The sequence below is a fragment of the Mesorhizobium sp. B2-3-4 genome, from assembly GCF_006442315.1.
Lineage (GTDB): Bacteria > Pseudomonadota > Alphaproteobacteria > Rhizobiales > Rhizobiaceae > Mesorhizobium.
In genome coordinates, this window is the sequence record NZ_VFVY01000010.1 from 112,451 (window position 1) to 226,318 (window position 113,868).

Annotated in this window: 102 protein-coding genes, 1 pseudogene and 1 riboswitch (1 of these 104 running past the window's edge); of the genes and pseudogenes, 47 read left to right on the forward strand and 56 right to left on the reverse strand. The window is 63.0% G+C overall.

Going from position 1 to position 113,868, the window contains the following annotated elements:
• Both FJ967_RS16960 and FJ967_RS16965 read left to right on the forward strand, forming a co-directional pair.
• Nucleotides 1-418 carry the end of a kinesin gene (locus FJ967_RS16960; RefSeq protein WP_140732969.1) on the forward strand. The gene continues 6,143 nt to the left of window position 1, outside the view, so only the last 418 of its 6,561 coding nucleotides appear in the window; the start codon falls outside the window, past its left edge; its stop codon occupies nt 416-418.
• Nucleotides 419-467: 49 nt separating this feature from the next.
• Nucleotides 468-1,082, forward strand: a complete 615-nt coding sequence (locus FJ967_RS16965) for a 3'-5' exonuclease (protein ID WP_140732970.1) — start codon at nt 468-470, stop codon at nt 1,080-1,082.
• 1 nt (nt 1,083) lies between these two features.
• On the opposite strand, the gene FJ967_RS16970 is transcribed toward FJ967_RS16965, so the two are convergent.
• Nucleotides 1,084-1,689: a TetR/AcrR family transcriptional regulator gene (locus FJ967_RS16970; RefSeq protein ID WP_140732971.1), complete on the reverse strand. Its 606-nt coding sequence runs from the start codon at nt 1,687-1,689 to the stop codon at nt 1,084-1,086.
• Between the two features lie 90 nt (nt 1,690-1,779).
• On the opposite strand from FJ967_RS16970, the gene FJ967_RS16975 reads away from it, so the two are divergent.
• On the forward strand, nt 1,780-2,304 hold the full coding sequence (locus FJ967_RS16975) for a DinB family protein (protein ID WP_140733066.1): 525 nt from the start codon (nt 1,780-1,782) through the stop codon (nt 2,302-2,304).
• Nucleotides 2,305-2,339: 35 nt separating this feature from the next.
• Here FJ967_RS16975 and FJ967_RS16980 read toward each other — a convergent pair whose 3' ends face one another.
• From FJ967_RS16980 to FJ967_RS16995, 4 genes are read right to left on the reverse strand one after another with little or no spacing between them, the layout of a single operon-like run.
• Nucleotides 2,340-2,993: an ABC-type transport auxiliary lipoprotein family protein gene (locus FJ967_RS16980; RefSeq protein ID WP_140732972.1), complete on the reverse strand. Its 654-nt coding sequence runs from the start codon at nt 2,991-2,993 to the stop codon at nt 2,340-2,342.
• A 38-nt stretch (nt 2,994-3,031) separates the two neighbouring features.
• Nucleotides 3,032-4,405, reverse strand: a complete 1,374-nt coding sequence (locus FJ967_RS16985) for an MlaD family protein (RefSeq protein ID WP_140732973.1) — start codon at nt 4,403-4,405, stop codon at nt 3,032-3,034.
• Between the two features lie 14 nt (nt 4,406-4,419).
• The gene (locus FJ967_RS16990) at nt 4,420-5,229 is read right to left on the reverse strand and encodes an ABC transporter ATP-binding protein (RefSeq protein WP_140732974.1); all 810 of its coding nucleotides are present in this window, start codon (nt 5,227-5,229) and stop codon (nt 4,420-4,422) included.
• 4 nt (nt 5,230-5,233) lie between these two features.
• Nucleotides 5,234-6,421 carry an ABC transporter permease gene (locus tag FJ967_RS16995; RefSeq protein ID WP_140732975.1) on the reverse strand — a complete coding sequence of 396 codons (1,188 nt, stop codon included), beginning with the start codon at nt 6,419-6,421 and terminating at the stop codon, nt 5,234-5,236.
• A gap of 77 nt (nt 6,422-6,498) precedes the next feature.
• On the opposite strand from FJ967_RS16995, the gene dgcA reads away from it, so the two are divergent.
• Complete coding sequence (gene dgcA, locus FJ967_RS17000; protein WP_140732976.1) at nt 6,499-7,482, forward strand: N-acetyl-D-Glu racemase DgcA; 984 nt, start codon at nt 6,499-6,501, stop codon at nt 7,480-7,482.
• On the opposite strand, the gene FJ967_RS17005 is transcribed toward dgcA, so the two are convergent.
• Together FJ967_RS17005 and FJ967_RS17010 are read right to left on the reverse strand one after the other, a co-directional pair.
• Nucleotides 7,453-8,667 carry an MFS transporter gene (locus tag FJ967_RS17005; protein ID WP_140732977.1) on the reverse strand — a complete coding sequence of 405 codons (1,215 nt, stop codon included), beginning with the start codon at nt 8,665-8,667 and terminating at the stop codon, nt 7,453-7,455. The two genes, dgcA and FJ967_RS17005, sit on opposite strands and share 30 nt — an antisense overlap.
• Before the next feature lie 129 nt (nt 8,668-8,796).
• Complete coding sequence (locus FJ967_RS17010; RefSeq protein ID WP_140732978.1) at nt 8,797-9,612, reverse strand: UDP-2,3-diacylglucosamine diphosphatase; 816 nt, start codon at nt 9,610-9,612, stop codon at nt 8,797-8,799.
• A gap of 119 nt (nt 9,613-9,731) precedes the next feature.
• Here FJ967_RS17010 and FJ967_RS17015 point away from each other — a divergent pair, with 119 nt between their 5' ends.
• The 4 genes from FJ967_RS17015 (at nt 9,732) to FJ967_RS17030 (ending at nt 15,224) form a co-directional block, all read left to right on the forward strand.
• The gene (locus FJ967_RS17015) at nt 9,732-10,511 is read left to right on the forward strand and encodes an SDR family oxidoreductase (protein ID WP_140732979.1); all 780 of its coding nucleotides are present in this window, start codon (nt 9,732-9,734) and stop codon (nt 10,509-10,511) included.
• 175 nt (nt 10,512-10,686) lie between these two features.
• Nucleotides 10,687-13,011 (forward strand): NADP-dependent malic enzyme, encoded by a 2,325-nt coding sequence (locus FJ967_RS17020; RefSeq protein ID WP_140732980.1) that lies wholly within the window; start codon nt 10,687-10,689, stop codon nt 13,009-13,011.
• A gap of 179 nt (nt 13,012-13,190) precedes the next feature.
• A complete protein-coding gene (locus FJ967_RS17025) occupies nt 13,191-13,868 on the forward strand; it encodes an outer membrane protein (RefSeq protein WP_140732981.1) in 678 nt (225 codons plus the stop codon).
• Nucleotides 13,869-14,009: 141 nt separating this feature from the next.
• The gene (locus FJ967_RS17030; RefSeq protein WP_140732982.1) at nt 14,010-15,224 is read left to right on the forward strand and encodes a DUF2865 domain-containing protein; all 1,215 of its coding nucleotides are present in this window, start codon (nt 14,010-14,012) and stop codon (nt 15,222-15,224) included.
• Here FJ967_RS17030 and gltX read toward each other — a convergent pair.
• From gltX to FJ967_RS17070, 8 genes are all read right to left on the reverse strand, one after another.
• Nucleotides 15,142-16,515 (reverse strand): glutamate--tRNA ligase, encoded by a 1,374-nt coding sequence (gltX, locus tag FJ967_RS17035; RefSeq protein WP_140732983.1) that lies wholly within the window; start codon nt 16,513-16,515, stop codon nt 15,142-15,144. The genes FJ967_RS17030 and gltX overlap by 83 nt on opposite strands.
• Before the next feature lie 168 nt (nt 16,516-16,683).
• Nucleotides 16,684-17,865, reverse strand: coding sequence for a hypothetical protein (locus FJ967_RS17040; RefSeq protein WP_140732984.1), 1,182 nt, complete (start codon nt 17,863-17,865; stop codon nt 16,684-16,686).
• Between the two features lie 351 nt (nt 17,866-18,216).
• Entirely contained in the window at nt 18,217-20,022 is a 1,806-nt protein-coding gene (locus FJ967_RS17045; RefSeq protein ID WP_140732985.1) for an ABC transporter ATP-binding protein, read from the reverse strand.
• 385 nt (nt 20,023-20,407) lie between these two features.
• On the reverse strand, nt 20,408-20,824 hold the full coding sequence (locus FJ967_RS17050) for a GNAT family N-acetyltransferase (protein WP_140732986.1): 417 nt from the start codon (nt 20,822-20,824) through the stop codon (nt 20,408-20,410).
• 49 nt (nt 20,825-20,873) lie between these two features.
• A complete protein-coding gene (locus FJ967_RS17055) occupies nt 20,874-21,824 on the reverse strand; it encodes an NAD(+)/NADH kinase (protein WP_210243580.1) in 951 nt (316 codons plus the stop codon).
• A 13-nt stretch (nt 21,825-21,837) separates the two neighbouring features.
• Nucleotides 21,838-22,722 (reverse strand): SPFH domain-containing protein, encoded by an 885-nt coding sequence (locus FJ967_RS17060; protein ID WP_140732987.1) that lies wholly within the window; start codon nt 22,720-22,722, stop codon nt 21,838-21,840.
• A 35-nt stretch (nt 22,723-22,757) separates the two neighbouring features.
• Entirely contained in the window at nt 22,758-24,434 is a 1,677-nt protein-coding gene (locus FJ967_RS17065; protein WP_140732988.1) for an NAD+ synthase, read from the reverse strand.
• A 128-nt stretch (nt 24,435-24,562) separates the two neighbouring features.
• Nucleotides 24,563-25,279 (reverse strand): DNA-3-methyladenine glycosylase I, encoded by a 717-nt coding sequence (locus tag FJ967_RS17070; RefSeq protein WP_140732989.1) that lies wholly within the window; start codon nt 25,277-25,279, stop codon nt 24,563-24,565.
• Between the two features lie 89 nt (nt 25,280-25,368).
• Here FJ967_RS17070 and FJ967_RS17075 point away from each other — a divergent pair, with 89 nt between their 5' ends.
• The gene (locus FJ967_RS17075; RefSeq protein WP_140732990.1) at nt 25,369-25,932 is read left to right on the forward strand and encodes a DUF1003 domain-containing protein; all 564 of its coding nucleotides are present in this window, start codon (nt 25,369-25,371) and stop codon (nt 25,930-25,932) included.
• The gene (locus FJ967_RS17080) at nt 25,929-26,516 is read left to right on the forward strand and encodes a DedA family protein (RefSeq protein ID WP_140732991.1); all 588 of its coding nucleotides are present in this window, start codon (nt 25,929-25,931) and stop codon (nt 26,514-26,516) included. The genes FJ967_RS17075 and FJ967_RS17080 overlap by 4 nt, the downstream gene beginning before the upstream one ends.
• Nucleotides 26,517-26,546: 30 nt before the next feature.
• Here the strand turns inward: FJ967_RS17080 and FJ967_RS17085 are convergent, their stop codons facing one another.
• Nucleotides 26,547-26,906 carry a diacylglycerol kinase gene (locus tag FJ967_RS17085; RefSeq protein ID WP_140732992.1) on the reverse strand — a complete coding sequence of 120 codons (360 nt, stop codon included), beginning with the start codon at nt 26,904-26,906 and terminating at the stop codon, nt 26,547-26,549.
• 78 nt (nt 26,907-26,984) lie between these two features.
• Nucleotides 26,985-27,401, reverse strand: a complete 417-nt coding sequence (locus FJ967_RS17090; RefSeq protein ID WP_140732993.1) for a GFA family protein — start codon at nt 27,399-27,401, stop codon at nt 26,985-26,987.
• Between the two features lie 407 nt (nt 27,402-27,808).
• Here FJ967_RS17090 and FJ967_RS17095 point away from each other — a divergent pair, with 407 nt between their 5' ends.
• Nucleotides 27,809-28,879: a diguanylate cyclase gene (locus tag FJ967_RS17095; RefSeq protein ID WP_140732994.1), complete on the forward strand. Its 1,071-nt coding sequence runs from the start codon at nt 27,809-27,811 to the stop codon at nt 28,877-28,879.
• Nucleotides 28,880-28,987: 108 nt separating this feature from the next.
• On the opposite strand, the gene FJ967_RS17100 is transcribed toward FJ967_RS17095, so the two are convergent.
• From FJ967_RS17100 to FJ967_RS17110, 3 genes are all read right to left on the reverse strand, one after another.
• Nucleotides 28,988-30,361 (reverse strand): 3-deoxy-7-phosphoheptulonate synthase class II, encoded by a 1,374-nt coding sequence (locus FJ967_RS17100; RefSeq protein ID WP_140732995.1) that lies wholly within the window; start codon nt 30,359-30,361, stop codon nt 28,988-28,990.
• 137 nt (nt 30,362-30,498) lie between these two features.
• Entirely contained in the window at nt 30,499-33,996 is a 3,498-nt protein-coding gene (mfd, locus tag FJ967_RS17105; protein ID WP_140732996.1) for a transcription-repair coupling factor, read from the reverse strand.
• A 71-nt stretch (nt 33,997-34,067) separates the two neighbouring features.
• Nucleotides 34,068-34,355, reverse strand: coding sequence for a succinate dehydrogenase assembly factor 2 (locus tag FJ967_RS17110; protein ID WP_140733068.1), 288 nt, complete (start codon nt 34,353-34,355; stop codon nt 34,068-34,070).
• A gap of 92 nt (nt 34,356-34,447) precedes the next feature.
• On the opposite strand from FJ967_RS17110, the gene recG reads away from it, so the two are divergent.
• Nucleotides 34,448-36,556 carry an ATP-dependent DNA helicase RecG gene (recG, locus tag FJ967_RS17115; RefSeq protein ID WP_140732997.1) on the forward strand — a complete coding sequence of 703 codons (2,109 nt, stop codon included), beginning with the start codon at nt 34,448-34,450 and terminating at the stop codon, nt 36,554-36,556.
• Here the strand turns inward: recG and FJ967_RS17120 are convergent.
• Nucleotides 36,508-37,260, reverse strand: a complete 753-nt coding sequence (locus tag FJ967_RS17120) for a DUF502 domain-containing protein (RefSeq protein WP_140732998.1) — start codon at nt 37,258-37,260, stop codon at nt 36,508-36,510. The two genes, recG and FJ967_RS17120, sit on opposite strands and share 49 nt — an antisense overlap.
• 244 nt (nt 37,261-37,504) lie before the next feature.
• Nucleotides 37,505-38,011: a hypothetical protein gene (locus FJ967_RS33415; protein WP_181175935.1), complete on the reverse strand. Its 507-nt coding sequence runs from the start codon at nt 38,009-38,011 to the stop codon at nt 37,505-37,507.
• Between FJ967_RS33415 and FJ967_RS33420 the strand changes: the two genes are divergently transcribed.
• From FJ967_RS33420 to FJ967_RS17140, 4 genes are all read left to right on the forward strand, one after another.
• On the forward strand, nt 38,010-38,216 hold the full coding sequence (locus tag FJ967_RS33420; RefSeq protein WP_181175936.1) for a hypothetical protein: 207 nt from the start codon (nt 38,010-38,012) through the stop codon (nt 38,214-38,216). The genes FJ967_RS33415 and FJ967_RS33420 overlap by 2 nt on opposite strands.
• Nucleotides 38,217-38,269: 53 nt before the next feature.
• Nucleotides 38,270-38,662 carry an Ivy family c-type lysozyme inhibitor gene (locus FJ967_RS17130; RefSeq protein ID WP_140732999.1) on the forward strand — a complete coding sequence of 131 codons (393 nt, stop codon included), beginning with the start codon at nt 38,270-38,272 and terminating at the stop codon, nt 38,660-38,662.
• Nucleotides 38,663-38,667: 5 nt separating this feature from the next.
• Complete coding sequence (locus tag FJ967_RS17135; protein WP_140733000.1) at nt 38,668-39,561, forward strand: hypothetical protein; 894 nt, start codon at nt 38,668-38,670, stop codon at nt 39,559-39,561.
• A 160-nt stretch (nt 39,562-39,721) separates the two neighbouring features.
• Nucleotides 39,722-40,144, forward strand: coding sequence for a hypothetical protein (locus tag FJ967_RS17140; protein WP_140733001.1), 423 nt, complete (start codon nt 39,722-39,724; stop codon nt 40,142-40,144).
• 39 nt (nt 40,145-40,183) lie between these two features.
• On the opposite strand, the gene glmS is transcribed toward FJ967_RS17140, so the two are convergent.
• Nucleotides 40,184-42,007 carry a glutamine--fructose-6-phosphate transaminase (isomerizing) gene (gene glmS / locus FJ967_RS17145; protein ID WP_140733002.1) on the reverse strand — a complete coding sequence of 608 codons (1,824 nt, stop codon included), beginning with the start codon at nt 42,005-42,007 and terminating at the stop codon, nt 40,184-40,186.
• 302 nt (nt 42,008-42,309) lie between these two features.
• Here glmS and FJ967_RS17150 point away from each other — a divergent pair, with 302 nt between their 5' ends.
• Complete coding sequence (locus FJ967_RS17150) at nt 42,310-42,705, forward strand: MAPEG family protein (protein ID WP_140733003.1); 396 nt, start codon at nt 42,310-42,312, stop codon at nt 42,703-42,705.
• A 13-nt stretch (nt 42,706-42,718) separates the two neighbouring features.
• On the opposite strand, the gene glmU is transcribed toward FJ967_RS17150, so the two are convergent.
• Nucleotides 42,719-44,086: a bifunctional UDP-N-acetylglucosamine diphosphorylase/glucosamine-1-phosphate N-acetyltransferase GlmU gene (gene glmU, locus FJ967_RS17155; protein ID WP_140733004.1), complete on the reverse strand. Its 1,368-nt coding sequence runs from the start codon at nt 44,084-44,086 to the stop codon at nt 42,719-42,721.
• A gap of 250 nt (nt 44,087-44,336) precedes the next feature.
• Between glmU and FJ967_RS17160 the strand changes: the two genes are divergently transcribed.
• Nucleotides 44,337-45,653 carry an AAA family ATPase gene (locus FJ967_RS17160; protein WP_140733005.1) on the forward strand — a complete coding sequence of 439 codons (1,317 nt, stop codon included), beginning with the start codon at nt 44,337-44,339 and terminating at the stop codon, nt 45,651-45,653.
• Nucleotides 45,654-45,662: 9 nt separating this feature from the next.
• On the opposite strand, the gene FJ967_RS17165 is transcribed toward FJ967_RS17160, so the two are convergent.
• Complete coding sequence (locus tag FJ967_RS17165; protein ID WP_140733006.1) at nt 45,663-46,409, reverse strand: cytochrome c biogenesis CcdA family protein; 747 nt, start codon at nt 46,407-46,409, stop codon at nt 45,663-45,665.
• 167 nt (nt 46,410-46,576) lie between these two features.
• Here FJ967_RS17165 and FJ967_RS17170 point away from each other — a divergent pair, with 167 nt between their 5' ends.
• The 8 genes from FJ967_RS17170 to rpmG all read left to right on the forward strand — a co-directional run bounded on the left by FJ967_RS17170 (nt 46,577) and on the right by rpmG (nt 55,645).
• Nucleotides 46,577-46,954 (forward strand): hypothetical protein, encoded by a 378-nt coding sequence (locus FJ967_RS17170; protein WP_140733007.1) that lies wholly within the window; start codon nt 46,577-46,579, stop codon nt 46,952-46,954.
• Between the two features lie 345 nt (nt 46,955-47,299).
• Nucleotides 47,300-49,921: a type I DNA topoisomerase gene (topA, locus tag FJ967_RS17175; protein ID WP_140733008.1), complete on the forward strand. Its 2,622-nt coding sequence runs from the start codon at nt 47,300-47,302 to the stop codon at nt 49,919-49,921.
• A gap of 6 nt (nt 49,922-49,927) precedes the next feature.
• Entirely contained in the window at nt 49,928-52,234 is a 2,307-nt protein-coding gene (gene rnr / locus FJ967_RS17180; protein WP_140733009.1) for a ribonuclease R, read from the forward strand.
• A complete protein-coding gene (locus FJ967_RS17185) occupies nt 52,234-52,686 on the forward strand; it encodes a DUF983 domain-containing protein (RefSeq protein ID WP_140733010.1) in 453 nt (150 codons plus the stop codon). The genes rnr and FJ967_RS17185 overlap by 1 nt, the downstream gene beginning before the upstream one ends.
• A 73-nt stretch (nt 52,687-52,759) precedes the next feature.
• A complete protein-coding gene (locus FJ967_RS17190) occupies nt 52,760-53,500 on the forward strand; it encodes an NUDIX hydrolase (protein WP_140733011.1) in 741 nt (246 codons plus the stop codon).
• Between the two features lie 102 nt (nt 53,501-53,602).
• A complete protein-coding gene (locus FJ967_RS17195) occupies nt 53,603-54,781 on the forward strand; it encodes an MFS transporter (protein WP_140733012.1) in 1,179 nt (392 codons plus the stop codon).
• 83 nt (nt 54,782-54,864) lie between these two features.
• The gene (locus FJ967_RS17200; protein WP_140733013.1) at nt 54,865-55,323 is read left to right on the forward strand and encodes a hypothetical protein; all 459 of its coding nucleotides are present in this window, start codon (nt 54,865-54,867) and stop codon (nt 55,321-55,323) included.
• Nucleotides 55,324-55,477: 154 nt separating this feature from the next.
• On the forward strand, nt 55,478-55,645 hold the full coding sequence (gene rpmG / locus FJ967_RS17205) for a 50S ribosomal protein L33 (RefSeq protein ID WP_006201775.1): 168 nt from the start codon (nt 55,478-55,480) through the stop codon (nt 55,643-55,645).
• Nucleotides 55,646-55,758: 113 nt separating this feature from the next.
• Here the strand turns inward: rpmG and ugpC are convergent, their stop codons facing one another.
• The 9 genes from ugpC to FJ967_RS17255 form a co-directional block, all read right to left on the reverse strand.
• A complete protein-coding gene (ugpC, locus tag FJ967_RS17210; RefSeq protein ID WP_140733014.1) occupies nt 55,759-56,826 on the reverse strand; it encodes a sn-glycerol-3-phosphate ABC transporter ATP-binding protein UgpC in 1,068 nt (355 codons plus the stop codon).
• A 4-nt stretch (nt 56,827-56,830) separates the two neighbouring features.
• A complete protein-coding gene (locus tag FJ967_RS17215) occupies nt 56,831-57,679 on the reverse strand; it encodes a carbohydrate ABC transporter permease (RefSeq protein ID WP_140733015.1) in 849 nt (282 codons plus the stop codon).
• On the reverse strand, nt 57,679-58,602 hold the full coding sequence (locus FJ967_RS17220; protein ID WP_140733016.1) for a sugar ABC transporter permease: 924 nt from the start codon (nt 58,600-58,602) through the stop codon (nt 57,679-57,681). Before FJ967_RS17220 ends, FJ967_RS17215 begins: the two co-directional genes overlap by 1 nt.
• Nucleotides 58,603-58,779: 177 nt before the next feature.
• Nucleotides 58,780-60,057 (reverse strand): sugar ABC transporter substrate-binding protein, encoded by a 1,278-nt coding sequence (locus tag FJ967_RS17225; RefSeq protein WP_140733017.1) that lies wholly within the window; start codon nt 60,055-60,057, stop codon nt 58,780-58,782.
• A 29-nt stretch (nt 60,058-60,086) separates the two neighbouring features.
• Nucleotides 60,087-61,274: a PLP-dependent transferase gene (locus FJ967_RS17230; protein ID WP_140733018.1), complete on the reverse strand. Its 1,188-nt coding sequence runs from the start codon at nt 61,272-61,274 to the stop codon at nt 60,087-60,089.
• The gene (locus FJ967_RS17235; protein ID WP_140733019.1) at nt 61,271-62,005 is read right to left on the reverse strand and encodes a FadR/GntR family transcriptional regulator; all 735 of its coding nucleotides are present in this window, start codon (nt 62,003-62,005) and stop codon (nt 61,271-61,273) included. The genes FJ967_RS17230 and FJ967_RS17235 overlap by 4 nt, the downstream gene beginning before the upstream one ends.
• Before the next feature lie 109 nt (nt 62,006-62,114).
• Nucleotides 62,115-63,611, reverse strand: coding sequence for an FAD-dependent monooxygenase (locus FJ967_RS17240; protein WP_140733069.1), 1,497 nt, complete (start codon nt 63,609-63,611; stop codon nt 62,115-62,117).
• A 542-nt stretch (nt 63,612-64,153) separates the two neighbouring features.
• Complete coding sequence (locus FJ967_RS17250; RefSeq protein WP_140733020.1) at nt 64,154-65,527, reverse strand: PleD family two-component system response regulator; 1,374 nt, start codon at nt 65,525-65,527, stop codon at nt 64,154-64,156.
• Nucleotides 65,528-65,560: 33 nt separating this feature from the next.
• The gene (locus tag FJ967_RS17255; RefSeq protein WP_280110242.1) at nt 65,561-65,917 is read right to left on the reverse strand and encodes a response regulator; all 357 of its coding nucleotides are present in this window, start codon (nt 65,915-65,917) and stop codon (nt 65,561-65,563) included.
• A gap of 262 nt (nt 65,918-66,179) precedes the next feature.
• On the opposite strand from FJ967_RS17255, the gene FJ967_RS17260 reads away from it, so the two are divergent.
• Nucleotides 66,180-66,479, forward strand: a complete 300-nt coding sequence (locus FJ967_RS17260) for a DUF3572 domain-containing protein (RefSeq protein ID WP_140733021.1) — start codon at nt 66,180-66,182, stop codon at nt 66,477-66,479.
• Nucleotides 66,476-67,138, forward strand: coding sequence for a hypothetical protein (locus FJ967_RS17265; protein WP_140733022.1), 663 nt, complete (start codon nt 66,476-66,478; stop codon nt 67,136-67,138). The genes FJ967_RS17260 and FJ967_RS17265 overlap by 4 nt, the downstream gene beginning before the upstream one ends.
• Nucleotides 67,139-67,181: 43 nt before the next feature.
• On the opposite strand, the gene FJ967_RS17270 is transcribed toward FJ967_RS17265, so the two are convergent.
• Together FJ967_RS17270 and FJ967_RS17275 are read right to left on the reverse strand one after the other, a co-directional pair.
• Nucleotides 67,182-68,798 (reverse strand): hypothetical protein, encoded by a 1,617-nt coding sequence (locus FJ967_RS17270; protein ID WP_246675295.1) that lies wholly within the window; start codon nt 68,796-68,798, stop codon nt 67,182-67,184.
• A 93-nt stretch (nt 68,799-68,891) separates the two neighbouring features.
• Nucleotides 68,892-69,479 carry a GNAT family N-acetyltransferase gene (locus tag FJ967_RS17275; protein WP_140733024.1) on the reverse strand — a complete coding sequence of 196 codons (588 nt, stop codon included), beginning with the start codon at nt 69,477-69,479 and terminating at the stop codon, nt 68,892-68,894.
• A 65-nt stretch (nt 69,480-69,544) separates the two neighbouring features.
• Between FJ967_RS17275 and FJ967_RS17280 the strand changes: the two genes are divergently transcribed.
• Entirely contained in the window at nt 69,545-70,873 is a 1,329-nt protein-coding gene (locus FJ967_RS17280) for a DNA polymerase IV (RefSeq protein ID WP_140733025.1), read from the forward strand.
• Between the two features lie 2 nt (nt 70,874-70,875).
• On the opposite strand, the gene FJ967_RS17285 is transcribed toward FJ967_RS17280, so the two are convergent.
• Nucleotides 70,876-71,382 (reverse strand): hypothetical protein, encoded by a 507-nt coding sequence (locus tag FJ967_RS17285; protein WP_140733026.1) that lies wholly within the window; start codon nt 71,380-71,382, stop codon nt 70,876-70,878.
• A gap of 246 nt (nt 71,383-71,628) precedes the next feature.
• Here FJ967_RS17285 and FJ967_RS17290 point away from each other — a divergent pair, with 246 nt between their 5' ends.
• On the forward strand, nt 71,629-72,510 hold the full coding sequence (locus FJ967_RS17290) for a DMT family transporter (protein WP_140733027.1): 882 nt from the start codon (nt 71,629-71,631) through the stop codon (nt 72,508-72,510).
• 6 nt (nt 72,511-72,516) lie between these two features.
• On the opposite strand, the gene FJ967_RS17295 is transcribed toward FJ967_RS17290, so the two are convergent.
• The 3 genes from FJ967_RS17295 to FJ967_RS17305 all read right to left on the reverse strand — a co-directional run bounded on the left by FJ967_RS17295 (nt 72,517) and on the right by FJ967_RS17305 (nt 79,032).
• Nucleotides 72,517-73,320 (reverse strand): potassium channel family protein, encoded by an 804-nt coding sequence (locus tag FJ967_RS17295; RefSeq protein ID WP_140733028.1) that lies wholly within the window; start codon nt 73,318-73,320, stop codon nt 72,517-72,519.
• 64 nt (nt 73,321-73,384) lie between these two features.
• Nucleotides 73,385-76,912 carry a DNA polymerase III subunit alpha gene (gene dnaE / locus FJ967_RS17300; protein WP_140733029.1) on the reverse strand — a complete coding sequence of 1,176 codons (3,528 nt, stop codon included), beginning with the start codon at nt 76,910-76,912 and terminating at the stop codon, nt 73,385-73,387.
• Between the two features lie 107 nt (nt 76,913-77,019).
• Entirely contained in the window at nt 77,020-79,032 is a 2,013-nt protein-coding gene (locus FJ967_RS17305) for an acetyl/propionyl/methylcrotonyl-CoA carboxylase subunit alpha (RefSeq protein WP_140733030.1), read from the reverse strand.
• 245 nt (nt 79,033-79,277) lie between these two features.
• Here FJ967_RS17305 and FJ967_RS17310 point away from each other — a divergent pair, with 245 nt between their 5' ends.
• From FJ967_RS17310 to FJ967_RS17340, 7 genes are all read left to right on the forward strand, one after another.
• Nucleotides 79,278-80,405, forward strand: coding sequence for an S-(hydroxymethyl)glutathione dehydrogenase/class III alcohol dehydrogenase (locus FJ967_RS17310; RefSeq protein WP_140733031.1), 1,128 nt, complete (start codon nt 79,278-79,280; stop codon nt 80,403-80,405).
• A 65-nt stretch (nt 80,406-80,470) separates the two neighbouring features.
• A complete protein-coding gene (gene gfa, locus FJ967_RS17315; protein ID WP_140733032.1) occupies nt 80,471-81,040 on the forward strand; it encodes an S-(hydroxymethyl)glutathione synthase in 570 nt (189 codons plus the stop codon).
• A gap of 63 nt (nt 81,041-81,103) precedes the next feature.
• Nucleotides 81,104-81,571: a YaiI/YqxD family protein gene (locus FJ967_RS17320; protein WP_140733033.1), complete on the forward strand. Its 468-nt coding sequence runs from the start codon at nt 81,104-81,106 to the stop codon at nt 81,569-81,571.
• A gap of 28 nt (nt 81,572-81,599) precedes the next feature.
• Complete coding sequence (locus FJ967_RS17325) at nt 81,600-82,277, forward strand: DUF1345 domain-containing protein (protein ID WP_140733034.1); 678 nt, start codon at nt 81,600-81,602, stop codon at nt 82,275-82,277.
• Nucleotides 82,278-82,374: 97 nt separating this feature from the next.
• The gene (locus FJ967_RS17330) at nt 82,375-83,256 is read left to right on the forward strand and encodes a cytochrome b/b6 domain-containing protein (RefSeq protein ID WP_140733035.1); all 882 of its coding nucleotides are present in this window, start codon (nt 82,375-82,377) and stop codon (nt 83,254-83,256) included.
• Between the two features lies 1 nt (nt 83,257).
• Nucleotides 83,258-84,067 (forward strand): molybdopterin-binding protein, encoded by an 810-nt coding sequence (locus tag FJ967_RS17335; RefSeq protein WP_140733036.1) that lies wholly within the window; start codon nt 83,258-83,260, stop codon nt 84,065-84,067.
• Complete coding sequence (locus FJ967_RS17340) at nt 84,067-84,504, forward strand: GNAT family N-acetyltransferase (protein WP_246675292.1); 438 nt, start codon at nt 84,067-84,069, stop codon at nt 84,502-84,504. Before FJ967_RS17335 ends, FJ967_RS17340 begins: the two co-directional genes overlap by 1 nt.
• Here the strand turns inward: FJ967_RS17340 and FJ967_RS17345 are convergent.
• Nucleotides 84,501-85,502 (reverse strand): hypothetical protein, encoded by a 1,002-nt coding sequence (locus tag FJ967_RS17345; protein WP_140733037.1) that lies wholly within the window; start codon nt 85,500-85,502, stop codon nt 84,501-84,503. The genes FJ967_RS17340 and FJ967_RS17345 overlap by 4 nt on opposite strands.
• A gap of 267 nt (nt 85,503-85,769) precedes the next feature.
• A riboswitch (glycine riboswitch) is annotated at nt 85,770-85,856 on the forward strand.
• 149 nt (nt 85,857-86,005) lie between these two features.
• On the opposite strand from FJ967_RS17345, the gene gcvT reads away from it, so the two are divergent.
• Genes gcvT through gcvP form a run of 3 tightly spaced genes read left to right on the forward strand, consistent with a single transcriptional unit; the run spans nt 86,006 to nt 90,309 of the window.
• On the forward strand, nt 86,006-87,106 hold the full coding sequence (gcvT, locus tag FJ967_RS17350; RefSeq protein ID WP_140733038.1) for a glycine cleavage system aminomethyltransferase GcvT: 1,101 nt from the start codon (nt 86,006-86,008) through the stop codon (nt 87,104-87,106).
• Between the two features lie 5 nt (nt 87,107-87,111).
• On the forward strand, nt 87,112-87,480 hold the full coding sequence (gcvH, locus tag FJ967_RS17355) for a glycine cleavage system protein GcvH (RefSeq protein WP_140733039.1): 369 nt from the start codon (nt 87,112-87,114) through the stop codon (nt 87,478-87,480).
• 18 nt (nt 87,481-87,498) lie between these two features.
• Nucleotides 87,499-90,309 (forward strand): aminomethyl-transferring glycine dehydrogenase, encoded by a 2,811-nt coding sequence (gcvP, locus tag FJ967_RS17360; protein ID WP_140733040.1) that lies wholly within the window; start codon nt 87,499-87,501, stop codon nt 90,307-90,309.
• On the opposite strand, the gene FJ967_RS17365 is transcribed toward gcvP, so the two are convergent.
• The 10 genes from FJ967_RS17365 to cpaB form a co-directional block, all read right to left on the reverse strand.
• The gene (locus FJ967_RS17365) at nt 90,310-91,485 is read right to left on the reverse strand and encodes a GGDEF domain-containing protein (RefSeq protein ID WP_140733041.1); all 1,176 of its coding nucleotides are present in this window, start codon (nt 91,483-91,485) and stop codon (nt 90,310-90,312) included. It lies immediately after the preceding gene.
• 169 nt (nt 91,486-91,654) lie between these two features.
• Nucleotides 91,655-92,128 (reverse strand): hypothetical protein, encoded by a 474-nt coding sequence (locus tag FJ967_RS17370; protein WP_140733042.1) that lies wholly within the window; start codon nt 92,126-92,128, stop codon nt 91,655-91,657.
• A 152-nt stretch (nt 92,129-92,280) separates the two neighbouring features.
• Nucleotides 92,281-93,105 (reverse strand): hypothetical protein, encoded by an 825-nt coding sequence (locus FJ967_RS17375; RefSeq protein WP_246675296.1) that lies wholly within the window; start codon nt 93,103-93,105, stop codon nt 92,281-92,283.
• Between the two features lie 76 nt (nt 93,106-93,181).
• Entirely contained in the window at nt 93,182-94,147 is a 966-nt protein-coding gene (locus FJ967_RS17380; protein ID WP_140733044.1) for a type II secretion system F family protein, read from the reverse strand.
• Between the two features lies 1 nt (nt 94,148).
• Nucleotides 94,149-95,114: a type II secretion system F family protein gene (locus FJ967_RS17385; RefSeq protein ID WP_140733045.1), complete on the reverse strand. Its 966-nt coding sequence runs from the start codon at nt 95,112-95,114 to the stop codon at nt 94,149-94,151.
• Between the two features lie 5 nt (nt 95,115-95,119).
• A complete protein-coding gene (locus tag FJ967_RS17390; protein WP_140733046.1) occupies nt 95,120-96,541 on the reverse strand; it encodes a CpaF family protein in 1,422 nt (473 codons plus the stop codon).
• Entirely contained in the window at nt 96,538-97,752 is a 1,215-nt protein-coding gene (locus tag FJ967_RS17395) for a response regulator/pilus assembly protein (RefSeq protein ID WP_140733047.1), read from the reverse strand. Before FJ967_RS17395 ends, FJ967_RS17390 begins: the two co-directional genes overlap by 4 nt.
• A 49-nt stretch (nt 97,753-97,801) precedes the next feature.
• Nucleotides 97,802-98,071 (reverse strand): hypothetical protein, encoded by a 270-nt coding sequence (locus FJ967_RS17400; protein ID WP_140733048.1) that lies wholly within the window; start codon nt 98,069-98,071, stop codon nt 97,802-97,804.
• A gap of 4 nt (nt 98,072-98,075) precedes the next feature.
• Entirely contained in the window at nt 98,076-99,521 is a 1,446-nt protein-coding gene (locus FJ967_RS17405) for a type II and III secretion system protein family protein (RefSeq protein ID WP_140733049.1), read from the reverse strand.
• A gap of 29 nt (nt 99,522-99,550) precedes the next feature.
• Complete coding sequence (cpaB, locus tag FJ967_RS17410; protein WP_246675293.1) at nt 99,551-100,477, reverse strand: Flp pilus assembly protein CpaB; 927 nt, start codon at nt 100,475-100,477, stop codon at nt 99,551-99,553.
• Nucleotides 100,478-100,706: 229 nt separating this feature from the next.
• Here cpaB and parE point away from each other — a divergent pair, with 229 nt between their 5' ends.
• Both parE and FJ967_RS17420 read left to right on the forward strand, forming a co-directional pair.
• Complete coding sequence (parE, locus tag FJ967_RS17415; RefSeq protein WP_140733072.1) at nt 100,707-102,770, forward strand: DNA topoisomerase IV subunit B; 2,064 nt, start codon at nt 100,707-100,709, stop codon at nt 102,768-102,770.
• A 43-nt stretch (nt 102,771-102,813) separates the two neighbouring features.
• A complete protein-coding gene (locus tag FJ967_RS17420) occupies nt 102,814-104,880 on the forward strand; it encodes an FUSC family protein (RefSeq protein ID WP_140733050.1) in 2,067 nt (688 codons plus the stop codon).
• Here FJ967_RS17420 and FJ967_RS17425 read toward each other — a convergent pair.
• Nucleotides 104,877-106,001 carry a DUF2336 domain-containing protein gene (locus tag FJ967_RS17425; protein ID WP_140733051.1) on the reverse strand — a complete coding sequence of 375 codons (1,125 nt, stop codon included), beginning with the start codon at nt 105,999-106,001 and terminating at the stop codon, nt 104,877-104,879. The genes FJ967_RS17420 and FJ967_RS17425 overlap by 4 nt on opposite strands.
• Nucleotides 106,002-106,151: 150 nt before the next feature.
• Here FJ967_RS17425 and FJ967_RS17430 point away from each other — a divergent pair, with 150 nt between their 5' ends.
• Both FJ967_RS17430 and FJ967_RS17435 read left to right on the forward strand, forming a co-directional pair.
• Nucleotides 106,152-106,604 carry a MaoC family dehydratase gene (locus FJ967_RS17430; RefSeq protein WP_140733052.1) on the forward strand — a complete coding sequence of 151 codons (453 nt, stop codon included), beginning with the start codon at nt 106,152-106,154 and terminating at the stop codon, nt 106,602-106,604.
• The gene (locus FJ967_RS17435; RefSeq protein ID WP_140733053.1) at nt 106,604-107,485 is read left to right on the forward strand and encodes a CoA ester lyase; all 882 of its coding nucleotides are present in this window, start codon (nt 106,604-106,606) and stop codon (nt 107,483-107,485) included. The genes FJ967_RS17430 and FJ967_RS17435 overlap by 1 nt, the downstream gene beginning before the upstream one ends.
• On the opposite strand, the gene FJ967_RS17440 is transcribed toward FJ967_RS17435, so the two are convergent.
• Nucleotides 107,482-109,383: a hypothetical protein gene (locus tag FJ967_RS17440; protein ID WP_140733054.1), complete on the reverse strand. Its 1,902-nt coding sequence runs from the start codon at nt 109,381-109,383 to the stop codon at nt 107,482-107,484. The genes FJ967_RS17435 and FJ967_RS17440 overlap by 4 nt on opposite strands.
• A 167-nt stretch (nt 109,384-109,550) precedes the next feature.
• Nucleotides 109,551-110,225, reverse strand: a complete 675-nt coding sequence (locus FJ967_RS17445) for an isoprenylcysteine carboxylmethyltransferase family protein (RefSeq protein ID WP_140733055.1) — start codon at nt 110,223-110,225, stop codon at nt 109,551-109,553.
• Between the two features lie 143 nt (nt 110,226-110,368).
• Here FJ967_RS17445 and FJ967_RS17450 point away from each other — a divergent pair, with 143 nt between their 5' ends.
• Nucleotides 110,369-111,085 (forward strand): TetR/AcrR family transcriptional regulator, encoded by a 717-nt coding sequence (locus FJ967_RS17450; RefSeq protein WP_140733056.1) that lies wholly within the window; start codon nt 110,369-110,371, stop codon nt 111,083-111,085.
• A gap of 17 nt (nt 111,086-111,102) precedes the next feature.
• On the opposite strand, the gene FJ967_RS17455 is transcribed toward FJ967_RS17450, so the two are convergent.
• Together FJ967_RS17455 and FJ967_RS17460 are read right to left on the reverse strand one after the other, a co-directional pair.
• Nucleotides 111,103-111,711, reverse strand: coding sequence for a flavin reductase family protein (locus FJ967_RS17455; RefSeq protein WP_140733057.1), 609 nt, complete (start codon nt 111,709-111,711; stop codon nt 111,103-111,105).
• Entirely contained in the window at nt 111,712-112,296 is a 585-nt protein-coding gene (locus FJ967_RS17460) for a nitroreductase (protein ID WP_140733058.1), read from the reverse strand. It abuts the gene before it with no gap.
• Nucleotides 112,297-112,451: 155 nt separating this feature from the next.
• Between FJ967_RS17460 and FJ967_RS17465 the strand changes: the two genes are divergently transcribed.
• Nucleotides 112,452-113,414 (forward strand): hypothetical protein, encoded by a 963-nt coding sequence (locus FJ967_RS17465; RefSeq protein WP_140733059.1) that lies wholly within the window; start codon nt 112,452-112,454, stop codon nt 113,412-113,414.
• Between the two features lie 88 nt (nt 113,415-113,502).
• Nucleotides 113,503-113,868: pseudogene (locus tag FJ967_RS17470) on the forward strand (transposase); the annotation flags it as partial.

Sequence of the window (113,868 nt, forward strand, 5' to 3'; positions counted from 1 at the left end):
CGACCTCAGGCCGGCGGCCCCTTCGGCGCCTGCCGAAGCGCCGCGTGCGGCCCCTGCCCAGCGTTCGCCGCTGCACGTCGTGGAATCGCTGAACTCTCTGTCCGTCGACATCGCGCGGGCCATCGACCACGACGCCTCGATCGAGTTGTGGAACCGCTACAGGCGCGGCGAGCGCGACGTGTTTACGCGCCGCCTCTACACGCTGAAGGGCCAGCAGACCTTCGACGAGATCCGCCGCAAGTACCAGGCCGAGGCCGAATTCCGCGCCGCCGTCGACCGCTACTGCGACGACTTCGAGAAGCTGCTCAAGGATGTCTCGCGCAACGACCGCGACAACATCATGGCGCAGACCTATCTCACCTCGGACACCGGCAAGGTCTACACCATGCTGGCCCATGCCAGCGGCCGTCTCCACTGAGCGGCCGACGAGCTGAAAAACAAGGAAGGCGGGATTTATCTCCCGCCTTATGAAGACGGCAATCATCTTCGACTGCGAATTCCTCTGCCTCGAGGGCTCACAACGCAGATTCTGGTGCGCGGCGCACGATCCCGATCCAATCATCGCGCAGATAGGTGCGGTCAGGCTCGGCCTCGAAGGCGATTTTCCCGTGCTGGACACGCATAAAGCCTATGTCAGACCGGTCGACCGGTTTGGCCGGAAATACGCGCTTGATCCATTCTTCACGGGGCTGACCGGCATCACCGAGGAGATCGTCGAGGCCCAGGGCGTCGGGCTGGAAGAGGCGCTCGCCGACGTCGATCGGTTTTCCGCAGGAGCGCGATTCTGGTCCTGGGGCAAGGACGAGTTGAACATGGTCGCCATCAGTTGCTATGTCGCCGGCATCGAGCCTTCCATCCCAGCCACGCGCTTCGACAACGCCGTCAAGCTGCTGATCGCGGCCGGCATGCCGATCGAGGACCTGGCAAGGACGCCGAGCAACAAGCTCGCGGACTATTATGGCGTCGAACACCCGCCCCTGCGGGGCCATGATGCGCTCGATGACGCGCTGTCCCTAACCTATACGCTGCAGCATCCGATGCGGGCTGGAAAGCTGCTGCCCGATATCTTCGAGCGCGTATAGCCTAGGCGGCGGCTTTGGGATTGCCGTCGGCAAGGTAGAGGCTGACCAGCCGGATCAGCTCGCTTTGTACAAGGGGGTCCGCCAACATGCCACGGCGCGCGGCATTGTGAATCACACCGTCTATCGCATCTGAAATGATGAGAGCGGCGGTGCGGTCGGCCTCGCCACGCCGGCCATTTCGGCAGGCGGCTACGGCCTCTTCATAGTAGCCGAGATACTCAATCTCGAATTCGCTGTTGGGATTGCCGTAGTCGCCCGAGCCTGGCGCCTCATCGAGCAGCACCCTGTGCAATCCGGGATGGATGCCATGAGCCGCGACCATCGCGCGAACAAGGTTAGCCACGAATTGAACTGGCGACAGCCCGTCAGCCCTGGATTCCCGCATCACAGCGAGACAGTCATCGAGGTGCCGCCGGCGGATGGCGTCGACCAGCGAGAGCTTGTCTGGAAAATACTGGTAGAGCGAACCAATGCTGACACCGGCCAGGTCCGCGACCCTGTTGGTCGTGAATCCGGCCCATCCTTCATCGCTCAAAATGCGAGTACCAGCCTCCAGGATCGTTTCGACCGTCGCGCGGGAACGGGCCTGTCGTGGCTCCTTGCGCATCTCCGGCCGCTGTTTGGCAACGCGAGTAGACATAGGATCCTCCGTAATGTGAGTAGATTACTCGCATTACGTCACCTTAGAAAGGCAGCCATCGGCATGTTGCTCCAGAAACTCTATGCCTATCACGCTTGGGCCAACAATGACCTGTTCCACAAATTGGCGACCCTGGACCAGGACAGGCACAAGGCCGAGCTGCACACCGCCTTGCGGCTGGTCAACCACTATCATGTCGTAGCCCGAATCTTCGCCGCGCACCTGACCGGCGCGCCGCATGGCTATACGTCCGACAACACGGACGGGACGCCAACGCTGAGCGAGCTGCGCGCCGCCGTGGCATCCTCCGATCAATGGTATCTTGATTATGTTCGCGGCGTCTCACCCGGAGATCTGACGCAAGCCGTCGCCTTCACGTTCACCGACGGCGACAAGGGCTACATGACCAGGGAGGAAATGCTGACCCATGTAGCCTTGCACGGGGGCTATCACCGGGGCGAAATTGGCCGGATCCTCTGGCAACTTTCCATTACCCCGCCCTGGGACACCTTTGCCGTTCATCTTCACCAGACCGAGCCGACACGCCGTCAGCGGGGCACCCAGCAGTCCGTGCCGGCATAGGTAGCTGTTTCGCGATACTTTGGAGCCTGACTGGTTCAGATCTGCGATTCGGTCCAGCGAACGATTTGCCTGGCCGCGTCGCCGAAGGCCGCGTCGAGCGCGCCGACATAGGCCGGGTTGCCGCTGCCCGATACCGGTGCGGATGCGGTGAAGCTCTTGGAAGCCCTCACTTCGCCGTTGCGATCGTTGAGCAGGCGCACGAACAGGTCGACCTCGGCATGTTCACCGCCATTGACGCGCACCTCGAAGGACCGGACCTCGACGATCACCTGATAGTCGATCGCCAGCCCCTCGCCCGGCTTGCCGACTCCGGCAAAGCTGCCTGAACGCTGGAAGGTCTCAGCCAGCCGAGCCTGCACGATCAGCGGCAGGCGGTCGGCCCACTGGGCGCCCTTCAGATACTGGATCGAGCGGTCGGAGGGTTTGATGACGATGTTCTGGCTGTCCAATGCCTTGAGCGCCGAAGGCTGGGCGATCAGGATTTGCTTGCGGCTATGGCCGTGCGCGTCGACCGATGGCGCCGTCAGTTCGAACGTATCGAGGGGAGCGGGCTTGCCGCCCAACGCCGCACAACCGGCAACGGCCAGGACAAACAGCAGCGCCGCAGCCGATTTCAACCCGCTTGTTCCAAGCCTACTCAACGTCACGCGTGATCCCCGTTGTCCCCGGATACTAAGATCAACCCGCATTCACGAGCCCTTGTTCTTGCGGCGGGCCGGCGCCGAAGTCAACGCCGCGCCCTGCCGTCGAATTGCCGAACCTCGCCGTCGCCACCCGAAAGGATGCGCTGCGGATTGCGGCTGAGATCCGTCACCGCCTCTTCGATGCGGTTGATCGAGCGGCGGCTGTCCTGGACGAGCGCCTCGACATTCTGCAAACCCTGGCCCGAGAAGCGCGCCAGATTGTCGGTGATGACCCCCAGGCGCGCATTCAGCGTATCGGCGACCTGCTTGAAGGATTTGAGCGTATCCCTGGCGTCGGCCATCACGCCATCGGCCTGTCCCGAGCCGAGCAGCTTGTCGACCTTGGCGAGGATGCCGTCGACCCGCACCGAGGCGTCGTTGAGCCGCTGCGCCAATTGCTTGGCATCCTTGATTGTCTGGTCGATGTCGTCGGCCCGGTTGGCGATCTTGCCGGTCACCTCGGCTATGTCGGCGGCGGCCTTGTCGGCGCTGTCGCTGGCCTTCTTGATATTGGCCAGCGCTTCGCGCACCTGCGCCGGGTCGATGCCGTCGAGCACACCGTCGACCTTGGCCAGCGTACCTTGCGTCTGCTTGGCGAAATCGTTGACCGAGCCCACCGCCGTATCGACGTTCTTGATCACGCCATCCAGTTGCTGCGAGGTTTGCTTGAGATTCCCCGTCACCGCATCGACATTGGCAACGATGCTCTTGATCTTGTCCTTGTCGACGGCATTGAGCAGGCCTTCCGCCGCCTTCAACGTGCCGTCGAGCTTGCCGGAAACGCCCTTGAGTTCGTCCGACAGCGCGCTGACGGCGGACAGGAATTTGTCGATGCCGTCGGAATTCTTCGCCAGCGCATCGGAGAACGTCTGCACGTTCTGCACCGTCTGCGTCAGCGGGCCGCGGACGTCCTTGGTGAAGCCTTCCAGCTCCGTCAGCACCTTGTCGGCGCGGGTGAAGATGTTCTGCGCAGTCTGCAGCAGATTGGTCACGGCCGAAGGGTTGGCGACGATCTCCGCGACCTTGCCTTCCTTCTCGGCCTGGTCGAGCAGCTTCACTTCCTTGGGATCGGCGCCCTTGAGCTCGATATTGGCCTGCCCGGTCAGGCCGGCAAGGCCGATGTCGGCCTGTGTCGACTTGGTGATCGGCGTCATCCGGTCGATCTCGGTGTCGGCGATGGCGACAGTCGGATTGTCGACGTCGATATAGACGCGTTTGACGTCGCCGACCTTGACGCCGTTGAACAGCACGAAACTGCCGCGGCCGAGACCCGAGGCCGAGCCGGGAATGCGCACGCGCAACAGCGTCGTCTCGCCCCTGTCGCCGATTGCGGCCGTCCAATAGACGAAACCGAACGCCGCCAGGATCGCAACCAGCGTGAAAATGCCGACAATGACGTAGTTGGCTCTGGTTTCCATTGCTTCACTTATGGCTATGCGCGCGCCGCAAGATCAAGCTGCCGGGCGCGTTTTCCGCGGAAATAGGACTTTACCCACGGTTCCTCGCTCTTCAGCATGTCGTCGATGGTGCCTTCGACCAGCACCTTTTTCTTCCCGAGCACCGCCACGTGGTCGCAGGCGGTAAACAGCGTATCGAGATCGTGGGTCACCATGTAGACCGTCAGATCCATGGTGTCGCGCAGCTTGACGACGAGCTCGTCGAACTCGGCCGCGCTGATTGGATCGAGGCCCGACGTCGGCTCGTCGAGAAAGACGATGTCGGGATCGAGCGCCAGCGCCCTGGCAAGCGCCGCACGCTTGATCATACCGCCGGAGAGCTCCGAGGGGAATTTCTGCGCCGCATCCCGCGGCAGTCCGACCAGCTCGATCTTGAGCAGCGCCAGCTCGTCCATCAGTTTCCTCGGTAGGTCGAGATATTCGCGCATCGGCACCTGCACGTTCTCCATGACGGTCAGCGCCGAAAACAGCGCACCGTGCTGGAACAACACGCCAAGACGCATGTCGATGCGCAGCCGCTCGATATCGCTTGCCTTGTCGACATCGACGTCGAAAAGCTTGATCGTTCCCGACTGCTTGGGCATCAATCCGAGAATGGTTCGCAGCAGGACCGACTTGCCAGCACCCGAAGCACCGACAAAACCAAGGATTTCGCCGCGTTTGATGTCGAGCGACAGCTTGTCGAGGATCAGCTTGTCGCCAATGGCAACGGTGACGTCGTGCACCGACAGCACGATCTCGCTCTCATCCTCATGCTCCAGCTTGATCCCATTGCCTTTCGTCATCCGGTCAAAACTCGATCGCTGCGTAAAACATGGCGAAAAGCCCATCGAGGATGATGACGACAAAGATCGACTTCACGACCGAGGCGGTGACGTGCTGGCCGAGCGATTCGGCGCTGCCGCCGACTTTCATGCCTTCGACCGAGGCGATGGTGCCGATGATCATGGCCATGAACGGCGCCTTGATCAGCCCGGCGAAAATGGTGCTGAGATCGATGGCGACGCGCAGCCGGTCGATGAACGCGGCCGGCGGAATGTCGGAGTATAGCCAGGCGGCGACGATACCGCCGCCGAGCGCGGCAAAATTGGCGATGATCGTCAGGCACGGCAAGGCGATCACCAGCGCCACAAGGCGCGGAAACACCAGGACGCCGATCGGATTGAGGCCGATGACCTTCAGCGCGTCGACCTCTTCGCGCATCTTCATCGAGCCGATCTCGGCGGTGATCGCGCTGCCGGAGCGGCCGGCGATCATGATTGCCGTCATCAGCACGCCGAGTTCGCGCAGGATCAGCACGCCGACGAGATCGACGACGAAGATATCGGCGCCGAAATAACTGAGCTGGTAAGCGCCCTGCTGGGCGACGATGGCGCCGACGATCGCCGACATCAGCACCACGACGGGGATGGCGCCCACCCCCATGCGATCGATCTGGTTGAAGATCGCCGCGGGATTGACCGCATGACCGCGGCCGAGCTTCATTTGCGCGCCGCGAATGGTGGCGCCCAATATGTTCATCGAGGCGAGGAAATCGTCGCGCATCTCGTAGACGCGCCGGCCGACCGCCTCCAGCATGCGGATGACGATGTTGGGAGGCCGTTGCGGACCGGATTCGGGCTCACGCCTGACGGCCTCGCTGACCGCCTCGAGCAGGATGGAAGCGATCTCGCTCTGGCCCTGCAGCGCGACCTCGACATTCTTCTTCTCGAACACGCTGACCAGCCGGTCGATCAGCCAGGCGCCGGCGGTGTCGATCTTCTCGATTTTCGAAAGATCGAGCGTCAAGCTCTTGAACCCGCTTCGTTTCTCGATCTTGCGCATATCGGCGTCAATCGACGCCACGGTCCGCGTCGTCCAGACGCCGGAGAACGCGCAGACGAGCACGCCGCCCTCCTCCGCGACCGCCACGCGCGGGTCGTGGTCAGCCCCCGAGGCGGTCGTGCCGCTTGCGTCGCGTTTGCCGATGGTCAACATGGCGTCCTGTTTAGCCTGATGGGTCCGACCTTGTCGATTTGCCGACAACCCTTCTCGCACAGCCGGAGCAGAAAAATATGGCGCGTGTCATTTCGGTCGAGGCCGAGCGTTTTCCGATCGCCGGCATCTTCACCATTTCGCGCGGCTCCAAGACCGAAGCCGAAGTGATCACGTGCACGATCAGCGAAAACGGCCATGTCGGGCGCGGCGAATGCGTTCCCTACAAGCGCTATGGCGAGACCATGGATGGCGTGCGCGGGGCGATCGAGGCGATGCGCGATAGGATCGCCGGCGGCATCGGCCGCATCGCCTTGCTGGATGCAATGCCCGCCGGGGCGGCACGCAACGCCATAGACTGCGCCCTGTGGGACCTTGAGGCCAAGATCAACGGCAATCCGGTGGCGGACCTGATCTCGCCGGCCTCGCTACATCGGCTCGAAACCGCCTACACGCTGTCACTCGCCGAGCCCGAGGCAATGGCGAAGCAGGCCCGCGCCAATGCCGACCGGCCGCTGCTGAAGGTCAAGATCGGCGGCGAAAACGATATCGCCTGCATCCGGGCGGTAAGGCAGGCTGCGCCCGAGAGCCGATTGATCCTCGATGCCAATGAGGGCTGGACCGATGACAACATTGTCGCGAATCTCGCCTTTGCCGCCGAACAGGACATCGCGCTGATCGAGCAGCCGCTGCCGGCGGGCCGGGACGGTATCCTTCGCCACATTGCCCACCCGGTGCCGCTCTGTGCCGACGAAAGCGTGCACGAGGCAAAAAACCTCGAAGCGCTTGTCGGCCTTTACGACGCCGTCAACATCAAGCTTGACAAATCGGGCGGGCTGACGGCGGCGCTCACCTTGCGCGACCGCGCCCGGGAGTTGGGTTTCGGCGTCATGGTCGGTTGCATGGTCGGCACGTCGCTCGCCATGGCGCCGGCGGTGCTTCTGGCGCAAGGGGCCGATTTCGTCGATCTCGACGGTCCGCTGCTGCTTGCCCGCGATCGTGTACCGGGCCTCGTTTACCAGGGTTCGCTCGTCTCACCCCCGGACCGCGCGCTTTGGGGCTGATCGCGCCGCCAACCCGATCAGCACCAGCCCGACGATCGCAATGGGGATCATTACCCAGAAACCATCGACGCCGAGCCGGTCGTAGAGCGGGCCGGAGGCAAGGGTGACGGCGGCCATGAAAAACCCGTTGAAGAAATAAGCGATGCCTTGCGCCGCACCGGTGCGCTCTTCGGAAACGGTTTCACCGATCATTTTCTGCAGGCCGATCAGCACCATCGCGACGGACACCGAGTGCAGCGACTGCACGGCGAAAAAGCCGCCGACGCCAAGCCCGAGCGGCCAGACCAGCGGAAAGGCGATCCAACGCACGATCGAGCCGATGCCGGCGATCACCATCACCCGGACAACCGACACGGATGCGAAAATGCGATTGAAAAACAGAAACATGCAGACTTCGGACACGACGCCCCAGGCCCACAGCAGGCCAACGACGGAATCGCTGATGCCGATCGATTTCCAGTAGATGGAAACGAAACCGTAGAGGAAGGCGTGGCTGGCGGTAATGATGCCGACGCCAAAGGTGAAATAGAGAAAATAGGCGTTGAACAGGCTCGGCGCCGCGTGCTGGATTTCGGCGGCTGACAGTGGCGAGGCCTTGCGTGGCCGGCCCATGCGCGGTGCGAACAAGGCAGCGACAAGGGCTGCGGCAAGTGCGATGAATATGATCACCGGCACGGCCTTGGCTCCTGCCGCCGTCAGGATGAAGCCGCCCACCACATTGGCGCAGAGATAGGAGATCGAGCCCCATTTGCGCATCGCGGTGTAGTTCGAGCCGAAGCGGCGCACGCCGGACAATGCAAGCGAATCGGCCATTGGCGAGTGCGGTGTCCAGACGATCGTCAAAAGCAGCGACACGGCCAGCACGGTCACGTAGGTCGCCGGCAGGAAATAGCCGGCCGAAATAACCATCGTCGCCGCGACCAGCGCGATGTAGACGTCGGCGCGGTCCTTCGCCCGGTCGGCAAGCGCCGTCAGCATCGGCGTCGTCAGCACGCGCAGGAACATCGGCGCGGCAAGGATGACGGCGATCTGTTCGGCGCCGAAGCCTTTCGCCTGCAGCCAGAGCGGAAAATAGGGCAGATGCGTCCCTTGCGAGACAAACAATGTCGCGAAGATCAGGCTCATGCGCAGTTCGAAATGGCGCGGCTTGACGAGTTGTTCTGGCGAAAGCGGCGGCAGCGACATGAATCGATCCAATCACGCCGCGCTCGACTGGCCAGCGACGTGGACCGATCCCTTAACATGACGGAAAACCAAGCGAAACCGGCTGGACCACTCGATTTAACCCGAGAAAGCAAGATGGTCGGCCTTGCCTCAGGCGGCTTGCACGACCCTGTCCTCGATGAGCATGGGAATGAAGGGCTCGTCATGCACTTCGGGCAGGACATGCGCCCAGGTCAGGATTTCCATGCGCCCGTCGAAATGCTCGACCACCGCGGTACAGCTCTCTACCCAGTCGCCGGTGTTGATGTACTGCACGTCGCCATAGCTTTCGATGGCCGCGTGGTGGATGTGCCCGCAGATGACGCCGTCGACATGCGAGCGTCGCGCCTCTTCGCTGAGCACCGTCTGGAACGAGCCGATGAAGTTTACCGCCTTCTTGACCTTGACCTTGGCCCAGGACGAAAACGACCAGTAAGGCAGGCCAAGCAGCTGGCGCAGCCGCGTGATCACCCGATTGACCTGCATGGCGGCGTCATAGGCATGGTCGCCGAGATAGGCGAGCCAGCGCTGGTTGTGGACGACGGTATCGAACTGGTCGCCGTGGATGACCAGCAGCCGTCGGCCATCGGCGGTCTCGTGGATGGCGCGGTCGGCGACGACGATGCCGCCGAAGTGCACGCCCTGGAACTGGCGGGCGAATTCGTCGTGATTGCCGGCGATATAGGTGATCGAAGCGCCCTTGCGCGCCTTGCGCAATAATTTCTGCACGACGTCATTGTGGCTTTGCGGCCAGTGCCAGCTGCGCCTCAGGCGCCAGCCGTCGACGATATCGCCGACCAGGTAGATGATGTCGGCGTCGTGGTAGCGCAGGAAATCGATCAGGAAATCGGCCTTCGCCGCCTTCGAGCCGAGATGGACGTCGGAAATGAACATGCTGCGGAAAGTGCGGGGCTCTTGGCCTGACATCGCGGATTCACCCTTGCTTTCGAGCAGCCTATGCCCCGATTCATGCAACAACCGTATGACGGTTGCGATTGGTCCAGCGCTGGCGCTAGCCTGCCGGCCAAATCACAGGAGAAATCGTCATGGATCTCGGCATCAGGGGAAAGAAGGCCATCGTCTGCGCCTCGAGCAAGGGACTCGGGCGCGGCTGCGCCATGGCGCTGGCGGAGGCCGGCTGCGACATCGTCGTCAATGGGCGCAATGCCGAACTCGTCGCGAGAACCGCGGCGGAAATTCGCCAACGCCATGGCGTGACGGTAAAAGAGCTGGTTGGCGACGTTTCCAAACCCGAGGTGCAGAAAGCCCTGCTCGCCGCCTTCCCCGAGCCGGACATCCTGGTCAACAACAATGGCGGCCCGCCGCTACGCGATTTCCGCGAACTCGATCGCGGCAAGATACTCGAAGGCGTGACCCAGAACATGGTGACGCCGATCGAACTGGTGCAGGCGGTCATCGACGGCATGGCGGCGCGCGGCTTCGGCCGCATCGTCAACATCACCTCGCTGTCGGTCTATGTTCCCATCCCCGGCCTCGATCTGTCGTCGGGCGCGCGCGCCGGCCTGACATCGTTCCTTGCCGGTGTGGCGCGCACGGTCATCGAGCGCAACGTGACCATCAACAGCCTGCTGCCGGGCAAGCTCGACACCGACCGGTTGCGCGGTCCTCACGAGGCCGGCACATCGGAGGATCCCAAGGCCGCGGCAGCGCGCAAGACCCGCATCAGTGCCGACGTGCCGGCAAAGCGGCTTGGCACGCCGGAGGAATTCGGCCAGATCTGCGCCTTCCTGTGCTCCGTCCACGCCGGCTATCTTACCGGCCAGAACATCCCCGTGGATGGAGGTCTCTACGTCAGCGCCTTTTAACCACGACGCCCGCGAAGCAGCGCAACCCGGCTTTGCATGAAACAGCCGTAACCATCTGATAAATATGGAATTTTTACGCGCCGGCATTTAAAGCTGCCGACGCGTCAATTAGCGTCGCGAAAAACCTTGGCCTCATGCTAAAAGGACTCCGAAGCAGGTTACGAGGAGCGGCCGCATGGAAGGCGAGAACAAGAAAACGGCGCGTTCGGATCTCGATGAAGCCGCCCTCTACTTCCACAAGCACCCGACGCCGGGAAAGCTCGAGATCCAGGCAACCAAGCCGCTCGGCAACCAGCGCGATCTGGCGCTCGCCTATTCGCCCGGCGTGGCCGCTCCTTGCCTGGAGATCCGCGACGATCCGGCGACCGCGGCCGATTACACCGCGCGCGCCAATCTGGTCGGCGTCGTGTCGAACGGCTCGGCCGTACTCGGCCTCGGCAATATCGGCCCACTCGCCTCCAAGCCGGTGATGGAAGGCAAGGCGGTCCTGTTCAAGAAGTTCGCCGGCATCGACGTCTTCGACATCGAGATCGACGCCCCCGAAATCGAGCGCATGGTCGAAACGGTTGCCGCGCTGGAACCGACCTTTGGCGGCATCAATCTCGAGGACATCAAGGCGCCGGAGTGTTTCGAGGTCGAGGAACGCCTCAAGGCCCGCATGGGCATACCCGTGTTCCACGACGACCAGCACGGCACCGCCATCATCGTCGCGGCCGCCGTGCTCAACGGGCTGGAATTCGCCGGCAAGACCATTTCGGACATCAAGGTCGTCACGTCGGGCGCGGGTGCCGCCGCCCTCGCCTGTCTCAATCTGCTCGTTTCACTCGGGGTGCGCGTCGAGAACATCTGGGTCACCGACCGTTTCGGCGTCGCCTACAAGGGCCGTGTCGACGAGATGGACCGCTGGAAGGACCCTTACGTCAAGGACACCGAGGCGCGCACGCTGGCTGACGTCATATCCGGTGCCGATGTATTCCTCGGCCTCTCGGCCGCCGGCGTGCTGAAACCTGAACTGCTGCAGCATATGGCGCCGAAACCGCTGATCCTGGCGCTGGCCAATCCCAATCCGGAAATAATGCCCGAGGTGGCGCGCGCGGCGCGTCCCGACGCCATGATCTGCACGGGCCGGTCCGATTTCCCCAATCAAGTCAACAACGTGCTTTGTTTCCCCTATATCTTCAGGGGTGCGCTTGACTGCGGCGCAAGTGCCATCAATGAAGAGATGAAGATGGCGGCGGTGCGGGCGATCGCCGCCCTTGCCCGCGAAGAACCCTCCGACGTCGCCGCTCGCGCCTATTCCGGCGAGACACCGGTCTTCGGCCCCGAATTCCTGATCCCCTCGCCCTTCGATCCCAGGCTCATCCTGCGCATTGCGCCGGCGGTGGCCAAGGCGGCCTGCGACACCGGCGTGGCGACGCGGCCGATCGCCGACTTCGCCGCCTATATCGACAAGCTCAACCGCTTCGTCTTCCGCTCCGGCCTGGTGATGAAGCCGGTGTTCTCGTCCGCCAAGGCGTCGAGCGCCAAGCGCGTCATCTACGCCGACGGCGAGGACGAGCGCGTGTTGCGCGCCGCGCAAGTGGTGCTCGAGGAAGGCATCGCCGAGCCGATCCTGATCGGCCGTCCGCATGTCATCGAAGTCAGGCTGAAGCGCTACGGCCTGCGCATCAGGCCCGGCGTCGATTTCGGCCTGATCAACCCCGAGGACGATCCGCGCTACCGCCACTATGTCGATCTCCTGATCGAACTCGCCGGCCGCCGCGGCGTGACGACGGAGGCGGCGCGCACCATGGTGCGCACCGACAACACGGTGATCGCGGCCCTGGCGCTCAAGCGCGGCGACGCCGACGCCATGGTCTGCGGCCTCGAAGGTCGTTTCGAGCGGCATCTGCGCAATGTGACGCTGATAATCGGGCCACGCACCGGCATCAAGGACCGGGACCTGTCGACGCTTTCCATGCTGATCTCGCAGCGCGGTATCATCTTTCTCACCGACACCCACGTCTCCGTCGACCCGACCGCCGACGAGATCGCCGAGATGACCGTGCTGGCGGCCGAGGAAATCCAGCGCTTCGGCATCGAGCCCAAGGCGGCACTGCTGTCGCATTCGGATTTCGGCTCGCGCGATTCACCGAGCGCGCTGAAGATGCGTCAGGCCGCCGCGATCCTGGCGCGCATCGCGCCGGAACTGCAATGCGACGGCGAAATGCACGCCGATTCCGCGCTGTCGGAGCATCTGCGCCAGCGCGTCTATCCGCATTCGCGGCTCAAGGGCGAAGCCAATCTCCTGGTGTTCCCGAACCTCGATTCAGCCAACATCACGCTGACGGCGCTGCGCGCGATGATGGATGCTCTGCATGTCGGTCCGATCCTTCTCGGCACCGACAAGCCGGCACACATATTGACGCCTTCGGTTACCTCGCGCGGCGTCGTCAACATGACCGCGCTGGCGGTGGTCGAAGCCGCGCACAAGGCCCAGGCGGTCGTCAATCTAGACTGATTGCCGGGCCGGTTGGGTCTCGCGGCCCAATTGATCCGCCCGCAGCGGCGACGCGTGGCCGGATCGAGTGTTGCGAGCCAACAACTGTTAACCGCGAAATTCGGCATTGACGGAATGCGGATTTCTCGGAATGGGCCGATTTGATATGGTCTGGCAGTCTGTTAGGCCGTGAGAATATCATGAGAGCCTTGTTGCTCGCTTCGGCAATGCTGACTGTGATTGGCGGAGAGGCGTTAGCCGCCGACGCCGTCGGGTCGGAGCCGGCCGTGCATGACTGGTCCGGCATCTATGTCGGCGGTCATTTCGGCTACGGCTTTGGCAACACCGATGCCACCTACAATCTGCCAAACACGCCGACGATCCGGGGCACGCAGGATTACGACACCGACGGGTTCCTGGGCGGTGTTCAGATCGGCTACAATTACCAGGTCAACGCCGCGGTTCTGGGGATCGAAGCAGATATTTCCGGTGCCGACATCAAGGGACATTCCGACGAGGTCAATGCCGGTGGCGGCGACGTCTACGACACCAAGGTGGATTGGTTCGGAACGATCCGTGCCAGGGCGGGCTACGCGTTCGACCGCACCCTTATCTACGGGACCGGCGGCCTCGCCTTCGGAGGCGTCGAGAATCAATATCTCGACGGACCCGCCAACAGCTATTCCGAAAAGAACACCAAATTTGGCTGGACCATTGGCGCGGGGCTGGAACAGGCGATCACCGATCATTGGTCGGCCAATGCCGAATATCGGTATGTCGATCTGCGGGACCAGACGATCACCTACGGGCCCAACTCCGCCACCACCTTCGACAACTCATTCAGCACCGTCAGGATCGGGATGAACTACAAGTTTTGATGGCCGCCCGATTCAGTTCTGGGGAGATGACGAGACGCGATGGTTGCCGTTTCTCGGCCGGGAACAAGGCGACTTGCGAAATAGACGATTAACCGCGAACGGGGTAGCGTTGGCGACCACAGGCAAGCGGGATCGAGGCGGATGGCAAGCGGAGGTTTGAAGCAGGCGCATGCTGCCGTGCTGCTTGGCCTTTTGTTGTCCGGCGCGGCGGTTGGCGAGCCGCAGGCCGCTTCGCGCGTCTGCCGACAACTGGAAGCCGACCTTGCCGCGGCCTCACGCGGCGGCGGCGGCCCGGCGCTGGTCCGCAAATACGATGCCGCGATCGAAAGACAGCGCGAACAGATTTCAAAGGCTCGCGGTCAGGCGGACAGCGCCGGGTGTGGGTTCTCGCTGTTTTCGCGCAACATCAACCAGTGTGCCGGCCTGAACGCCACTATCGACCGGATGAACGCCAATCTCGACAGCCTGCAGGCCAAGCGTGCCCAACTCGCCGGCGGCGGCTCACGCCGCGACCGCAGCCGTATCCTGGCCGCGCTCGATGCCAATGACTGTCGCGACGATGCGATAGCACCTCGCCGCGTACCTCCCAGGCAAGCCGATCGTGAAGAAGCCAGTCGCGAGGACGGCGGCAGCGCGGACCTCTTCAGACAGCTTTTTGGCGACGACGACAGGCATGTCGATACGCTGGACCAGCCGGACGATCCCGGCGAGGAGCGCAATGTCCGCCGCGTTCTGAACCAGCCCGGCATTCCGGACTTTCCGAGCACCGGCGGTGAGTTCCACACCAGTTGCGTGCGCACCTGCGACGGCTATTTCTTCCCCATGTCGAACGCCGCCTCGGCAGGCGACTTCGAGCGTGACCAGAAGAATTGCGAATCGGCCTGCCCCGGCACCGAAATGCAGGTCTTTTATTCGCGCGGCATGGACGACGATTCGGCATCGATGACGTCGTCGGTCACCGGCAGGCCCTACGGCGAATTGCCGACCGCCTATCTCTACAAACAGCCCAACATGTCGCGGCCGCCGGCTTGTGGCTGCAATGCCGCGCAGAATTTCCAGATCATCGGCGGCAACCCGCCGAGCCAGCAACAGTCCCAGCCCGAGCCCGATGCGGCGCCGTTTGTCCCGGTACCGGTCTCCAAGCCTGATCCGGCTGCCGACCCGGAGACCCTGGCCAACATGGAAGGCGGGCTCGACCGCGAAGCAATCAAGCGCCTTTCGGCCAAGCCGGTGACATCGCCCATTTCGGCCGTGCCTCCTGAACAGCGCAAGGTCAGGGTCGTCGGGCCAACGTTCCTTCCCGACCCATCAGCGGCAATAAATCTGCAAGCTCCGGCCCCGAAGGCAGTCCAGTAAGGGCAAGCCTGAGCGGCATGAACAGCGCCTTGCCCTTGCGGCCGCTCGCTTCCCTGACCTTGCCGGTCCAGTCCTTCCAGACCGTTCCGTTCCACGGCTCCTCGGGCAGGAGATCGAGTGCCTGATGCAGAAAATCGCGGTCGTCGTCTGAAAATTCCGGTTTCTCCTGCGGCCCTTCGCGCAGGACGCGCCACCAGGCAACCGCGTCGGCCAGCCGGTCGAGATTGCCGCGCACCGCCAGCCAGAACGGCTCGGCCTGATCGCCCGAAATTCCCAGCACCATCAAGCGGTCCCGCGCCTCGTCGAAGGGCATGCGGTGCAGCAGCACCCGGTTGAGCACGAACAACTCTGCTGGATCGAATTTGGAGGACGATTTCGAGGTCGCCGCCGGGTCGAAATGGCCGGCGAGTTCGGTCAGGTCATGCGTGGCCGCGACATTTTCCGATGTACCGACCAGCACGGCCAGCGAAGCAACGGCCATCGGCTCGATGCCGTCCTCGCGCAGGCTCTCGATGGAGAGCGCGCCGGTGCGCTTCGACAGCCCCTCGCCCGAAACGGTGGTCAGAAGGTTGTGGTGGCCGAAGATCGGCGGCTCGGCGCCAAGCGCCTTGAACAGCGCGATCTGCACACCGGTGTTGGTGACGTGGTCGTCGCCGCGGATGACGTGGCTGACACCCATGTCGATGTCGTCGACGACGGAAGGCAGCGTGTAGAGATAGGTGCCGTCCTCGCGCACCAGGACCGGATCGGACAGCGAAGCCAGATCCACTGTCTCCTCGCCACGCACCAGATCGTTCCAGTGGATCTCGGTGCGCTCCGGTTGTTGTGGATCGCCGGAGAAATTGGGCAAGAGGAAGCGCCAGTGCGGCCGGCGACCGTCGGCCTGATATTCGGCCACCTGCTCGGTCGTCAACGCCAATGCCTCGCGGCCATAGACCGGCGGCAAGCCGCGCGTACGGCGCACTTTTCGCCTTAGATCGAGTTCTTCCGGCGTTTCATAGCAGGCATAGAGAACGCCCGCCGCCTTCAGCCGCTCGACCGCCGCGTCGTAGATTTCGAAGCGTCGCGACTGATATTCGGTGACATCGGGGAAAATGCCCAGCCAGTGCAGGTCGTAAAGGATGGCGTCGGCGAATTCCTGCTTCGAGCGAGCGACGTCGGTATCGTCGAAGCGCTGGATGAAGCGGCCCTTGTTGTTGAGAGCAAACAGCCAGTTGAACAGGGCGGTGCGCGCATTGCCGATATGGATGCGGCCGGTTGGTGAGGGAGCAAAACGAACAGTAACTGTCATGAGCGGGGCGTACCGGATGCCTTTGCGGTTGACAAGATGCGCCCCCGCGCCTTGCCGCAGACATAGAACATGGCGGCTGGAATGAAAAGACCGGGGCAGGTCTGAGCGGCGCAAGGGCCGCGGCCGGCCGCCAGCAGTGAGAGCCGAACAAGAGACCGTTGCGGGCGATCAGCGGCCGAAGTCGTCGGAACTAAGACGGGTCCAGCGGTCGCCCATCAGCCCGCCGATAAAGATGTCGCCTGAGCGAACCGCCTCCGTGACCTCGGGGATGCGCGAGCGCACCATCGTCCCCCCGGCGTATCGGAAGAAGACATTCTTGTAGCTGAAGAGTTGCGGCATGAATCTGCTCTGCGTCTGCCCGATGACGCCTGCGCAGCCCATCGTCCACGCATCCGCCATCAGGGCGTCCAGCGTCACGCCCCAATGCGATCCGGAAGACTGGATCTGCAGCAGGTTCGCAATACCGCCGACTTGACCGTAGAAGGCGTAGCAACCGAGCATTTTTCCGGCTTCATCGTAAGTCCCCCTGAAATGAAGGGGACCATCGGCACGCTTCTCGACCGCCAGCGCGATCAACCGCGACAGTTCGCCGTCCTGCCAACGCGGCCGAAGCGAGTAGTCCGACACCAGGGTCGGCAGCTGCTCTGCGAATTGCCCGGCGTCCATCGACGCGCGATGGACCCGGTGTGGCGAGGAATGCTGGACGGGTGGCTCGAACCTCTTTCTCGTAAAGGGGTCGAATGCCTTGGCGCAAGGATCGAATACGAAACGAGACAGGCCCGGCCATTTGCCGCGCAACGCGGCGGAAACCACTGCGGCCGGGCGGAAGATGCGGGTCCATCCCAGACAATGCGCCGGCAGGAGCTGATACTTCATCGGGCGCGCGAAGGCCAGGGATACCCGGTTGGCCGAATCGGTCAGGTGCAGGTCGAATCCATGTTGGTGCACAGCGCGCAGCAATTGCGGTCCGGCCGAACCGTGATCCGTACCGGTGTCGGCCATCAGCGGACCGATGATCGCTGCACTCAATGTCGCGCCGTCAAGCTCGTAGCGGGCATTCAGGACGCCGAGGAAGCCACCCAGATCGCCTTGCCGATTGATCTGGACCAGAGCGTTGCTCGTACCGGGCTGGCCGCCAGGATCCAGATAGATTTTCCTCATGTACTCGGCCGTCTCCACGATCGCGCGATCGAGCAGGTGGCGTCGCCGGCGGCGAAACCTCGTCAGAAAGAGTGCTGCGACGCGCTCGAGATCTTCCGCCGCGAGCGGTCGAACCGAGCCGTGCCGAGAATCCAATACAGCCGGTGCGAACACCTTCTCCACACCGGTAATCCTGGAAACAAGTTGCATCCTGAAGCCTATGGAGGTCCGCTGCTGCAAACGCGAAATCCTGGGCTGACAGGATCCCAGGAAATGCATGGATCGCTCTTTGGTTGTTTTCAACAAACATATAGCAACCAATAGTTGAAACAATGTATCTCGGCCGGCATCATGAACAAAGCGTGTCGAACCTTCGGATAGGGCAAAGAATTGGGATACCGCCGGCGTCGCGGGTTTGCTCGGGCGGCTCGGGCGCGGCTGGTCCTGCCGATACGGTCGCGACAGATCGGCTCTGCCATGTGATAGCGGCCCTTATCAACCCGCTCGACCGACAGCGCTTGATGGAGGCGGCCTCCGGTCGAACCCGGAGGCCATCCGAGGTCAGATGACGAGACCCTTGGTCAGTTCGAGTGCCTGGCGTTCGAACAGGCGGCGGTAGATGCCGCCATTCAGCCGGATCAACTCGTCATGCGAACCCTCCTCGACGATATTGCCGCGATCGAACACCAGCAGCCTGTCGAGTGCCCTCACCGTCGAAAGCCTGTGCGCGATGACCAGTGTGGTGCGGCCGACCATCAGCCGTTCCATCGCCTGCTGGATCAGCACCTCGGATTCCGAATCGAGGCTCGACGTCGCCTCGTCCAGGATCAGGATGCGCGCATCGGCGAGGAAAGCGCGCGCGATCGCCACGCGCTGCCGCTCGCCGCCCGACAATTTTACGCCACGCTCACCGACCAGCGTGCCATAACCCTTCGGCAGATTGGCGATGAACTCGTGCGCGCTCGCCAGTCTGGCGGCATGCTCGATCTCCTCCTGCGTCGCGCCTGGCCTGCTATAGGCGATGTTTTCGGCCAGCGACCGATGGAACAGGATCGGTTCCTGCTGGACGATGGCGATCTGGCCGCGCAGCGACGCCTGGGCGACCTGCGAGATATCCTGGCCGTCGATCACGATCTTTCCGGCATTCACGTCATAGAGCCGCTGGATCAGCTTGACGAAAGTCGTCTTGCCCGAACCCGAGTGACCGACGAGCCCGACACGTTCACCGGGCGCGATGTCGACCGAAAAGTCGCGGTAGAGCGGCGACCTGTGGTTGCCATAGTGAAAAGTCACCCTGTCGAAGGCGATGTGGCCGCGCGTAATGGCAATCCGGCCAGCACCAGGCCGATCCTCGATGCCGAGCGGTTCGGACTGGAAATCGACCAGTTCCTCCATGTCGTTGATCGAGCGCTGCAAATTGCGGATATGCGTACCGATATCGCGCAAATAGCCTTGCAGCACGAAGAACGAGGTGAGCACGAAGGCGACATCCCCGGCGCTCGCCTGTCCCCACGACCACAGCAGCAGCGCCAGGCCGATCACCGCGGCCCGCATGACCAGCAACAGCGCCCCTTGCGTGGTGCCGTTGATGGTGCCACGCACCCAGGTGCGCCGCGTGCGCGCACGCCATTTGGCAACCACCTTGGCGAGGCGGCGCTCCTCGCGCTCCTCGGCGCCAAAACCCTTGACCACGGCGTTGCAGCTCACCGCGTCGGCCAGCGAGCCGCCGAGGCGCGTGTCCCAGGTGTTGGCGAGCCTTGCCGCCGGCGCGACATAGCCAAGCGACAGCATCGCCGTCACCATGATGAACAGCACGGAGCCAGCCGCGACCACCGCGCCCATCAGCGGCCAGAACCAGCCGAGCAGCAGCGTTGAGCCGACCAGCATGACCAGCGACGGCAGCAGCGCGATCAGGATTGTGTCGTTGAGCAGGTCTAGTGCCCACATGCCGCGAGTCACCTTGCGCACGGTCGAGCCGGCAAACGAGTTGGCATGCCAGTCGGTGGAAAAGCGCTGCACACGGTGGAAGGCGTCCGCCGCGATGTCGGCCATCATCTTCAGCGTCAGCTCGACGATGCCCATGAAGGCAAGGTTGCGCAGAACGACGCCGGTGAACGCCAGCGCCATCAGAATCAGAAATGCCGTCATCGCGGCATTCCAGGCGATCGCGTCCGCCCCGGCGCTGCTGGCGACGGCATCGACCAGCCGGCCGGAGTAGAGCGGCGTGAGCACGTCGGCCAGCGTCGAAAGCAGGAAACCAGCCATGATCAGCGAAAGCCGCCAGGGCTGGCGCCGCCAATGGATGAGCGTGAAACCAAGAACACTGCGGAAGGCGCTCGCGCGCACATCGATCTTGAAACGAGCCATGATGTCATTCGGGCGCAAACGAGCCCGATCCCAGTAAGGTCGAAAATTGAAAAACCGCGCCGGGCTCGATTTGCCCGTGAATGCGGAGGTTCGGCTATGGTTGGTTGCCCGCCCAAAGGGCGGCGACCGGCAGCGGTAATTGCCTTTTCTGCGTCCGGAGTGGTTCCGATATTTCGGAACACCGGCGCAGACCTAGGCCTCGCGGCCTCGCATAACGATGTCAAATCCTGGCATTCGGTCCTCCCTAAAGGGAATCGCGGAGACGTCGTTATAGGGATGCTTCGCCCGCTCGCCAAGGCAAGCCTTGGCCAAAAGCAGTTCTGGCCCAGCCGATGAGGCGATTTTGCAACAGTCGCGACTTAGACCTATTGTCGTCGCGCCTTGCTCACCCGGCGGACGCAACGCGATCGAGGCGCATGTATCGACCATCCGTCGACGCCTTGAAGCCCAGCTTTTCATAGACCCCATGCGCGTCGCTGGTCGACAGGCTCCAGTGCGAGACGGTGCTGAGTTCAGGATGCTCGATGAGTGCCCGCACCAGCCGCACCCCGACGCCCTGCCCGCGATGCTGCGGCCAGACGATGATGTCGGCAAGATAGGCGAAAACCGTGCGATCGGTGATTGCCCTGCCGAAACCGATCTGTTTGCCGGCGATGTAAGCGGCGGCGCAGAACGAGTTGGCGAAGGCTCGGCGATGAAACGCATCGCTGCGTCCGGCACCCCAATAGCTCGCCATCAACAGGTCGGAGGTCGCACGGAAATCGATCCGTGACAGGTCGAAACTTATTTCACAGTCGGGCAATGCTTCACCATCCAAATGACATTGACTTCAGCTTGTCGCGGCGCGGCTCTCACGGCACCACCAGATAGGCCTTCTGATCGGCAATCGCGATCGTGACATCGGTGCCGGAATTGAACTCAACGAAATCGGCCTCCATCCCGTCGCTGAAGATGACGCCACCCCTGCTCTGCCGCGAAGACACGACCAGCGGCCGGCCTCGGGTAATGACCCCATGCACCAACGACACGCCCGTCGTGTTGCTTGGAAACGGCTCGCGCACCGAGAAGAACAGTTGCTCACCTTCACGGTCGTAGCCCTGCGGCGGCACTGTCGGCACCGAATTGTCGCCATAGGCCGCAGCCAGTCCGGCTGCACCTGCCATCACCGAGCGCAGCCAGCCGGTGGAACCGGCGCCGGTCGAGACGATGATGCCGCTCGACGACTGGCGTTCGCTCTTGTCGCCATAGGTCAGCTCATAGCGTGCCGAGACATGGGTTGAGGCGCCGACGAACAGGTCGTTGAAGGCGATCAGCCGGCGGCCGTCATTGGAACGCGCCTCGGCCATCACCACCGCCTGTCGCCTGGCCTTGCCGGAGATCGCCAAATCGAGCACTTTTTCGGTATCGTCGGCATTCCACGGCAGCAGCACGCCGTCGAAAAGCGCCGGATTCGGATTGATGCCGATCAGCGGCTGGTACGGCAGATATTTGGCCGTGTTGGAAACCAGACCGTCCTGGCCGAGCGCGATGACAACGTCGGAGCCGAACTCGAACTGCGGCACCAGTTCCCGGTCGAGCCGCAACTGCTTGAGACCCTGCGGAAGCGAACCCATGACGCGGTCAAGCGCCTGATGATAGACATCATGCGCCGCCTTGACCGGGTCGAAATTCATGCCCGCTTGCCTGAGATAGAAACGCGCCTGACCCTGCGTGTTGAAGCGCGTCGTCAGTTCCTCGAGCTCGGTCTTGCGGGTGACGACGATCACCCGGTCGATCGGCTTGCCGCTCTGGTCGCCGGCCACTCCGGCCTACCCCTCAGGATCCGGCTTTCGGCGTGGAAAGCTGGCTCAGCGCGCTGGTCAGCATGTCAGGCGTGATAGACAGATTGCCGACCGAGCCGCCCTTTTCCGCCCAGGCCTTGAAAGCCATTGCCGTCAGCACATGCGCCGGCGCCGACGAATAGACGGTGAGCTCAAGTTGCTGCGCCTTGGCTTCCGCCTCGGCCAGCGTCAGCTTGTTGCGGGCTTCGGTGTCGACGAGCAGCTTGTTGCGTTCGGCAAGCTCGATCTCGGTCGCCAATTCGCTCTGCTTGATCTCGCGCTCCTTCTCGACCCCCCAGGCCCGGCGCCCGTAGATCGCGGCATCGGCCTGTCGCTGCAGCGCCTCGCGATATTCGGTCTGCAGCGCCTTGCGGATCTCGGGCGTCGGCTGCACCGAGGTGATGTGAACCTCCTCGATCAACAGTCCCGCCGTCGCGGCAATCGGATCGTTGCGCAGGAGCTCGGCGAGATTGCCGCCGAGCTTCGTCACCTCGGCCAGCGCCTGTTCCAGCGTCATGCTCGACACAACGGCCCGCGCGCGGCTCTGTATGGCCAGCACCAGGCGTTCCGCGATCTTCTCGCGGCCGTCGCCGACGACGTCGGTTCGGCTGAGCTTGGCGCTGAAGTCGAAACCTTCCGCCGCCTTGACGGGATCGACGATGCGGTAGCTGACGGATCCCTGGATCGCCAGGTCCTGAAAATCAGCCGTTGTTTCGGTGAAGATGAACGGGTTGTCGAGCGACGTTACCGGCACCGTCGCGATGGTGGTGCCGAGCGTGCCATACCAAAAGGAGATGCCGCGCCCCTGCTCCAGGACCTTGCCGTTCTTGAAGCGCAAGATGTGGAATTCAGGCGTTCCCTTGAAATAGCTGATAAACATGCAAGCCCCCAAGGTTTTCTGACTGGATCAGGCGTTTAACCGCGATCCCTGAAGCGGTTGGTTATGGGATAGCGGCGGTCGCGACCAAAATTCTTCCTGGTGATCTTCACGCCCGGCGCTGCCTGGCGGCGCTTGTACTCGGCAATGTAGAGCAGGTGCTCGATGCGTGTCACCGTCGCACGGTCATGGCCGCGCGCGACGATGTCGTCGACGCCCATCTCGTTCTCCACCAGACATTCCAGGATGTCGTCCAGAACCGGATAGGGCGGCAGCGAATCCTGGTCGGTCTGGTTCTCGCGCAGTTCCGCCGACGGCGCCTTGTCGATGATGTTCTTCGGAATGACCTCGCCCGAAGGTCCGAGCGCACCCGGCGGCACATGGCCGTTGCGCCAGCGCGACAGCGCGTAGACCTGCATCTTGTAGAGGTCTTTTATGGGATTGAAGCCGCCATTCATGTCGCCGTAAAGCGTCGCGTAGCCAACCGACATCTCGCTCTTGTTGCCGGTCGTGACCACCATCGACCCGAACTTGTTGGAGATTGCCATCAGGATGGTGCCACGCGCGCGGCTCTGGAGGTTTTCCTCGGTGATGCCTTCCTTGGTGCCCTCGAAGAGCTGCGTCAGCGCATGCAGGAACCCTTCGACGGGCTCAAAGATCGGTACGATGTCGTAGCGGCAGCCGAGCGCGCGGGCGCAGTCTTCGGCGTCCTTGAGCGAATCCTTCGAGGTGTAGCGGTATGGCATCATCACGGCGCGCAGCCGTTCCTCGCCCAATGCGTCCACCGCAAGTGCGGCGCAGATCGCCGAATCGATGCCGCCGGAGAGGCCGAGCACCACGTTCTTGAAGCCGTTCTTGTTGACGTAGTCGCGCAGGCCCAGCATGCAGGCGCGATAGTCGGCTTCCTCGCGTTCGGGGATTTTCGACATCGGCCCTTCCGAGCAGACCCAGCCGTCATCGGTGCGCTTCCAGGTGGTGACGTCGACCGCGTCCTCGAACTGGCTCATCTGGAAGGCCAGCCTCTTGTCCGCGCCAATGGCGAAGGAGGCGCCGTCGAAGATCAACTCGTCCTGGCCGCCAAGCTGGTTGGCATAGATCATCGGCAGGCCGGTTTCGATCACCTGGCGGATGACGACCTGGTGGCGAACATCGATCTTGGCGCGATAATAGGGCGAGCCGTTCGGCACCAGCAGGATTTCCGCGCCGCTTTCGGCCAGTGTCTCGCAGATGCCGACCTCGCCCCAGATGTCCTCGCAGATCGGTATGCCGATGCGCACGCCCCGGAAATTGACCGGCCCCTGGATTTCGGGCCCGGCCTGGAAGACGCGCTTCTCATCGAACTCGCCATAGTTCGGCAGGTCGAGCTTGTAGCGTTCGGCGATGATCTTGCCGCCATCGGCGAAGACGATGGAATTGTGCGTGCCGCTCTTGCGCTTCAAAGGCGTGCCGATGATGACGCCGGGGCCGCCGTCGGCCGTATCGGCGGCAAAATCCTGCGCCGCCTTTTCGCAGGCCCTCAGGAAGGCCGGCTTCAGCACCAGGTCCTCCGGCGGATAACCGGCGAGGAAAAGCTCGGTATAGAGCACGAGATCGGCGCCCTGGCGCGCGGCATCCGCCCTTGCCTCGCGCGCCTTGGCGAGGTTGCCGGCGACGTCACCCACTGTCGGGTTGAGCTGGGCGATGGCGATGCGCAATATGTCGAGCTTCTTGGTCATGCTGCTGACTTAGCGCGGCAAAATCCGCCCCGCAATGGCGTTCGCTTGGACCAAATCGGACCGGCCGACATCAATCGTGTGCGGAACGCGGGGGAGACGCAGCGCGGTCGTGCCGGGAAGGCCGGCGCTCAATCGTCGCCCATGTAATCCCGCAGGGATTGCGGAGAATGGTTCTCGCCGATCGACATCGCCAGGATGCGCGAAATATGGCGGCGCGGCAGGCCGGTATCCTTCACCCATCGATTGATCTGCGCCTGTATCTTGTCGAGGTCACGCTTCGAGGTCGGGCTTTCGGCAATGTCCAGACCCGCATCGCGAAGCGCGGCCGCCATGTCGGCCGAAATGACGAAAGCGTCCCAGCCCAGCCAGCGCAGGAAATACTGCCCGGTATTGCCGCCGAGCCGGCTGCCATGCTTGCCGAGATAGGCCATGAGCCCGGCCTGGTCGTCGGCGGGCCAGTCGGCGAGGAACTGACCGAAACCGTGATGCTCCTTCGAAACGCGCTCGACGAAGGCGGCGTTGTCGCGCACGGACTTGATCTTTTGCGGATTGCGCACGATGCGTTGATCAGAAGCCAGGTCGTGCCAGAAATCGTCAGGTTGGAACAACAGCCGCTTGGGTTCGAAGCGCAGGAACGCCTCCTCGAATCCTGGCCATTTCTGCTCGATGACCCGCCAGACGAAACCTGCGGCGAAGACGCGCTCGGCCATCGTCGAGAGGATACGGTCGTCGGCGATGTCGGCCACCGCCGCATTGTCGGGAATCGGCCCCAGCAGCGAAGCCAACTCCACCTCGCCGCCTTTGCGATTTGCCGCGCGAGCGCGAATTTTCTTGAAGTCGGCCATCGGTCCCCCTCTGTTCGCCGCAATCTAGCACTTCCCGTCCGGGCCGGCGGCCTCTACCTCTATGCCAGCAAAGTCCCTTGGAGACGGCCATGAACAAGACGATCGACGATCTGGCGAACCGCTGGCTGAAGCGAAAGCCGGATGGTCTCAGTGCCCTGGAGAACCGGGTGCTACAGAGCACCATCGAGCGCACCACGATCACCCGCGACACCAACAAAGCCGTTGCCTTCCACCAGACTTTCGGAGACAGGCTTGCCGATACCATCGCCCGCATCGGCGGCTCCTGGTCTTTCATCGTCGGCTTTGTCGCTTTCCTGTTCCTCTGGACATCGGGCAATGTCTGGTTGCTGTCGCGCGATGCGTTCGACCCCTACCCCTTCATCTTCCTCAACCTCGTCCTGTCGATGGTCGCCGCCCTGCAGGCGCCGGTCATCATGATGGCGCAGAACCGCCAGACCGAACGCGACCGCATCGATGCCGCACATGACTATGAGGTCAATCTGAAGGCCGAGATCGAAATCATGGCGCTGCATGAGAAACTGGACGAGTTGCGCCACAGCCAGATCATCGGCATGCGCGACGAGATCGTGAAGCTTGCCGAGACGGTCAAGCGTATCGATGAAAGACTGTCGCAGCAGCAGTCGGCGTCATGACCGAGGCGATCCACCATTTCATCGAACAATACGGGCTGCTTGCGGTGTTTCTTGGCTGCGTGGCCGAAGGCGAAAGCGCCGCCATCCTCGGCGGCTTCTTCGCCCACCAGAATGTTTTCGTACTGTGGCACGCCATTCTCGCGGCAGCGCTCGGCGCCTTTGTCGGCGACACCTTCTTCTTCATCCTCGGCAGAAGCTTCGCCGATCATCGTTATGTCGTGCGGTTGCGCCGGCGGCCCGGTTTCCGCCGCGCCTACCGCCTGCTCAACACCCACCCCAACATTTTCGTGCTGTCGAACCGCTACGTCTACGGTATGCGCCTGGTCGGCGGTATCGCCGCCGGCCTTTCGACCATACCGGTGCCTCGCTTCGTCATCCTCAACGCCATTTCATCCGCGGCGTGGGCCATATTGTTCAGCACGATCGGCTATGTTTTCGGAATGAGCGCGCAACATTTCATCGGCCAGGCATTGCTGCGCCACGAGCGCCTGCTGGTCGGGCTCGGCATCGGCCTGGCCGTCGCCGTGCTTGCGTGGTTCGCCGCCCGCCATATCGCCAAGCGGGAACGTGGACGCGAGCAGTGAGGCCGCCAGCCTGCATCGGCAGCGGCGGGACTAGATCGGAAAGCCGGTGATCCGCTCGATGACGGCGATGCCCCAGACGCCGGCGACAATGACCACCGAAATCAGCACCGCAAGCGAGCCGCAGTCCTTGGCCAGTTGGATGTCGACATTGAACTCGCGGCTGAATGCGTCGCAGGCCGCCTCGATTCCGGTGTTCAGCACTTCGACCATGATCAGCAGCAGCACCGCGCCGATCAGCAAGGCATAGCCGCGCCAGGAGATCGAGACGAACCATCCTGCCGGCAAGGCGAGCACCAGCAGCATGAGCTCCTGCTGAAAGGCCTTTTCGCTCGCGGTCAGCTTGCGAAACGCCCGCACCGAATTGAAAAAAGCGTCGATCAGCCGCTGCATGCCCTGGCCCCTCTCGGAATCACCGGCCCGGGATAAAGCAATGCCCCGATCAATGGAATAAGGCGGAGCGTCCAAATTTCATTCAGCGACCGGGATGGATGGCGTCGACTTTTCAAACTGCGGCAGCCCGTCGTCTATCGAATAATAGTCACCCTTGTCGCCGACGAAGATATGACATTCACCCTTAAGCGCCGTCGGTTGATCGAACGATCCCGCCATGACCGAAATATAGTCTTGATCGCCGGGTTTCCAGAACAGCAACGACCCGCATGCCTTGCAAAAGCCGCGCCTGGCGAAAGTGGATGCTTCATACCAGGTGATGTTTTCCACACCCTCGATCGTGATATCGGCATCGGCGACATTTGTCGCGGCATAGAAATGCCCGCTCTGCTTGCGGCATTGCGAACAATGGCAATAGACAACGCCACGCAGCGCTCCGCGCGTCCGGAAGCGGACCGCTCCGCACAGACATGATCCCTGATGGCTGTCTCGCACTTCGTTTCTCCCTAAGACGCTGCGCCCGGCATGGCCTTCAGCATTCCAGCTTCGCGGCCAATGCGCGCAAGCAATTGCGACATCTGTTGTTACGGAAAATCCGAAGTTCAGTTCCGTCCCAGCAGATCGGTACGCGAGTTTGCATACAACTCCGCCAAATCAGCACTGCCTCGCAGTGTTGATACTCTGGGTGGATGCTCTTACAGCCTCAAGTAGCAAAAACGGACGCGAGTTCTGCGAATTAAGGAAACTTTAGCGCTACTGCATTTATGGTGATGACAAGCGAAGGTCGCGTGTGGGGGCGCGCCTCTTCGCAAAGTGTTCTGGACTACCCAATAGCATTCCCCAGCCGGTGGCACGCGGAATTCGCCAATTCCGTTGCGACTCCGAGGGGGAAGTGAAAGACCATGCAGCCGGCAACAGCCCAGACCGAACGAAGCACCGACATCGCAAGCACCGTCGTCGCCACCATGCGCCAGCTTGGCGTGCTCGGCCTGCCGCGCAACTACGAGATTTTCTACGAGGCCTTGAGCGGCTCCAACCGCGAACTCAGCCTTGCGGTCGTGTCGTTGAGCAGCCGGCCGACGCAAGATGAACTCGACAAGATCGGACGCGCCTTCTTCGCCCACAACCATGGCCCCGGCATCGTCGAGCATGCCAGGGACGTCATCGCCCGAGAGCTGGAGGAAGTTGCTTCGCTCCTGCGCAACGAGCGCAGCCACATCGAAAAATACGGCAGAATCCTCGACGAGACATCAAGCGGCCTGAGCAACCGCAGCCTTCTCTCTCAGGATCTCCTGCAAAAGATCGCCAACGCGATGACGATCGCGACCAATTCGACGCTCGATCACGGCCGGCAGGTCGCCTCGACCCTCAGCGACAAGACGGCCGAACTGGAGAGCGTCAAGTCGAAGCTCGAGGAATACAAACGGCTGGCCGATACCGACCCCCTGACCCAGATCTGGAACCGCCGCGCCTTCGACAAGGAAATCACCCGAATCTACACCAGCAACAAGGGCATCCTGTTCAACGCGCTGATCCTTGCCGACATCGACCGTTTCAAGGACATCAATGACCGCTACGGCCATCCTGTCGGCGACAAGATCATCCAGATCATCGCCGAGATCTTCCAGACCAGCATTCGTGGCGACATGTTCGTCGCCCGCACCGGTGGCGAGGAATTCGCGCTCATCATCGAGGGCGCCAGCGAGGATGGCACCTACGAGATGGCCGAACGCATTCGCGCCTTGATCGAGCAGACGCCGTTCACCAGCAGCCAGACCGGTATGAATTACGGTACGGTGACGGTGTCGATGGGCATTTGCATGGCTTCGGAGGCCGAAAGCCCTGAAGACCTCTACACCAAGGCGGATCGAGCGCTCTACCGCTCCAAGGTCAGCGGACGCAACCGCGTCACCAGGCATTCGGCCATGGCAGGACGCGCCGGCAAAAGTTGGCTGCTCTACAAGAAGGACTGATACGGGCCGAACACCAGCCGGCATCGACGAATGCGCGAACCGTGAACGGAAAAAGGCGCCGGATTTCCCGGGCGCCTTCATCTTTTCGGGTCAAATCGGTGCCCAGGCTCAGCCGTTGACCGCCTGCCTGTGCTGCACCGGATGGCTCTTCTTCAGCAAATCCGAGACCAGGAACGCAAGTTCGATCGCCTGGTCGGCATTGAGGCGCGGATCGCAATGGGTGTGGTAGCGGTCCTGCAACTCCTCGGCGGTGATGGCGCGGGCGCCACCGGTGCATTCGGTGACGTTCTTGCCGGTCATCTCGACATGGATGCCGCCCGGATGCGTGCCTTCGGCGCGGTGCACCTCGAAGAAGGTCTGCACCTCCTTCAGGATGCGGTCGAACGGCCGCGTCTTGTAGCCGGCGGCCTCGATCGTGTTGCCATGCATCGGGTCCGACGACCAGACCACGCTGCGGCCTTCCTTCTGCACCGCGCGCACCAGCTTCGGCAGATGGTCGGCGACCTTGTCCGAACCGAAGCGGGCGATCAGCGTCAGCCGGCCAGGCTCGTTCTCGGGGTTGAGCAGGTCGATCAGCTCAAGCAGACCATCCGGCGTCAGCGATGGGCCGCATTTCAGGCCGAGCGGGTTCTTGATGCCGCGGCAATATTCGACATGCGCATGGTCGGGCTGGCGCGTGCGGTCGCCGATCCAGATCATGTGGCCCGACGTGGCGTACCAGTCGCCCGATGTCGAATCGACGCGAGTCAGCGCCTCCTCGTAGCCGAGCAGCAGCGCTTCGTGGCTGGTGTAGAAATCGGTCTCGCGCAACGCGAAATTGGTCTCGGACGTGATGCCGACCGCGCGCATGAAATCCATCGTCTCGGTGATGCGGTTGGCGAGCGCACCGTACTTCTCGCCTTGCGGGCTGTCGGACACGAAACCGAGCATCCAGCGATGCACGTTCTCCAGGCTGGCATAGCCGCCCTGCGCAAAGGCGCGCAGAAGATTGAGCGTCGCCGCCGACTGGCGGTACGCCATTTCCTGGCGGGCCGGATCGGGAATGCGCGACTTCTGATCGAACTCGATGCCGTTGATGATGTCGCCGCGATAGCTTGGCAGCGTCACCTCGCCCTTGGTCTCGTTGTCGGACGAGCGCGGCTTGGCGAACTGGCCGGCGACGCGGCCGACCTTCACCACCGGCTGCGCGCCGGCGAAGGTCAGCACGACCGACATCTGCAGGAAGACGCGGAAGAAGTCGCGGATGTTGTCCGCGCCATGTTCGGCGAAACTCTCGGCGCAGTCTCCGCCCTGGAGCAGGAAGGCCTCACCGGCAGCGACGCTGGCCAATTGCTTCTTCAGCTTGCGTGCTTCGCCGGCAAAGACCAGCGGCGGATAGGTGGCGAGCTGGGCTTCCGTGTTCTTCAGCGCGGCAAGGTCCGGATAGGCAGGAACCTGCTTGATCGGCTTTGCTCTCCAAGAATTCGGCGACCATTTCGTCATCGCAACACCCAAACGCTCTTTCCAGCAGGGCCTTTGCCCGCCATTTTCCCGCCCCATATGGGGATCGCGGCTCCATACACGAAGCCGATTTCCTATTCTAGACCGGAATTTAAGCGCTGGCGAATGCTGACGCGTGGCTAAGCCGGCTTCTCCACCAGCCGCGCCAACTGCGTCATCACGACCGCGGAGCCGGCCAGACGCTTCTCGGCCGTCGGCCAGTCGCGGATGAAGACCACGCTGTGGTCGGCCCTTATCTTGGCCAGCGAACCCTGCTCACCGATATACCTGACCAGCCCAACGGGGTTGGGGAATTCGCGCTTGCGGAAGTGGATGACGACGCCCTTCGGCCCGGCATCGAGCTTCTCGACATTGGCCTTGCGGCAAAGCGCCTTGATGAAGACGATCTTCAAGAGATGCTTCACCTCGTCCGGCAGCGGGCCGAAACGGTCGATCAACTCAGCACCAAAGGCATCGATCTCCTCGGTGGTTTCGAGATCGCCAAGCCGGCGGTAAAGCGCAAGCCTCAGCTGCAGGTCCGGAACATAGCCCTCCGGGATCATGACAGCTGTGCCGACCGCGATCTGCGGCGACCAGCCGCCATCCTGGACTTCGCCGGCATCCTTGACCTCCGCCACGGCCTCTTCCAGCATCTGCTGATAGAGCTCGAAGCCGACCTCCTTGATGTGGCCGGACTGTTCCTCGCCCAGAAGATTGCCGGCGCCCCTGATGTCGAGGTCATGGCTGGCGAGCTGAAAACCGGCGCCCAGCGTGTCGAGCGATTGCAGCACCTTGAGCCGGCGCTCGGCCGTGTCGGTCAGCTTGCGGTTGGCCGGCAGCGTGAACAGCGCATAGGCGCGCACCTTGGAGCGGCCGACGCGGCCGCGCAGCTGGTAGAGCTGCGACAGTCCGAACATATCGGCACGATGGATGATCAGCGTGTTGGCAGTCGGTATGTCGAGGCCGGATTCGACGATGGTGGTCGATAGAAGCACATCGTACTGGCCGTCGTAGAACGCGTTCATGATGTCGTCGAGTTCGCCGGGCGGCATCTGGCCATGGGCCACCGCCACTTTCAGTTCCGGCACGGATTCCCGCAGGAAATCATGGATTTCGGCGAGATCGCTGATGCGCGGCACGACATAGAAGGAATGGCCACCGCGGTAGCGTTCGCGCAGCAGCGTCTCGCGGATGACCAAGGGATCGAAGGGCGAGATGAAGGTGCGCACCGCCATGCGATCGACCGGCGGCGTGGCGATAAGCGACAGTTCGCGCACCCCGGTCAGGGCCAGTTGCAGCGTGCGCGGGATGGGCGTCGCCGACAGCGTCAGGACGTGCACATCGCTCTTCAGATCCTTCAGCCGTTCCTTGTGCTTGACGCCGAAATGCTGCTCCTCGTCGATAATCAGCAGGCCGAGATTCTTGAACGAGATCGACGACCCGAGCAGCGCATGGGTGCCGACGACGATGTCGACCTGCCCCTCGGCGAGCGCCTTCTTCGTCTCGGCGAGTTCCTTGGCGCCGACCAGCCGCGAGGCCTGGGCGACACGGATGGGTAGCCCCGAGAAACGCTGTGAGAACGTCTTGAAGTGCTGGCGCGACAACAGCGTCGTCGGCACCACCACGGCCACCTGAAACCCCTCCATCGCCGCGATGAAGGCGGCACGCAGCGCCACTTCGGTCTTGCCGAAGCCGACGTCGCCGCAGATCAGCCGGTCCATGGGCTTGCCGGCGCCAAGGTCGTCGCGCACCGAATCGATCGCAGTCTGCTGGTCGTCGGTTTCCTCGTAGGGAAACCGCGCCGCAAACTCGTCATAGAGGCCTTCGGCCGGCACCAGCGCCGGGGCGGCGCGCATCTGCCGCTCGGCGGCGATGCGGATCAATTGCCCCGCCATGTCGAGCAGGCGTCGCTTCAGCTTGGCCTTGCGCGACTGCCAGGCGCCGCCGCCGAGCTTGTCCAGCGTTGCTTCGGCGGTATCGGAGCCGTAGCGGGACAAAAGCTCGATATTTTCCACCGGCAGGAACAGCCGGTCGTCGCCGGCATAGTGGATTTCCAGGCAGTCATGCGGCGCGCCAACCGCCTCGATGGTGCGCAGCCCGATGAAACGGCCGATGCCATGGTCGGCATGAACGACGATATCGCCTGCCGACAGCGCGGAGGCCTCGGCGATGAAGTCGGAAGCGCGCTTCTTGCGCTTCGAACGACGGATCAGCCGGTCGCCCAGAATGTCCTGTTCGGCGACGACGACCAGCCTGTCGGTCTCGAAGCCGGATTCCAGCGGCAACACCGCCAATGCCGCCTGCCCGGGCTCAAGCTGTTCAGCCTCCGCCAGCGTCTCGACCTGCTTGAGATTGCCGAGATGGTGCTCGCCCAGGATCTGGCCAAGCCGGTCGAGCGAGCCTTCGGTCCAGCCGGCGATGACGACGCGACGGCGCGCCGCGCGCTCGTCGGCGATGTGTTTCACGACGACATCGAAAACGTTGATGTTGGGGTCGGCGCGCTCCTCGACGAAGCTGCGGCCGTGACGCGAGCCGGCATGGAAGACTTTCTTGCCCCCCACGTCGGGCGCATCGAACACGGTAAAATCGATGTCCTCGCGCTCGCCAAGCGAAGCCTTGAGGTTCTCCGGCGAGAGATAGAGCAGGTCTGGAGCAACCGGCTTGTAGGGTACCGCGTCCTTGAGCGCGCCGTCGGCCTGCTTGCGGCGCGCCTCGTAGTGATCGAGGATCAGTGTGTGGCGTTCGGCCAGCGCCTCGTGCGCCAGATGGTCGAAAACCACGGGTGCGTCGGGCAGATAGTCGAACACCGTTTCCAGCCGCTCGTAGAAGAACGGCAGCCAATGCTCCATGCCGGCGAAGCGCCGGCCTTCGCTGACCGCCGCGTAGAGCCCGTCGTCACGCTGGGGTGCGCCAAAGGCCTCGATATAGGAGCGGCGGAAGCGGCTGATAGTTTCGGGCGTCAGCGCCACCTCGCTCATCGCCTGCAATGCCATCGACTTGCGCTGACCCGTTGTGCGCTGCGTGGCGGCATCGAAGACGCGGATCCATTCCAGCGTATCGCCGAAGAAATCGAGCCGCAGCGCTTCCGTCCAGCCCGGTGCGAACAGATCGAGAATGCCGCCGCGCACCGCGAATTCGCCGATGCCGCGCACGGTCGGCACGCGCTCGAACCCCGACGTCTCCAGCCGCGCGATCAGCGCGTTCATGTCGATCTGGTTGCCGGGCCTGGCGTGGAAGGTCTGGGCCTCGACAAGCTCGGCTGGCGGAATGCGCTGCAGCAGCGCATTGGCGGTGGTGAGGATGACGGCACGGTGCGGCTTCTTCGCCAGTGCGATCATGGCGGTCAGCGCGTCGAGCCGCTTGGCGGCGGCATCGGACCCCGGCGACACACGGTCGTATGGCAGGCAGTCCCAGGCAGGCAGTTCCAGCACGGGCAGGCCCGGCGCAACGAACGACAGCGCTTCGGTGATGGCAGGCAGGCGCTGGCCGTCGCGGGCCACGAACAGCACCGGCTTGTCCGGAGCGATCTCGAGCGCCGTCTGCACCAGCGCGAAAGCCTCGTAGCCGTCGGCTACACCGTCGACGATGAACTGGCCGGGGCGACCCTTCGGCAAGCCAATGGTGGGAATGAGAGCCATCAAATCACGGTCTTGTTTATCGCAATTCCCCTGGAAAAACCGCTTCGCGCTTTTCCCGGAATTGCCTGTGTTCAGAAAGTCATGGTCCGGCGGGAAGCCAGGATTTTTTGCAGGACGGCACAGTCGATATCCGCCGGCACCGGGCGTACGCCCGTGATCAGCGGCAGGAATTCCGTGTCGTTAATATCGAGAAGCTTCTCATATTGGTCGATTTCCGCAGCGGTCAAGGTAGCGATCTCGGCATCCGCGAAGGTCCCGAGGATGAGGTCCATCTCGCGCATGCCACGGTGCCAGGAACGGAACAAGAGCTTGCGGCGGTGGGCGTCCAGCCCTTCGCTCGATCGTTTCGTTCCGGTCATTGTGCCGCATCCTCGCTTCAAGCGGCGCATATAGCGTGGATAGTGGGCGGTGTCAGCCTTGCGCTGCGGGCGTCGCGACATAAGCTGACATCATGCGTCCTTCCATCCTCGATCCGCTGTTCGTTCCAATCACCTCGCTTGCCGGCGTCGGGCCAAAGGTCGGCGCGCTGATCGAGAAGGTCGTCGCGGCTGATCTTGGCGACCGCGCCGCGCGCGCCGGCGATCTCCTGTTCGTGCTGCCACACACCGTCATCGACCGCCGCAACCGGCCGGGCATCGCGCTCGCCGCCGAAGGTGCCATCGTCACGCTCGAACTGCGGATCGACCGCCATCAGCCCCCGCCGCGCGGCAACAAATCGGTGCCCTACCGGATCTACGCGCATGACGATACCGGCGAAATCGGCCTGACCTTCTTCCATGCCCACGCCGCCTATCTCGAAAAGGCGATGCCTGTCGGCGAGCAAGTCGTGGTGTCAGGCCGCATGGAATGGTTCAACGGCCGCCCTACCATGGTCCACCCCGACCATATCGCACTCGCCAGTGAAGCCGAGAACCTGCCACTGGTTGAGCCGGTCTATCCCCTGACCGCGGGGCTTTCGGCCAAGGTTTTGCGCCGCGCGATCGGCCAGGCGCTCGGCCGCTTGCCGGAACTGCCGGAATGGCAGGACGGTGCCTTCATGCGCCGCCAGAGCTTTGCGTCCTTCGGCGACGCCCTTGCCCGCATCCATCATCCCGCCGACCCGATCGACGTCGCGGTCGAAGGGGCTGCCTGGCGTCGCCTCGCCTATGACGAACTGCTTGCCGGCCAGGTCTCGCTGGCCCTGGTGCGCGCAAAGGTGCGACGCCTGTCGGGCCGCCCTCTCGTCGGTGACGGCCGCATCGTCGAGAAACTGCGCTCCGCCCTTCCCTATTCGCTTACCCCGTCGCAGGAATTCGCGCTCGCCGAAATCAACGCCGATCTCGCCGATCCCGAACGCATGCTGCGGCTGCTGCAAGGCGATGTCGGCTCCGGCAAGACGGTGGTGGCTTTGCTCGCCATGGCACGCGCTGTGGAGGCCGGCGGCCAGGCGGCGCTGATGGCGCCGACCGAAATCCTGGCGCGCCAGCATCTGGCGACGATCACTCCGCTTGCCGCCAAGGTCGGCCTGCGCATCGCCATCCTGACCGGCCGCGAAAAGGGCCGCGAGCGAACGGAAACCCTGGCGGGCCTTGCCAGCGGCGAGATCGACATCGTCGTCGGCACCCACGCGCTGTTTCAGGATACCGTCTCCTTCCACGATCTCGTCCTGGCCGTCATCGACGAGCAGCATCGCTTCGGCGTCCATCAGCGGCTTGCCATCACAGCCAAGGGCGATGCGCCCGACATGCTGGTGATGACCGCGACCCCGATCCCGCGCACGCTGGTGCTGACAGCTTTCGGCGACATGGACGTGTCGAAGCTGACGGAAAAGCCTGCCGGCCGCCAGCCGATCCGCACTGTCACGCTGCCGCTGGAACGGCTGGATGAACTGGTCGGACGCATGCGCGACGCTGTCGCCGACGGCCAGAAAATCTACTGGATCTGCCCGCTCGTCGAGGAATCGGAAGAAATCAAGCTGATGTCGGCCGAGGACCGTTTCGCCTCGCTGAAACCCTCGTTCGGCGATCGCATTGGCCTCGTCCACGGCCGCATGAAAGGCGCCGAGAAGGACGAAGCGATGCGCGCCTTCAAGCAAGGCGAGACACGCATCCTGATCGCCACCACGGTCATCGAGGTCGGCGTCGACGTGCCCGACGCCACCATCATGGTCATCGAGCATGCCGAGCGCTTCGGGCTCGCGCAACTGCACCAGTTGCGCGGCCGGGTCGGACGCGGCGACAAACCCTCGTCTTGCGTGCTTCTCTACAAGGATCCCCTCGGCGAGACCGCGAAACGCCGGCTGTCGGTGATGCGCGAGACCGAGGACGGCTTTCTGATCGCCGAGGAGGATCTGAAATTGCGCGGCGAAGGCGAGTTGCTGGGCACGCGCCAATCTGGCACGCCGGGCTTCCAGGTGGCGCGCATCGAAGCGCATGCGGATCTGCTCGAGGCTGCCCGCGATGACGCCAGGCTGATCCTGTCGCGCGACCCCGAACTGCAATCGGATCGCGGCGAGGCGCTGCGCCTGCTGCTCTACTTGTTCGGCCGCGACGAGGCTGTGCGGCTCCTGCGCGCCGGATGAGGACCTAGCGGCGGATTGGCGATGGTCCCATTGATCGGCTCGCCGTTCAACGTCACCAATTTCGTCTTCACCTCGGGAGCCACCAACCCCGCCGACACGATCAGCTTGGCGCCGTCCTCAATCGTCATATCGAGCGGCACGATGTCCGATTTGGGCACGTACATCAGGAAACCGGTTGTCGGGTTCGGCGTGCACGGCATGAACACGGCGATCAGCGGATCGCCTGGCTGATCGAGCTTCTCGTTGATTTCGGTTTCCTTTTCGCTGGCGACGAACACCAGGGACCACACCCCCTTGCGCGGATATTCGACCAGCCCGACCTGGCGGAACATGTCGCCCTTGTTCGACAGCACGGTCTCGAAAATCTGCTTCAGCGAGCCATAGATGCCACGCACCAGCGGCATGCGGCCAAGCAGGCGCTCGCCGAAATTGACGATGGCCCGGCCAACGATATTGGCGGCCAGAAAGCCGATCAGCGTGATCAGGATAAGCGCCACGATGAGCCCGAACCCGGGCACCGGGAACGGCAGGTAGGTGTCGGGACTGTAGCGTGCCGGAATATAGGGCTTCACCCAGGAATCGACCCAGCCGATGAAGGACCAGGCGATATAGGCGGTGATTGCCAGCGGTGCGCAGACGATGAAGCCGGTCAGGAAATAGTTCCTCAGCCGGGTCATGCCGGAAGTCTTGGGAGCGTCTGACATGGTTCACCGGGGCGCGGGTTGCGGCGCGACATTAGTGAACCGGGAGGCGCTTTGGAACTGCGAAGTTTTTAAAGAGCCGATCAGGCCGCTGCCGCGGCGATCCCAGTTTCGGCAGGCCGGGTCCGATCTCGGCGTCCCGAAAATCCAATTGTCATTCGCAGCGCGACGCCGCGCCGACGGCCCGTCCTTGCCATGCGGAAATCCGCGAGCGCGAGACAGGGCTGGAGGTGCAAAAACGGTCGGATCACTCTCCCATTTGCTGTTGCTGCTGCTCTTCCTGTTGCTGTTGCTGCTCCTCCTGCTGGCGTTGTTCCTCCTCCTGTTGCTGGGCCTGCTCCTCTTGCTGGGCCTCCTGTTCCTGCTCCTGCTGGGCCTGTTCCTGTTGAGCCTGGTCCTGCTCGGCCTGCTGTGCCTGCGCTTCCTGCGATTTTTGCCGTTGCTCGTCATCCTCCTCGTTGCGTCGGCGTTGCTCGTCCTGGATCCTTTGCTGCTCGAGCACCTGCTGCTGTTGCCGCATCTGCTCATCCTCGGCCGCCTGGTCGTCGCTACCGCCATTCGTAGCGACGGCCTGAGGCTGCTCGCCGCCGGCAGCATAGGGGTTGGGAGCCGCGTAGGGGCTGGAAGCGGCGTAGGGATGGGGAGCGACATAGGGGCCGGGTTGATTCCCGGCATTGTTGGTCGAGCAGCCGCAGAGCGACAGCGCCAGGCAAACCACGGCGGTCGATGCGGTCATCTTGAGAAGGCCGATCATGAAATTGTCGTTCCTGCCGATTTTGCGTTCGTATTCGGGCTGCCATGGCGGCCGGGATCGCCAGCCTGCGAGCGCAACCCTTGGCTTTGCCTTCACACCTTGTCGAAGCATTTTTATGTTACTTGACCAGGTGAGCGCATTTAAAAAAAGAAAATCTCCGGGCTCAATTTGGCCAACAGGCCAGGTAGATGATGTCGGACAGTGAATCGGATACCCCCATCGCCGCCTCGATTGACGATCAGGAAATGTGAGAAGCTTATGCGCAGACTTATTATCGCGGCCGCCCTGACTGGAATGGTTACCGGCGCCCATGCCAACGACATATATTTCTATGATCTAATAAAGGGTTCGGCTCACGCGCAGGCCTGGAAGGCCGCGCTGGGCTCCGCCAAAGGCGTGCCGGCCTGGCTGCGTTACGAGAACAGGTTCATCGCCGAACCTGCCAGGACCGTGTCGATCGAGGACAAGACCTATTCCATCAGCGTGCTGGCAAAGCAGCACGCGACCAATGACGGACAAGCCGCTGTGATGTTCAATGCCGATGCCTCGCACGCCTGGGCCGAAATCCAGGAAGAGGGCAAACCCGACCTTTATCTGGGCCGACCGTCGGCTGCCCAGAAAAACGCTCTCGACCAGGCGCTGGCGGAGTAGGATCCATGTTGTTCCAGACCCGAACCCACTTTTCGAAGTACCGCCTCGCCCTGGGCCTCTTGCTGGTCGGTTTCTCCGGCTGGTCCGCCCATGCACAGCAAGCCAATGGCGATGGCTTCTCAGCCAAGTCGGATGTCGCCGGCATCGAGTTCATCACCCTGGACCATCTGCCGAAGGCGCCCGCCTCCGCCAGTTCACAGGAGGAATGCACCACGCTGGTCATCACACCCAAGACGACATCAGGGCAAGCGGTTGCCGCGCTCGGCTGGGGCGTCACGGCGGAATTGCCGCTAGGCCCCTACCAGGCCGTGAGTTTCGCCGGCCAGTTCGACCCCGCCACGAGCGGAACCTGCGAGGTCGACAAGGGCAATGTCGCCATCTTCCAGGATCAGAAATTGATCGCGCTGGCCTATGCCGGCAAGGGCTCGAAACAGACCATCGGGACCATCTCGGCCCTGCAGGACGGGTTGCGCGTATGGGATGGCGGGCTGGTGGGCAGCCCCGTCGCGGATCTCCATGTGCGCGATGGTCATCTGCTACAGATCACCGCGATTGCCGCCGAGGATCTGGTCTGCGCCGGCCAGGGCAAGGTGCCCAACGTCTACGGCAAGCCGATCGACAAGGCGCGCCAGGCGTTGGGCTCGTCGGGCTGGGAGCCGCTGAAGAACCCGAAGGATCTGGCCGCGGACGAGGTGCAGTACGGGCAGGAACTGGCCCTCAGCCGGCGCGGGATCGTCGAAGTCGACAGTTGCTCGGGAACCGGCTTCAATTTCTGCGGATTTTATTACCGCAAGGGTGACATGGAGCTATCCGTCACCACCGTAGGCGAAGGCGATTTCCCGGCGGTCGTGGATTACCATGCAGCATGCGACCAGACACATTGGCACCAACCCGATTGACGGATGTCGTCCCAAACCGGCCTCACAAAGACCTGAAGCGGATCGCATGAATCCTTGCAGGCGCGACGGGTGTTAAGCAGGTTTCCGCGTCCGCCGGACGGATGCCGGCTGCCCGCCCGGGCCGCCTATCCTGTTGGCGGGCACACGATTGGAGGCGGGCATGGGAAGATTGAGGTTCATGACGGCGATGTTGGGCGCCATGGCCTGGTGCGTGCCGGTAGCCGCCCACGCCAGCGGTCATGTGCCGGTCCCGTCATCCAGTCAGGAGTTCACATCGCATGAGGCCTGCAGGGCAATGCTGCAAGAAGCCTATGATGCGGACAGGAAACAGATCGCTCCCATGAAACGCGCCTCCAATGGCGATACGCACGAGGTCGCCCTGGAAACCAAGGGCGTCGAAAGCATTGGACCGCAACGGGCTCGCTACGAGGCCACGGTCTGGTTCGACAATGGTCGTTTCGACAACAAATTGCAGGCGACCGAGACGAGCCATACATTCGAGCGCCACCTGCGCGAGTGCTGGGGAAAAACCCTTCGCGTCAGCGGAGAGAACGGCTTCACCATGAGCACCTGGGATCCCTGACGGCCGGGCAGGCCTTCATCGGCTATCCCACATCGCTGCCTATTCCACCGTCACCGACTTCGCCAAATTGCGCGGCTGGTCGACGTCGGTGCCCATGAACACGGCGGCGAAGTAGGCCAGCATCTGGATCGGCAGCGCGTAGATGATCGGCGAGATGATCTCCGGCACGTCCGGCAGGATGATCGTCTCCATCGTCTTCACGCTCACCTGGGCCGCGCCCTTGGCGTCGGTGATCAGGATGATCTTGCCGCCGCGCGCCGCCACTTCCTGCATGTTGGACACGGTCTTTTCGAAGATACGGTCGTGCGGCGCGATCACGATGACAGGCATGTTCTCGTCGATCAGCGCGATCGGACCGTGCTTCAATTCGCCCGCCGCATAGCCCTCGGCATGGATGTAGGAGATTTCCTTGAGCTTCAGCGCACCTTCCATGGCCAGCGGGAAGTTGGTGTCGCGGCCGAGATAGAGCACATCCGAGTAACGCGAGATTTCGCGCGCGATCCGCTCGATCTGCTCTTCCAGCTTGAGCACTTGGTTGGCATAGCGCGGCGCTTCCGACAAAGCCCGCACCAGCGCCTTTTCCTCATCCTTGGAGATGGTGCCGCGCGCCACGCCGGCGCGCACGGCAAGCGAGGCGAGCACCGAGAGCTGGCAGGTGAACGCCTTGGTCGAGGCGACGCCGATCTCCGGACCGGCGAGCGTCGGCAGCACGACATCGGATTCGCGCGCCATGGTCGATTCGCGCACATTGACCACGGCGCCGATCTTCATGCCCGCCTTGCGGCAATAGCGCAGCGAGGCCAGCGTGTCGGCGGTTTCGCCCGACTGCGAGATGAAGAAGGCGGCATCGCTGGCCGACAACGGCATTTCACGGTAGCGGAATTCAGAGGCGACATCGATGTCGACCGGCAGCCGCGCATAGCGCTCGAACCAGTATTTGCCGATCAGGCCGGCAAGATAGGCCGTGCCGCAGGCGGAAATCGCCAGTCGGTTGATGTCAGCGAAGTTGAACGGCAGGTCGAGCGGCTTGGAGACGCCGGAGACGAAATCGACATAATGCGCCAGCGTGTGCGAGATGACCTCGGGCTGCTCGTGGATTTCCTTCTCCATGAAGTGGCGACGGTTGCCCTTATCGACCATGAAGCTGGTCGACAGCGATTGCTGCCGTTTGCGGTCGACCTTTTTCCCGTCGATATCGAAAATGGCGACGCTGTCGCGGCGCACTACAGCCCAGTCGCCATCCTCGAGATAGGTGATCGAATTGGTGAATGGCGCCAGCGCGATGGCGTCGGAGCCCAGAAACATCTCGCCCTCGCCGTGACCGACCGCCAGCGGCGGACCGTTGCGCGCGCCGACGATGAGGTCCTCGTCGCCCTTGAACATGATGGCCAGCGCAAAGGCGCCTTCCAGCCGCTTCAGCGCCTTGTGCGCCGCCTCGACCGGCTTCAGCCCCTTGGCGAGTTCCCGCGCCACCAGGTGGGCGACGACCTCGGTGTCGGTCTGCGAGGAGAACGAATAACCGTCCCGGATCAGTTCCTCGCGCAGCTCGGCGAAGTTCTCGATGATGCCGTTGTGGACGATGGCGACGCCGTCTGAAAAATGCGGATGCGCATTGGTCTCGTTGGGAACGCCGTGGGTCGCCCAGCGCGTATGGCCGATGCCTATCGTTCCGTCGAGCGGGTCGTCCTTGAGCCGCCGTTCGAGGTTGATCAGCTTGCCTTCGGCGCGGCGGCGGCCGAGCTCGCCCTTCTCGATGGTGGCGACGCCGGCCGAGTCATAACCGCGATATTCGAGCCGCTTCAGCGCATCGACGATGAGCGGCGCAACCTGCGAGTGGCCGACGATTCCAACGATACCGCACATGCAGACAGCCCCCGATTGCCCATGGAAAACCAGCGCTATTTAGGGATGGCCGGCCCGCCGTGAAAGTCACATTGCATTTCGTCCACTGTAATGGACGTTTTCGCACGCATGCACCATGGCAGACCGCTCTTGCAATCCGGTTACTGAAATCGTTCGGTTTTTCAGGTGCCCGGACGGCGGTCAGTCATCTTTGCCCTCGAACTCTATTGTTCGTCACCTGCCGCGCTCCATTTATGCCGATGGCGGATTGTCTGCGGCCAACAGGCAACTATTGTATTCGTCAGGCAGGGAGGGAACTCAGGATGGAGCAATATTATCCGGTGGCTGTCGTCACGCTTCTGTGCGGCCTGACGGTCTTCGGCATGGCACTGACGGTGGCCCGAACCCATTCCAGGACCGGAATCCTCGCCCCGGCCATGACCGGCGACCCTTTGCTCGAGCGCGCCGTCCGCGCGCATTTGAACACGGTCGAGTGGATCCCGGTCTTCCTGCCCTCGATGTGGCTGTTCGCGATCTACTGGAGCCCGAACTGGGCCGCCGGCCTCGGCATCGTCTGGCTGATTGGCCGCATCGCCTATTTCGTCGGCTATCTCAGGGCACCGCTGAAGCGCTACCCCGGCTTCTTCATCCAGTCGCTGGCAGCCTTCGTGCTGCTTCTCGGCGCACTGGGACGCATCGTCTATTTGTGGCTTGCCTAGCGCAGGGCCCAATTCATTCCGCGGCCTTCTTCTTCGCCGCCGCGGCCGACGCGAAGCGCTCGCGCAATTCCTTGCCCTTGCCGGGGATCGTCTTCTGGCGGGCGCGGCCGAAGGCCAGCGCGTCTTCCGGCACGCTTTCGGTGATGACGCTGCCCGAGGCGATGTAGCCGCCCTTGCCGATGGTGACCGGCGCCACCAGCGAGGAGTTCGAGCCGATGAAGGCGCCCTCGCCGATGTCGGTGAAGAACTTCGAATAGCCGTCATAGTTGCAGGTGATGGTGCCGGCGCCGATATTGGCGCCCGCCCCGACCCGCGCGTCGCCGATATAGGTCAGATGGTTGACCTTGGCGCCCTCCTCGACGACGGCCTGCTTGACCTCGCAGAAATTGCCGACTTTGGCCTTGCTCCTCAGATCGGCACCCGGCCGCAGCCGTGCGAACGGCCCGACATCGCAATTGGACGCAATGGTCGCGCCTTCGATGTGGCTGAAGGCATGTATCTTGGCGCCGCCGGCGATCTTAACCCCCAGGCCGAACCAGACATTGGGCTCGACGAGGGTGTCGGCGCCGATTTCGGTATCGTGCGAGAAATACACGGTCTCCGGCGCGATCAGCGTCACGCCCGACAGCATGGCCTCCTGCCGACGGCGTGCCTGCCAGATGGCTTCGGCCTGCGCCAGTTCGGCGCGGTTGTTGATGCCGAGCGCGCTTTCGAAGCTGGCCTCGGTGGCGACGACATCGAGACCCTGGGCGCTGGCGATCTCGACGATGTCGGTCAGATAATACTCGCCCTTGGCATTCTTGTTGCCGACCGCGTCGAGCAGCTTCAGCGCGTGCGCACCGGCCACCGCCATCATGCCCGCATTGCAGAAGCCGATCTTTTTCTCCTCGTCGGAACAGTCCTTTTCCTCACGGATGGCGATGAGCTTGCCGTCCTTTTCGATCAGGCGGCCGTAGCCCGTGGGGTTGGGCGGGCGAAAGCCGATGACCACGACAGCCGCCCCTTCGGCAAGTTTCAGCCGCGCCACGGTCAGCGCGTCCGCGTCGATCAGCGGCGTGTCGCCGAACATCACGAGCACGTCGTCATAACCCTTTAATATCGCTTCTCGCGCGGCCAGCACCGCATGTGCCGTACCGAGCCGCTTCTCCTGCACGAACGTCTCGGCCTTCGGCGCAAACTTCGCCGCCGCCTTGCGCATCTCATCCGCGCCGTGCCCAATCACCAGCGCCAGCCCGTTGGCGCCTGAAGCTTCGGCCGCCTTCACCACATGGGCGACCATCGGCAGCCCCGCGATCTGGTGCAACACCTTCGGCAGCGCGCTCTTCATGCGCGTGCCTTCGCCGGCGGCAAGGATGACGGACAGGCAGGATCTCTGGCTCATGGATGGGCAACCATAGGAAAGGGTTGGGAATCAAAGCATATCTAGCATCGGTGCCATGCTGTACCAATGCGGTTAAATTCCGGTGAGATGGTGGAGCACTCTCTCGTATTTGCCTGTGGATATCCGAAAGCTGCCACTGAAGCGAAAGTACGTTCGTGATGGATAAGTGCTTGGCTCATGATTAAAACCCATTCGTCGATGCGATTGCGGGTAAAGCGCAAATTTCAAAGTACCGAGCGGGGTGTTTCAGGTGCCACGGTTTTTCAGTGATCTCGTCTTTGATCCCGCTCCAGAGCAGATCATAGAGATGCAGCAGGGACAGAAAGTCACCGTACTTACTGGATACAACAACTCCGGAAAATCCGCCTACCTGAAAAAGATGGCTGAACACGACAAAGTTTTATACCTCGGACCAAATCGGTTTTATTCTTTTCATTTTATGTCTCTTTTTAATCATGACGAAAATGAAATGAATAATTTCCGAAACAATATGAATAATGCGAGAAATTCACAATACTCAAATTTTGAAAGCAGTTTTTACGATACAAATCGAGCCTTGACACGCCTTACTAATCAACGTCGCCAAAAACTATTTGAGGTATTCGAAGATATATTTGGCGTTACGATATCGGTAAAACCAGAGTTCGAGGACAATGAGTTCAGCAATCGCTACGTCGACATTGATGGAGACAGCCTCAGCGTAACCTCAAGCGGCACGCGCCTTTTCCTTGGCGTAATCGCAGCCTTGATGGACGAACGCTTTCAAGCCGTGGCCCTAGACGAGCCCGAACTGGGGTTGTCACCCGTGTTGCAAACGAAACTCGCGCCGCTGATCATTGCGCGCGAGCGGGACGACGAGCTATTTCCACACAATCCGCACTTTTTCATAACAACGCACTCACACACCTTTCTAGACAAACAAAATCCCTCGAATAATTTTGTTGTTAGCAGAGAAGGAAACAAGATACAGGCAAATGCTTGCAAAAATAAGCAAGAGCTTATTGATATACACTTTCGTATGCTCGGAAATGATTTAGGAAATCTTTATCTACCAGACGCGATAGTTTTTGTCGAAGGAGAGACTGACAAAATTTACCTACAGAGGGTTTTGCGGGCGTCGTTCCCAAATCGCAATATCGTTGTTGAAAGCTGCGGTGGTGATATAGCCGCTCGCCTGAACTCATGGTCAAGCGCACTAGGTGACCTTCAGATGGGACCGTATCGGAACCGAACTTTCGTCGTTGCCGACTCAGTGATGCAGTCAGGATTGCTGCGGTTGATATCCAGGCTTGGAATACCCGACGAGAACGTGGCTCGGTGGGACGCTAATGGAATTGAGTATGTCTACCCACCCGCACTTCTTGGTCAGATCTTTGGAGCGAGAGTTGCCACCACCAATGAGCTAACCATAACCGGCGATCGTGTCACGGCTCACGCCGTGACCAAGACCAAAATGGAGCTTGCCCAAGCCTTGTCTGCGCAGATTACCTCAAGCACAGAGTTTCCAGAGGAAGTCCTGGCGAAGCTCGTCCGCCCGCTTAGAAACGCTATTCTCCCAGATCAATAGCCCTCGAACTTACCCCAACCGTCCAAGCACCGGGAAATTCTCCAGCAGCCAATACGACACACTCTGCACGCCGCCGGTAAGGAAAAACACGCCGGCCACGACCAGCAAAGCACCGATCGCTTTCTCGACGCGGCCGAGATGGACGCGGAACTTGCCGAGGAAGCGCATGAAGGCACCGGAAAACAGCGCCGCGATCAGGAAGGGAATGCCGAGCCCCAGCGAATAGGCGGCGAGCAGCAAAGCGCCCTCGCCCACCGTTTCGCGGCCGCCGGCCAGTGTCAGGATCGGGCCTAGCACCGGGCCGATGCAGGGCGTCCAGCCAAAGGCGAAGGCCAGGCCCATGACATAGGCTGCGACCGCGCTTGCCGGCTTGCCCTGCGACTGGAAACGCGCCTCGCGCGACAAGAGCGGGATGCGCAGGATGCCGAGAAAGTTCAGGCCCATCAGGATGATCAGCACGCCGGCGCCCATCGCCAGCGGCTCTTGCCAGACGCGCAGCAGCCGTCCGATCGTCGAGGCGCCGGCACCCAGCGCCACGAACACGGTGGAGAAGCCGAGCACGAAGGCGATCGAGGAATAAACAAGAGCGCCGCGGGCGCCCTCCTTGGCGGTCGCCCCCGTATTGCCGCGAAAATCGTCGACCGAGACGCCGGCCATGTAGCAGAGATAGGGCGGAACCAGCGGCAGCACGCAAGGCGACAGGAACGAGATGGCGCCCGCCCCGACCGCGCTGACATAGCCGATGTCCAATGCCATTCCCAAAGCTCCGACTGTTTGGCGACGATATAGCGGCACCCGGGACCGTCCGCCAATCACCATCATGTGGCAAGTCATCGCGGACAGGGAAGAAATCGACTGGTCCTGACGTTGACATGGACGAGACCGCGATTTCCCGCGCGTCTCCAGATATCAGGGAGATTTCCATGAAAATGATAGCCGCAGGACTGGCCACGATCCTGCTCAGCACCACCGCCTCCCTTGCCGCCGAGGCGTGGAAGGAAGCCGAGGTCAACGGCACCAAGATCTACACCGATGCCATGGGCATGACGCTCTACACCTATGACAAGGACGAGAAGGGCAAGACCAATTGCTATGACAAATGCGCGACCAACTGGCCGCCCCTGAAGGCCGAGGCCGGTGCCAAGGCGGATGACGAATGGAGCGTCGTCGACCGCACCGACGGCACCAAGATGTGGGCCTATGACGGCAAGCCGGTCTACACCTTCATCAAGGACAAGAAGGCCGGCGATGTGAATGGCGACGGCGTCGGCGAGGTCTGGCACATCGTCAAGGCTGACTGATTTCCCCACCGGGAGATCCCGCCAAAACGGGGCTTCCACCGGCCGCCGGGCTTTCCTCCAGGCCCGGCGGCCGGGTTGTCGCGGACTTCGACCCGAAGCATTCCGGCCGACTCGACCGGCAACGGATTGATCTTCTCCCGACCGTCCGAGGCTACCGCTCGCCCATTCGAAAATATGTGATTTTCTCCATACACTCTAAGAGTGTATTGCAGCCGGCGCCTCCGCATTTTGGCCGCTTCCCCTTGACCGGATGCAAAAGCGCGGCCATGTGAGCGACGAACAGAACCGAGATTTCGTCGCGCGCAGCGGAATTCTTCTGCCGCATCACAGCTGATATGAGACCTCATGGACGTCGTCGTCGTTGAATCGCCGGCCAAGGCGAAGACAATCAACAAATACCTGGGCAGGAACTACAAGGTTCTGGCCTCGTTCGGCCATGTCAGGGATCTGCCGGCCAAGGATGGCTCGGTGCGCCCGGATGAGGATTTCGCCATGTCCTGGGCGGTGGACACCGCTTCGGGCAAGCGCCTCACCGACATCGCCAATGCGGTCAAGAGTGCCGACGGCCTGATCCTCGCCACCGATCCGGATCGCGAAGGCGAGGCCATTTCCTGGCATGTGCTCGAAGTGTTGAAGCAGAAGCGCGCACTCAAGGACAAGCCGGTCAGCCGCGTCGTCTTCAACGCCATCACCAAATCCTCGGTGCTGGAGGCGATGGCCAATCCGCGCCAGATCGACGTGCCGCTGGTCGATGCCTATCTCGCCCGCCGCGCGCTCGACTATCTCGTCGGCTTCACGCTGTCGCCGGTGCTGTGGCGCAAACTGCCGGGCGCCCGCTCGGCCGGCCGCGTCCAGTCGGTAGCGCTGCGCCTGGTCTGTGACCGCGAATCCGAGATCGAGCGCTTCATCCGCGAAGAATACTGGAACATCGCGGCAATCCTCGGCACGCCGCGCAACGAGACGTTCGAAGCGCGGCTGACCGCGTTCGAGCGCAAGAAGCTGCAAAAACTCGACATTGCCAACAAGGCGCAGGCCGACGACATCAAGGCGATGCTCGAAGGCGCCGCCTTCAAGGCGCTCTCGGTTGAAGCCAAGCCGACCAAGCGCAATCCCGGCCCGCCCTTCACCACCTCGACGCTGCAGCAGGCCGCCTCTTCCGGCCTCGGCTTCTCGGCAACCCGCACCATGCAGGTAGCGCAGCGGCTCTATGAAGGCATGGATATTGGCGGCGAGACCGCCGGCCTGATCACCTATATGCGAACCGACGGCGTGCAGATGGCGCCCGAGGCGATCTCGGCCGCCCGCGATGCCATCGCCAAGGAATTCGGCCCGAAATACCTTCCGGATCAACCACGCCATTACACGACCAAGGCCAAGAACGCCCAGGAAGCGCACGAGGCGATCCGCCCGACCGACTTCATGCGCACGCCCGCATCGGTGCGGCAATATCTCGATGCCGACCAGGCGCGGCTCTACGAACTGATCTGGAAGCGCGCCATCGCCAGCCAGATGCAACCGGCCGAAATCGAACGCACCACCGTCGAGATCGAGGCGGTGAATGGCGCCCGCACCGCCGAACTTCGCGCGGTCGGCTCGGTCGTCCGCTTCGACGGCTTCATCGCCGCCTATACCGACCAGAAGGACGACGACGCCGAAGACGAGGAAAATCGCCGTCTGCCGGAAATCCGCGCCGGCGAACAGCTTTCCCGCCGGGCAATCAATGCCACCCAGCACACGACAGAGCCGCCGCCGCGCTATTCCGAGGCGTCGCTGATCAAGAAGCTGGAAGAGCTCGGCATCGGCCGGCCGTCGACCTATACCGCGATCCTGAAGACCCTCGAAGACCGTGACTACGTCACGATCGACAAGCGCCGGCTGGTGCCGCAAGCCAAGGGCCGCCTGCTGTCGGCATTCCTGGAAAGCTTCTTCGAGCGTTACGTCGAATATGATTTCACCGCATCGCTGGAGGAAAAGCTCGACGAGATTTCCGACGGAAAGCTCGCCTGGAAAGACGTGCTGCGCGATTTCTGGAAGGATTTTTCGGGTGCCGTCGCCGACATCAAGGAACTGCGCGTCACCGACGTGCTCGATGCGCTGAACGAGGAACTGGCGCCGCTGGTCTTCCCGGCGCGCGAAGACGGCTCCAACCCGCGCATCTGCCCGAAATGCGGCACCGGCAACCTGTCGCTCAAGCTCGGCAAGTTCGGCGCCTTCGTCGGCTGTTCGAACTATCCAGAATGCTCCTTCACTCGCCAGCTCGGTGACGCCGCCAACCCCAATAGCGAAAATGGCGGCGGCGAGGACGGCACCAGGCTGCTCGGCAAGGATCCTTACACGGCAGAGGAAATCACGCTGCGCTCGGGCCGCTTCGGCCCCTACATCCAGCGCGGCGACGGCAAGGAAGCCAAGCGCTCCAGCCTGCCGAAAGGCTGGACGCCCGACTCCATCGACCATGAGAAGGCACTGGCATTGCTGTCGCTGCCGCGCGACGTCGGCAAACATCCCGAAAGCGGCAAGATGATCTCGGCCGGTCTTGGCCGTTACGGCCCGTTCGTGCTGCATGATGGCACCTACGCCAATGTCGACAGCATCGAGGATGTGTTCTCGATCGGCCTCAACCGTGCCGTGACCGTGATTGCCGAGAAGCAGTCCAAGGGCAAGGGCGGCCGCAATGGCGGCACGCCGGCGGCTCTCAAGGAGCTTGGCGATCATCCCGACGGCGGCGGCAAGATCGTCGTGCGCGACGGCAAATACGGGCCTTACGTCAATTTCGGCAAGGTCAATGCCACGCTGCCCAAGGGCAAGGATCCGCAATCGGTGACAATCGAGGACGCCCTGGCGCTGATCGCCGAGAAGGAAGCCAAGGGCGGTGGCGGCAGGAAGCCGGCCCGCAAAGCGGCTGCCGCCAAGGCGCCCGCCGCCAAAAAGACGGCCGCCAAGAAGCCGGCCGCGAAGAAGAAGGGATAGCAGGGCGTGGCGCGCAGGATCTCGGGACGAAGCCACGGCGATCCGCGCACCGCCGACACCAGGGCCAAGGTCAAGGACGACTACCGGCCCTCGCGTGACGAAATCCTGCGCTATATCGCCGAAAATCCCGACCGTGCCGGAAAACGCGAGATCGCCAAGGCCTTCGCGCTGCGCGGCGACGACCGTATCTGGCTGAAGGACCTGTTGCGCGACCTGCAGGACGAGGGCGTCCTCAGCAAGGAGCGCAAGCGACTGGCCCGCGTCGGCGCCCTGCCCCATGTCGCCGTTCTCGACATCTTCGGCCGCGACGGTGACGGGGTCTTGCTGGCGCATCCGACGGAACTGGCAGGCCCCGGCGAGCCACCCGTGGTCTCGATCCGCGTTTCGCGCGGTGGCAACGGCCCGGCGCCCGGCATTGGCGACCGCGTACTGGCCAAGACCTTCCCGACCGACGATCCGTCGGGGCCTGCCTATACGGGCCGGGTGATGAAGATATTCGAGAAGCGTAATGATGCCGTCCTCGGCGTCTTTCGCGTGCTTCAGGACGGCAGCTTCCGCATCGAGCCGGTGGAGCGGCGCCAACCCGAGCTGATCGTCGACAAGGAATTCCAGAACGGCGCCAGGAACGGCGATCTTGTCGAGGTCGAGCCTGCTCGAGCCTCCCGCTACGGATTGCCGCGCGCCAAGGTGCTCAACGTGCTGGGTTCGCTGACCAGCGAAAAGGCGGTCTCGATGATCGCCATCCACGCGCACGACATTCCGCACATCTTCCCGGCCGACGTCATCGCCGAATCCGAGGCGGTGAAGCCCGCGACGCTCGATCATCGCGAGGACTGGCGCGACCTGCCGCTGGTGACCATCGATCCGGCCGACGCCAAGGACCATGACGATGCCGTCTTCGCTACGCCCGACCTCGACGAGAAAAACCCCGGCGGCGTGATCGCCACCGTCGCCATCGCCGATGTCGCGGCCTATGTGCGCTACGGCACGGCTCTCGACCGTGAAGCCTTGAAGCGCGGCAATTCGGTCTATTTCCCCGATCGTGTCGTGCCGATGCTGCCCGAGCGCATCTCAAACGATCTCTGTTCGTTGCGCGAGGGTCAGGACCGTCCGGCGCTCGCCGTGCGCATGACCTTCTCGGCCGATGGCCGCAAGATCCGGCATTCCTTCCACCGCGTCATGATGAAGTCGGCGGCCAAGCTCGCCTATCCCCAGGCGCAGGCGGCGATCGACGGCATTCCCGACGACAAGACCGGCCCGATCCTCGATACGGTGCTGAGGCCGCTCTGGGATGCCTACGCCATCCTCAAGCGTGGCCGCGACGGCCGCCAGCCGCTCGAGCTCGACCTGCCGGAGCGCAAAATCCTGCTCAAGGCGGACGGCACGGTCGACCGCGTCATCGTGCCGGAGCGGCTCGACGCGCATAAATTGATCGAGGAATTCATGATCCAGGCCAATGTTGCCGCGGCCGAGACGCTGGAGGCGAAGAAGCAGGCGCTGGTCTACCGCGTCCATGATGCGCCCTCGCTTGCCAAGCAGGAATCGCTGCGCGAATTCCTGCAGACGCTCTCACTGTCGTTGGCGCGCGGCGCGCAGATGCGCCCCAGCCAGTTCAACGGCATTCTGGAGCGCGTGCGCGGTGCCGACAATGAAGCCCTGGTCAACGAAGTGGTGCTGCGCTCGCAGAGCCAAGCCGAATACTCGCCCAAGAACATTGGTCATTTCGGCCTCAACCTCAGACGCTACGCGCATTTTACCTCGCCGATCCGCCGCTACGCCGACCTGATCGTGCATCGCGGGCTTATCGCCGCGCTGGGCCTCGGTCCAGGCGGATTGACGCAAGACGAGGAAGCCCGCCTCGAAGACGTTGCGGTGCTCATCTCCGGCACCGAACGGCGCGCCATGGCTGCCGAACGCGATACGGTCGACCGCCTGATCGCTGCCTACCTCGCCGAGCGCATCGACGACCGCTTCGACGCCCGCATCTCCGGCGTCACCAAATCAGGACTTTTTGTCCAATTGCCGCAGTATGGCGCCGATGGTTTCATCCCAGTGTCAACTCTGGGCGGCGATTACTATATATACGACGAGACGGCCCGCTCGCTCTACGGAGAACGCTCGGGCAAGGGCTATCAGCTGGCGGACCGCGTCGAGGTCCGGCTTGTCGAGGTGGCGCCGATGGCCGGCGCGATGCGCTTCGAGATGTTGACCGACCCAAAGCCCTTGCCAGGCTCCAAAAGGTCGTTTCACAAGGCTAAGGGCCGCGCCCGCGCGTCGCAATCGCGACCTGGGTCGCGCGGCAGGAGACGATGATGCCGAAAGAGTTAGGGATGGAACAACAGGTTTTTGGCGGCGAACATCACACGGGCCGGGTTGCCCGCCCGCTGTGGACGGCGATGAAGCGGGGCTTGCTGGGCCGCTGCCCGAATTGCGGTGAAGGCAAGCTGTTTCGCGGCTTCACCAAGACCGTCGACACCTGCAGCGTCTGCGGCGAGGAGATCCATCACCATCGCGCCGACGATTTGCCGGCCTATCTCGTCATCGTCATTGTCGGCCATATCGTGCTCGGCGCCTTCATGGGCGTCGAGGCGACCTCCACCTTGTCCACCTGGCAGCACATCCTGATCTGGGTGCCCCTGACCATCCTTTTGTCGGTTGCCCTGCTGCAGCCTGTCAAAGGTGCCGTCATCGGACTGCAATGGGCGTTCTATATGCACGGATTCGGCGGCGAAAAGGATGTGATCGAGCCGCATCCCGGGGCCTGAGATATTGGCTGGCGCAACATGCCGATCGTTAAGGCCACTTTCGCATGCAAGAAGTTTCCGCTAGGTCCAGCGCATGGAAGCAATGACCAAGGCGGATGCCGACAAGCTCGACAAGGGTCTTGCCACGCATGGCGGCCGGCCCCTGCGTCCGCGTGACGCCGCGACGCTCATCCTGCTCGACCGCAAGGGCGACGACGTCCTGGTGCTGATGGGACGCCGCCACGCCGCGCACGCCTTCATGCCGGGGAAATTCGTTTTCCCGGGCGGCCGCACCGACCCCGCCGACAGCCGTATCCCGACGGCCACCACACTTGACCCCGGCGAAGAAGCCAGGCTGACGGCCGGCCCCGGCCGCACCAGCCAGACTCGAGCCCGTGCCATTGCCTTGTCGGCGATCCGCGAGACCTATGAGGAGGCCGGCCTGCTGATCGGCCGCAAGGGCGCCTTCACCACCACGAAACGCGACTGGCAGGGTTTCGTCGACCATGGCGTGGCGCCGTCGCTGGAGGCATTGCGCTTTGTCGCGCGCGCCATCACGCCGCCGAACCGGGTGCGCCGCTTCGACACCCGCTTCTTCAGTGCCTGGCGTGACGATGTCGCCATCGAACTGCCCGATGGCGGCCCGACCAACGAATTGGAGGAACTGGTCTGGCTCCCGCTAGCCAGGGCCAGGCAGGCCGACATACCTGACATCACCCGAATGATCCTCGACGAGCTGGAAAAGCGGCTCGCCGACGATCCGCTGCTGCGGCCGGGCGGCCCCGTTCCCTTCTACCGGCTTGTCCGCAACCGCTTCACCCGCGAACTTCTCTAGAGCAATTCCAGGAAAAGTACGACGCGGTTTTCCCGGGACAAGAGCGAAGCACTTGCCCTTGGGAATTGCGCAAGATCAAACAGACAGAGTATTCAGCATCTCATGACGGTCGATACCCAACCACAGGGCGACGAACGCGTACACTGGCTGCCAATGGTGGCGGCGATCTCGTCGATCAGCGTCGTCGGCATCGCCATTGGCCTCGGCATGCCGCTGCTCAGCGTCATCCTGGAAACGCGCGGCCATTCGGCCTCGATGATCGGCCTCAACACGGCCGTCGCCGGCCTGGCGTCGATTGCCGGAGCGCCGCTCGCCACGCCGCTCGCCATGCGCTTTGGTGTCGCCTGGACCATGATCGCCATGATCGCCGCCGGCGCGCTGGCCTTCGTCGGCTTCCATTTCGCGCCCGATTTCTGGATGTGGTTTCCGCTGCGCATCGTGCTGCACATCGCGCTGACCGTCCTGTTCATCCTGTCGGAATTCTGGATCAGCACGTCCGCGCCGCCGCATCGCCGCGGTCTTGTCCTTGGCATCTATGCCACCGTCCTGTCGCTCGGTTTTGCCGCGGGGCCGTGGCTGTTCGCCCATCTCGGCAGTTCCGGCTTCCGGCCGTTCGGCGTCATCATCGCCTTGGTGACGCTGGCCGCGATACCGGTGCTGGCCGCGCGCAACGAGAGCCCAACCATCGTGGCGGAGAGCGAAACCAGCCACTTCCTGCGCTATATCTGGCTGGTGCCGACCGCGACCTTCGCCGTGCTGGTATTCGGCGCGGTCGAGACCGGCGGCTTCGCACTGTTCCCCGTCTATGGCAGTCGCATCGGCTATTCCGAAGCCGATGCGGCGCTGCTCCTGACCATGATCGGCCTCGGCAATGTGCTGTTGCAGATTCCGATCGGCATGATCAGCGATCGCGTCTCCGACCGGCGCTATCTGCTGCTTGGCTGTGCCACGGTCGGCCTCGTCGGCACGATATTCATGCCGTTCTTCGCCGCGAACTGGCATTTGATGGCCGCGCTTCTCTTCGTCTGGGGCGGTGTCGTCGCCGCCATGTACACGATCGGCCTCGCCCATCTCGGCTCGCAGCTATCCGGTCACGAGCTGGCGTCGGCCAATGCCGCCTTCGTGCTGTGCTACGGCGTCGGCATGGTGCTTGGCCCGCAGGCGATCGGTATCGGCATGGACAGTTTTGGACCTTCCGGTTTCGGCTGGTCGCTCGGCCTGTTCTTCGCCGCCTATATCGCCCTGGTCTGTTTCAGGCTGGTGCGCAAGATTCTTCTCTGACGCAGCCCCGCTGCTGACAGAACCGTGTCAGCAGAGCCGGGTTAAAAGAGTGTCCCAAAACTTCGGACGTCGAGGATACTCTCATGATCGATAGCGGCTTTGAAACCACTTCGCTGCGCATGACGCTTCTGCTGCTCGTGAGCTTCCAGGCTCCGGCCGCCGATATCGACCGCATCATGGACGCCGTGGTGGCGATCGCGCCGCTTGCCATGGGCAAGTATGACCGCAATGCGTACCAGTCGGCGCACGGCATCGAGCGCTACAGGCCGCTTGAAGGGGCCGCTGTCGGTGCCGAGACCGAATTGCGCCGCCGCCCGGGAACGGTCGAGGTTTCCTTCGAATTGCCCGACGACCAGGAACTGGCGGCCCGAGTCGTCGAGGCGATTTTCCAGGCCCATTCCTACCAGGAGCCCGTGATCCGCATCCAGCCGATCCTTGCCAGCCGTTCCAAGGGGCTGGACGACCGCGCCAATCCGAATCGCTGGTGGAACACCACCGGGGACTGGAAGAAGCTCGCGGCGGTCGAGGTGCAAACCGCCTGATTTGCGCCCGCAAGGCTTTTCAGACGCGTCACATCCGGTCCTGCGGGCTTGACTTTCCAGGCACGTTCTTTATGTGTCGCGCCAAGTTTCCCGCGTCCGGGTGTTTTCCCCGTGCTCCAGCGGCCAAAACTCCACGAACGAACGGACTGATACCATGGCCAAAGCCGCAAACATCAAGATCAAGCTTCTGTCGACCGCCGACACCGGTTTCTTCTACGTGACCAGCAAGAACAGCCGTACCAAGACCGACAAGCTGTCGTTCCGCAAGTACGATCCGGTTGCCAAGAAGCACGTCGAATTCAAGGAAACCAAGATCAAGTAATCTGGTTTCCTCTCTGGAATGCAAAAAACGCCGCCCATTGGGCGGCGTTTTTGTTTGCACGAGAGATCGAGCATCCCAGCCCGGCTGAATTCCTTCAGCCCGGCTGAATTCCTTCAGCCGATGCGATCGCCGCTTTCCCTATCGAACAAATGCAGCGCCGCAGGGTCGGCCGCCAGCCGCACCACATCGCCGGGCTTCACGCCGGCACGGCCCATGGCAAAAACGCAAAGCTGCTGCCCTGCCAGCTTGACGTAGAACTGCGTCGACAGGCCAAGCGGTTCCACCACTCCGACCTCACCTCGCAGCGCACCGTCGTCAGCGAGCTTGATATGCTCGGGCCGCAGACCGACGGTGATCGCGTCGCCGTCCTTCAACGGCAGACCGTCAGGCAGGCGCAGCTTCTGGCCGTCGGACAGCACCGCATCGACCTTGCCGGCCTTCTCCACCGCCGCCGGCAGGAAATTCATGCCGGGCGAGCCGATGAAGCCGGCGACGAACATGTTGGCCGGCCGGTCGTAGAGGTCGAGCGGCGCGCCGACCTGCTGGATCAGCCCGTCATGCATGACGACGATCCGGTCGGCCATGGTCATCGCCTCGATCTGGTCGTGGGTGACATAGACCGAGGTGGTCTTCAACTGCTGGTGCAGCGCCTTGATCTCGGCGCGCATATGGACGCGCAGCTTGGCGTCGAGGTTCGACAGCGGCTCGTCGAACAGAAACACCTTGGGATCGCGCACGATGGCGCGGCCCATGGCGACGCGCTGGCGTTGGCCACCGGACAATTGCCTGGGCAGGCGCTGCAGGAACGTGTCGAGCCCCAGCCGCTTGGCCGCTCCATCGACACGCGCATCGATCGCGGGCTTCTCGGCTTTCCGCAGCATCAAGCTGAAGCCCATGTTCTTGGACACATCCATATGCGGATAGAGCGCGTAGGACTGGAACACCATGGCGATGTCGCGATCCTTCGGCGCCACGTCGTTGACCAGCCGGTCGCCGATGCGGATCTCACCGTCGGAAGCTTCCTCGAGCCCCGCGATCATGCGCAGAAGCGTGGACTTGCCGCAGCCTGACGGACCGACCAGGACAACGAACTCGCCATCCGCGATTTCCAGGTCGACCGCGTGCAAGACGCGCACGGCGCCATAATCCTTGCGGACCTTTTCGAGCGTGACAGAGGCCATCGATCTATCCTTTGACCGCACCGGCGGTCAGGCCGGTGACGAGATAGCGTTGCAGGAAGGCGAAGAAGATGCAGACCGGGATAAGCGCCAGGATGGAGGCGGCCATCATCTGCCCCCAGTCGACGGCGAACTTGCCGATGAAGGTCAGCAGCCCGACGGCGAAGGTCTTCTGGTCGTCGCTGGAAATCAGCATCAGCGCGAACAACAGCTCGCTCCAGGCGGCGGTGAAGACGAAGCCGAGCGTCGCCCCCATGCCCGGCAGCGTCAGCGGCACGATCACGCGGCGCATCGCCTGCGCGCGGGTACAGCCGTCGATCATCGCCGCCTCCTCCAGATCCTTCGGGATGCCGTCGAAGAAGGACTGCATCAGGAAGGTGGCGAAGGCGGTGTTGAAGGCGGTGTAGATGATGATCAGCCCGGTCAGGCTGTTGATCAGACCGATCTCGCCCATCACGCGGTAGATCGGCGGAATGACCATCACCAACGGGAAGGTCTGGGTCAGAAGCAGCATCAGCGCCAGCGCCGCCTTGCCGCGGAAGGTGAAGCGCGACATGGCGTAGCCGGCAAGCGTTGCGATCACCGTGACCAGCGCCGCCGTCGACACCGAGACGATGACGCTGTTGAGGAAATAGCGCGGGAAGTCGGTCGCTTCGAGCACGGTGGCGAAATTTCGCAGCGTCATCTGCGACGGCCAGAAGGTGATGCCCTCGGAATAGAGAAGCCGCTCCGGCGTGACCGAGATCTTCAGCGTCCAATAGATCGGGAACAGCGCAAAGACCACATAGGCCGCGATCGCCGCATAGAGGCCGACGCCGCCGAAAAACCGTTGCGAGGTTGTGCGTCCGGCGATCATCAGACGTGCCTCACCAGGCTGCGTCGGATACCGATCAGAACAATCGCATAGGCAATGAGCAGCACCAGCAAGAGCACGGCGACCGCCGAGGCATAACCCTTGTCCAGCGACTTGAAGGCGCTGACATAGATGTAGACCGGCACGGTATTGGTCGAGCCGGCGGGCCCGCCCTCGGTCATGACGAAGATCAGGTCGGCAAAAGTCGCGATCCAGATGGTGCGCAGCATGACGGTTATGGCGATGGTCGGCGCCAGGAAAGGCAGCGTCACCTTGGTGAAGCGTTGCCAGGGCGAAGCGCCGTCGATGGCCGCCGCCTCGTGCAGTTCCGAAGGGATCGATTTCAGCGCCGCCAGCAGCGTGATGGCGAAGAACGGAATGCCGAACCAGACATTGGCGACGATCGGGCCCCACATTGCGGTCGAAGGGTCGGAAAGCACGTTGGTCGGCTCGGCCTTCAGCCCCAGGGCGAACAGCCAGTGCGGCAGCGGACCGATGATCGGATTGAACAGCCAGGCCCATGTCAGTCCCGACAGGAAGGACGGCACCGCCCAGGGCAGGAAGACCAGGGCCTGCACCGCCTTGCGACCGGCAAAAGGCTTGTCGAGCAGCAGTGCCAGGCCGAGGCCGAGGAAGAACTGGAAGAACAGGCTGGCGACCGTCCACCACAGCGTGTTGACCAGCGCCTGGCCCAGCACCTGGTCCGACAGCATCGCCTGATACTGGCCGAGCCCGACATATTCCGACTTGAAGGCGGAAAACTTGCGAAAGGAATAGCTGATGCCGATGACCAGCGGCACCAAAAGCACCACGACCAGCAGGATGATCGCCGGGCTGAGATAGAGCCAGGGCTCGAAAGTCGCATAGGAGAACCGCTTCCTTCGCGGCCTGCCTGCGGATCGAATTTCGGACACGGCGTAGGTCATACGGTGCTCACAGTGGAAGGTGGATGCCGGCGTGGCAACAGCACCCTTCTCCCCGTTCAACGGGGAGAAGATGCCGGCAGGCAGATGAGGGGCGCTGAGTCGGCAGAAGCTGGCGCCGCCCCTCATCCGTCACTTCGTGACACCTTCTCCTCGTGAACGGAGAGAAGGGAAGGAAAACTACTTCTTGTTCTTGGCCAGCCAGTCCTGCTGTTCCTTGGTCAGGAAGGCAGCCCACTGGTCGGCGACGTCCTTGGCCGTCTTCTGGCCGAGCAGCACTTCCTGGAAGTTCTTGATCGCCACCTGGTCGACGAAATTGCCGAGGTTTTCGAGATGCGTCGGCGGCGTCACCATTTCATACTTGGAGCTGTCGCTGAGTTCGGTGAACCAGCCCTTGAACTGCTCGGTCTTGAAATGCGGATCCTGGTCGGCGCCGTTGTGGATCGGCACGACGCCGACCTCCTTGGCCCATTCCAGATTATCCTTCGGCGACAGCAGCGTCGCCATCAGCTTCCAGGCGTCGTCCTTGTGCTGCGAATTGGCAAACATCGCCCAACCGGCATAGCCGAGCGTCGGATAGGATTTGCCGCTCGGGCCGGTCGGCAACGGCGCCACGGCGAAATCGTCGGCGCTCATCTTGTCGGCGATGCCGAGCAGAGCGTCGGGATCCTGGTTCAGCATGGCGCAAGTGCCGGAATAGAAGCCGGTGACCGTCTCGTTGAAGCCCCAGCTCACCGCATCCTTCGGCGCCAGGCCGTCCTTGTACATGTCGGCCAGCATCTGCAGGCCCTTGACCGAGCCTTCGTCGTTGATGGTCGAGGTGCCGTCCTCGTTGAAATAGCCGCCCTTACCCTGAGCGATGTTCATGAACATATGCATCCCGTTGAAGGCACCCGGGCCGCCGCGCAGGCAGTAGCCGTATTTGCCCGGAATGGCGGAGATCTTCTTGGAATCGGCGACGAACTCGTCCAGCGTCGCCGGCGGGCCGTCGAGCCCGGCTTCCTTGAACAGTTTCTTGTTCCAGAACAGCGCGTTCACATAGTAGCCGTAAGGGATCATGAACTGGGTGTTGTTGACGGTCGAGCCGAACTGCTTGGCACGGTCGCCGAGCGTCTTGGCATCGTCCCATTTGGCCATATAGGGGCCGAGGTCCTCGAGCTGCGCATTGTTGGCGTAGAGGCCCATCCAGCGCTCCGGCATCTCGACGACGTCGGGCGTGTCGCCGGCCTGCACCATGGTCAGGAATTTCTCGAAGGCCTGCCCCCAAGGCAGCGAAACCAGCTCGACCTTGACGCCGGGATTGGCGGCTTCGAATTCGGCGATCTGCTTCTTCAGGAACTCGGTGCGCGGCGGGCTGGTGATCACTTCGACCATTTTCAGGGTCGAATCGGCGAGCGCACCACCGGCGGAAATCGCCAGCCCCGCAACGGTGGCAAGCATGACGGTCAGTTTTTTCATGTTCAAGACTCCCATTTTGAACCCGCTTGTTATTTTCTGGCTTTTTCGAAGGCCTGGGCGATATCGGCCCACAGGTCCTCGACACTTTCCAATCCGACATTGAAGCGGATGGTTCGGGGGCTGACGCCGAAGCGCGCCATCGAATTCAGTCCCGGCGTCTGCTCCAGCGACGCCTTGGCCGGTACGACCAGACTCTCATGCCCACCCCAGCTGACGCCGATGCGGAAGAACTTCAACGCGTCTACGAAGACCGGGATGTCGATGTCGTCCGTCACCTCGAAGGAGAACAGCCCGGCATAACCCGCCAGCGTCGCCTTGCCCGGATGGTTCGAATAGGCGGGGTGGTTGACCCGCTCGACATTGCCGTGTGCCTTCAGCCGCTCGGCGATGGTGAGCCCGCTCTTCATATGGTGCGGCAGGCGCAGCGGCAGTGTGCGCAGGCCGCGCAGCAACAGCCAGGCCTCGAACGGCGACAGTTTGCCGCCGAGATAGGAATAGGTCTGCTCGTTGATGTGCTTGATATGCACGGCCGAGCCCGCCACCACGCCGGCAACGGTATCGCTATGGCCGCCGAGATATTTCGACGCCGAGTGCAGCACCAGGTCGACGCCATGCGTGAACGGCTTCTGGAACACCGGCGTCGCCCAGGAATTGTCGATGGTGGTGATGATGCCATGCTCTTTCGCCAGCCGGGTCAGGTGCGGCAGGTCCTGCAGCTCGAACATCATCGAGGTCGGGCTCTCCAGGTAAAGCAGCTTGGCGCCTGGCAAGGCCGCCGCCACCGCATCCGGATCGGAGCCGTCAACATAGTCGACCTTGATATTGAGCCGCGGCAAGAGCCGCTCGAACAGCCGGTAGGCATCGCCATAGCAGTTGCGCACCGCCACGATGCGCTCGCCGGCGCCGACAAAGGCAAGCACCGTGGCGCTGATCGCCGCCATGCCGCTGGAGAAGCCGCGCGCCGCCTCGGCGCCCTCTAGTGCCGCGACACGCGCCTCGAATTCCATCACCGTCGGATTGTCACCGCGCGAATAGATCGGCTGCTTTCGTTTGCCGGCAAACGTGTCGGCCATTTCGGCATAGTTGGCGAAGGTGAACAGCGAGGTCTGGTAGATCGGCGGCACCACAGCGCCGCCCGGAAACGGTTCGTCATGCGCCAGAAGCGTCGCCGCCTCGGCGAGATAATCGTGGTCAAAACCTGATGGATGCTCGTTCATGTCTGGCCCAGGAATTTGAGTTTGGCCGCACCGCGCTTCAAGTCGTCCTCGACGGTGGCGATCAGCTTCAGCGCCTCGTCGCGCGCGCCTTGCGGATCGCGCGCGGCAATGCGTTCGTAGATGGTGCGATGGTAGGGAAAGCTGGCGTGGCCAAAGTCGCGCACGCCGAGCGGATGCTCCCAGAAACGGTGGAACAGCTCATGCATGGCCGCGATGATCTGTTCGAACAGCGGATTTCCGGAGACCCGGTAGATCGCCTGATGGAACTCCCAGTCCTCTTCGGAAGACATGCCGTCGCGGGTGCGGAACGCCTGCTCCATGATGTCGAGCTTGCGTTCGATCTCGGTGATGTCGGCGACGCTGGCGCGCTCGGCGCAGAGGGCTGCCGCCTCCGCTTCCAGCGCGCGGCGGATTTCCAGCGTCTGCATCAAGCTGGTGAAATCGTTGCCGCCGGCAAGCGTGAGCGGCAAATGCAGCATGTCGGGTGAGACGGCCGCCTTGAGATAGGTGCCGCTGCCTTGCCGGCGCTCGACCAGGCCCAGCCCTTCCCACCTGGTCAGCGCCTCGCGCACCGTGTTGCGGCTGACCTTGAGCCGCTCGGCCAGAATACGCTCGGTCGGCAGCCGCTCGCCGGGCTGCAAGGCCTCGGCGCGAACGAAGCCAACCAACGCCTTCAGCACGGCGTCATCGCGCGCCGTCGTCTGGATGGGTGGCAGGCTGTTCTGGTCCACATCTCCTCCAAGTGGTCCAATGGTCCAACCAATTCCTGCATAGATAGAACCTCCTGTCAATCGCTTGTCAGGAGGCGCTCGAGTTGTTGAAGCCTGTGAAGCGCTGTGTTCAGACTTTGGCGGCAGCCGGTCCGAACCATCTGGTTAGGGCGTCGGCCAATCCCCGCTGGTCTGCAATTCCAACCCAGGCCACATACCCATCCGGCCGGATCAGCACGGCCTCCGGCGCGACGACCGTTCCAAGTACGGGAAGCTCCCAGGCGCCGGCATAGACGGCATCGACCTGTCTGATGCGGCCGGCCCACGGCGCTATGTCCAGCCTGCCTGGTTCACCCAGGTTGACGAGCACCGGCTGGGCGTCGTGCAGCAAGGTAAAAAGCCGCAACGGACCATTGGCGGTGAGCAGATCGAGGTCGGGCATTCGTCGCCCAAGCAGCGCATGCCCTTCCCCGAAATCGTAGTGCAGACCCAGGCCAGACATCTCCCCGGCGATCCGTTTGCGTGGCTCGTCCATGGCGAGCAGTTCGGCAACCGTGTCGCCGAGAGCCTTGGTGCGCGCATCCATACGACGAAGCGCGACCTGCGCCATCGTGTTGCGCAACACGCGGGCGGCGACCGGATGGCGCTCGGCATGGTAGCTGTCGAGCAGGCTTTCCGGTGAGATCCGCTTGACCACCTGGGCCAGCTTCCATCCCAGATTGACCGCGTCCTGCACGCCGATATTGAGCCCCTGCCCGCCCATCGGCGGATGGATATGCGCGGCGTCGCCGGCCAGCAGGACACGCCTGTTGCGATAAGCAGCGGCCTGGCGCGTCATATCGGTGAAGCGGGAAATCCAGGTTGGATTGTGGACCCCGAAGTCGGTGCCATAGGCAGCGACAAGCGCCTCGCTGAGATCGTTCAGCGTCGGTTCGCCACCGAGGGTCAGTTGTCGCTCGGTCAGCACGACCCCCACCCGGCCGCCGTCCTCCAGCTTACCCATCGCATGAGTTCCATGGGCGTCGCTGCGAAAACCCAATGCCGGTTCCCTAGACATTTCGACTTCGGCGATCATCCAGCTCATCGTCGGATCCCATCCGTCGAACGCGATATCAGCCGCCTTGCGGATCATGCTGCGTCCACCATCGCAGCCGACCAGGTACTGCGCCCTCAACCGTTGGCCGCCGGACAAATCAAGGTCGACGCCGTCATCATCCTGCGCGAAGTCGGTAACGTCCTGTCCGCGATAGATCGGCACGTTCAGCTCGCCGACCCAGTCGGCCAGGATGCGCTCGATGTGGTTCTGCCGCAGGCCGAGCACATAATTGTGCCGGCTGGGAAAATCGCCGATGTCCAGCTTGACCATGTTGAAGCCCACCGATCGCGAAGGCTGTCCCTGGGACACGAAGCGGTCGGCAATGCCACGCTGGTCGAGCACCTCGATGGTCCGGGCATGCAGGCCGCCCGCGCGCGAACCGATGAGTTGCTGGGTCGGCCGCCGCTCGACAATGGCCACGTCGACTTTGGCCAGCGCGAGTTCCCCAGCCAGCATAAGCCCTGTCGGGCCGCTCCCGGCGATCAGCACCGCATGATCTTCTCGTCCATCCGTCGGTATCGATACCGGCATTTGCTGCTCCCGTTTCCGTTGGCCAGGGCGTGGTTGTACGGGAGGAGCCAGGTCTTGCCGCAAGACCCTTGTGCGCCATATGTATGTAGTGGAAGGGGTAGCGTTTTCCCCTGGCCTCCATGACCGTCTGCAAGAGCAGCTGTCAGGCAAAGCACGGAGGGCCATCGGTCAGAGACGCAGAACCGGCCGCCCATCGCGATTTTCAACGCATAAAAAGCCCCTGAACTTCAGGGCTTGGCACGGAGCCTTGATGTCATTTGAGACAAAGGGGGCCGGTCGGCGTTTGGCAGCGGTACGAGGAGGCCACTATGTGCCAGCGCCGGCCGGCCGACCCCACGGACCCAGGAGATGCGGCGGACCTGAGCATGGGGTATTCCCAGGGATCGAGCCGGCTATTTCCCTCGCGCCGGCTTCGTCTTGGCCAGCACATTTGCGCAAGAGCTTATGAAAATCAACAGTTTCTTAACCAAGGCTCGCGAATCGCTTGGATTAAGGTAAATGGGTAACCCTGTTGGGTTGACCCGATAATCCGGCCTGGCCCGTCAGGCCGCCTTGGCGACGACGCGGTTGCGACCGCCGCTCTTGGCTTCGTAGAGCGCCAGATCGGCGCGCTTCATCAGGGCCGCCACCGTGTCCACGCCCTTCAGCACCGACGACACGCCGACGCTGACAGTGACCTCGATGGTTTTGCCGCCGGCGCCGATTTCAAACGGTTTCTGGGCGATTTCGGCACGAATGCGCTCGGCCACCTTCTCGGCCACGGCGCCATCGGTGTCGGGCATGACCACGACGAACTCTTCGCCGCCGAACCGGCAGGCAAGGTCAATGCCACGGACGTTCTTGCGCAGCCGCCGTGCGAATTCGCGCAGCACCTCGTCGCCGCCATCATGACCATGCGCGTCGTTGATCGACTTGAAGCGGTCGAGGTCGGTGATCATCACCGATAGCGGCCGGCGCCGCGCCACGGCGCGATCGAACAACGTCTGCAGATGGCTGTCGAGGTAGCGACGATTGTGCAGCCCGGTCAGGCCATCGGTGACCGCCATCTCGATGGTCTGGGTGACGCTGGCGCGCAGTTGGTCGTTGTAGCGTTTGCGCCGCACCTGGGTGCGCAGCCGCGCAGTCAGTTCCTGCTGGTCGATCGGCCGCATCAGATAGTCGTTGATACCGAGTTCGAGGCCGCGGATGATGCGCTCTTCCTCGCCTTCCTCCGCCAAAAGAATGATCGGCACGAAACGGGTGCGGTCGAGCGAGCGCAATTGCGAGCACAGCCTGAGCGGATCGAAATCGGCGAAGGCCGTCGAGATCATCACGCATTCATAGGGTGTTTCGGCGGCCTGGAAGAACCCGGCATGCGGATCGCCGGTGACGTCGAGGTCCGCCCGGTCGCGCAGCATCTTCTGAATGCGCTCGACCGACGATTTGCGTTCGTCGATCAGAAGCACTTTCGGCGTCGTGTCCTCGGAGGCGAAATTACGGCTCAAAAGTTCCTCGATGCCGATGTTGCGCGTTGTCGAGGCGCGCAACCGCAGTTCGTCGGTCAGCGACTTCAGGCGGACCAGGCTCTTGACGCGCGTCATCAGTTGCAGGTCGTTGACCGGCTTGGTGAGGAAGTCGTCCGCGCCGGCCTCGAGCCCGCGCACGCGATCGGAAACCTGGTCGAGCGCGGTGATCATGACCACTGGAATGTGTGACGTCGCCGGATCGCTCTTCAGCCGCCGGCAGACCTCGAACCCGTCCATTTCGGGCATCATCACGTCGAGAAGCACGACATCGACCTTGCCGTTCTCGCAGGTCTCGATCGCATCGAGCCCGTTGTTGGCGGTCAGCACCTCGAAATATTCGGCCAGCAGGCGAACTTCCAGCAGCCTCACATTGGCAGGGATGTCGTCGACGACGAGGATCCGCGCGGTCATCTCACAAGGCTCCGGCTCGGCTGGAAGGGTGCATCAGGCATCGCCCAGATAGGATTTGATGGTTTCGATGAAGCGCGGCACCGAGATCGGCTTCGAAATATAGGCTTCGCAGCCGCCCTGGCGGATACGTTCCTCATCGCCTTTCATCGCGAAGGCTGTGACGGCAATGACCGGGATGACGTGCAAATCGTCGTCCTCCTTCAGCCATTTGGTCACTTCCAGTCCCGACACTTCGGGCAGTTGGATGTCCATCAGGATGAGGTCCGGCCGGTGCTGGCGCGCCAGGTCGAGCGCCTCCAGACCGTTGCGGGTGCGCACCGTCTCGTAGCCGCTTGCTTCGATGAGGTCCCGAAAGAGCTTCATATTGAGCTCATTGTCCTCGACGATCATGACCTTCTTAGGCATCCACATCCCGTCCCGGCCGTCCTCCGCCCGGAGGTGGCCGTCATGCGCTCCTTGCTTGAACGCACCAAACCCAGCTTCACTATACGGCAATATGATTGACGAAACGGAAACCCGCTGCCTGCAAAGCAGCACGAAGTCCGCCTCGCCTCCCGGCGCGTCCAAAAGGCGCGCCACACGCTAATGGCTTGCCGCAAGCAACTCTTGCCATTACTGCGGGAGAGACTCATTCCACACACCGAAGGTAGTGATGGCAAACGCAGCGTCAATGCGCGAAGAGGCCGAAACCATTGCCGTGAAGGCATTGGGCTTCGTTGCCGCCGATCCCGAGCTTCTACCGCGCTTTCTGGCGATCACGGGAATAGAGGCGCATTCGATCCGCCGGGCGGCCGGCGAGCCGGGTTTCCTGGCCGGCGTCCTGCAGTTCATTCTCGCCCACGAGCCGACCTTGCTGCGCTTTGCCGAGGAAACCGGCACCCCGCCGGCGGCTGTCGGCAAGGCGTTGCGCGCCTTGCCGCTTGGCGACGACAATCACGAGCGTTCCACATGAGCGACGATCCCGAAACCGCACGCCAGATCGAGGAACTGGCGGCTGACGACCGGCCGCTGCTGGTGCTCGATGTCGACGATGTGGTGCTCGAATTCATCCGACCCTTCCCGCATTTCCTCAAGGCGCGCGGCTATGGTCTGACGCTGGCTTCCTTCCGGCTGACCGGCAACATTGCCGAGACTGCCAGCGGCCGCCTCATCGAACAACCCGAAGTCACGGCACTGCTGGGCGATTTCTTCGACGCGCAAGCCGATTGGCAAAGCATCACCGACGGCGCGGCGGAAGCTCTGACGGGACTTGGAGGTCGCGCGGAAATCATATTGCTGACAGCGATGCCGCACAGGCATCGAGCGGTGCGCAGGGCGCATCTCGACGCCCTCGGGCTCGCTTATCCGCTGCTGACCACGGAGATGGCCAAGGGGCCGGCGGTGGCCAGACTGCGCGGCAAGAGCGGCAGGCCGCTGGTCTTCGTCGACGACCAGCCGGCCAATCTGGCGTCGGTGCGGGGCTCGGTAGCCGACGCAACTCTTTTCCATCTGATGGCCGACAATTCGCTGCGCGCGTTCCTGCCGCCGGTCGCGGACGATGTCGTGGTCGTCCAGGATTGGCAGGAAGCCGCGCCGAAGATCGCGAACGCACTGGGTCTCCAGGCGCGTTAATCCAAAGGGAAGCGCTGTGCGCCTCCCGCCCGCGGGCTGAACCTCAAGGGTTCAGCTTCGCCCCTGCCCCGCCATTGTCGCCGCCGCCATTATCGCTGCCGCTGTCGGCGCCGCCGTTGTTGCTGCCTTCGTTGGCGCTGCCGCCATTGTCGACGCCGCCATTATCGACACCATTGTCATTGCCCGCGCCGTCGCCATCGTCGACGCTGTCATCCACCGCCGGATCCGCGGGCTTCAGCATGACGCCATTGACGGTCACCGAGCCGTCGGCCTTGGTGTTGATGACCCATTCCAGCTTGCCGTCCGGCAGCGTCTTGGCAAAACCCTTTGCCATCAGGGCGACAGGCACGTACTGCCCGACCTCCGGCTCCGCCTTCGCCGCTTCCTGCAGATGCGCCATGATCTTGTCGAAGCCGGCCACATCGACGGTGAGATTGGCGTCGGGTTTCTGGCCAAAGCTTGTCATGTCGCCTTCCAGCGCGATCTCCATGTCCTTGTTCTTGATCGTGCTGTGGCCAATGACGACCTTCGGGGTCTTGGCCAGGAAGTCGGCCTTGAGCTGGTCGCCGAACTCGGCCGACAGCGGCGGATCCTGATTGAGGTCAAAGGCAGCGATCGCCTTCTTCGCCATGCTGTCGAGATCGATGTTGGCGCCGCCGAAATTCAGGTCGATATCGGCGGGCAGAAGCGCCACGCTCCAGCTCGGCAAGAGCTGCTGCGGCACGGTCAGCCCCGATGCCTTGATGCCGTAGTTGATCTTGCCGTCCTGGGCGACGCCATCGGACCCGAACGCGGTGCTGAGTTGCGTAGCTCCGAACGTGCCGATCGGGCTGTCGACGGCGAAATCCTTGAAGCCGTAGGTTCCGTCTATACGTTCCCAAATCGGAAGTGCTGCAAGCAGAAGCGCCTTGAGCTGCGCCTGGTTTGCCTTCAGCGTCTTCTCGTCTTCATTGGCCACGGCAAACGCCAGGAGATCGAGCAGCGGCCTGGTCTGCACGCCCTTGCCGCTGGCCTCCACCGACAGTTCCGGTGACTTCACGGTAATCGGAAAATTCAGCCCGCTGTCGGGATCATTGAATTTTATCGCTTCGACGAAGTTCGAAATCTTCTGCGAGGTCGTGAAATCGACGCCGCCATTAGCCGCCTTCGTCGCCGACAGGGTCGCGGTGGCGGCACCGGCGGTCACATCCATCTTTTGCTTGGCGTCCTGCGACGACATCGTCATCCCGGCCATCGAGCTGGTGGCGCTGGTGAAGGCCGCCAGCTTGGGGTCGTAGACGCCGTTGCCCTTGCCGTCCTTGATCGAGAACTGCGTGCTCTGCTTTCCCTCGGGCCCGTTGAACTCAAACGAGGCGCTCTGGGAAAAATCCATCGACACATCCCAGGATCCGTCGCTGCGCGGCTTGACCAGCAGGGCGTAGGGCGCAATGTCGAACTTCAACAATTTCTGGTCGGGAAAGCTGCTGGCCAAAGCCTTGAAATCAAACACGATCTTGTAGGCGTCGCCTTCCGCCGAAACCTTCAGAATGCCCTTGTCGAGCGCCTGTTTGCCGACATAGCGGGACAGATCCTGCGACAATTGCTTCGCGCCCTGGCTGTCGACGGTCTGGCCGAAAGCGGGCGCACTGAGCAGAAGCGCCGTAAAGGCAAGTGGCAACATACGGTTCACGGGAATTCTCCGTTCGCTCGAGAGGCAAAAATCGTTTCGTACCTCTGGTAGGGAAATACCATCACAACTGCAAGACGATGACGGTCAGGCAACAGGCTTCAGCACCAGCCGCATCAGCGGCCGGCCGGCCTTGCGCTCGACCAGTCTCTCGAACCCGGCCTTCTCGAAGACCCCCGACGAGCCGACGAACAGGCCGATCGAACGCGAATCGCGGGACAGGTCGATGGGGCAGGCCTCGACAAGCCGCGCGCCGTTGCCGCGGGCGAAATCGATGCCGCCTTCGACGAGGCGGTGCGTGATCCCCCGGCCACGCGCCTTGGCCCGAATGAAAAAGCACGAGATCGCCCAAACGGCAGGATCGGAAGCGTCGGCGACATCGATCGGCGCCGAGCCCCTGCCCTTGTTGTTCCATTCGGGTACTTCGGCGCGTGGACCGATCTGCATCCAGCCAACCGCCTTGCCGTCCTCCATGGCCAGCAGCCCGGGCGGCGGGCCGGCGTCGATGCGTGCCTTGATGTGGTCCTTGTTGCGTTCACGGCTGCTCTCGCGCCGCGCAGCCGGCGTCAGCCGAAAATGCGTGCACCAGCAGCCGTAACAGGCGCCCTGCTTGCCGAAAAGGTCCTCGAATTCAGGCCAGAGATCTGGCGCCAGAGGCACTATGGTCGTGCTCATGCGTTCTCCCCAGGCGAAGCTTGTCGCTGGCCTTACACTGTCGTACCATTGCGTTTGTTCTCTTTATGTTCGCAGCGATGGCGGCTCCTGTCAACAATCCCGATCACGGTTTTTGCCGTGACTGCCTGACGTTTCAGCGCGGTGAAACGCGCCGCTGCGAACGCTGCGGCAGCCCTCGCCTTGTCCGCCACCCCGAGCTTTACCGGTTGCATCTGGCCCATATCGATTGCGATGCCTTCTACGCGGCCATCGAAAAGCGCGACAACCCGTCGCTCAAGGACAAGCCCTTGATCATCGGCGGCGGCAAGCGCGGGGTCGTCTCCACTGCCTGCTATATAGCGCGCATTCGCGGCGTGCGCTCCGCCATGCCGATGTTCAAGGCCCTCGAAGCCTGCCCCGAGGCGGTCGTGATCGCGCCCAACATGGAAAAATACGTGGCCGTCGGCCGTGAGGTGCGGGCCATGATGCAGGCGTTGACGCCGCTGGTCGAGCCGCTGTCGATCGACGAGGCCTTTCTCGACCTCGCCGGCACCGAGCGCCTGCACGGCCTGCCGCCGGCGGTTGTGCTGGCGCGCTTCGCGCTCGCGGTGGAGAAGGAGATCGGCATCACCGTCTCGGCCGGCCTGTCCTATTGCAAGTTCCTCGCCAAGGTCGCGTCGGACTTCCGCAAGCCGCGCGGGTTTTCCGTCATTGGCGAGGCCGAAGCGATCGGCTTTCTGGCACCACAGCCGGTGACCATGATCTGGGGGGTCGGCAAAGCCTTCAACGCCACGCTCGAACAGGATGGCATCCGCACCATCGGCCAACTCCAGAAGATGGAGCGCGGCGACCTGATGCGCCGCTACGGCGTGATGGGCGAGCGGCTCTACCGGCTTTCTCGCGGTGAGGACGTCCGCCGTGTGGACCCTGACCAGGACGCCAAGAGCGTGTCGGCCGAAACCACTTTCGAAACCGACATCGCGTCGTTGGACGAACTTGTCTCGGTGCTGCGGGGCCTTTCGGAAAAGGTCTCGGCGCGGCTGAAGAAGTCAGGCATTGCGGGACGCACCGTGGTGTTGAAGCTGAAGACCCAGGATTTCAAGCTGCGCACCCGCAACCGCCAGCTCGGCGACCCGACAAGGCTCGCCGACCGCATCTTTTCGACCGGTGTCGACCTTCTTCGCAAGGAAACCGACGGGACGAAATACCGGCTGCTCGGCATCGGCGTCAGCGACCTTTCCGACGACGACAAGGCCGACCCACCCGATCTGGTCGATGTCCAGTCGCGCAAGCGCGCCATGGCCGAAGGGGCGATCGATGCGCTGCGCGACAAGTTCGGCCGCAAGGCTGTCGAAACCGGCTACACCTTCGGCAGGGGTCGTGACGCCCACCCGCCGGAGCCGATCGAGGACTGAATTCAGCTGCGCTGCAGGTCGATCCGGCTCGTCACCACGCTCTTGCCGGTTTTCGGATCGGTATCGATGACCGTCAGCCGCATGCCGTTCGCCCCGCGCTTTTCGACCCTCATCTGCGCGGCCCGGTCGCCATTGACGTCCTTGGCCCAGCGGATGCCGAGGTTGATGGCATTGCCCGAGCGGCTGCCATTCAACTGCGCCGGCCCGGTACGCGATCCAACATAGGTGCCGCTATATTTCGCACCCCTGGCCTTCAGGTCCGCGCTGATGGCACGCGTAACCACGACCAGGCCGCGGCAATTGCCGTCGAGCGACAACGAGGTCGACGTCGCGTTCGACTTGAACGTGCATGACACGTTCACCGTCGGCGCATCGGTGGTTACCTTGACGATGCCCTTGCCGGAGAAATTGCCCTTGAACGAATTCAGGAACTGGGCCTCATCGGCGTGGGCCACCCCTGCCGCAATCGACAAACCGCCGGCCAGCGCAAGTTGCGCGAATGCTCTCATCGAAGCTCTCCCTCTGTGACTGGCGGAAAGACGCCCAGCTTGCCGAACAAAGCCGACCATTCCAACTCAACGCCCTTTGCAGTCTCGGGTTCCTTGTGTGGCATGGCTGTTCTGTCACCCCACCGCCACGACTGCCCCGGAAGAATACCTCGCCCAGAAAAATACCTCGCCCAGAAAAATACCTGGCCCAGAAGAATACAAGGACTAGAGATTGCTCCTGCAATCGCGTCCTGCGACATAGCTGGCATGGCACCAACTCCTTCGATCCCCAAGGCCGCTTTCTGGATGGCGCTGTCGATCACCTCGTTTCTGGCGATGTCTGTCGCCGGCCGCGCCACGACGGCCGAACTCAACGTCTTCCAGGTGCTGGAACTGCGTTCGGTGATCGGGTTCTTCATTCTGTTGCCGCTGGTGATGGCGACAGGCGGGCTTGCCGCGATGCGCACGCAGCGGCCGCTGGCCCATATCGTGCGCAATGTCGTCCACTACAGCGGCCAGGCCGCCTGGCTCTACGCGTTGACACTCATTCCACTGGCGGTGCTGATCTCGATCGAGTTCACCACGCCGATCTGGACGGCGATCCTGGCGGTGACTTTTCTCGGTGAAAGGCTGAGCCGGCCACGGCTCGCGGCGATCGCGCTTGGGCTGATCGGCGTCGTCGTCATCGTGCGCCCGGGCGTCGGCTCGGCGGATGTCGGCCACCTGGTCGTGCTGGGCGCGGCGGTCTGCTTCGGCGTCTCTCTGGTGCTGGTCAAGTCGCTGACACGCACGGACAGCGTCACGCGGATCATCTTCTGGATGCTGATCATCCAGTCCGTGATCGGCCTCGTTCCGGCCCTCTACGAGTGGCGCAATCCTTCTCTTGCGCTGTGGCCGTGGATCATCCTGATCGGTTTCTCAGGCATGTCGTCGCATTTCTGCCTGGCCCGCGCCCTGGCCTATGCCGACGCGACCGTGATCTCGCCGATGGATTTCCTGCGCGTGCCGCTGTCTGCACTGATCGGCTGGCTGCTCTATCAGGAGCAGATCGACGCCTTCACGGCTGGCGGCGCGTTGCTGATCCTGATGGGCAATCTGCTCAACCTGCAGCGCCGGCAGCCAAAGCCGGCCGAAGCCGCGGTGTCCTAGCGCCTCTCAATCGCCGCTATCGGGGATGTTGAGCACGTGGCCGCACGCCTTGCAGTGCACGGCATCCGGCTCGTGCCGCTGCAACCCGCATTGGGGACAGGGAAAGAACACTTTCGCCGGCCGGAATATCGCCTGCGCCAGCCGCACGAACAGCGATATGCCGATGATCATGGTGACGATCGCCGTCAGCTTGCCGGCAATGCCCGGCAGCACGATGTCGCCGAAGCCCGTCGTCGTCACGGTCGCGACGGTGAAATAAAGCGCATCGATGTAGTTTTCCAGCCCGGCGCCGTTGCGAAAGAAGAACGTGTAGACGAAGCCGGTGATGACGAAGAGAAAAGTCAACAGGTTGATGACCGCGTTGCTTGCGTCGCGCCAGGGTCTGAGGCCACGCATCTCGAAATGCCGCCAGATCGAACCGCTGCGCGACAGCGACCACAGCCGCAGAATGCGCAGAAAGCCTAGATTGGCGAGAGCCGTCGGCATCAGCAGCGTCAGAAGAATGAAAGCATCCACCCAGAAGGTCGGTTGCTTCATCAGCCGCAGCATGTCGTTGGAAGCCAGCAGCCTGGCAACCAGGTCGGCGGCGACCAGGGCCGCCACGGCATAATCCAGCCACAGGAACGAGCCCGACTGCTGAATGATTGGCGTGGCGATGAAGAAGGCGATGATGGCGAGGTCGATGATGACAGCCACCAATTGAAACCGGAAGGCAGCCGACGAGCGCCCGTGGTAGAGCCGGCGCAGCGTATCGCGCAGCCGCGCCATCGCGGTGAAATCCTGCAGGGCCTTGTCCCGGGCGCCTTTCATGCGGATCGCGACGGCGTGAACAGCCGCCGCTTTTCCACGGATGGGCAACCGGCAACCACCCCGGTCACACCAGTTCCACTTCAACCACGCCCGGCACGGCGCGCATCGCCGAGGCGATCTGCGGCGATATCCGATAGCCGCCCTGCAGGGCGATCTCCACCTCGCCCTGCGCCTCTTCCTTGATCACGATGATGCTCACCTGGCTCTCGCCACGCTGGGTAAGCTGCGATTGGATCATCGAAGCAGGACCGTCGTTCCTGACGAAGATGCGCAACGCCTTCTGGATGCGGCTTGCCTCATCCTCCAGCGACTGCACGGAATTGATGCGCAGATTGACACCCTCGGGTCGGTCCTCCGCGGCGACTGTGATGACAACCGAACGACCAGCCTCGAGAAGATCGCGGTACTGGGCCAGTCCTTCTGAAAACAGCACGGCCTCGTACTGGCCGGAGGTGTCTGAAAAGGCCACAACGCCCATCTTGTTGCCGGTGCGCGTCTTGCGCTCCTGCTTGCTGGTAACGGTGCCGGCAAGCCGGCCGGCGGAAGCGCCACGCTTGACGGCGGCAGAGAACTCCGCCCAGTTCTGCACCCGCATCTTTTGCAGCGCCGCCTTGTACTCATCGAGCGGATGGGCCGAGAGATAGAAGCCGACGACCTGGAATTCGCGGTGCAGCCGGTCGGCGGAGAGCCACGGATCGGTCGCCGGCAGATTGAGCGCCTGCGATTGGGCGCCCAGCGAAGCGCCGAAAATATCGGCCTGGCCAGAAACGGCATTCTGCTGGGCGAGCGACGCCAGGCCCATCATGCGCTCTACGCCAGCCATCATCTGGGCGCGATCATGGCCGAAGCAGTCGAGCGCGCCGGCCATGATCAGGCTTTCGAAAACCCGCTTGCCAACGATCTTCGGGTCGACCCTCTCGCAGAAATCCGCCAGGCTCTTGAACGGCTTTTCGCCGCGCACCGCCACGATGTGCTCCACCGCCGCGTCGCCGACGCCCTTGAGCGCGGCCATCGAGTAATAAATGCGGTTGTCGCCGACCTCGAAGGGGCGGAAGCTGGTCATCACCGACGGCGCCAGCACCTCGATGCCGAGGCGCAGCGCATCTTGCCGAAAGTCGGCGAGCTTGTCGGTGTTGCCCATGTCGAGCGTCATCGACGCCGCCAGGAATTCGACCGGATAATGCGCCTTGAGATAGGCGGTCTGGTAGGAGACGACGGCGTAGGCGGCCGCGTGCGACTTGTTGAAACCATAGTCGGCGAACTTGGCCAGCAGGTCGAAAATGAAGTCGGCTTGCGGCTTGGCGACGCCGCGCTCGACCGCACCCGAAACAAAGCGTTCGCGCTGCTTGTCCATCTCGGCGCGGATCTTCTTGCCCATGGCGCGGCGCAGCAGGTCGGCCTCGCCGAGCGAATAGCCCGACAGCTCCTGCGCGATCTGCATGACCTGTTCCTGGTAGACGATGACGCCTTGCGTCTCCTTCACCAGATGATCGATCTTGGGGTGGATGGAGGCCATCTCCTCCTCGCCATGCTTTCTGGCGTTGTAGGTCGGGATGTTCTCCATCGGACCCGGGCGGTAGAGCGCCACCAGCGCGATGATGTCCTCGATGCAGTCGGGCCGCATGCCGATCAGCGCCTTGCGCATGCCCGCACTTTCCACCTGGAACACGCCGACCACCTCGCCGCGCGACAGCATGGCATAGGTTTCGGGGTCGTCGAGCGGAATCGTGGCGAGGTCGATGTCGATGCCGCGCCGGCGGATCAGCTTCACGGCTGTTTCCAGCACGGTCAGCGTCTTCAGGCCAAGGAAGTCGAACTTCACCAGCCCGGCCTGCTCGACATATTTCATGTTGAACTGGGTGACCGGCATGTCCGAACGCGGATCGCGGTACATCGGCACCAGTTGCGACAGCGGCCGGTCGCCGATGACGATGCCGGCGGCGTGCGTCGAGGCGTGGCGGTAGAGGCCCTCCAGCTTTTGCGCCATGTCGAGCAGCGTCTGGACGATCGGCTCCTTCTCGGCCTCCTCGGCAAAGCGCGGCTCGTTGGCGATGGCATCCGCCAGCTTGACCGGATTGGCCGGGTTCTGCGGCACCATCTTGGACAGCTTGTCGACCTGACCGTAAGGCATCTGCAGCACACGGCCGACGTCGCGCAGCACGGCACGCGCCTGCAGCGTACCGAAGGTGATGATCTGGCCGACCTGGTCGCGGCCGTATTTCTGCTGGACGTAGCGGATCACCTCTTCGCGGCGATCCTGGCAGAAGTCGATGTCGAAGTCGGGCATCGAGACGCGGTCGGGATTGAGAAAGCGCTCGAACAGGAGCGAGAAGCGCAGCGGATCGATGTCGGTGATGGTGGTGGAATAGGCGACCAGCGAACCGGCGCCCGAACCGCGCCCCGGCCCGACCGGAATGCCTTGCGCCTTGGCCCATTTGATGAAGTCGGCAACGATCAGGAAGTAGCCGGGGAATTTCATCTTCTCGATGATGCCCAGCTCGAATTCGAGCCGCTCGCGATATTGCTCGACCGTGTAGCCGGGCGTCGGCCCGTGCAGGGCAAGGCGCGCATCGAGCCCCTCGCGCGCCTGACGGGCGAGCTCGGCGGCTTCCGCCTTTTCGGCGGCGTCCTTGTCGGCATTGTCGCCGCCGGTGAAGCGGGGCAGGATCGGACTGCGGTTTTTCGGATAGTAGGAACAGCGCAGCGCGATCTCGATCGTGTTGTCGATGGCTTCCGGCAGGTCGGCGAACAATTGCGCCATGTCGGCCTGGCTGCGCAGGAAATTGTCAGGCGACAGCCGACGGCGCGTGTCCACGGCAACGACCGAGCCCTCTGCGATGGCGATCAGCGCGTCATGCGCTTCGTACTCGTCGCGCGACGAGAAGAAGGCCTCATTGGTGGCCACAAGCGGCAATTCATGGAGGTAGGCAAGATCGATCGAGGATTTCTCGATCATGCGATCATAGCCCGAAACCCGGTCCAGCTCGACGTAAAGCCGGTCGCCGAACATCGCCTTGAGCGTGAGCAGGCGCGCCTCGGCAAGATCGCGGCGATCTTCCTTCAGGGCTATGCCGATCGGGCCGCGCGGCCCGCCGCTGAGGCAGATCAGGCCGTCGCATTGGCCGTCCATCATCTCGGTGGTCAGGTGCACCGCTTCGCCGGGCGCTGTTTCGAGATAGACGCGGCTGACCAGCCGGACCAGATTGGAATAGCCGGCTTCGGTGGCCGCGATCAGCACCACCGGCCGCATATCCGGGCCCTGCCGGCGGCGATCGCGCTGGCCGTCATTGTTCTCGCCGGAAAAGGCGAGCGCGATCTGGCAGCCGATGATCGGCTGGATGCCGTCCTTCACCGCTTTCTGCGCGAACTCCAGGGCGCCGAACAGATTGTTGGTGTCGGTGACGGCAATGGCCGGCGCTTCGTCCTTCACCGCATGGCCGACGATCTTGCCGAGCTGCAGAGCGCCCTCGAGCAGCGAATAGGCCGAATGCACGCGCAGATGGACGAACGGGCGCGCCGGCACCTCCGGCCGCGCGGCGGCGATCGCTGCTTCGCGCTTCAGGGGATCGCGTGGAAGTCTCTCATCCGCCATGGTTTATCGTGCTGTCCGTAGGGCTTGAGTCGATGGAGATGTATTGTCCGGGACCGGACGATACCAGTCCAGCACAAACGACTGCCAACCACAGGCTTCCAGCGCGCCTAAGCGAATTCCATGATCACGGCATCGACGGCGAGGCTGTCACCGGGCTTGGCGTTGAGCTTCGACACGACGAGGTCACGCTCGGCGCGCAGTACGTTCTCCATCTTCATCGCCTCGACCACCGCCAATGTCTCGCCGGCCTTCACTTCCTGGCCTTCCGCAACGGCGATCGACACGACAAGGCCGGGCATCGGGCAGAGCAGCAGCTTCGAAGTGTCCGGCGCAACCTTTTCCGGCATCAGCCTTTCGAGTTCTGCGGTGCGCGGCAGCATGGCGCGGGCGGTCACCGACATGCCTTTCCAGGCGATGCGGAGGCCATTGGCGACCGGCCGGATCTGTGCGGCGACCCTGCGTTTGCAGACCGTACCGCGCCAGATCAGGTCACCCGGCCGCCAGTCGGACGAGACGGTCAGCGTCTTGCCGCCGTCGATGGACAGGTCGATCTCCATCGGAATGGAAATCATCCCTTCCAGAATGGAGGCCGACAGGTAGTCCTCGCCGATCTTCACCATCCAGTCGCGCTTGAGCGCTCCCGAATGTGGCGCCAGCCGCCCGCCAAGCCGGTCGAGACGGTCGCGGCGCAGCAATTCCACCGCGGTGGCGATCGAGGCCAGCACGGCTTTTTCCTCGCCATTCGGCGCGACGGGCGCGAAGCCGTCGGGATATTCCTCTGATATGAAGCCCGTCGATATCGCCCCTTCCCGCCAGCGCGGATGCTGCATCAGCGCCGCCAGGAACGGGATGTTGTGCTCGATGCCGTCAACGATGAAACCGTCAAGCGCCTCCGACATGGCGTCTATCGCCTCGATCCGCGTCGGCGCCCAGGTGCACAGCTTGGCGAGCATCGGATCATAGAACATCGAAATCTCGGAGCCTTCGGTGACGCCGGTGTCGTTGCGGATGACGATGTCGCCGAAGCGCCCTTCCTGAGGTGGCCGGTAACGTGTCAGCCGGCCGATCGACGGCAGGAAATTGCGATAGGGATCCTCCGCATAGAGCCGGCTTTCCACCGCCCAGCCGTTCAGCTTCACGTCGTTCTGCCTGATGGCAAGCTTCTCGCCGGCTGCAACGCGGATCATCTGCTCGACCAGGTCGATGCCGGTGACGAGCTCCGTCACCGGATGCTCGACCTGCAATCTCGTATTCATTTCAAGAAAATAGAAGTTTTTGTCCTTGTCGACGATGAATTCGACCGTACCGGCGCTCTGGTAGTCGACAGCCCTGGCCAACGCCACGGATTGCTCGCCCATCGCCTTTCTTGTCCCGGCATCGAGAAACGATGACGGCGCCTCTTCGGCGACCTTCTGGTTACGGCGCTGGATCGAGCATTCGCGTTCGCCCAGATAGAGCGCATTGCCATGCGCGTCGGCCAGCACCTGGATTTCGATATGGCGCGGATCGACGACGAATTTTTCGATGAAGACGCGGTCGTCGCCGAAGGAGCTTTTCGCTTCCGAGCGCGCCCGGTCGAAACCATCGCGCACTTCCGACTGATCCCAGGCGATGCGCATGCCCTTGCCGCCGCCGCCGGCCGAGGCCTTGATCATGACGGGATAACCGATCTCGCCGGCTATTCTTTCGGCATGGTCAGCATTCTCGATGACGCCGAGCCAACCCGGAACCGTCGACACTTTGGCGGCGTTGGCAAACTTCTTCGATTCGATCTTGTCGCCCATCGCCTTGATCGCCTTGGGCTTCGGGCCGATGAAGACGATGCCTTCTTTCTCCAGCGCCTCGCAGAAGGCTGCCCGCTCGGACAGGAAGCCATAGCCCGGATGCACGGCCTGGGCGCCCGTCGCCTTGCAGGCGGCAATGATCTTGTCCGGCACGAGATAGCTCTGCGCTGCGGGCGAAGGCCCGATATGCACGGCCTCGTCGGCCATCTCGACATGCACGGCGTCGCGATCGGCGTCGGAATAGACAGCAACCGTGGCAATGCCCATCTTGCGCGCCGTCTTGATGACGCGGCAGGCGATCTCGCCACGGTTGGCGATCAGGATTTTGGTGAACATGCGGGCAGAATTCCCCTCCGGCGGACGGTTCAGTTCTATGGGCTATGTCGCCATGTCTCAAGTGCCGGCGTCGACGACATCGATGCGGCGACTGCCGCCGCGCTACCGCGCTCCGTGCCGAGCCGATTGCCGGGCGGTGTGCTGTCTGCGTCAACAAAGCCAATATTTCGTCTCATCTGACTGTTGAAGAGCGAACCAAAACCTGAAAACGTGGGCACAAAAATCGCCTCTGGAGGAATTGCCTGATGAAAACCCGCGCCGCTGTTGCTGTCGCCGCCGGAAAGCCGCTGGAGATCATGGAGGTCGACCTCGAAGGGCCGCGCGAGGGCGAGGTGCTGGTCGAGATCAAGGCGACAGGCATCTGCCACACCGATGAGTTCACCCTGTCTGGCGCCGATCCGGAAGGCCTGTTTCCGGCTATTCTCGGCCATGAGGGCGCCGGTGTCGTGGTCGATGTCGGCAAGGGCGTCACCTCGGTCAAGAAGGGCGACCATGTCATCCCGCTCTATACGCCAGAATGCCGGCAGTGCCCGTCCTGTTTGTCGCGCAAGACCAATCTGTGCACCGCCATCCGCGCCACGCAGGGGCAAGGCCTGATGCCCGACGGCTCGTCGCGCTTCTCGATCGGCAAGGACAAGATTTTTCACTATATGGGCTGCTCGACCTTCTCCAATTTTACGGTCTTGCCCGAGATCGCGCTGGCCAAGGTCAATCCGGACGCGCCCTTCGACAAGATCTGCTACATCGGCTGCGGGGTGACGACCGGCATCGGCGCCGTCATCAACACCGCCAAGGTCGAGCAAGGCGCGACCGCTGTCGTCTTCGGCCTCGGCGGCATCGGCCTCAACGTCATCCAGGGCCTGAAGCTGGCCGGCGCCGACATGATCATCGGCGTCGATGTGAACAACGACAAGAAGGCCTGGGGCGAGCGGTTCGGCATGACGCATTTCGTCAATCCGAAGGAGATCGGCGGCGATATCGTCCCTCACCTCGTCAACATGACCAAGCGCGGCGCCGACCAGATCGGCGGCGCCGACTACACGTTCGATTGCACCGGCAACACCAAGGTGATGCGCCAGGCGCTGGAAGCCTCGCATCGCGGCTGGGGCAAGTCGGTCGTCATCGGCGTCGCCGGTGCCGGCCAGGAGATTTCGACGCGTCCGTTCCAGCTTGTCACCGGCCGCAGCTGGATGGGCACCGCCTTCGGCGGCGCGCGCGGCCGCACCGACGTGCCGAAAATCGTCGACTGGTACATGGAAAAGAAGATCCAGATCGATCCGATGATCACGCATTTGCTGAAGCTGGAAGACATCAACAAGGGCTTCGACCTGATGCACGAGGGCAAGTCGATCAGAAGCGTGGTGGTTTACTGAAGCAAAGCCACACGCCGCAGGCCGGACGCCCGCGACCTCTGTGGTCAACATGGGAGGAAGTCTAAATGGCGGAAAAACTGCATCATTCGATCGACAACGGTCTGCCGAAGGAGAGCGCAAGCTTTGCCGGCGGCACGCTGGTCTGCGCCTGCACCAGCAAGCCGGTAAAGGTGAAGGTCAAGGGCCAGATCGCCCACAACCACGCCTGCGGCTGCACCAAGTGCTGGAAGCCTGACGGCGCGGTGTTCTCGGTCGTTGCCGTCGCCGGCAGCGGCGATGTTAGCGTCACCGAGAATGGCGACAAGCTGAAGGTGGTCGATCCAAGCGCGCTCATCCAACGCCACGCCTGCACGGGCTGCGGCGTGCACATGTACGGTCCGGTCGAGCGCGACCATCCGTTCAAGGGCCTGTCCTTCATCCATCCCGAGCGTTTCGAGGAGGATGGCTGGTCGCCGCCGGGCTTCACCGCTTTCGTGTCCTCGATCATCGAATCCGGTGTCGATCCGAAGCGCATGGACGGCATTCGCGCCCAGCTGAAATCGATCGGGCTCGAACCCTATGACTGCCTCAATCCGCCATTGATGGACTACATCGCCACCTGGACCGCGAAGAAGTCAGGCGCGCTACCGGCCTGACAAAGTCGGGACTGAGAGATATTGGGGCCGGACACGTTCCGGCCCCAGCCATTTGGAGAGACAATGCCCGCACCCGCCATCTACGTCGACGCCGACGCCTGTCCGGTCAAGGCCGAGGTCGAGAAGGTCGCCGAGCGCCATGGTGTCGTGGTCACCTATGTCTCCAATGGCGGCCTGCGCCCATCGCGCGATCCGATGATCCGCAATGTCGTCGTCTCCAAAAGCGCCGACGCCGCTGATGACTGGATCGTCGAGAATGCCAGGCCCAACGACATCGTGGTGACGTCAGACATTCCGCTTGCCGCCCGCACCGTGGCGCTCGGCGCACATGTGCTGGGACCGACCGGACGTCCTTTCACGCCGGAAACGATCGGCATGGCGGTGGCGATGCGCGACCTCAAGCAGCATCTGCGCGAAACCGGCGAAAGCAAGGGTTTCAATGCCAGCTTCGCGCCGCAGGACCGCTCGCGCTTCCTCGGCGAACTCGACCGTATCTTGCGGCGCGCACTGAAATCCGCCACACCGGAATAGAAACCGGGCGCCGTCCAGGGAGACCGCCATGGCCGCCGAAACTCCGATCGCCAAACCCATGCAGCGCCATATGCTGTTCGCGGTGTCGGCATGTCTCGGTGCGCTTGCGCTCCTTCTGGCGTTGCTGCTGCACGCCCCCCTTGCCTATTCCATCGGCGCCAATGCGTTTTTCGCCGCTTACGTCGTTCTTGTCGTCAGCCAGATGCCGAAATTCACCGGCAAATATCTGAGCAAGAACGCGCGCGCCACCGACCAGCCGGTGCTGGTCATCTTCGCCGTGACGCTTGTCGTTGTCGGCGTCGCGATTGTATCCCTGTTCCTGCTGATCAATCAGAAGGACAAAGGCAATCCCGTCGAACTCGGTTTCGCGCTGCTGTCGATCCCGCTCGGCTGGTTCACCATTCACGCCATGGCGGCACTCCACTATGCCCATGTCTATTGGATGGACGGCGATGAGGTGGATGCCGGAACCAAGAAGAAAATCCCCGTGGGCGGCCTGTTGTTTCCGGGCGACAAACGTCCCGAGGGCTGGGATTTCCTCTACTTCTCTGCCGTCATCGGCATGACGGCGCAGACCGCCGACACCAACATCTCGACCACGCATATGCGCTGCGTCGTGCTTGTCCATTCGATCCTGTCGTTCTTCTTCAACACCGTCATCGTCGCAGCGGCCGTCAACCTCGCCGTCAGCCTGGGCGGTCCGTAATAAATCCGTGATCGGATGAAACATCGGTTTGGATCGCGACGTATCAGGGGGACAATGAACATGTGAGCCAAGCCGAGAGGCCGGGAGACGAGACAAGATGGAATCGGTTGCCAGAAACCAATCCGACACCGGCCCGGGCGTTCCCGCTTCAACGGAGAGGCCGCTGATCTACCGGCAGTCGCGCTGGACGCGGCTGACACACTGGCTCTGGGCCATCTCGTTGTTTTTCATGCTGCTTTCCGGCCTGCAGATCTTCAACGCGCGGCCCCAACTCTATATCGGCAAGCAATCCGGTTTCGGCTACGACAACACCATCTTCGAGATCGGCGCCGAGAACACGAGTGCAGGTCCGCGCGGCTACACCGAAATCTTCGGACACCGCTTCGACACCACCGGCGTTCTCGGCTGGTCTGGCCCGGCCGGCAACGAGACGGCGCGTGGCTTTCCATCCTGGGCGACGATCCCCTCCTATTATGACCTCGGCACCGCCCGCGTGATCCATTTCTTCTTTGCCTGGATCCTGACTACGACCTTGCTCGTCTGGCTGGTCGCCAGCCTGATCAACGGCCATATCCGCCGCGATCTGGCGCCGCGCCTGGATGACCTCAAGCGTTTGCCGCAGGACATCGCCAACCATGCCAGGCTGAAGTTCCACCACACGCGCGAATACAACACCTTGCAGAAAATGGCCTATGGCGGCGTGCTGTTCGTGCTTCTGCCGCTGATGATCATCACCGGACTTGCCATGTCGCCCAGCATGAACTCGGTGCTGCCCTTTCTCAACGACCTGCTCGGCGGCAGGCAGACGGCACGCACCATCCATTTCACCGTCATGGTGCTGCTGGTCGCCTTCTTCATCATTCACATCCTGATGATCCTGGCCGCCGGACCGGTCAACGAGCTGCGTTCCATCATCACCGGCTGGTACCGCACCGATCCTCCCGCGCATGGCGGCAAGACATCCGAGAGGAGCGCCTGACATGGCGAAATTCCAGATCAGCCCCAATTTTCAGATCAGTAGAAGAAAATTCCTGACCGCGGCCAGCCTCGGCGCTTCAGGCATCATGCTGTCGGGCTGCGATGCCTTCGACAGCCAGCTCAGCATCGGCAGCGGGCTGCGCAGCTTCCTCGAAAACGCCAATGGCCTGACCCACAGGGCTCAAAGGCTGCTCGGCGGCGGCAATTCGCTGGCGCCGGAATTCACCGAAGCCGATATCCGTCAGCCAATGCGCCCGAACGGCGTGACCGCGCCGGATGACGACGCATACAAGGCCCTGCTCGCCAACAACTTCGCCGATTGGCGCCTGGAAGTGTCGGGCCTCGTCGAAAGGCCGCTTTCGCTCACCCGCGAGCAGCTCATGAACATGCCGAGCCGCACCCAGATCACCCGCCATGACTGCGTCGAGGGTTGGAGCTGCATCGCCAAATGGACCGGCACGCCGCTGTCGCTGCTGCTTGACCAGGCGGTGGTCAAGCCGCAGGCCCGCTATGTCATGTTCCACTGTCTCGACACGATCGACCGCAGCCTGTCGGGCGACATCAAGTATTACGGCACCATCGACCTGGTCGATGCCCGCCACCCCCAGACGATCCTTGCCTATGGCGTCAACGGCAAGCCGCTGCCCGTCGAGAACGGCGCGCCGCTGCGCGTGCGCGTCGAGCGCCAGCTCGGCTACAAGATGCCGAAATATCTCTACAAAATAGAACTGGTCGACGGCTTCGCCGATGTCGGCGGCGGCCGCGGCGGCTATTGGGAGGACAATGGCTACGACTGGTATGGCGGGATTTGATGGATGTCCGTATCGAGGCAGAGCATGATCTGTCGCCGATGGATTTGAGTTCGCTCGAAGAGCGTCTCCATCGCGACAACCGGCGTGTAACGAACCGCGATGATGACCGGGGACTGGCCTTTGTCATCCGCGACAACAATGGACACGCCATCGCGGTTGCCGCCGGCTATTCCTGGGCGAGCACGTCCGAGCTCACGCTGATGTGGGTTGATGAAGTCCATCGCGGCCGCGGCTATGGAAGGCGATTGCTCGAGGCTTTTGTCGCCGAGGCCGCAGATCGCGGCGTTAAGAAGATCTGGGTCTCCAGCCACGACTTCCAGGCACCAGGCCTCTACGAAAAGGCCGGCTTCGCACGCATGGCCGAGCTCGCGGGATGGCCCGAAGGCCATTCCAACATCATTCTTTGTAAAACGCTGGCGGCGGATGGTGCGGCTTAGGCGACCTTGTCGAGCAACGGCTTCAGTGCCGGGTGGATTTCCGGCGAGGCATGCTTGATCAGGGTCAGCAATGCGCGCTCGTTTTCGTGCAAAGGCCTGTTCGCGCCGATGTGTTCGACCAGCCATCTCGCTTCGCCGGCATCGATCGTCTCGGCGCGGCGGGCCAGCGCTTCGGCAGCCCTGTTCTTGGCTTCCCATTCGCTTTCTATGTCGCCGGGAGAGCGATAGGCCTCGATAAAGCCGGCAAGACCGCCTGAGACCATGCGGCTGAAGAAACCGCCGATTTCCGGATCCGCGTGATCGAGGAAGGTTTCCTGGCGCAGCGTCACCTCGCGGGTGGGCGCCTCGTAACCGGCCGAGCACATGACGAAATTGGCGATCGCCTTGATGAACAGGTCGTTCCAGGACGGATCGTTGTTGGCCTGGGCTGTCCGCTCGTTGATCTTGAACAGCACCTCGGCCTCGGCGCGGGTGATGGCGATGTTGCCATCGCCGCCATGGGCATGCAGGATACGGCGCAGAAGCTCGACCTCGGCCTTGGCGATCAGTCCGGGCACCAGCGCACCGCCGAGCATCAGCGGTCCCTTGCCGTCGATCACGGCGTTGGCGACCTGTTCCAGCGCGTAGACGCAAAGGCGGCTCGGCGAGGATTTCGCCTCTTCCAGCACATGGACCAGCAATTCCAGTTCGGTCCGGCTGTCGACCATGCCGTCGCGCGAGATGGTGCGGACCAGCCAGTCGGCATTCTCCTGTGAAATGTAGCCCGACGGTTTTTCCTGGTGGACGATGTAGTCGGTGACCGCCTCGACGAAGAACGGTGCCCATTCGGCGCACTTATCCCGTGCCGTCTGGTCGAGCGCGAACAAGGCCTCGGCTTCGCCTCGTGTCACCACGCCGTCGGCGAACACGTCTCGACGCAGCATCACGACGTCTTCCGACGCGATCCGGTTTTTCGAAGTCAGCCCCGCCACCGGAGCGCTCATGATCAATTCGCCCATTTTCCGCCCTTCCCGTCTCATCCGGCGCCAGCCCCAAGGCGCGACACCCCGTCACAATATCAGCGGTGTCTTGAAAAACCGGCAAACGGCGTGGTTAGCGAAGACTTGTCGGAACGATGCATGTCGCCCGAAAATGTGCGGCGGTTTGGAGAACGACATGCATCAACAGAGATCTGGAGCGCGAGACGCGCTTAGATGTCGCTGACAGGTGACAAGCCGTCGCGCACGGGCTATGGATGGCGCGTCGAGGGCTCAGGGTTTGAGTCCTACCTGTTTGCGGGAGAGAGCAGCGAGAGCTGCCGCCGAAGGGGAAATCGCCCGAAATCTCTCAGGCAAAAGAACCGTAGACGGGAAAGACACTCTGGAAAGTCGGGGCTTGCCCCCGCGCCGAAGGTGTAAGCGCCGCTGACAGAGTTCCGGCAGCGCGAGTCTCTCAGGCTTCAGACAGAGGGGCACGGACTGGTCGCCATCAGCGGCCGATTGCGTGCGACTCTGGAGACGACATGACGGGCGACAACGACAAACACCTTCCCCTCGAGGATATCCACAAAGCAGCAGGCGCGCGCTTCGGCGCCTTTGCCGGCTGGTCCATGCCGCTGACCTATCCGGCCGGCGTCATGAAGGAGCACCTTCACACGCGCGAACATGTCGGGCTGTTCGACATCTCGCATATGAAACTGTTCGAGGTCAGCGGACCGGAAGCGGTCGCGCTGTTGAACCGGGCCTGCCCGCTGGACGCCGGCAGCCTCGAAACCTCGCAGTCGAAACTGTCCTTTTTCCTCAACGAGGCGGGCGGCATTCTGGACGACCTGATCGTGACCAGGCTCGGCGACACGAGGTTCATGGTCGTCGCCAATGCCGGCAATGCCGTCGCCGACGAAAAGCATTTGCGTGCTCTGGCAACCGGTTTCGACGTCAAGGTCGAGCCGCTTGAGCGTGTCTTCCTCGCCATCCAGGGGCCCGAGGCCTGGGCCGCGCTTTCCCGGGCCGGCATAGAGACGGGCTCGCTCTTGTTCATGCACGGGGTCGAGCCGCGAAAGAACTGGTTCATGAGCCGGTCCGGCTATACCGGCGAAGACGGCTTCGAGATCGGTCTGCCCGAGGCCGACGCAAGAGAACTCGTCGCCAAACTGCTGGACGACGAACGCGTATTGTGGATCGGCCTTGCCGCGCGCGACAGCCTGCGGCTGGAGGCGGGCCTCTGCCTGCACGGCCAGGACATCACGCCGGAGACCGACCCGGCCGCGGCGGCGCTGATGTGGGCAATCCCGAAAGAGATTCGCGCCTCTGGAACCTTCATCGGCGCGGGCGCCTTGCGCGCCGCCGTGGAGCGGGGCTCCGCGCAAAAGCGCGTCGGATTGAAACCGGAAGGCCGCCAGCCGGTACGGGCGGGCGTGGCGCTTTTCGATGCCGACGGCAACCCGGCCGGCCATGTCACCTCGGGTGGCTTCGGCCCGTCCGCCGATCATCCGGTCGCCATGGGTTATGTCGCCACTTCTTTGGCCAAGCCCGGAACGCGCCTTTTCGCCGACGTGCGCGGCACGAAAATACCCATCGATATCAATTCTCTGCCTTTCACACCTCATCGCTACCGCAAAGGATAGACCACATGGCAAAGACCTATTTCACATCGGATCATGAATGGCTGAGCGTCGAGGCCGGCATCGCCACGGTCGGCATCACCGACTATGCGCAGGAGCAGCTCGGCGATCTCGTCTTTGTCGAACTGCCTGAGCCCGGCCGCAAGCTTGCCAAGGGCGACACCGCCGTGGTGGTCGAATCCGTCAAGGCGGCCTCGGATGTCTACGCGCCGGTCGATGGTGAAATCACCGAGGCCAACGGCACGCTGTCGTCCGATCCGTCGCTGGTCAACTCGGCCGCTTCAGGCGCCGGCTGGCTGTGGAAGATGAAGCTCGCCGACGAAAGCCAGCTCGCCGGCCTCATGGATGAGGCCGCCTACAAAGCCCATATCGGCTGATATCAGGACGTGATTGACATGACCGCTTCCCCCTACCCCTTCTCGGCCCGCCATATCGGCCCGGGCCTCGCCGATGTCAGAGCCATGCTCGCCGTCATCGGTGTTCCCTCGGTCGAGACGCTGATCAGCCAGGCCGTGCCGAGGTCGATACGCCTCGACCAGCCGCTGGCCCTGCCCGAGCCAGCCAGCGAAGCCGAGGCGCTTGCCGAATTGTCCGCGACCATGGCGAAGAACACGGTGCTCAAGAGCTTCATCGGCGCCGGTTATCACGGCGTCCACGTGCCGCCGGTGATCCAGCGCAACCTGTTCGAGAATCCGGCCTGGTACACCGCCTACACGCCCTACCAGGCCGAGATCAGCCAGGGCCGGCTCGAAATGCTGTTCAATTTCCAGACGCTGGTCGCGGAGCTGACCGGCCTGCCGGTGGCGTCGGCTTCGTTGCTCGACGAGGCGACGGCGGTCGCCGAAGCGGTCGGCATTGCGCTGCGCCACCATCGCGACAAGCGCGGCAAGGTGGCGCTCGCCGGCACACCGCACCCGCAGACGCTGGACGTGGTGCGCACCCGCGCCGAGCCGCTCGGCATCGAGATCGACGGCGAGGAGATCGACGACAACACCGCCGCCCTGCTCGTTTCCTGGCCGGACACTTTTGGCGTCTACGGCGACCACAAGGCGGCGATAGCCAAGGCCCGCGCCACCGGCGCGATTGTCGTCTTCATCGCCGACCCGCTTGGCCTGACGCTGACCGACGCGCCGGCAAAGCTCGGCGCCGACATTGCCGTCGGCCCGATGCAGCACTTTGGCGTGCCGATGGGTTTTGGCGGCCCGCACGCCGCCTATTGCGCCGTCTCCGACAAACTGACGCGGCTGATGCCAGGTCGCCTGGTCGGCCAGTCGACCGACAGCAAGGGCCGCCCCGGCTACCGGCTCGCCTTGCAGACCCGCGAGCAGCATATCCGCCGCGACAAGGCGACGTCCAACATCTGCACCGCGCAGGCGCTGCTCGCCAACATGGCGACCGCCTACGCCATCTGGCACGGCCCCGCCGGCCTGCAGGCGATCGCCGGGCGCATCCACGCCTTGGCCAGCCGCCTAGCCAGCGGCCTGGCGGTGGCGGGCATCTCGATGCTCGGCTCCAGCCGTTTCGACACGGTGACGGTGGAGGCGAAGGGCAAGGCCGCGCAGATCGCGGCCGCCGCCGAAAAGGGCGGCCGGCTCTTGCGCATCATCGACGCCGACCATATCGGCGTCAGCTTCGACGAAACCTCGACCGAAGCCGATCTCGAAGCGATCGCTGGCCTGTTCGGGGCCACAGCTGGCTCCGCGACGGACAGCACGATGCCCGGCAAGCCGCGCGGCAAGGAGTTTCTGACCCAGCCGGTGTTCCACGAAAACAAGTCGGAAACCGAAATGATGCGCTTCCTGCGCCGGCTGGCCGACAAGGACCTTGCGCTCGACCGCGCCATGATCCCGCTGGGATCCTGCACCATGAAGCTCAACGCGGCGGCGGAAATGATGCCGGTAAGCTGGCCAAGCATTGCCAACCTGCATCCCTTCGCGCCGGCCGGCCACTCGGCGGGCTACCGCGCCATGATCGGCGAACTTGAGGGCTGGCTGTCGGAAATCACCGGCTTCGATGCAGTGACCGTGCAGCCCAATGCAGGCAGCCAGGGCGAATATGCCGGCCTGCTCGCCATCCGCGCCTATCACCGCGCGCGCGGTGAGGGTCATCGCACCGTCTGCCTGATCCCGTCCTCCGCGCATGGCACCAATCCGGCGAGTGCCGCGATGGCCGGCATGAGCGTCGTCGTCGTGCGCTGCCTGGAAGACGGCAACATCGACATGGACGACATGCGTGCCAAGGCCAACGAGCATTCCAGGAACCTTGCGGCGCTGATGTTCACCTATCCCTCCACGCATGGCGTCTACGAGGAAGGCGCGCGTCATCTGTGCGCGCTGATCCATGAGCATGGCGGCCAGGTCTATTTCGACGGCGCCAACCTCAATGCGCTGGTCGGCCTCGCCCGCCCCGGCGACATCGGCGCCGATGTCTGCCACATGAACCTGCACAAGACCTTCTGCATCCCGCATGGCGGCGGCGGCCCGGGCGTCGGCCCGATCGGCGTCAGGGCGCATCTGCAGCCCTATCTGCCCGGCCATGTCACCGAGGGCTCGGCGCATGCCGTGGCCGCCGCCCCCTTCGGCAGTGCGTCCATCCTGCCTATCACCTGGATGTACATCCGCATGATGGGTGGCTCCGGCCTGAAGCAGGCGACCGAGACGGCGATCGTTTCGGCCAACTATGTGGCGACGCGCCTCGCACCGCACTTCCCGCTGCTCTACAAGGGCAGGAGCGACCGGGTTGCCCATGAATGCATCCTCGACACCCGGGTGCTCAAGGAGAGCGCCGGCATTGGTGTCGAGGACATCGCCAAGCGCCTGATCGACTATGGTTTCCACGCACCGACCATGTCGTTCCCGGTCGCCGGCACATTGATGGTCGAGCCGACCGAATCCGAACCCAAGCGTGAGCTCGACCGCTTCTGTGACGCCATGATCGCCATCGCCGGAGAGGCGGCGAAAGTCGCCAGGGGCGAATGGCCTTTGGCCGATAATCCACTGGTCAATGCCCCGCACACGTCGGCGGAAGCACTGGCCGGTCAATGGACACATCCGTACTCGCGCCTGGAGGCGGCCTATCCCGCCGGCGATGCCGACACCGCGACAAAATATTGGCCGCCGGTGTCGCGTATCGACAACGTCGCCGGCGACCGCAACCTGGTCTGCTCCTGCCCGCCGCTGTCCGACTATCTGGGCGCGGCGGAATAGTTACGCCGAGCGCAAGGCCGGTCTGACCGGCTCGGCCTTGCCCGTCCCTTTGCGGCCGATGACGCAATTTCGTCCCGCGCTCTTGGCGGCGTAAAGCTTGGCGTCGGCCCTGGCCAGCACCTCATCGAGGGTGCTGCCATCCGCCTCGCCGAACCCGATCCCGCCGCTGACCGTGCTGCGCAAGGGGCCGAGCGGCGTGGGCACGATTTCCGTGCCGAACGCGACGCCGATCTTACTGGCAAGATCATGGGCCCTCTCTTGCGTCATCCGCGACATGACGATGGCGAACTCCTCACCGCCCAGGCGAAAGGCATCGACACCGGTCCTGGTATATTTCCTGATGACGGCGGCGAACCGGCACAGGACCTGGTCCCCGACCGGATGCCCGTAAATGTCGTTTGTCCGCTTGAAGTGATCGAGATCGAACATGACGATCGCCATGAATGGGCCGAAACTGCGCTCACCATATAGCGACGTCAGACCCCGGCGGTTCATCAGACCGGTCAACGGATCGGTCATGGTCTCGGCCTTGAGCTCGATCTGCGCCTGCAAATGATGCAGCGAAAGCGTCAACGCGCCGAGGCCGGTCATGCAGGCCACCGCCACGACCGAGTTGAGGCGTTCGGCCCAATTGTCGGGCGCGACACCGAGTGTCCACTGGCCCTTGGCGATCAGCACCACGCCGCAAAGGGCAAACGACAGCGCACAGCTGCCGCTCAGGAACGAAACCACCAGCAGGATGCGGCGATCGTGACTGCCATTGATCCAGAACATCGCCCCGATCGCCGAGAGCAGTGCCGTAACCGTCGCGTAGGTGATCATGAAGCCGACACCGTCAAGACCCACGAAGGTCACGGTCGCGCAGACAGCCATGGCGGCAAATGTCGGCGCAACCGCACGCCTGCGGTCCGGCACGCCGAGATATTGCATGGCCGAGATGCAGATGATCAGGAAACCCAGGCTGAGCAGCGCCAGTGCGACCTGGCAAAGCAGCGGATCGGGCTCCCTGGTGTAGCGCCAGAACAGGATCACATGCGCGACGAGCACGAGAATGCCGCACGCCACCGTCAGGACAAAGCCGGCCCGTGGCGCGGTGGCCCAGATCGCGAACATGGTGACGCTGAGACAGATGCCCGACAGCGCGGCTGCGAGCAGGAGCGAACTGAAATCCAGCATATTGGGCGGGGGCCTCTCGAGCGTCGGCGTTTGCGACGCATTCTAGGTCAGCGACAGCCCTCGAATATGATTTTCAGGCGACTTCCCAACCCAACCTGCGGATAGGGTTTACAAAGCGTCGATGCCACTTGTCCCGAAATCGCACCCTTGGCGGGCACGAGGCCCGGCCTCAGCCCTTGTTCAGCAGCGCAAGATTGGCATTGACGACAGTGGGATCGGCCATGCCGGCTTTCGCTTCCAAGAGCAGCGCCCGCGCCTTCTTCTTGTTGCCGCGCAGCAATTGCGAATAGCCCATATTGTTGACGATCTGCGGCTTGCGGCCGGCGACCTTCAGCAACTGGCCATAGGCACGATCGGCGAAGTCGAAGCGGCCAAGTTCGTCATAGGAAGCGGCGAGCCCCATCCAGGCCTCGGCATTATCGGCCTTCAACTCGACCGCCTTGCGGAAATGCTGCTCGGCCAGGCCATAATTGGCATCGCGAAACTGCGCCTTGCCTTCCGCCAGGTCGGACGTGCCGACATCCCTGGCGGCCGGTTGAATGGCCGTGGTCTTGGTCGTGTCGACGTTGCTGTTCGTCGTGCACCCGGTGATCATCAGGACCGCGGCCATCGTGGCCGCCGCCGCAAAATTCGTCTGACGCATGCCCTGCCCCGTCGCCCGATTTGCCGGGTCGTTCTATGGCAAGGACATTACAGCACAGCGATTAAGCTTCGGTGCCGAAATGCGGCTAAGATTTGGTTGCGCGAACACCGGCCATTAACCACGGGTCGCAACGCCTCGATAGCCCCGGGTTCTCAAGGTTCCAGCGCCTTGAGCGTATCGGGGACCGAATAGCGATTGCCGTCATAGCGCAGCCGGTAGGTTCGGCTCACAGGCTTGCCCGGATGGGACTGGCACTCGCCATTCTTGTCGACCGACGGTTCGTCGGTATCCGTCCGCTCGGCCAGGACGATGTCGCGATAGCCGTTATGGCGCGTCGGGCTCATCGTCAGGCTGACATGGCTTGAATGAAAGGATCCCGCGCAATTGGTGTCGCCTTCGCCGCCATTGCCGGCTACGACAAGGCCGTCGAGCACCACCCGCAGCGCGTTGCCGGCGATGGCGTAGAGCCGCAGGTCGGTTTCGCCGAAGGGATTGGGTTGCGAATGGTTGGCCATTTCGATGCGCAGGCCGAAGGCGGTGACACCGGGCGCCAGACCATAGCGACCGGTGTCGAATTCGATCTTGCGGATGGCGATGGCATCATCGGTCATCAGCCCGGGCTGGAGCAGACGCTGGCGCACCTGCAGGGTCTTCCACTCGACGACCAGAAGCTCGATATCGCCGACATGCCCGTCGTCGCTGGACTGGGTGCTGTCCATGAGCGGCACTGCAACCAGCAACAGGTCATCATGGGCGGGCCATATCTTGCAGGCAATGCCCGTTGGCGTCTCGCCGTCCTGGGGCGCCAGGGAGATGTCGGTGTGCGGCGCGAGCGTGAGCGAGGCACCGTCGGCGCTCGGCGCGACCTTGGGATAGGCCTGCCGCAGCAAAGCACCGATATCACCGCAATCGCCGGTCGCGGCCTGGGCGGGCGACAAGCTGGCGGCAAGACCGAGCAAAAAAAGGGCGGGCAACATTATTCGCATGGACGTCTCGCTCATTTGCAGACTTCGCGGATCGCGGTTGCCCGAATCCGTTTCGACGTGGCGCGCCCTAGTGGCTCGTCATTTTGACGATGATCGGGATGACGGCGATCATCAACACCACCGGCAGGATGCAGACCACGACGGGCACCGACATCTTTGCCGGCAAGGCATGCGCCTTTTCCTCGGCCAGCGACATGCGCTTGTGGCGCATTTCATCCGAAAACACCCTGAGTGCCCCCGACAGGCTGGTGCCGAGTTCCTTCGACTGCTGCAGGAGCGTGGCGAAGGAGCGTACCTCATCCAGGCTGAGGCGATCGGCGAGCGCCTTGAGCGCGTCGTCCAGGCTGCGCCCCGCCCGAAGCTCCAGCGAGACGAGCTGCAGGTTCTGCGAGAGTGACGGATAGGTCTTGGCGAGTTCCTTGGACACGCGCTCGACGCCGGCTTCCATGCTCATGCCGGCATCCGAGCAGACGATCATCAGGTCCATGAAGTCGGGGAAGCCATTGCGATATTCGCGCATCTTTTCCCGCACCTTCTGGGTTAGCACCAGGCCCGGCAGGAAGTAGCCGGCAGCGCCCGACAGGATGACGAAGGTCCACCGGCTGGTCATGGTCGCATCGGGACTGGCCATCCATCGGTTGAGCACGAAGACGGCGAACGCCGTGCCGATCATCGCCGTGAAGCGGATGAGGAAGAACGTGCCGACGGCGCGCGGCTCCATGTAACCCGCCTGGATGAGTTTCAGGCGCAACCGGGCGACATTTTCCGGATCGCTTTTGGCGTAGAATTCCTGCGCCCTTTTCACCGCCTTCTCGCGCACGACGCCGCTGTTCTTCTTCTGCGCCGGTTCGGGCTTGGGGGCGGCCACGGCGCCGAGGTCGACCCTGAGCCGGCGCTTGACGTCGTTGCGGTCGCCCTTCGCCGCAACCATCGGCCAGGCAACCGCCGCGGCTCCCACCGCCAGCAGCAGGATGGCCACCGGCATCAGCGAGGTCGGCGCGAGCGAGGCGAGGAATTCGACGGCGTTTTGCATGTCAGAACCTGAAGTTCGACATCTTGAACATGATCAGATTGCCCAGCATCAACCAGCTGACCGAGCCGCCGATCAGATACCAGGTCTTCGGCTCGCCCCAGACGTCCTGGTAGAAGCCCGGCATCAATGCCATGATGGCGGCGAACAGCAATGCCGGAATGGCGGTGAGGATATAGGCCGACAGGCGTCCTTCGGTCGAAATGGCGCGCACCTTGCGGCGCAGCTTGCCGCGTTCGCGGATTGTCGTCGACAGGCCGTCGAGGATTTCGCGCAGATTGCCACCCGAACTGGTCTGGATCGAGACGGCGGTGACGAACAGCGGCAGATCCTCGTGGCCAACCCTGTCGAAAAGCGCGTTCAACGCCGAGACAAGGTCTGAACCATAGGTCACTTCGTCGGCGATGACGCCGAATTCGGTGCCGATCGGGTCGGGCATCTCGCGCGACACCATGGCAATCGCCACCGGGACCGGATGCCCGGCCTTGAGGCCCCGCGTGATCAGTTCCAGTGCTTCGGGGAGTTGCATGCCGAAACGCTTCAGCCGCCGCTTGCGCATGAAGCGCATCGCAACGACCGGCAGCAGGGGCACCAGCAAGACGAGCAGAAGAAACCCCATCAGCAATGGCAGCCCGTACCAGATGGCGGCGAGCGCCATGGCCAGCGCCACGCCGCAGGTAATGGTCAGGAATTTCGAAACCGGCATGACCATGCCCGACTGCGTGCGCAAGGCACGGAACCGGTCGGGCGAAAACAGCGACGTACCCGCGTCGAGGCCGCGCTCCTTACGCAGTTGGAGCAGCACCTGTTCCTGGCTGATCTTGTTTTCCTGCAGTTTCATGCGCCGGTTGATCGCGGTGCGCTTGTCGCTGCGGCCGGCATAGAGCAGGAAGATCGCCTCGGCGACCATGATGCCGGTCAATGCTGCCCCGGCATACAAGACGTAGATCGCGCTGAATCCGTCGAACACCCCGGCTACTCCTGCGGCCGGCCAGGTTCGAAATAGCGTCCCGGAAAGTCGATGCCCATGGCGCGCAGGTCCTCGAGGAAGCGCGGCCGGATGCCGGTCGCTTCGAAATAGCCGAGGATGCTGCCATCGGCATCCATGCCGGTGCGCACGAAGCGGAAGATTTCCTGCATCTGGATGACATCGCCCTCCATGCCGGTCACCTCGGCGACGCTCGTCACCTTGCGCTTGCCGTCGGAAAGCCGGGTCAACTGGACGATGATATCGATGGCGCTCGAGATCTGGCTGCGGATCGACTGCACCGTCATCGGCATGCCGGTCATGCCCAGCATCTGCTCGAGGCGGGAAATGGCATCGCGCGGCGTGTTGGCATGGATAGTCGCCATCGAGCCTTCATGGCCGGTGTTCATGGCCTGCAGCATGTCGAAGGCCTCCTCGCCGCGGCACTCGCCCAGGATGACGCGGTCTGGCCGCATGCGTAGCGCGTTCTTGACCAGGTCGCGCTGTTTGAGCTCGCCATGGCCTTCGATGTTGGCGGGGCGCGTCTCCATGCGCGCGACATGCGGCTGCTGCAATTGCAGCTCCGCCGCATCCTCGATGGTGATCAGCCGCTCGTCTTCCGGGATGAAGGCCGACAGGGCGTTGAGCATCGTTGTCTTGCCGGTGCCGGTGCCGCCCGAAATGATTGTCGTCTTGCGGGCGTGAACCGCCGCCGCCAGAACTTCGGCCATGTTCTGGGTGATGGCGCCGAATTCGACCAGCCTGTGCAGACCAAGCTTGTTCTTGGAGAATTTGCGGATCGACACCAGCGGGCCGTCGACGGCCACCGGGCGGATGGCTGCATTGAAGCGCGAGCCGTCCAGCATGCGGGCATCGACCATCGGCTGCGATTCGTCGACGCGGCGGCCGACGGCGGCCACGATCTTGTTGACGATCCTGAGCAGATGCGCCTCGTCCTTGAACGGGATGTGGACCTGCTGCAGCTTGCCCTTCTTTTCGACAAAGCAGTTCTGGTGGCCGTTGATCAGGATATCGTTGATATCAGGGTCCTTGAGCAGTGGCTCGAGCGGGCCGAGGCCGACCATCTCGTCGACGATGTCGTCGACCAGCGCGTCGAGCTCGGCGGTGTTGATGGCCATCCGCTCCTGACGGGTCTTTTCCGATACGAAATCATGCACTTGCCGGCGCATCTCGTCCTTGGGCAAGCGCTCCAGTGCCACGAGGTTGATCTCCTCGAGCAGCATCCGATGGATGCGCACCCGGGCATCGAGCACCTTGTTGGCGCTCTTTGCCGGCGCCGCATCCAGTTTGGCCGGCAAAGCCTTCCGGCTGGTCGGGATGACGACGGCATTATTGGCCACCGGTGCCGATTCCGCCGGACGCTGCGGGCGCGCATCGCGGTTCTGCAGGGTTGAAAAACGGCTGCTCATCCCGCCTTCCTCTTCAACAGGCCCCTGCCAAGACCGAACAGCGACTTCGACTTGGCCGTGGCCGTCACCGCCTCTTCCGGAAGGATGATCTTCTTCAGGTCGTTGACGACATTGGCGTTGGCGTCGATCTCGTGCAGCGGCACACCGCGGTCGACCGCCTCGCGCACCAGCCGGTAATTGTTGGCGATGCCGCCGACAAAATGCTCGCCGAGGATTTCCTGGACGTCCGCCTGCTTGATGCCATTGTCGAACATCTTCTGCTCGAAACGGTTGACGATGACGTTGGGCTTAACTTCCTTGCCGGCGGTCTCGTAGACCGCCTGGATCAGCCGCTGCGTGTGGCGCAGGCACGGCACCGTCATCTCGGCAACGATGTAGAGCTTGTTGGAACCGAGCAGGACCGTCTCCGTCCACGGAAACCAGGTGCGCGGCATATCGATGACGACATTGTCGAAATAGGCCGAAACGAGGTCCAGCATACGCACCACGACATCGGTCTTGAACGAGCGCATCTCGGCCGGATGCGTCGGCGCCGCCAGCACGCAAAGTCCGCTGGCGTGCTTGGACAGCATCACATCGAGCAATTGCCGGTCGAGACGCTCGGGCTGGTTCTCGATTTCGGTGATGTCGAAACGCGGCTCCAGATCGAGATATTCGGCGCAGGCGCCCTGCTGGAAATTGAGGTCGACCACGCAGGTCGACGCACCGCGCGTCACTGAGTGATGCAACTGGAACGCCGTCTGCAGCGCCAGTGTCGTGGTGCCGACGCCACCCGCGGCGGGCATGAAGGTATAGATCTGCGACTCGGTGTTTTCCTCGCGCCCGGGCCCCTGCAACGCGCGCACGACGGAGCGCACCAGATCGGCGGTGGTGATCGGCTTGACCAGGAAGTCGGCGACCTTGAGCTGAACCAGGATACGCACGGCGGCGGCGTTGAATTCCTGGGTAACGACCACGACCGGCGCCTTACCCTCGAGCCGCCGCATGACGCGCTGCAGCGACTCGATTTCCTCCAGCCTGGCCGCGTCCATGTCGACGATGATGGCGCCGAACTCGGTTTCCTGAACCTCGCCGCGCAGTTCGGTGACATTCTTTTCCACCGTCGAGAGCTGGATGATCTCGGAGGCGGCGAATGCGGTCCGCGTGTCCTGCACGAACGCCCTGTCGGTCGAAACGAGCAGGATCTTCTTGGTCTTGATGCCGTTTGCCATTGCCGCCGCCTGTGGGGTCGATCGCTTTATGGATCGCTTCGTTTTTAAATCAGTTGCTTGCGCTTGTTTGCGATGCCTTTGCACTCGCTGCCTGGTCAGGCGTGACAGGGCCGGCATTGCTGCTCTTGGCAGGCACGAGAAGCCTCGTGTTCTGGACGCCGTACTTCCACGGGTCGACCATCTGCATGACGGTGTTGGCGGCCTGCGCGTCACCGGCGCCCGACGTCACGCCTTCGTTGCGCACATAGTCGTCGCTGGTGCAGCCGCTTGCCAAAGCGGCAAGAATGAGGGCGAGGCTCGATCTCAGGACCAGACGCATGGCTTCAGTCCTTCGGCAGATCGAGGAAATGACCGACTTTGGTGACGGCGGCGCCCTGCGCGGCACTGCCGTCGGCCAACGCCAGCGAACGGCCGGTGTCCGACGCCTTCACCTCTTCGGTGTTGTTGAGGAAATAGTCGACATTGCTGGCGGGCTTCGTGCCATCGGTCGGCTCAGCCATTTTCTTCGATGGATCGACCGGCTTGACCAGATAGGGCGTCACGATGATGACCAGGTCGGTCTCGCGCCGCTGGTAGGATTTCGACGAGAACAGCGGCCCCAGCACCGGCATCTTGCCGATACCGGGAACGCGCGAGGTGGTGATGTCGTTCTGGGACTGCAGAAGCCCGGCGATCATGAAGCTCTGGCCGTTCTTCAGGTCGACCGAGGTCTTGGCGCGGCGCACAATGAACCCCGGCACCGAGATGCTGCCGATATTGTAGGACGCCGACGCATCGATCGAGGAGACTTCCGGCGCGATGTCCAGACTGACCAGGCCGTCCTTGAGCACGGTGGGCGTAAAGTCCAGGCTGACGCCGTATTTCTTGTAGGTGACGGAGATCTTGCCGTTGTCTTCTGAAACCGGGATCGGGAATTCACCACCGGCCAGGAAGCTCGCCGTCTCGCCTGAACGGGCGATCAGGTTCGGCTCGGCCAGCATGCGCGCAAGGCCGCGCTCCTCCAGTGCCTTGACGGCAATATCGATCGACAGGCCGTTCGACAGCAGCCGGCCGATGATTTCACCGGTGCCGGCGGCCGGCACGGTTCCTGGATCGATCGAGACGTCGCGCCCGCCAATGCCATAGGCGAAATTGGCGCTGTATTTGGCGCCGAGATCCTGGCCCGCCTGACGGTTGATCTCGACAAAGCGGACATTGAGCTGGACCTGCTGCGACGAGGAGATGTTGACCGAGTTGATCACTTCCTCGGTGCCGGAAAAGCGGGTGGCGATCTTGTTTGCCTTTTCGGCGGCGACAGCGTCATCCGCCTCGCCCGACAGCACCACGCGGCCATTGGCCGAGCCGACCTTGATCTTGGCGTCCGGCACGCTGGCACGGATGGTGCTGGCCAATTGATCGGTGTCGAGCGTCACCTCGATGTCGATGGTTCCGACGAGCTGCTTGTTCTCGTCGAACAGCGCGATGCCGGTGGTGCCGAGATTGTTGCCCAGCACATAGAAGGACTTGTCGGTCAGCGGATTGACGTTGGCGATTTCCGGATCGCCGATGACGATCTGGTAGAAGGCGGCGCTCGTCATGATCGTCTTGGGCTTGCCCTTGGCAACCTTGATCGACGCATTCTTGGTCGCCGAGACATAGACAATGTCGTTGTCCGCCTTGGCCGCGCCGATCACCGCGAGCATGCCGCTCGCGGCCAGCGATGCCGCCATGGCCAGGGCGCGCATAATACGCAACCGGCCCGTCACTCGATATAGGGTATGCATCAACATCATCCCGTCCCGCCCGGTCCCCACCGGATTTACTTCTGGTCCCGCGATGGAACCTGATATTCCTCGGCCTTCGTGCCACGCGTCACGATAACCGTCTTGAGTTTCGGCTTCTCCGGCTCCTTGGCGACGGCATCGAAGAGCGAGCCGGCGGCGGCCTGGGCCTTGGAAGCCACGGATCCGCCGAAGGAAGAGATGGTGGTGAGACCGTCCTTGCCGTCGCCGCCTTCACTGGCCGAGCGCAGCGACAGCGACAGCGACCCGACTGTGCGGGCAAGCGCCACTTTCTGCGCACCTTCGGTCGTCACCTCTATGGTGACGGAATTGGCAACCTGCGGCGTCGTCTGGCGCTCGTCGGCGCCCTGCCCGACGCTCAGCACCTTGGCGTCGGCGACGACGATCTCGGAGGTGATGGTCGAACCGGCGGCACCTTGTGCGTTTTTAGCCACTTCCTGGATTTCGCCGGCATCGCGCGTCAGCATGACGTCGACACGGTCGCCTGGCGTGACGAAGCCGCCGACGCCTGCGATCTCGTCGGTGCGAATGGTGACCGCCCGCATTCCGGGCGTCAGCATGTTGGACAGCGTCGCGCGGCCGTTCGGCCCGGATAGCTTGGTCAGCAGCACGGGCTCGTTGACCTCGATCGGCGACAGCACGACCCGGCCGCCTTCGCCGAGCAGTCCATCAATCGTGGCAAAGGCGCCTTGCGGCAAGGAATCCTGCGGCCACGGGATCTCGCTGAGCTTGGCGCGGTCGAGTTCCATCCCGTACCGCAACGGCGCGTTCGCCACCACGATCGTCTTGAATTCGATCCTGGGCGCGGCCGGAGCCGCGATCGAGGCCGTCTTCTCCTCGGCATCGGCCCTGGCCTGGCTTTTCACCCAGAAGTCCGCGGCAAAGATCGAGATCGCGCCGAAAACGGCGGCGATGCCGATCATCGTTATGGCCTTGCCCCTCACGCCGAAAACCCCTGATGCCCGTAGTTTCTTGTTCGTTGGGGCTCACGCTAGGCGGCATTGTTAAAGAATCAGGAATCTTCCGGCCGCCGGCTCGCCCGATTTCCGCCGGCTTGGTTATCGAATGGTTTTAGGATAAGAGGGGGTTAAATCCCCGAACGTAACAGGAACCTCCGTCGCTTGGCGCTGAAAAGCGTGGCAGTATCGACGGGTGATTCGCAGCTTGGGCGCTATGGCAGGCATGAACGATCTTTTCGGCAATGACGACAAATTGGACAAGCCGCAGCCGGCGCGCGCGCCCGCGCGCCCCGCGGATCCGCTGGTCCAGGCGGCGGCCAAGCGTCCGGCCCCGAGCCGTGATGGTTCGGAGGGCTACAGCGCCGCCGACATCGAGGTGCTCGAAGGCCTGGAGCCGGTGCGCCGCCGGCCGGGCATGTATATTGGCGGCACCGACGACAAGGCCATGCACCATCTGTTCGCCGAGGTCATCGACAATTCGATGGACGAAGCGGTTGCCGGCCATGCCACCTTCATCGATGTCGAGCTTTCGGCCGACGGCTACCTTACCGTCACCGACAATGGCCGCGGCATCCCGGTCGATCCGCACCCCAAATACAAGAAGCCTGCGCTCGAAGTGATCATGACGACGCTGCATTCGGGCGGCAAATTCGATTCCAAGGTCTATGAAACATCGGGCGGCCTGCACGGCGTCGGCGTTTCCGTCGTCAACGCGCTGTCCGACCATCTCGAGGTCGAGGTCGCGCGCGGCCGCCAGCTTTATCGCCAGCGTTTCTCGCGCGGCATTCCGGTAAGCGGCCTGGAGCATCTCGGCGAGGTGCACAACCGCCGCGGCACCAGGACCCGTTTCCACCCGGACGAGCAGATATTCGGCAAGGGCGCTGCCTTCGAGCCGGCAAGGCTCTACCGCATGACCCGATCGAAGGCCTATCTGTTCGGCGGCGTCGAGATCCGGTGGTCCTGCGATCCCTCGCTGATCAAGGAAAAGGACCAGACACCGGCCAAGGCCGAATTCCATTTCCCCGGCGGCCTCAAGGACTATCTCAAAGCCTCGCTCGGCGATGAAATGCAGGTCACCCGCGAAGTCTTTGCCGGCAAAAGCGACAAGCAGGGCGGCCATGGCTCGCTCGAATGGGCGGTGACCTGGTTCGGCGGCGACGGCTTCATCAATTCCTACTGCAACACCATCCCGACCGGTGAAGGCGGTACCCACGAGGCCGGCTTCCGCAACGTGCTGACGCGCGGCCTGCGCGCCTATGCCGATCTGGTCGGCAACAAGCGCGCCTCGATCGTCACGTCCGAGGACGTGATGATCTCGGCCGCCGGCATGCTGTCCGTGTTCATCCGCGAGCCGGAATTCGTCGGCCAGACCAAGGACAGGCTGGCGACGATCGAGGCGACGCGCATCGTCGAAACCGCGATCCGCGACCCCTTCGACCATTGGCTGGCCGACAATCCGCAGGAAGCCTCGAAGCTGCTCGACTGGGTGATCGCGCGCGCCGACGAGCGGGTGCGCCGCCGCCAGGAAAAAGAAGTGTCGCGCAAGAGCGCGGTGCGCAAGCTGCGCTTGCCGGGCAAGCTCGCCGATTGCACGCAGAACGCCGCGGCAGGCGCCGAACTCTTCATCGTCGAAGGCGACTCGGCCGGCGGCTCGGCCAAGCAGGCGCGCGACCGTGCCAGCCAGGCGGTACTGCCGCTGCGCGGAAAAATCCTCAACGTCGCCAGCGCCGGCAATGACAAGCTGGCCGCCAACCAGCAGATATCGGACCTGATCCAGGCGCTCGGCTGCGGCACACGGTCAAAATACCGTGACGAGGATCTGCGCTACGACCGCGTCATCATCATGACCGACGCCGATGTCGACGGCGCCCACATCGCTTCGCTGCTGATCACCTTCTTCTATCAGGAGATGCCCGGCCTGGTGCGCGGCGGCCATCTCTACATGGCGGTGCCGCCGCTTTACTCGATCCGGCAAGGCGGCAAGGTCGCCTATGCCCGCGACGATGCGCACAAGGACGAACTCCTGCGCACCGAGTTCACCGGGCGTGGCAAGGTCGAGCTTGGCCGCTTCAAGGGCCTGGGCGAAATGATGGCCTCCCAGCTCAAGGAGACCACCATGGATCCGAGGAAGCGCACGCTGCTCAGGGTCGACGTGATCGACGCCGAAGCAGCGACCAAGGATGCGGTCGACGCACTGATGGGCACCAAGCCCGAGGCCCGTTTCCGCTTCATCCAGGAACGCGCCGAGTTCGCCGAAACGGAAGTGCTGGATATCTAGCCGCTGGCCGGTTTAGCTTGCGTTCCGGCATGGAGACCAGCATGTGACCTGGGCGCGGCTGAAAACCTATTTCGAGACCAGCCTGGCCGGCTTGACCCAGCCGACGCGCTCTGACTGGATTTTCGCGCTTCGCACCGTTTCGGCCGGCTTGATCGCGCTGCTGGCCGCCTACGCGCTGAAACTCGACCATCCGCAATGGGCGATGATGACGGTGTTCATCGTCGCCCAGCCGGTCGCCGGTATGGTGCTGGCGAAGGGCTTCTATCGGCTGCTGGGTACGCTTGCCGGTGGTGTCGCGGCAATCGGCATCACCACGGCATTCGGCGCTGGCCCCTGGGTTCTGGTGACGGTGCTTGCCGTCTGGATCGGCATTTGCACCTTCGTCTCCTCGCTGCTGCGCAATCCCGAAGCCTATGGCGCGGCACTTGCCGGCTACACCGCCATGATCATCGGCCTGCCTGCTTTCGGACAACCGCATCTGGTCGTCGATCTTGCGGTCGCGCGCTGCGCCGAGATCGTGCTCGGCATCGTCTGCGCCGGCCTCACCAGCCGGCTGATCCTGCCGAAACTGGCCAGCGACGCCATCGTCTCGCGGCTGAAGCGCTGCATTCTCGACCTTGCCGCCTATGCCAGTGGCGCGTTCTCCGGCGATGATCGGGCGACGCTCATCGGGCTGCACAGGAAGCTTGTCGCCGACACCCAGACGCTTGGCGAGATGCGTGCCTATGCAAGGCTCGAAGCGCCGAGCTTCGCGCCCCGCGCCCATCCGGTGCGGCGCACCATAGGCCAGCTCCTGTCCGCACTTTCCGCCGCGCGCGCATTGTACTCACATGCTGCGCCCAGGAATGCAGCGCTTATTCCGGTCCGCTCGGAATTGCAGGCGCTCGTCGCCGAGATGGCGGCCAGGCCTGGCGCGCTCGACGATAGCGCGCCCTGGCTGGCGCGCCTCGATGCGATAGTCGTCAGGGCCAAGCAGACGCCGGACGCACCGGCGGAGCCGGACGAAGACAGGGTCGGCACCATCACACGGCTGACCATCGCCGCCGATTTCGCCGAGGCGCTGAAGCAAGTGCTGCGCGGCCTCGATGCCTTGCGCGCCCCTGTCACGCGCGCCTCCCGCGACCGCAGGCCGCCGGCCCTGGTCGTTCATCGCGACTATCCAGGCGCCACGCGCAACGCCGTGCGTGCCGCCATTGCCACGCTGCTGGTCGCGGCTTTCTGGCTGACGACGAAGTGGTCGGAAGCCGCCGGCACCGTGATCCTCGTCGCCGTGGTCTCGAGCCTGTTTGCCGCGCGGCCGGATCCTGTGCAGGTGTCCTGGGGGTTCTTCAAGGGAACGCTGCTTGCCTTGCCGTTTGCCTTTCTCGTTGGCCAGGTCGCGCTTCCCGCCCTGCCCGGCTTCGGCTGGTTCACGCTGTTCGTCGTGCCCATCATGGTGCCGGCGGCACTCGCCATGGCCAACCCGCGCTATGTCGGCGTGGCGACGGCCTTCGCCATCAATTTCCTGGCTTTCCTCAGCCCACATCAGGCGATGAGCTATGATCCCGGCCCTTTCCTGGCCGGCTCGGCGTCGATCCTGGTCGGCATCCTGTTGGCGATCGGCGTCTTCATCGTCGTATTGCCGGCGGATCCATGGCTGGCGGCCGACCGCATCGTACGCGCCATGCGCGAGGACCTGGCGCGGCTTTGCCTGCATGAGCGAGTGCCGAAACGTTCGGCCTTCGAAAGCCTCGCCTATGACCGGATCAACCAGTTGATGCCCCTGGTGCAGAATTCGGGCAGGAAGGGCGAAGCGGTGCTGGGCGGCGGCGTCGTATCGGTCACGGTCGGCCTGGAGATCCTGCGGCTGCGCGCCGCCGGCCAGAACCATGCCATCCCACCGGAAACCGCGCTTTCAATCGCCAATTTCCTGAGGGGATTGGCGCGCGAACTGCTTTACCGTGCCCCTGGCGATCCGCAAACGGCGACCATCGCGGTCGCCCGGCAATACGCGGCTGGCATCGCCCAGCGAAGCGCCACCGGCGACATGCTGCAGATCGCGGCGTCCCTGCGCATCATTGCCGCCGCGATGGAGGATTTCCCGGATTTTTTCGCGCGCGATAGAGCTTAGGCCGCAGCAATCGCCAGCGCGTGCCCGCGCGCATTCTCGCGCAGCGCGTCGAGATGGATCGACTTGACCAGGGCCGCCAGGTCGCCGGCCGCTGACTGTCCGCCCAATTCCTTCAGCATCAGCCAGCTGACTTCCTGCACACCGGCGACGCGCTTGCCGTTGGCGACTTCGCGCCAGATCTTCAGGGCGCGCAGGATGATCGCATGCGTTGGTACAGCCAGCCCGGCGCCGCGGAACAGCGCCTGCAGCGCCACGTCGTGCCCGCCCGCCAGCAGCGCCCTCACCCGCGGTTCGGACTGCTGGCTGAGCGCGACCAGCGCCGAACCGAAGAAATCGACTTTGCCATGCGCGATGGTGCGGATCAGAAAGCTCGCGGTCAGGTCGCCGCGCAGCCTGAGATGCTCGATCAGCGCCGCGTGTTCTTCCTGGCGCGTGCCCTCGATCAGCGTCACTGAGGCCTTGACGCAGGCTTCGCGCATGACGCGCTCGGCACGCGCGGCTCCCATCAATGCCATGACCAGGGGCGATGTCTTCAATGTCTCGCCAAGCTTGACGAGCAGCATATGCCGGCAGTCGGCAGGCAGCCTGACATCCGATACCAGCGCCTCACGCACGAGCGGCAAGTGCCCATGGCGCTCGGCCATGCGACGGAAACTCAGTGAAGCGATGTCGGCGCCGCTGTTGGCCAGGAGCACAGCGCAGGCTTCCGCCTCGCCGATCTCGGCGATGGCCGCCGACAATGCCATCGAGACGGAAGGCCGGTCGGCGATCAGCTTCTGCGTCGCCTTCTGGCTCGTTGCCACGCGGCTGATCAGATCGGCGTCGGTGAGCAGCGGCGAGCGCGCCAGCACGACACCGGCCACTTCCGGTTGATCGGCGGCAAGCACGCTGATGATCTGCAGCGGCGCGTGATGGCTCATGGAGAGCGCCTCCGCCATTGCCAGCCGCACCTTGGACGAGGCGTCGTCGAGCAGCAGCGTCAGCGCCGCTTCCGCCGCGCAGCGGTCCTCGAACGGCAATTCGGAATTGACATAGGCCCGGGCCAGCGCATTGGCCGCGGCGGCGCGCTCCGACACCTTGGCCGTGTAGATCCATTTCAGGAAATGCGAAACAACAACCATGCCCGTCTGCTTACGCCCCTTGCCGGAAGGTTCCGGCCCCGTGAGAACGGTAGGCAGAAATGGTTTACGAACGGTTCACCATGTTCATTAACTGGCTTGCGAGCGCCTGATGCAGCGCCTATCAACCGTCAAACAGCGCAGGAGACGGACATGGCCGGGCTATATCTCGAGGAATTCGTCGTCGGCCACGTCTTCCAGCATACGCTGCGCAAGACCGTCACCGAGAGCGACAACATGCTGTTTTCGGTGATGACGCTGAACCCGCAGCCGTTGCATATCGACTTCGATTTCGCCGCCAAAAGCGAATGGGGCAAGCCGCTGGTCAACTCGCTGTTCACGCTCGGCCTGATGATCGGCATTTCGGTCAACGACATCACCGTCGGCACGACGGTCGCCAATCTCGGCATGAAGGAAACCGTGTTCCCGCACCCGGTTTTCCATGGCGACACCATTCGCGTCGAGACCACGGTCATCTCGGTGCGCGAGTCCAAGTCGAAGCCGGACCGCGGCATCGTCGAGTTCGAGCATCGCGCCTACAACCAGCATGGCGATCTCGTCGCCAAATGCACCAGGCAAGCGATGATGCTGAAGAAGGTGGCCTGATGCGTTCGCTGCTGTTTGTTCCCGGCGATTCCGAGCGCAAACTGGAAAAGGGTTTTGGCGCCGGCGCCGACGTGATCATCGTCGATCTTGAGGATTCCGTGGCGCCGCAGAACAAGGCAGCCGCGCGCGATGTCGCGGCGCGCTTCATCGGCGAACGCAGGGCGCTGACCAGCTCGGCGATCTATATCAGGATCAACGACCTTTCGACCGGGCTGACGGACGATGATCTCGCCAAGCTCATCCCGGCAAGACCGGACGGCATCATGTTGCCGAAGTCGAACAGCGGCCAGGACGTGCAGCAGCTCGCGGCGAAGCTGAGGGTTCGCGAAGCCGAGAACGGCCTGCCCGACGGCTCGATCAGGATCCTGCCGATCGTCACCGAAACGCCGGCGGGCGTGCTCGCGGCAGCTACCTATGTCGGGGCAAGCGCGCGGCTTGTCGGCCTCACCTGGGGCGCCGAAGACCTGTCGGCCGCGATCGGCGCACGTTCTGCCCGCGACGAACACGGCCGCTACACGGACGTGTTCCGTCTCGCTCGCACCATGACCATCCTTGCCGCCGGCGCGGCCGAGGTCGCGGCAATCGACACCGTGTTCCCGAATTTTCGGGACATGGCGGCCTTCGCCGCGGAATGCGCCGAGGCCGAGCGGGACGGTTTCACCGGCAAGATGGCGATCCACCCCGATCAGGTGGCGGTCATCAATGGGGCCTTCACCCCGTCGGCTGAAGCCGTGAAGCAATCGGCGGCCATCGTTGCTGCATTTGAAGCCGCGGGCAATCCCGGTGTCGTCGGCATCGACGGCAAGATGTACGACCGGCCGCACCTGCGGCTGGCCGAACGGCTGCTGGTTCGGGCCAAGGCAGCCGGGGTCCCGGCCTAATCTCGCGCCAGCACGATGACCCGGTCCTCCGGCAGATAGGCCAGCGCTTCTGACTTCAGCGGGTTGACGGTGACGCCGCCCAGCGCCCGATGGTCTTCTTGCGCGCCGCGAATGCGCCGGTAGCCGATGGCGATCTCGCCGCGCAGTCGTGCCGATTCCGCGATCGTCCAGAAGGTCACCGGCCTGTCGATGGCGACGTAGTCGGCGACCGGGCGCATGTAAATTTCGGAGCCAGCCTCATCGAGCAGGTCATCGAAGATCGCGGCGAGATACTGGTTCTCGGACGCCTGCGCCAACATCAGGCTGACCAGCCGGTTGCTGACGACAAAATCGTCGGCCTTGGTCACGGCCGCAAGCTCCCGGTTGCGAACGTCGATCATCTCACTGACGATGTTGATGTGGAGGCCAGCGTCATCTGAAATCTTGCGCAGATGCAGCAGCGTCACCAGCGTGCGCGTATCGGCCGGCTGCGCCGCCATGGTTTCGCTGTAGCCGAGAACGAGCACGTGATCGTAGGACGGCACGTCCAGGCCCGTCAGCACGGTTCTGCTCGACGTGTCGGCGACCCGACATTGAACCGATAGATTGTTGCCCTCAACAACCAATTCGGCGACGTCCTGTTCCAGGTCAGGCGTATCGGCAGCTATGGTCAGCACCGAACCCGGTGCGACATAGCGAGACAATTCGTGGGTGATGATCGGGCCGCGCCGGTTCCAGCCAAGGATCAGCGTGCGCTCAGGCTGCTTGTCGGCAGGCCGCGGCCCGATGATTGCCGCCTTGTCGACCTCGGTTCCCGGACTTCCCAGCCTTATCGCCGCATCGTCCTCGGCGATGATAATGGCGCGGCTGCCGGCACCGATCACCAAATCCGAAGGCGGGTTGAGATCGACACGGCCGTCGCGGTCGCAAAGCCCGATCAGCGCGCAGTGCTCATACGACATCATCGCTTCGCCGAAAGTCTTGCCGGTCAGACCGGGCTGCTCGATCGTGTAGATTTCACAGCCGTCGAAATCGAGCAGTTCCGAATAGACGCCGCTCAAGCCCGACTGCCGGCTCGAATGCACGACGATACGCGAGATCAACTGGTCGGCCAGCACGAGCTGCACCTCGGCCCCGCCGACGACGCGGGCGACCTCGGCGTTCTTGCCGTCACGGATCTCGGCGGCGATGTTGTAGGGCGCCGTGCGCCGGTTCGGGTCGTTGACCAGCGCCAGCACCGTCTTGATGACCTGCGAATCTGGATCGTCGCCATCCGGCGAGAGCACGATGACCGATCGCGAGGTCTGCGGATTGACGATGGCGAGATCGTACAGATCCGTCGGATCGCCCCTGCGGCAGATGATGCGGGTGTTGCCCAGCTTGCCGATCTTGGTCGCGATCTCATCCTCCATCTCGACCTTGTCCATATTGGCCATGACGACGATGCGCGGACGGCGGCGGCTGGCGTTGGCAATGACGAGTTCGGAGATGACGTCGAAGATCGACGGGGACCAGTTGAGGATAATGGTGTGATCGCTTTCCAGCACTTGCGAGCGGCCCTTGCGCAACTCGTCGAGCTTGCCGTCGACGCCTGCGCTGAGCACGCCGATGAGCGCCGAGACGACAAAGATGCCGGCTAGCGTGACCACAAGCATGACAAGACGGAAGGCCCAGCCGGTGTCGCCGCCCATCGTGCCGGAATCGAGCGTGCGCATCAGCGATTCCCAGAACGCTTCGAAGAAGTTCAGCGGTTCGCCGCCCTCCGGCGCGATTCGGGTCACCGCCAGGAAAGCCGCGGCGGCGATGATAATCAGCAGCGAAAGGACGGCGAGCCAGCCGATCAGCGCGATCGGCCCAGCGGCCATGCTCTTGTCGAACGCATAGCGCAGCCGGATTCCCAGCGAATTTCGTTTCGTCATCTGCAAGCGCCCCTCAATATCCCCAAGGTCGATGCGCAAGCCACCACGCATCGCCGAAGCCGTTCTCTTAGCCTTTGTTCAGATGGAGGGGAATCGCCTTTCGCGCGATCCTGGCTAAGGGATTCGCCGCGATGTTGAACGGCGCAAGTGAGCGGGCATCGCGCCTATTACCAGACCATCGGGATCAGCCGGTAGCGAACCTCGGCCGCATAGTCATCATAGCCGCGCAGGCCGATGCGAAGCGTTTTCTCCTCGATGAAGGTGCGGATGGCCAGGAGGACGATGAACGCAAGCACCGACAGCAATCCCCACCAGGAGCCAAGCAGGAGCGCGGTGCCCGCGAAGAAGAGAATGGCACCCGCATACATCGGATGGCGCACATAGCTGTAAGGCCCCGTGGTGATCACCCGCTGTCCGCGCTCGTCCTGGATTTTCACAACCGGTGCGGCAAAACTGTTCTCCAGCATAGTCAGGTAGCAGATCCAGATTCCGATCAGCAGGACAAGGACGCCGATGACCTGCACCCAGACGGGAACCGCCGACCAGCCGAAACGGTGGTCGAATCCCATGAAGGCCAGCCAGCCGAAAATGCCGAGCAGGAGAATGGACAGCAGGATCTTGTCGGCCGGTGTCTGGTCTTTCTGGATGGGCGGGCTCAGCCGCTCGTTCATCAGGCCGGGATCGCGCCGAGCCAGCGCGACGCCCATTGTGAGACTGAGCGCCACCATCACCACCAAGTAGATCCAGGCTCCCGGCCAGTGCAGCGTGCCGGCCGCCAGGAACAGCAAGGCACCCATGACGCCGAACCAGAGGAATGTCTGCAGGATCAATTTGGAAATCATGATCGCCCTTTCGCGGCTTGCCCCTGCCGGTATTGGCCGGACTAGACCGTCAGTCTATTATACCGACCGACGGTCTATTATTCAAGCAAGCCGTTGACAACCGCCACTGGACGGGAACGGCCATCGCGTGCAGAAGGTTTGTCATGCCACGTATCATCAAGCACCCCGAGCTCAGGCGGGAAGAACTGCTGGACCACGCCCAGGCCCTGTTCCTGACGCGAGGCTATGACAAAGCGAGCCTCAACGACGTGATTGCGTCCGCCGGTGTCTCGAAGGGCGCCTTCTATCACTATTTTGCTTCGAAAGAGGCCCTGTTGGAGGCGTTGGCCGAGCGTTTCGCAAGGCAGGCGTTGGCCGGGGTCCAGAATATACTGAACGCACCTGGCCTCGACCCGCTTGCCCGCCTGAACGGCCTGCTCGCCCAGTCGCGGCAAGCCAAGATCGAGACGGCGTCGGAAGCCTGGGCCCTTTTCGAGACGCTGTTCCGGCCTGACAATCTGGTGCTTTTCCACCGTATCAACCTGGCGGCCAGCGCATCGTTTTCCCCCTTGCTGGTCAAGATCATCCGGGAAGGTGTCGAGGATGGCACCTTCAAAACCTTCGATCCCGAGGGCGTCGCCGACATCCTCATGCAGTTCGGCATGGCCACGCATGACGTCATCGCCAAGGCGATCACCGCTGGTGGCGATGCCGATATGGAGGTCGCGATCGAGGCCCTGGAAAGACGCGTCAGGCTCTACGAGATCGCCCTCGACCGCATCCTCGGCCTGCCCGACGGCAGCATCCGGATCGGCGAACCGGGCTATGTCAGGGCCGTCATGACAGCCCGGCGGAAACCAAAAGCCGATGAGGCGCGCTGATCTGGCGGGACGCGAGCCTATTCCTTGCCCCAGCGTGGCCGGCGCATCGAGAAGATCTCATCGACGCTGGCATAGTCCATGTAGCCGAGGCGCGCGACATTGCCGGCCTTGGTGATGTCGAACAGGCCGTCTTTCAAAAAAGCATCGTCTATGTGCACGCCCACCACCTCGCCGGCGACGACGACGGCGCTTGTGGGCGATCCGTCCAGCGCCTTTGGGCGAAATACTTCCGTCACTCGGCATTCCAGCGCCGCCGGCGCCGCAGCCACGCGCGGCGGCCTGACGAGACGCGAGGGCGCCATGGCGAGATCGGCATAGACGAACTCGCTGACGCCACGCGGTGCGTCGACGGATGTGTAGTTCATCTTCTCGGCAAGATCGCGGCTGACCAGATTGGCGACGAACTCGCCGGATTCCTGGGCGAACGAGGCGCTGTCCTTCTCGCCCTCGGAGGAAAACCAGACGATGAAAGGCCGCGTCGAGAAAGCGTTGAAGAATGAGTATGGCGCGAGATTGATCTCGCCCGCCTTATTCAGCGTCGATATCCAGCCGATCGGGCGCGGCGCCACGATGGCCTTGGCCGGATCGTGCGGCAGCCCGTGCCCTTTCGCCGGTTCGTAGAACATTCAGCCCGCCCAAGGTCCGGTGTAGTCGGCATAGAGCTTCGCCGGATCGGGCCTTGGCCGCTCCGGTGCGGGACCGGCATAGGAACCGATATGGATGAAGCCGACGACGCGCTCCTGCGGCGCCAGCCCCAGCATCGCCCTGCCCTCCGCGACATCGGAATACCAGTTGCTGATCATGTTGGTGCCATAGCCCAGCGCGTTAGCCGCTATCATCAGGTTCATCGCCGCCATGCCGCCCGACAGGAACATTTCCCATTGTGGGATCTTCGGGTTTTCCCGGGGAACAGAGACGACGCCGATCACCAGCGGCGCACGCGAAAACCGCGCCAGTTCCTGGTTGCGGCGGCCCTCCGGCAGCGGCCCCTCGCGCTGTTCGGCCAGTGCGGCCAGCTTTTTGCCGATCTCGATGCGGGCATCGCCGCGATAGAGAATGAAGCGCCACGGCTCAAGCCGGCCGTGGTCCGGCACGCGGGCGGCGGCGGCGATCATCGTGGCGATATCGGCGTCGCTCGGCGCCGGCTCCCTGAGGTCGGGAATCGGCGCTGAATTTCGGGTCAATAGGAAGTCGATGATCGGCGACGCCATGGGCGCAAGTCTCCTGGACACTGTGGTTTTGAGCTGAAGCGCACCATCGGGAATTCGGGCGGCTCGGGCAAAGGCGCGCAAACGCCGGACGCAAGAGTCCCGGATCGGACTCTTAAGCCTTGAAATTGCCACCGCCATGGGCTTCAACGCAAGGCATGTTTGAGGGGCGACTGCGTCTTTTCCTGGTCTGGCTCTGTGCCGCGCTGTTCATGGCGCCGGTTTCGCTGGCCGTTGCGCAGGAAAAGGACGGTGTCGGCGACCTGAAGCTTCCCGGAATTTCGAGCTATGCGACGCCCAAGAGCGACACCCCGCTGGCGCTTGGCGGCGGTGGCGCCCTCACCCTTTCGGCCCAGTTGACCGACAAGGGCACCGACATCACGCGCGGACTTGTCTGGCGTGTCTTCAAGCCTGAAGCGGTCAACGGCAAATTGCCGATGGTCGCCTCCGCCCATGGCGGCAGCGCCGTCTTCCAGCTCGAGCCTGGCAGCTATCTGGTTCACGCCTCCTATGGCCGCGCCGGCGCCACCAAGCGCATTACCGTCGGCAAGGACGCCAAGCGGGAAAGCCTGGTGCTCGACGCCGGCGGCCTGAAGCTCGATGCGGTTCTGTCGGGCGGCGTGCGCATTCCCCCCAAGAAACTGCGCTTCTCGATCTACGAGGGCACAGCCGAGGCCAATGGCGACCGCGCGCTGATCATTCCCGATGTCGAACCCAACAGCGTCGTGCGGCTCAATGCCGGCATCTACCACGTCGTCTCGACCTATGGCGCGGTCAACGCCGTCATCCGCTCCGACATTCGTGTCGAGGCCGGCAAGCTGACCGAAGCCACGGTCGAACATCACGCGGCCGAGATAACCATGAAGCTGGTGCGCGAAGCCGGCGGCGAAGCGATCGCCGATACGTCGTGGTCGCTGCTCAACGAATCCGGCGATCCGATCAAGGAAACCGTCGGCGCTTTCGCCTCGATGGTGCTTGCCGAAGGCGACTACACCATCATCGCCAAGAACCGCGACCGCATCTACCAGAAGGATTTCACGGTGGTTGCCGGGCAGAACCAGGAGATCGAGGTTCTGGCTACAGAAGCCGCGGCCATGGATCCGGAGGAAGGCGCCGACTAGAGCGTTTCCTGCTTTGAGAGAATCGTAGGATTCCCAAATCAAGGTGTTTGTGATTCAAGATGCTGGCTGGATTGGAGGCCAGCATCTGATGACGCGAGCGCTTTCAAACGATCTTCGTGAGCGTGTTGTTGAGGCGGTTGGGGCCGGCGAGAACTGCCGTAGCGTTGCATCGCGCTTTGGCGTTGCGGTTTCCTCTGTCGTGAAGTGGTCGCAGCGCTATCGAGCTACCGGTTCGGTGGCTCCGGGGAAGATGGGCGGACATCGAAAGCGGATTCTTGAGCCGCATCGGGCCTTCATCGTGGAGCGGATCAACCAAACCTCTGAGTTGACGCTGCATCGGCTGAAGGACGAGTTGGAAGCGCGCGGGGTCAAGGTCTCGCACAATACGATCTGGATGTTCCTGCGCCATGAGGGACTGAGCTTCAAAAAAAACGCTGTTCGCCCTTGAGCAGGC

Coding starts and splice junctions, on each gene's coding strand:
- FJ967_RS16965 (WP_140732970.1), top strand. CDS start 468: ATGAAGACGGCAATCATCTTCGACTGCGAATTCCTCTGCCTCGAGGGC.
- FJ967_RS16970 (WP_140732971.1), bottom strand. CDS start 1,689: ATGCGCAAGGAGCCACGACAGGCCCGTTCCCGCGCGACGGTCGAAACG.
- FJ967_RS16980 (WP_140732972.1), bottom strand. CDS start 2,993: ATGCGGGTTGATCTTAGTATCCGGGGACAACGGGGATCACGCGTGACG.
- FJ967_RS16985 (WP_140732973.1), bottom strand. CDS start 4,405: ATGGAAACCAGAGCCAACTACGTCATTGTCGGCATTTTCACGCTGGTT.
- FJ967_RS16990 (WP_140732974.1), bottom strand. CDS start 5,229: ATGACGAAAGGCAATGGGATCAAGCTGGAGCATGAGGATGAGAGCGAG.
- FJ967_RS16995 (WP_140732975.1), bottom strand. CDS start 6,421: ATGTTGACCATCGGCAAACGCGACGCAAGCGGCACGACCGCCTCGGGG.
- dgcA (WP_140732976.1), top strand. CDS start 6,499: ATGGCGCGTGTCATTTCGGTCGAGGCCGAGCGTTTTCCGATCGCCGGC.
- FJ967_RS17005 (WP_140732977.1), bottom strand. CDS start 8,667: ATGTCGCTGCCGCCGCTTTCGCCAGAACAACTCGTCAAGCCGCGCCAT.
- FJ967_RS17010 (WP_140732978.1), bottom strand. CDS start 9,612: ATGTCAGGCCAAGAGCCCCGCACTTTCCGCAGCATGTTCATTTCCGAC.
- FJ967_RS17015 (WP_140732979.1), top strand. CDS start 9,732: ATGGATCTCGGCATCAGGGGAAAGAAGGCCATCGTCTGCGCCTCGAGC.
- FJ967_RS17020 (WP_140732980.1), top strand. CDS start 10,687: ATGGAAGGCGAGAACAAGAAAACGGCGCGTTCGGATCTCGATGAAGCC.
- FJ967_RS17025 (WP_140732981.1), top strand. CDS start 13,191: ATGAGAGCCTTGTTGCTCGCTTCGGCAATGCTGACTGTGATTGGCGGA.
- FJ967_RS17030 (WP_140732982.1), top strand. CDS start 14,010: ATGGCAAGCGGAGGTTTGAAGCAGGCGCATGCTGCCGTGCTGCTTGGC.
- gltX (WP_140732983.1), bottom strand. CDS start 16,515: ATGACAGTTACTGTTCGTTTTGCTCCCTCACCAACCGGCCGCATCCAT.
- FJ967_RS17040 (WP_140732984.1), bottom strand. CDS start 17,865: ATGCAACTTGTTTCCAGGATTACCGGTGTGGAGAAGGTGTTCGCACCG.
- FJ967_RS17045 (WP_140732985.1), bottom strand. CDS start 20,022: ATGGCTCGTTTCAAGATCGATGTGCGCGCGAGCGCCTTCCGCAGTGTT.
- FJ967_RS17060 (WP_140732987.1), bottom strand. CDS start 22,722: ATGTTTATCAGCTATTTCAAGGGAACGCCTGAATTCCACATCTTGCGC.
- FJ967_RS17065 (WP_140732988.1), bottom strand. CDS start 24,434: ATGACCAAGAAGCTCGACATATTGCGCATCGCCATCGCCCAGCTCAAC.
- FJ967_RS17070 (WP_140732989.1), bottom strand. CDS start 25,279: ATGGCCGACTTCAAGAAAATTCGCGCTCGCGCGGCAAATCGCAAAGGC.
- FJ967_RS17075 (WP_140732990.1), top strand. CDS start 25,369: ATGAACAAGACGATCGACGATCTGGCGAACCGCTGGCTGAAGCGAAAG.
- FJ967_RS17080 (WP_140732991.1), top strand. CDS start 25,929: ATGACCGAGGCGATCCACCATTTCATCGAACAATACGGGCTGCTTGCG.
- FJ967_RS17085 (WP_140732992.1), bottom strand. CDS start 26,906: ATGCAGCGGCTGATCGACGCTTTTTTCAATTCGGTGCGGGCGTTTCGC.
- FJ967_RS17095 (WP_140732994.1), top strand. CDS start 27,809: ATGCAGCCGGCAACAGCCCAGACCGAACGAAGCACCGACATCGCAAGC.
- FJ967_RS17100 (WP_140732995.1), bottom strand. CDS start 30,361: ATGACGAAATGGTCGCCGAATTCTTGGAGAGCAAAGCCGATCAAGCAG.
- mfd (WP_140732996.1), bottom strand. CDS start 33,996: ATGGCTCTCATTCCCACCATTGGCTTGCCGAAGGGTCGCCCCGGCCAG.
- FJ967_RS17110 (WP_140733068.1), bottom strand. CDS start 34,355: ATGACCGGAACGAAACGATCGAGCGAAGGGCTGGACGCCCACCGCCGC.
- recG (WP_140732997.1), top strand. CDS start 34,448: ATGCGTCCTTCCATCCTCGATCCGCTGTTCGTTCCAATCACCTCGCTT.
- FJ967_RS17120 (WP_140732998.1), bottom strand. CDS start 37,260: ATGTCAGACGCTCCCAAGACTTCCGGCATGACCCGGCTGAGGAACTAT.
- FJ967_RS33420 (WP_181175936.1), top strand. CDS start 38,010: ATGAAATTGTCGTTCCTGCCGATTTTGCGTTCGTATTCGGGCTGCCAT.
- FJ967_RS33415 (WP_181175935.1), bottom strand. CDS start 38,011: ATGATCGGCCTTCTCAAGATGACCGCATCGACCGCCGTGGTTTGCCTG.
- FJ967_RS17130 (WP_140732999.1), top strand. CDS start 38,270: ATGCGCAGACTTATTATCGCGGCCGCCCTGACTGGAATGGTTACCGGC.
- FJ967_RS17135 (WP_140733000.1), top strand. CDS start 38,668: ATGTTGTTCCAGACCCGAACCCACTTTTCGAAGTACCGCCTCGCCCTG.
- FJ967_RS17140 (WP_140733001.1), top strand. CDS start 39,722: ATGGGAAGATTGAGGTTCATGACGGCGATGTTGGGCGCCATGGCCTGG.
- glmS (WP_140733002.1), bottom strand. CDS start 42,007: ATGTGCGGTATCGTTGGAATCGTCGGCCACTCGCAGGTTGCGCCGCTC.
- FJ967_RS17150 (WP_140733003.1), top strand. CDS start 42,310: ATGGAGCAATATTATCCGGTGGCTGTCGTCACGCTTCTGTGCGGCCTG.
- glmU (WP_140733004.1), bottom strand. CDS start 44,086: ATGAGCCAGAGATCCTGCCTGTCCGTCATCCTTGCCGCCGGCGAAGGC.
- FJ967_RS17165 (WP_140733006.1), bottom strand. CDS start 46,409: ATGGCATTGGACATCGGCTATGTCAGCGCGGTCGGGGCGGGCGCCATC.
- FJ967_RS17170 (WP_140733007.1), top strand. CDS start 46,577: ATGAAAATGATAGCCGCAGGACTGGCCACGATCCTGCTCAGCACCACC.
- topA (WP_140733008.1), top strand. CDS start 47,300: ATGGACGTCGTCGTCGTTGAATCGCCGGCCAAGGCGAAGACAATCAAC.
- FJ967_RS17185 (WP_140733010.1), top strand. CDS start 52,234: ATGCCGAAAGAGTTAGGGATGGAACAACAGGTTTTTGGCGGCGAACAT.
- FJ967_RS17190 (WP_140733011.1), top strand. CDS start 52,760: ATGGAAGCAATGACCAAGGCGGATGCCGACAAGCTCGACAAGGGTCTT.
- FJ967_RS17195 (WP_140733012.1), top strand. CDS start 53,603: ATGACGGTCGATACCCAACCACAGGGCGACGAACGCGTACACTGGCTG.
- FJ967_RS17200 (WP_140733013.1), top strand. CDS start 54,865: ATGATCGATAGCGGCTTTGAAACCACTTCGCTGCGCATGACGCTTCTG.
- rpmG (WP_006201775.1), top strand. CDS start 55,478: ATGGCCAAAGCCGCAAACATCAAGATCAAGCTTCTGTCGACCGCCGAC.
- ugpC (WP_140733014.1), bottom strand. CDS start 56,826: ATGGCCTCTGTCACGCTCGAAAAGGTCCGCAAGGATTATGGCGCCGTG.
- FJ967_RS17215 (WP_140733015.1), bottom strand. CDS start 57,679: ATGATCGCCGGACGCACAACCTCGCAACGGTTTTTCGGCGGCGTCGGC.
- FJ967_RS17220 (WP_140733016.1), bottom strand. CDS start 58,602: ATGACCTACGCCGTGTCCGAAATTCGATCCGCAGGCAGGCCGCGAAGG.
- FJ967_RS17225 (WP_140733017.1), bottom strand. CDS start 60,057: ATGAAAAAACTGACCGTCATGCTTGCCACCGTTGCGGGGCTGGCGATT.
- FJ967_RS17230 (WP_140733018.1), bottom strand. CDS start 61,274: ATGAACGAGCATCCATCAGGTTTTGACCACGATTATCTCGCCGAGGCG.
- FJ967_RS17240 (WP_140733069.1), bottom strand. CDS start 63,611: ATGCCGGTATCGATACCGACGGATGGACGAGAAGATCATGCGGTGCTG.
- FJ967_RS17250 (WP_140733020.1), bottom strand. CDS start 65,527: ATGACCGCGCGGATCCTCGTCGTCGACGACATCCCTGCCAATGTGAGG.
- FJ967_RS17255 (WP_280110242.1), bottom strand. CDS start 65,917: ATGATCGTCGAGGACAATGAGCTCAATATGAAGCTCTTTCGGGACCTC.
- FJ967_RS17260 (WP_140733021.1), top strand. CDS start 66,180: ATGGCAAACGCAGCGTCAATGCGCGAAGAGGCCGAAACCATTGCCGTG.
- FJ967_RS17265 (WP_140733022.1), top strand. CDS start 66,476: ATGAGCGACGATCCCGAAACCGCACGCCAGATCGAGGAACTGGCGGCT.
- FJ967_RS17270 (WP_246675295.1), bottom strand. CDS start 68,798: ATGTTGCCACTTGCCTTTACGGCGCTTCTGCTCAGTGCGCCCGCTTTC.
- FJ967_RS17275 (WP_140733024.1), bottom strand. CDS start 69,479: ATGAGCACGACCATAGTGCCTCTGGCGCCAGATCTCTGGCCTGAATTC.
- FJ967_RS17280 (WP_140733025.1), top strand. CDS start 69,545: ATGTTCGCAGCGATGGCGGCTCCTGTCAACAATCCCGATCACGGTTTT.
- FJ967_RS17285 (WP_140733026.1), bottom strand. CDS start 71,382: ATGAGAGCATTCGCGCAACTTGCGCTGGCCGGCGGTTTGTCGATTGCG.
- FJ967_RS17290 (WP_140733027.1), top strand. CDS start 71,629: ATGGCACCAACTCCTTCGATCCCCAAGGCCGCTTTCTGGATGGCGCTG.
- FJ967_RS17295 (WP_140733028.1), bottom strand. CDS start 73,320: ATGAAAGGCGCCCGGGACAAGGCCCTGCAGGATTTCACCGCGATGGCG.
- dnaE (WP_140733029.1), bottom strand. CDS start 76,912: ATGGCGGATGAGAGACTTCCACGCGATCCCCTGAAGCGCGAAGCAGCG.
- FJ967_RS17305 (WP_140733030.1), bottom strand. CDS start 79,032: ATGTTCACCAAAATCCTGATCGCCAACCGTGGCGAGATCGCCTGCCGC.
- FJ967_RS17310 (WP_140733031.1), top strand. CDS start 79,278: ATGAAAACCCGCGCCGCTGTTGCTGTCGCCGCCGGAAAGCCGCTGGAG.
- gfa (WP_140733032.1), top strand. CDS start 80,471: ATGGCGGAAAAACTGCATCATTCGATCGACAACGGTCTGCCGAAGGAG.
- FJ967_RS17320 (WP_140733033.1), top strand. CDS start 81,104: ATGCCCGCACCCGCCATCTACGTCGACGCCGACGCCTGTCCGGTCAAG.
- FJ967_RS17325 (WP_140733034.1), top strand. CDS start 81,600: ATGGCCGCCGAAACTCCGATCGCCAAACCCATGCAGCGCCATATGCTG.
- FJ967_RS17330 (WP_140733035.1), top strand. CDS start 82,375: ATGGAATCGGTTGCCAGAAACCAATCCGACACCGGCCCGGGCGTTCCC.
- FJ967_RS17335 (WP_140733036.1), top strand. CDS start 83,258: ATGGCGAAATTCCAGATCAGCCCCAATTTTCAGATCAGTAGAAGAAAA.
- FJ967_RS17340 (WP_246675292.1), top strand. CDS start 84,067: ATGGATGTCCGTATCGAGGCAGAGCATGATCTGTCGCCGATGGATTTG.
- FJ967_RS17345 (WP_140733037.1), bottom strand. CDS start 85,502: ATGGGCGAATTGATCATGAGCGCTCCGGTGGCGGGGCTGACTTCGAAA.
- gcvT (WP_140733038.1), top strand. CDS start 86,006: ATGACGGGCGACAACGACAAACACCTTCCCCTCGAGGATATCCACAAA.
- gcvH (WP_140733039.1), top strand. CDS start 87,112: ATGGCAAAGACCTATTTCACATCGGATCATGAATGGCTGAGCGTCGAG.
- gcvP (WP_140733040.1), top strand. CDS start 87,499: ATGACCGCTTCCCCCTACCCCTTCTCGGCCCGCCATATCGGCCCGGGC.
- FJ967_RS17365 (WP_140733041.1), bottom strand. CDS start 91,485: ATGCTGGATTTCAGTTCGCTCCTGCTCGCAGCCGCGCTGTCGGGCATC.
- FJ967_RS17370 (WP_140733042.1), bottom strand. CDS start 92,128: ATGCGTCAGACGAATTTTGCGGCGGCGGCCACGATGGCCGCGGTCCTG.
- FJ967_RS17375 (WP_246675296.1), bottom strand. CDS start 93,105: ATGTTGCCCGCCCTTTTTTTGCTCGGTCTTGCCGCCAGCTTGTCGCCC.
- FJ967_RS17380 (WP_140733044.1), bottom strand. CDS start 94,147: ATGCAAAACGCCGTCGAATTCCTCGCCTCGCTCGCGCCGACCTCGCTG.
- FJ967_RS17390 (WP_140733046.1), bottom strand. CDS start 96,541: ATGAGCAGCCGTTTTTCAACCCTGCAGAACCGCGATGCGCGCCCGCAG.
- FJ967_RS17395 (WP_140733047.1), bottom strand. CDS start 97,752: ATGGCAAACGGCATCAAGACCAAGAAGATCCTGCTCGTTTCGACCGAC.
- FJ967_RS17400 (WP_140733048.1), bottom strand. CDS start 98,071: ATGCGTCTGGTCCTGAGATCGAGCCTCGCCCTCATTCTTGCCGCTTTG.
- FJ967_RS17405 (WP_140733049.1), bottom strand. CDS start 99,521: ATGTTGATGCATACCCTATATCGAGTGACGGGCCGGTTGCGTATTATG.
- parE (WP_140733072.1), top strand. CDS start 100,707: ATGGCAGGCATGAACGATCTTTTCGGCAATGACGACAAATTGGACAAG.
- FJ967_RS17425 (WP_140733051.1), bottom strand. CDS start 106,001: ATGGTTGTTGTTTCGCATTTCCTGAAATGGATCTACACGGCCAAGGTG.
- FJ967_RS17430 (WP_140733052.1), top strand. CDS start 106,152: ATGGCCGGGCTATATCTCGAGGAATTCGTCGTCGGCCACGTCTTCCAG.
- FJ967_RS17435 (WP_140733053.1), top strand. CDS start 106,604: ATGCGTTCGCTGCTGTTTGTTCCCGGCGATTCCGAGCGCAAACTGGAA.
- FJ967_RS17440 (WP_140733054.1), bottom strand. CDS start 109,383: ATGACGAAACGAAATTCGCTGGGAATCCGGCTGCGCTATGCGTTCGAC.
- FJ967_RS17445 (WP_140733055.1), bottom strand. CDS start 110,225: ATGATTTCCAAATTGATCCTGCAGACATTCCTCTGGTTCGGCGTCATG.
- FJ967_RS17450 (WP_140733056.1), top strand. CDS start 110,369: ATGCCACGTATCATCAAGCACCCCGAGCTCAGGCGGGAAGAACTGCTG.
- FJ967_RS17455 (WP_140733057.1), bottom strand. CDS start 111,711: ATGTTCTACGAACCGGCGAAAGGGCACGGGCTGCCGCACGATCCGGCC.
- FJ967_RS17460 (WP_140733058.1), bottom strand. CDS start 112,296: ATGGCGTCGCCGATCATCGACTTCCTATTGACCCGAAATTCAGCGCCG.
- FJ967_RS17465 (WP_140733059.1), top strand. CDS start 112,452: ATGTTTGAGGGGCGACTGCGTCTTTTCCTGGTCTGGCTCTGTGCCGCG.